This window comes from Bacillus sp. JJ1562 (assembly GCF_036962705.1).
Taxonomy (GTDB): domain Bacteria; phylum Bacillota; class Bacilli; order Bacillales; family Bacillaceae_L; genus Ferdinandcohnia.
On record NZ_JBALOQ010000008.1, the window covers coordinates 1 to 115,343 of the forward strand.

The 115,343-nt window shown below is 38.0% G+C and carries 110 protein-coding genes, 1 pseudogene, 4 riboswitches and 1 other annotated feature (1 of these 116 running past the window's edge); of the genes and pseudogenes, 78 read left to right on the forward strand and 33 right to left on the reverse strand.

Features of this window, described 5'->3' with window-relative positions; all coding sequences use genetic code 11:
- The coding region (gene brnQ, locus V7097_RS05485) for a branched-chain amino acid transport system II carrier protein (RefSeq protein ID WP_335702598.1) at window positions 1-1,245 on the forward strand (1,245 nt) is incomplete at its 5' end.
- Between the two features lie 118 nt (window positions 1,246-1,363).
- On the opposite strand, the gene V7097_RS05490 is transcribed toward brnQ (V7097_RS05485), so the two are convergent.
- Complete coding sequence (locus V7097_RS05490) at window positions 1,364-3,085, reverse strand: choice-of-anchor I family protein (RefSeq protein WP_335702599.1); 1,722 nt, start codon at window positions 3,083-3,085, stop codon at window positions 1,364-1,366.
- A gap of 269 nt (window positions 3,086-3,354) precedes the next feature.
- Between V7097_RS05490 and V7097_RS26000 the strand changes: the two genes are divergently transcribed.
- Together V7097_RS26000 and V7097_RS05495 are read left to right on the forward strand one after the other, a co-directional pair.
- A complete protein-coding gene (locus tag V7097_RS26000) occupies window positions 3,355-3,465 on the forward strand; it encodes a DUF6429 family protein (RefSeq protein ID WP_438824205.1) in 111 nt (36 codons plus the stop codon).
- Between the two features lie 15 nt (window positions 3,466-3,480).
- Window positions 3,481-3,975, forward strand: coding sequence for a DUF5381 family protein (locus tag V7097_RS05495; protein WP_335702600.1), 495 nt, complete (start codon window positions 3,481-3,483; stop codon window positions 3,973-3,975).
- Between the two features lie 120 nt (window positions 3,976-4,095).
- Here V7097_RS05495 and V7097_RS05500 read toward each other — a convergent pair whose 3' ends face one another.
- Window positions 4,096-4,251, reverse strand: a complete 156-nt coding sequence (locus tag V7097_RS05500; RefSeq protein ID WP_335702601.1) for a hypothetical protein — start codon at window positions 4,249-4,251, stop codon at window positions 4,096-4,098.
- A gap of 248 nt (window positions 4,252-4,499) precedes the next feature.
- A riboswitch (SAM riboswitch) is annotated at window positions 4,500-4,600 on the forward strand.
- A gap of 135 nt (window positions 4,601-4,735) precedes the next feature.
- Here V7097_RS05500 and V7097_RS05505 point away from each other — a divergent pair.
- The 5 genes from V7097_RS05505 (at window position 4,736) to V7097_RS05525 (ending at window position 8,693) form a co-directional block, all read left to right on the forward strand.
- Complete coding sequence (locus tag V7097_RS05505; protein ID WP_335702602.1) at window positions 4,736-4,906, forward strand: YezD family protein; 171 nt, start codon at window positions 4,736-4,738, stop codon at window positions 4,904-4,906.
- A 187-nt stretch (window positions 4,907-5,093) separates the two neighbouring features.
- The gene (gene ssuE, locus V7097_RS05510) at window positions 5,094-5,654 is read left to right on the forward strand and encodes an NADPH-dependent FMN reductase (RefSeq protein ID WP_335702603.1); all 561 of its coding nucleotides are present in this window, start codon (window positions 5,094-5,096) and stop codon (window positions 5,652-5,654) included.
- A 20-nt stretch (window positions 5,655-5,674) separates the two neighbouring features.
- The gene (locus V7097_RS05515) at window positions 5,675-7,060 is read left to right on the forward strand and encodes an LLM class flavin-dependent oxidoreductase (protein ID WP_335702604.1); all 1,386 of its coding nucleotides are present in this window, start codon (window positions 5,675-5,677) and stop codon (window positions 7,058-7,060) included.
- Between the two features lie 127 nt (window positions 7,061-7,187).
- Complete coding sequence (locus tag V7097_RS05520) at window positions 7,188-8,003, forward strand: alpha/beta fold hydrolase (RefSeq protein WP_335702605.1); 816 nt, start codon at window positions 7,188-7,190, stop codon at window positions 8,001-8,003.
- Between the two features lie 105 nt (window positions 8,004-8,108).
- Window positions 8,109-8,693, forward strand: a complete 585-nt coding sequence (locus V7097_RS05525) for a hypothetical protein (RefSeq protein WP_335702606.1) — start codon at window positions 8,109-8,111, stop codon at window positions 8,691-8,693.
- Window positions 8,694-8,751: 58 nt separating this feature from the next.
- Here V7097_RS05525 and V7097_RS05530 read toward each other — a convergent pair whose 3' ends face one another.
- Complete coding sequence (locus V7097_RS05530) at window positions 8,752-10,398, reverse strand: hypothetical protein (protein ID WP_335702607.1); 1,647 nt, start codon at window positions 10,396-10,398, stop codon at window positions 8,752-8,754.
- 1 nt (window position 10,399) lies between these two features.
- Window positions 10,400-11,179 carry an ABC transporter ATP-binding protein gene (locus V7097_RS05535; RefSeq protein WP_335702608.1) on the reverse strand — a complete coding sequence of 260 codons (780 nt, stop codon included), beginning with the start codon at window positions 11,177-11,179 and terminating at the stop codon, window positions 10,400-10,402.
- Between the two features lie 246 nt (window positions 11,180-11,425).
- Here V7097_RS05535 and V7097_RS05540 point away from each other — a divergent pair, with 246 nt between their 5' ends.
- From V7097_RS05540 to V7097_RS05555, 4 genes are all read left to right on the forward strand, one after another.
- Window positions 11,426-12,241, forward strand: coding sequence for an ATP-binding cassette domain-containing protein (locus V7097_RS05540; protein ID WP_335702609.1), 816 nt, complete (start codon window positions 11,426-11,428; stop codon window positions 12,239-12,241).
- A gap of 4 nt (window positions 12,242-12,245) precedes the next feature.
- Window positions 12,246-12,950 carry an ABC transporter permease gene (locus V7097_RS05545; protein ID WP_335702610.1) on the forward strand — a complete coding sequence of 235 codons (705 nt, stop codon included), beginning with the start codon at window positions 12,246-12,248 and terminating at the stop codon, window positions 12,948-12,950.
- A gap of 299 nt (window positions 12,951-13,249) precedes the next feature.
- Window positions 13,250-14,422, forward strand: a complete 1,173-nt coding sequence (locus tag V7097_RS05550; RefSeq protein ID WP_335702611.1) for a diflavin oxidoreductase — start codon at window positions 13,250-13,252, stop codon at window positions 14,420-14,422.
- A gap of 260 nt (window positions 14,423-14,682) precedes the next feature.
- Window positions 14,683-15,048 (forward strand): PH domain-containing protein, encoded by a 366-nt coding sequence (locus V7097_RS05555; RefSeq protein ID WP_335702612.1) that lies wholly within the window; start codon window positions 14,683-14,685, stop codon window positions 15,046-15,048.
- A 253-nt stretch (window positions 15,049-15,301) separates the two neighbouring features.
- Here the strand turns inward: V7097_RS05555 and V7097_RS05560 are convergent, their stop codons facing one another.
- Window positions 15,302-16,441: an ROK family transcriptional regulator gene (locus V7097_RS05560; RefSeq protein ID WP_335702721.1), complete on the reverse strand. Its 1,140-nt coding sequence runs from the start codon at window positions 16,439-16,441 to the stop codon at window positions 15,302-15,304.
- A 277-nt stretch (window positions 16,442-16,718) separates the two neighbouring features.
- Here V7097_RS05560 and xylA point away from each other — a divergent pair, with 277 nt between their 5' ends.
- The 5 genes from xylA (at window position 16,719) to coaA (ending at window position 23,676) form a co-directional block, all read left to right on the forward strand.
- Window positions 16,719-18,035 carry a xylose isomerase gene (gene xylA / locus V7097_RS05565; RefSeq protein WP_335702613.1) on the forward strand — a complete coding sequence of 439 codons (1,317 nt, stop codon included), beginning with the start codon at window positions 16,719-16,721 and terminating at the stop codon, window positions 18,033-18,035.
- Between the two features lie 61 nt (window positions 18,036-18,096).
- The gene (xylB, locus tag V7097_RS05570) at window positions 18,097-19,596 is read left to right on the forward strand and encodes a xylulokinase (protein ID WP_335702614.1); all 1,500 of its coding nucleotides are present in this window, start codon (window positions 18,097-18,099) and stop codon (window positions 19,594-19,596) included.
- A 102-nt stretch (window positions 19,597-19,698) separates the two neighbouring features.
- Window positions 19,699-19,805: riboswitch (SAM riboswitch) on the forward strand.
- Between the two features lie 279 nt (window positions 19,806-20,084).
- Window positions 20,085-20,197, forward strand: a riboswitch (SAM riboswitch).
- Window positions 20,198-20,294: 97 nt separating this feature from the next.
- Window positions 20,295-22,094, forward strand: coding sequence for a PLP-dependent aspartate aminotransferase family protein (locus tag V7097_RS05575; protein ID WP_335702615.1), 1,800 nt, complete (start codon window positions 20,295-20,297; stop codon window positions 22,092-22,094).
- Between the two features lie 210 nt (window positions 22,095-22,304).
- Window positions 22,305-22,457 (forward strand): AMP-binding protein, encoded by a 153-nt coding sequence (locus V7097_RS05580; RefSeq protein WP_335702616.1) that lies wholly within the window; start codon window positions 22,305-22,307, stop codon window positions 22,455-22,457.
- A gap of 295 nt (window positions 22,458-22,752) precedes the next feature.
- Entirely contained in the window at window positions 22,753-23,676 is a 924-nt protein-coding gene (coaA, locus tag V7097_RS05585; RefSeq protein ID WP_335702617.1) for a type I pantothenate kinase, read from the forward strand.
- A gap of 218 nt (window positions 23,677-23,894) precedes the next feature.
- On the opposite strand, the gene V7097_RS05590 is transcribed toward coaA, so the two are convergent.
- Window positions 23,895-25,085 carry a DUF418 domain-containing protein gene (locus V7097_RS05590; protein WP_335702618.1) on the reverse strand — a complete coding sequence of 397 codons (1,191 nt, stop codon included), beginning with the start codon at window positions 25,083-25,085 and terminating at the stop codon, window positions 23,895-23,897.
- Between the two features lie 151 nt (window positions 25,086-25,236).
- On the opposite strand from V7097_RS05590, the gene V7097_RS05595 reads away from it, so the two are divergent.
- From V7097_RS05595 to V7097_RS05625, 7 genes are all read left to right on the forward strand, one after another.
- Entirely contained in the window at window positions 25,237-25,953 is a 717-nt protein-coding gene (locus V7097_RS05595) for a response regulator transcription factor (protein WP_335702619.1), read from the forward strand.
- A complete protein-coding gene (locus V7097_RS05600) occupies window positions 25,950-27,692 on the forward strand; it encodes a sensor histidine kinase (RefSeq protein WP_335702620.1) in 1,743 nt (580 codons plus the stop codon). Before V7097_RS05595 ends, V7097_RS05600 begins: the two co-directional genes overlap by 4 nt.
- 135 nt (window positions 27,693-27,827) lie before the next feature.
- The gene (nagZ, locus tag V7097_RS05605) at window positions 27,828-29,528 is read left to right on the forward strand and encodes a beta-N-acetylhexosaminidase (RefSeq protein ID WP_335702621.1); all 1,701 of its coding nucleotides are present in this window, start codon (window positions 27,828-27,830) and stop codon (window positions 29,526-29,528) included.
- Between the two features lie 281 nt (window positions 29,529-29,809).
- Window positions 29,810-30,385 carry a hypothetical protein gene (locus V7097_RS05610; protein ID WP_335702622.1) on the forward strand — a complete coding sequence of 192 codons (576 nt, stop codon included), beginning with the start codon at window positions 29,810-29,812 and terminating at the stop codon, window positions 30,383-30,385.
- A gap of 46 nt (window positions 30,386-30,431) precedes the next feature.
- Window positions 30,432-31,697 (forward strand): hypothetical protein, encoded by a 1,266-nt coding sequence (locus V7097_RS05615; RefSeq protein WP_335702623.1) that lies wholly within the window; start codon window positions 30,432-30,434, stop codon window positions 31,695-31,697.
- Window positions 31,698-31,850: 153 nt separating this feature from the next.
- Window positions 31,851-32,105, forward strand: coding sequence for a hypothetical protein (locus V7097_RS05620; RefSeq protein ID WP_335702624.1), 255 nt, complete (start codon window positions 31,851-31,853; stop codon window positions 32,103-32,105).
- A 15-nt stretch (window positions 32,106-32,120) separates the two neighbouring features.
- Window positions 32,121-32,528 (forward strand): hypothetical protein, encoded by a 408-nt coding sequence (locus V7097_RS05625; RefSeq protein WP_335702625.1) that lies wholly within the window; start codon window positions 32,121-32,123, stop codon window positions 32,526-32,528.
- A 261-nt stretch (window positions 32,529-32,789) separates the two neighbouring features.
- On the opposite strand, the gene V7097_RS05630 is transcribed toward V7097_RS05625, so the two are convergent.
- Window positions 32,790-33,986, reverse strand: a complete 1,197-nt coding sequence (locus V7097_RS05630) for a DUF4085 family protein (RefSeq protein ID WP_335702626.1) — start codon at window positions 33,984-33,986, stop codon at window positions 32,790-32,792.
- A 214-nt stretch (window positions 33,987-34,200) separates the two neighbouring features.
- On the opposite strand from V7097_RS05630, the gene V7097_RS05635 reads away from it, so the two are divergent.
- Together V7097_RS05635 and V7097_RS05640 are read left to right on the forward strand one after the other, a co-directional pair.
- Window positions 34,201-34,656 (forward strand): cupin domain-containing protein, encoded by a 456-nt coding sequence (locus tag V7097_RS05635; RefSeq protein WP_335702722.1) that lies wholly within the window; start codon window positions 34,201-34,203, stop codon window positions 34,654-34,656.
- Between the two features lie 189 nt (window positions 34,657-34,845).
- Complete coding sequence (locus tag V7097_RS05640) at window positions 34,846-36,897, forward strand: catalase (protein ID WP_335702627.1); 2,052 nt, start codon at window positions 34,846-34,848, stop codon at window positions 36,895-36,897.
- 214 nt (window positions 36,898-37,111) lie between these two features.
- Here V7097_RS05640 and V7097_RS05645 read toward each other — a convergent pair whose 3' ends face one another.
- Window positions 37,112-39,328, reverse strand: a complete 2,217-nt coding sequence (locus tag V7097_RS05645; RefSeq protein WP_335702628.1) for a PQQ-dependent dehydrogenase, methanol/ethanol family — start codon at window positions 39,326-39,328, stop codon at window positions 37,112-37,114.
- A gap of 245 nt (window positions 39,329-39,573) precedes the next feature.
- Here V7097_RS05645 and V7097_RS05650 point away from each other — a divergent pair, with 245 nt between their 5' ends.
- The gene (locus tag V7097_RS05650) at window positions 39,574-40,137 is read left to right on the forward strand and encodes a tyrosine-type recombinase/integrase (RefSeq protein ID WP_335702629.1); all 564 of its coding nucleotides are present in this window, start codon (window positions 39,574-39,576) and stop codon (window positions 40,135-40,137) included.
- A gap of 105 nt (window positions 40,138-40,242) precedes the next feature.
- On the opposite strand, the gene V7097_RS05655 is transcribed toward V7097_RS05650, so the two are convergent.
- Entirely contained in the window at window positions 40,243-40,932 is a 690-nt protein-coding gene (locus V7097_RS05655) for a universal stress protein (RefSeq protein WP_335702630.1), read from the reverse strand.
- A 252-nt stretch (window positions 40,933-41,184) separates the two neighbouring features.
- Between V7097_RS05655 and V7097_RS05660 the strand changes: the two genes are divergently transcribed.
- From V7097_RS05660 to mnhG, 7 genes are all read left to right on the forward strand, one after another.
- Complete coding sequence (locus V7097_RS05660) at window positions 41,185-43,602, forward strand: Na+/H+ antiporter subunit A (protein ID WP_335702631.1); 2,418 nt, start codon at window positions 41,185-41,187, stop codon at window positions 43,600-43,602.
- A complete protein-coding gene (locus V7097_RS05665) occupies window positions 43,586-44,011 on the forward strand; it encodes a Na(+)/H(+) antiporter subunit B (protein ID WP_335702632.1) in 426 nt (141 codons plus the stop codon). Before V7097_RS05660 ends, V7097_RS05665 begins: the two co-directional genes overlap by 17 nt.
- Window positions 44,011-44,349 (forward strand): Na(+)/H(+) antiporter subunit C, encoded by a 339-nt coding sequence (locus V7097_RS05670; RefSeq protein ID WP_335702633.1) that lies wholly within the window; start codon window positions 44,011-44,013, stop codon window positions 44,347-44,349. Before V7097_RS05665 ends, V7097_RS05670 begins: the two co-directional genes overlap by 1 nt.
- Window positions 44,342-45,832: a Na+/H+ antiporter subunit D gene (locus tag V7097_RS05675; RefSeq protein ID WP_335702634.1), complete on the forward strand. Its 1,491-nt coding sequence runs from the start codon at window positions 44,342-44,344 to the stop codon at window positions 45,830-45,832. Before V7097_RS05670 ends, V7097_RS05675 begins: the two co-directional genes overlap by 8 nt.
- Window positions 45,833-45,901: 69 nt before the next feature.
- Window positions 45,902-46,378 (forward strand): Na+/H+ antiporter subunit E, encoded by a 477-nt coding sequence (locus tag V7097_RS05680; protein ID WP_335702635.1) that lies wholly within the window; start codon window positions 45,902-45,904, stop codon window positions 46,376-46,378.
- Window positions 46,378-46,665, forward strand: coding sequence for a Na(+)/H(+) antiporter subunit F1 (locus V7097_RS05685; protein ID WP_335702636.1), 288 nt, complete (start codon window positions 46,378-46,380; stop codon window positions 46,663-46,665). The genes V7097_RS05680 and V7097_RS05685 overlap by 1 nt, the downstream gene beginning before the upstream one ends.
- Window positions 46,640-47,017, forward strand: coding sequence for a monovalent cation/H(+) antiporter subunit G (gene mnhG / locus V7097_RS05690; RefSeq protein WP_335702637.1), 378 nt, complete (start codon window positions 46,640-46,642; stop codon window positions 47,015-47,017). The genes V7097_RS05685 and mnhG overlap by 26 nt, the downstream gene beginning before the upstream one ends.
- 444 nt (window positions 47,018-47,461) lie before the next feature.
- Here the strand turns inward: mnhG and V7097_RS05695 are convergent, their stop codons facing one another.
- The 4 genes from V7097_RS05695 to V7097_RS05710 all read right to left on the reverse strand — a co-directional run bounded on the left by V7097_RS05695 (window position 47,462) and on the right by V7097_RS05710 (window position 49,357).
- Window positions 47,462-47,743 carry a hypothetical protein gene (locus V7097_RS05695; protein WP_335702638.1) on the reverse strand — a complete coding sequence of 94 codons (282 nt, stop codon included), beginning with the start codon at window positions 47,741-47,743 and terminating at the stop codon, window positions 47,462-47,464.
- 131 nt (window positions 47,744-47,874) lie between these two features.
- Complete coding sequence (locus V7097_RS05700; RefSeq protein ID WP_335702639.1) at window positions 47,875-48,342, reverse strand: hypothetical protein; 468 nt, start codon at window positions 48,340-48,342, stop codon at window positions 47,875-47,877.
- A gap of 344 nt (window positions 48,343-48,686) precedes the next feature.
- Window positions 48,687-48,863, reverse strand: a complete 177-nt coding sequence (locus V7097_RS05705) for a hypothetical protein (RefSeq protein ID WP_335702640.1) — start codon at window positions 48,861-48,863, stop codon at window positions 48,687-48,689.
- Between the two features lie 143 nt (window positions 48,864-49,006).
- The gene (locus V7097_RS05710) at window positions 49,007-49,357 is read right to left on the reverse strand and encodes a hypothetical protein (RefSeq protein WP_335702641.1); all 351 of its coding nucleotides are present in this window, start codon (window positions 49,355-49,357) and stop codon (window positions 49,007-49,009) included.
- Window positions 49,358-49,417: 60 nt separating this feature from the next.
- Here V7097_RS05710 and V7097_RS05715 point away from each other — a divergent pair.
- Both V7097_RS05715 and V7097_RS05720 read left to right on the forward strand, forming a co-directional pair.
- A pseudogene (locus V7097_RS05715) lies at window positions 49,418-49,498 on the forward strand (ribonuclease H-like YkuK family protein); the annotation flags it as partial.
- Window positions 49,499-50,014: 516 nt separating this feature from the next.
- Entirely contained in the window at window positions 50,015-50,551 is a 537-nt protein-coding gene (locus tag V7097_RS05720) for a ribonuclease H-like YkuK family protein (protein ID WP_335702642.1), read from the forward strand.
- 99 nt (window positions 50,552-50,650) lie between these two features.
- Here V7097_RS05720 and V7097_RS05725 read toward each other — a convergent pair whose 3' ends face one another.
- The 3 genes from V7097_RS05725 to V7097_RS05735 are packed head-to-tail and all read right to left on the reverse strand — an operon-like array spanning window position 50,651 to window position 54,403.
- Window positions 50,651-51,754, reverse strand: coding sequence for a GerAB/ArcD/ProY family transporter (locus tag V7097_RS05725; RefSeq protein WP_335702643.1), 1,104 nt, complete (start codon window positions 51,752-51,754; stop codon window positions 50,651-50,653).
- A gap of 20 nt (window positions 51,755-51,774) precedes the next feature.
- Entirely contained in the window at window positions 51,775-52,866 is a 1,092-nt protein-coding gene (locus V7097_RS05730) for a Ger(x)C family spore germination protein (protein ID WP_335702644.1), read from the reverse strand.
- 28 nt (window positions 52,867-52,894) lie between these two features.
- The gene (locus tag V7097_RS05735) at window positions 52,895-54,403 is read right to left on the reverse strand and encodes a spore germination protein (RefSeq protein ID WP_335702645.1); all 1,509 of its coding nucleotides are present in this window, start codon (window positions 54,401-54,403) and stop codon (window positions 52,895-52,897) included.
- 198 nt (window positions 54,404-54,601) lie between these two features.
- On the opposite strand from V7097_RS05735, the gene V7097_RS05740 reads away from it, so the two are divergent.
- The 5 genes from V7097_RS05740 to V7097_RS05760 all read left to right on the forward strand — a co-directional run bounded on the left by V7097_RS05740 (window position 54,602) and on the right by V7097_RS05760 (window position 61,950).
- Entirely contained in the window at window positions 54,602-55,390 is a 789-nt protein-coding gene (locus V7097_RS05740) for a hypothetical protein (RefSeq protein ID WP_335702646.1), read from the forward strand.
- Between the two features lie 6 nt (window positions 55,391-55,396).
- A complete protein-coding gene (locus V7097_RS05745) occupies window positions 55,397-55,864 on the forward strand; it encodes a hypothetical protein (RefSeq protein WP_335702647.1) in 468 nt (155 codons plus the stop codon).
- A gap of 319 nt (window positions 55,865-56,183) precedes the next feature.
- Window positions 56,184-57,554, forward strand: coding sequence for a 23S rRNA (uracil(1939)-C(5))-methyltransferase RlmD (gene rlmD / locus V7097_RS05750; RefSeq protein WP_438824206.1), 1,371 nt, complete (start codon window positions 56,184-56,186; stop codon window positions 57,552-57,554).
- 346 nt (window positions 57,555-57,900) lie between these two features.
- Window positions 57,901-58,869, forward strand: coding sequence for a cation diffusion facilitator family transporter (locus V7097_RS05755; RefSeq protein ID WP_335702649.1), 969 nt, complete (start codon window positions 57,901-57,903; stop codon window positions 58,867-58,869).
- Window positions 58,870-59,328: 459 nt separating this feature from the next.
- Window positions 59,329-61,950 carry an EAL domain-containing protein gene (locus V7097_RS05760; RefSeq protein WP_335702650.1) on the forward strand — a complete coding sequence of 874 codons (2,622 nt, stop codon included), beginning with the start codon at window positions 59,329-59,331 and terminating at the stop codon, window positions 61,948-61,950.
- A gap of 149 nt (window positions 61,951-62,099) precedes the next feature.
- Here the strand turns inward: V7097_RS05760 and V7097_RS05765 are convergent, their stop codons facing one another.
- Entirely contained in the window at window positions 62,100-62,393 is a 294-nt protein-coding gene (locus V7097_RS05765; protein WP_335702651.1) for a hypothetical protein, read from the reverse strand.
- Window positions 62,394-62,466: 73 nt separating this feature from the next.
- Entirely contained in the window at window positions 62,467-63,696 is a 1,230-nt protein-coding gene (locus V7097_RS05770; RefSeq protein WP_335702652.1) for a benzoate/H(+) symporter BenE family transporter, read from the reverse strand.
- 278 nt (window positions 63,697-63,974) lie between these two features.
- Here V7097_RS05770 and V7097_RS05775 point away from each other — a divergent pair, with 278 nt between their 5' ends.
- The 25 genes from V7097_RS05775 to V7097_RS05890 all read left to right on the forward strand — a co-directional run bounded on the left by V7097_RS05775 (window position 63,975) and on the right by V7097_RS05890 (window position 88,453).
- Window positions 63,975-64,772, forward strand: coding sequence for an enoyl-CoA hydratase/isomerase family protein (locus tag V7097_RS05775; RefSeq protein WP_335702653.1), 798 nt, complete (start codon window positions 63,975-63,977; stop codon window positions 64,770-64,772).
- 107 nt (window positions 64,773-64,879) lie between these two features.
- Window positions 64,880-65,329, forward strand: coding sequence for an acyl-CoA thioesterase (locus tag V7097_RS05780; protein ID WP_335702654.1), 450 nt, complete (start codon window positions 64,880-64,882; stop codon window positions 65,327-65,329).
- A 72-nt stretch (window positions 65,330-65,401) separates the two neighbouring features.
- Entirely contained in the window at window positions 65,402-66,274 is an 873-nt protein-coding gene (locus tag V7097_RS05785) for a PaaX family transcriptional regulator (RefSeq protein ID WP_335702655.1), read from the forward strand.
- A gap of 260 nt (window positions 66,275-66,534) precedes the next feature.
- Window positions 66,535-67,497 carry an MBL fold metallo-hydrolase gene (locus V7097_RS05790; protein WP_335702656.1) on the forward strand — a complete coding sequence of 321 codons (963 nt, stop codon included), beginning with the start codon at window positions 66,535-66,537 and terminating at the stop codon, window positions 67,495-67,497.
- A gap of 717 nt (window positions 67,498-68,214) precedes the next feature.
- The gene (locus V7097_RS05795; protein ID WP_438824202.1) at window positions 68,215-69,156 is read left to right on the forward strand and encodes a Phenylacetic acid catabolic protein; all 942 of its coding nucleotides are present in this window, start codon (window positions 68,215-68,217) and stop codon (window positions 69,154-69,156) included.
- Between the two features lie 3 nt (window positions 69,157-69,159).
- Entirely contained in the window at window positions 69,160-69,492 is a 333-nt protein-coding gene (locus V7097_RS05800; protein WP_335702657.1) for a metal-sulfur cluster assembly factor, read from the forward strand.
- Window positions 69,489-69,713: a hypothetical protein gene (locus V7097_RS05805; protein ID WP_335702658.1), complete on the forward strand. Its 225-nt coding sequence runs from the start codon at window positions 69,489-69,491 to the stop codon at window positions 69,711-69,713. The genes V7097_RS05800 and V7097_RS05805 overlap by 4 nt, the downstream gene beginning before the upstream one ends.
- Window positions 69,714-69,715: 2 nt before the next feature.
- Complete coding sequence (locus tag V7097_RS05810) at window positions 69,716-70,348, forward strand: Phenylacetic acid catabolic protein (protein ID WP_335702659.1); 633 nt, start codon at window positions 69,716-69,718, stop codon at window positions 70,346-70,348.
- Window positions 70,338-70,505: a PaaD-like zinc ribbon domain-containing protein gene (locus V7097_RS26005; RefSeq protein ID WP_438824203.1), complete on the forward strand. Its 168-nt coding sequence runs from the start codon at window positions 70,338-70,340 to the stop codon at window positions 70,503-70,505. The genes V7097_RS05810 and V7097_RS26005 overlap by 11 nt, the downstream gene beginning before the upstream one ends.
- Window positions 70,495-71,352 (forward strand): 3-hydroxyacyl-CoA dehydrogenase family protein, encoded by an 858-nt coding sequence (locus V7097_RS05815; RefSeq protein WP_335702660.1) that lies wholly within the window; start codon window positions 70,495-70,497, stop codon window positions 71,350-71,352. Before V7097_RS26005 ends, V7097_RS05815 begins: the two co-directional genes overlap by 11 nt.
- Window positions 71,342-72,091, forward strand: a complete 750-nt coding sequence (locus tag V7097_RS05820; protein WP_335702661.1) for a 3-hydroxyacyl-CoA dehydrogenase family protein — start codon at window positions 71,342-71,344, stop codon at window positions 72,089-72,091. Before V7097_RS05815 ends, V7097_RS05820 begins: the two co-directional genes overlap by 11 nt.
- 91 nt (window positions 72,092-72,182) lie before the next feature.
- Window positions 72,183-73,667: an aldehyde dehydrogenase family protein gene (locus tag V7097_RS05825; RefSeq protein ID WP_335702662.1), complete on the forward strand. Its 1,485-nt coding sequence runs from the start codon at window positions 72,183-72,185 to the stop codon at window positions 73,665-73,667.
- Window positions 73,668-73,712: 45 nt separating this feature from the next.
- Complete coding sequence (locus V7097_RS05830) at window positions 73,713-74,507, forward strand: enoyl-CoA hydratase/isomerase family protein (protein ID WP_335702663.1); 795 nt, start codon at window positions 73,713-73,715, stop codon at window positions 74,505-74,507.
- 158 nt (window positions 74,508-74,665) lie between these two features.
- Entirely contained in the window at window positions 74,666-76,240 is a 1,575-nt protein-coding gene (locus tag V7097_RS05835; protein ID WP_335702664.1) for a benzoate-CoA ligase family protein, read from the forward strand.
- Between the two features lie 363 nt (window positions 76,241-76,603).
- Window positions 76,604-77,842, forward strand: a complete 1,239-nt coding sequence (locus V7097_RS05840) for an ABC transporter substrate-binding protein (protein ID WP_335702665.1) — start codon at window positions 76,604-76,606, stop codon at window positions 77,840-77,842.
- 69 nt (window positions 77,843-77,911) lie between these two features.
- Window positions 77,912-78,775 (forward strand): branched-chain amino acid ABC transporter permease, encoded by an 864-nt coding sequence (locus V7097_RS05845; protein ID WP_335702666.1) that lies wholly within the window; start codon window positions 77,912-77,914, stop codon window positions 78,773-78,775.
- A complete protein-coding gene (locus V7097_RS05850) occupies window positions 78,776-79,777 on the forward strand; it encodes a branched-chain amino acid ABC transporter permease (protein WP_335702667.1) in 1,002 nt (333 codons plus the stop codon).
- An 11-nt stretch (window positions 79,778-79,788) separates the two neighbouring features.
- Window positions 79,789-80,553, forward strand: coding sequence for an ABC transporter ATP-binding protein (locus tag V7097_RS05855; protein WP_335702668.1), 765 nt, complete (start codon window positions 79,789-79,791; stop codon window positions 80,551-80,553).
- Window positions 80,546-81,244 carry an ABC transporter ATP-binding protein gene (locus V7097_RS05860; protein WP_335702669.1) on the forward strand — a complete coding sequence of 233 codons (699 nt, stop codon included), beginning with the start codon at window positions 80,546-80,548 and terminating at the stop codon, window positions 81,242-81,244. The genes V7097_RS05855 and V7097_RS05860 overlap by 8 nt, the downstream gene beginning before the upstream one ends.
- Before the next feature lie 183 nt (window positions 81,245-81,427).
- Window positions 81,428-81,533: riboswitch (SAM riboswitch) on the forward strand.
- An 87-nt stretch (window positions 81,534-81,620) separates the two neighbouring features.
- Window positions 81,621-82,634, forward strand: a complete 1,014-nt coding sequence (locus V7097_RS05865) for a methionine ABC transporter ATP-binding protein (protein ID WP_335702670.1) — start codon at window positions 81,621-81,623, stop codon at window positions 82,632-82,634.
- Window positions 82,624-83,295 (forward strand): methionine ABC transporter permease, encoded by a 672-nt coding sequence (locus tag V7097_RS05870; RefSeq protein ID WP_335702671.1) that lies wholly within the window; start codon window positions 82,624-82,626, stop codon window positions 83,293-83,295. The genes V7097_RS05865 and V7097_RS05870 overlap by 11 nt, the downstream gene beginning before the upstream one ends.
- 30 nt (window positions 83,296-83,325) lie before the next feature.
- Window positions 83,326-84,165: a MetQ/NlpA family ABC transporter substrate-binding protein gene (locus V7097_RS05875; RefSeq protein ID WP_335702672.1), complete on the forward strand. Its 840-nt coding sequence runs from the start codon at window positions 83,326-83,328 to the stop codon at window positions 84,163-84,165.
- Window positions 84,166-84,191: 26 nt separating this feature from the next.
- Entirely contained in the window at window positions 84,192-85,289 is a 1,098-nt protein-coding gene (locus V7097_RS05880) for an iron-containing alcohol dehydrogenase family protein (RefSeq protein ID WP_438824204.1), read from the forward strand.
- A 612-nt stretch (window positions 85,290-85,901) separates the two neighbouring features.
- Window positions 85,902-86,831, forward strand: coding sequence for a glutaminase A (glsA, locus tag V7097_RS05885; protein ID WP_335702674.1), 930 nt, complete (start codon window positions 85,902-85,904; stop codon window positions 86,829-86,831).
- 119 nt (window positions 86,832-86,950) lie between these two features.
- Window positions 86,951-88,453 carry a DHA2 family efflux MFS transporter permease subunit gene (locus V7097_RS05890; protein ID WP_335702675.1) on the forward strand — a complete coding sequence of 501 codons (1,503 nt, stop codon included), beginning with the start codon at window positions 86,951-86,953 and terminating at the stop codon, window positions 88,451-88,453.
- Between the two features lie 42 nt (window positions 88,454-88,495).
- On the opposite strand, the gene V7097_RS05895 is transcribed toward V7097_RS05890, so the two are convergent.
- Together V7097_RS05895 and V7097_RS05900 are read right to left on the reverse strand one after the other, a co-directional pair.
- On the reverse strand, window positions 88,496-89,242 hold the full coding sequence (locus tag V7097_RS05895) for a sensor histidine kinase (RefSeq protein ID WP_335702676.1): 747 nt from the start codon (window positions 89,240-89,242) through the stop codon (window positions 88,496-88,498).
- A gap of 12 nt (window positions 89,243-89,254) precedes the next feature.
- Window positions 89,255-89,953, reverse strand: a complete 699-nt coding sequence (locus V7097_RS05900; protein ID WP_335702677.1) for a LytR/AlgR family response regulator transcription factor — start codon at window positions 89,951-89,953, stop codon at window positions 89,255-89,257.
- A gap of 181 nt (window positions 89,954-90,134) precedes the next feature.
- Here V7097_RS05900 and V7097_RS05905 point away from each other — a divergent pair, with 181 nt between their 5' ends.
- Window positions 90,135-90,887: an ABC transporter ATP-binding protein gene (locus V7097_RS05905; protein WP_335702678.1), complete on the forward strand. Its 753-nt coding sequence runs from the start codon at window positions 90,135-90,137 to the stop codon at window positions 90,885-90,887.
- Window positions 90,877-92,034 carry an ABC transporter permease gene (locus V7097_RS05910; RefSeq protein ID WP_335702679.1) on the forward strand — a complete coding sequence of 386 codons (1,158 nt, stop codon included), beginning with the start codon at window positions 90,877-90,879 and terminating at the stop codon, window positions 92,032-92,034. The genes V7097_RS05905 and V7097_RS05910 overlap by 11 nt, the downstream gene beginning before the upstream one ends.
- A 40-nt stretch (window positions 92,035-92,074) precedes the next feature.
- On the opposite strand, the gene V7097_RS05915 is transcribed toward V7097_RS05910, so the two are convergent.
- A complete protein-coding gene (locus V7097_RS05915; protein WP_335702680.1) occupies window positions 92,075-92,446 on the reverse strand; it encodes a cupin domain-containing protein in 372 nt (123 codons plus the stop codon).
- A gap of 96 nt (window positions 92,447-92,542) precedes the next feature.
- Complete coding sequence (locus V7097_RS05920) at window positions 92,543-93,373, reverse strand: DegV family protein (RefSeq protein ID WP_335702681.1); 831 nt, start codon at window positions 93,371-93,373, stop codon at window positions 92,543-92,545.
- A gap of 172 nt (window positions 93,374-93,545) precedes the next feature.
- Between V7097_RS05920 and V7097_RS05925 the strand changes: the two genes are divergently transcribed.
- On the forward strand, window positions 93,546-94,712 hold the full coding sequence (locus V7097_RS05925; RefSeq protein ID WP_335702682.1) for a TraB/GumN family protein: 1,167 nt from the start codon (window positions 93,546-93,548) through the stop codon (window positions 94,710-94,712).
- 40 nt (window positions 94,713-94,752) lie between these two features.
- On the opposite strand, the gene V7097_RS05930 is transcribed toward V7097_RS05925, so the two are convergent.
- Together V7097_RS05930 and V7097_RS05935 are read right to left on the reverse strand one after the other, a co-directional pair.
- Window positions 94,753-96,246: a peptide MFS transporter gene (locus V7097_RS05930; protein WP_335702683.1), complete on the reverse strand. Its 1,494-nt coding sequence runs from the start codon at window positions 96,244-96,246 to the stop codon at window positions 94,753-94,755.
- 209 nt (window positions 96,247-96,455) lie between these two features.
- Window positions 96,456-96,821 carry a DoxX family protein gene (locus V7097_RS05935; RefSeq protein ID WP_335702684.1) on the reverse strand — a complete coding sequence of 122 codons (366 nt, stop codon included), beginning with the start codon at window positions 96,819-96,821 and terminating at the stop codon, window positions 96,456-96,458.
- 163 nt (window positions 96,822-96,984) lie between these two features.
- Here V7097_RS05935 and V7097_RS05940 point away from each other — a divergent pair, with 163 nt between their 5' ends.
- Window positions 96,985-98,358, forward strand: a complete 1,374-nt coding sequence (locus tag V7097_RS05940) for a TolB family protein (protein WP_335702685.1) — start codon at window positions 96,985-96,987, stop codon at window positions 98,356-98,358.
- A gap of 35 nt (window positions 98,359-98,393) precedes the next feature.
- On the opposite strand, the gene V7097_RS05945 is transcribed toward V7097_RS05940, so the two are convergent.
- The 3 genes from V7097_RS05945 to V7097_RS05955 form a co-directional block, all read right to left on the reverse strand.
- Window positions 98,394-98,570 carry an SE1832 family protein gene (locus V7097_RS05945; protein ID WP_335702686.1) on the reverse strand — a complete coding sequence of 59 codons (177 nt, stop codon included), beginning with the start codon at window positions 98,568-98,570 and terminating at the stop codon, window positions 98,394-98,396.
- A gap of 41 nt (window positions 98,571-98,611) precedes the next feature.
- Entirely contained in the window at window positions 98,612-99,865 is a 1,254-nt protein-coding gene (locus V7097_RS05950; protein ID WP_335702687.1) for an MFS transporter, read from the reverse strand.
- Window positions 99,866-99,973: 108 nt separating this feature from the next.
- Entirely contained in the window at window positions 99,974-101,308 is a 1,335-nt protein-coding gene (locus tag V7097_RS05955; RefSeq protein WP_335702688.1) for an alkaline phosphatase family protein, read from the reverse strand.
- A gap of 168 nt (window positions 101,309-101,476) precedes the next feature.
- On the opposite strand from V7097_RS05955, the gene V7097_RS05960 reads away from it, so the two are divergent.
- The 4 genes from V7097_RS05960 (at window position 101,477) to V7097_RS05975 (ending at window position 106,217) form a co-directional block, all read left to right on the forward strand.
- Complete coding sequence (locus V7097_RS05960) at window positions 101,477-102,841, forward strand: MATE family efflux transporter (RefSeq protein WP_335702689.1); 1,365 nt, start codon at window positions 101,477-101,479, stop codon at window positions 102,839-102,841.
- 328 nt (window positions 102,842-103,169) lie between these two features.
- On the forward strand, window positions 103,170-104,495 hold the full coding sequence (locus tag V7097_RS05965) for a UDP-glucose dehydrogenase family protein (protein ID WP_335702690.1): 1,326 nt from the start codon (window positions 103,170-103,172) through the stop codon (window positions 104,493-104,495).
- A gap of 25 nt (window positions 104,496-104,520) precedes the next feature.
- On the forward strand, window positions 104,521-105,078 hold the full coding sequence (locus V7097_RS05970) for a phosphatase PAP2 family protein (protein WP_335702691.1): 558 nt from the start codon (window positions 104,521-104,523) through the stop codon (window positions 105,076-105,078).
- Window positions 105,075-106,217 carry a glycosyltransferase family 4 protein gene (locus V7097_RS05975; RefSeq protein ID WP_335702692.1) on the forward strand — a complete coding sequence of 381 codons (1,143 nt, stop codon included), beginning with the start codon at window positions 105,075-105,077 and terminating at the stop codon, window positions 106,215-106,217. Before V7097_RS05970 ends, V7097_RS05975 begins: the two co-directional genes overlap by 4 nt.
- Before the next feature lie 28 nt (window positions 106,218-106,245).
- On the opposite strand, the gene V7097_RS05980 is transcribed toward V7097_RS05975, so the two are convergent.
- From V7097_RS05980 to V7097_RS05995, 4 genes are read right to left on the reverse strand one after another with little or no spacing between them, the layout of a single operon-like run.
- The gene (locus tag V7097_RS05980; RefSeq protein ID WP_335702693.1) at window positions 106,246-106,950 is read right to left on the reverse strand and encodes a hypothetical protein; all 705 of its coding nucleotides are present in this window, start codon (window positions 106,948-106,950) and stop codon (window positions 106,246-106,248) included.
- On the reverse strand, window positions 106,950-107,678 hold the full coding sequence (locus V7097_RS05985; protein WP_335702694.1) for a hypothetical protein: 729 nt from the start codon (window positions 107,676-107,678) through the stop codon (window positions 106,950-106,952). The genes V7097_RS05980 and V7097_RS05985 overlap by 1 nt, the downstream gene beginning before the upstream one ends.
- Entirely contained in the window at window positions 107,665-108,561 is an 897-nt protein-coding gene (locus tag V7097_RS05990; protein WP_335702695.1) for an ABC transporter ATP-binding protein, read from the reverse strand. Before V7097_RS05990 ends, V7097_RS05985 begins: the two co-directional genes overlap by 14 nt.
- Window positions 108,558-108,944 carry a GntR family transcriptional regulator gene (locus V7097_RS05995; RefSeq protein WP_335702696.1) on the reverse strand — a complete coding sequence of 129 codons (387 nt, stop codon included), beginning with the start codon at window positions 108,942-108,944 and terminating at the stop codon, window positions 108,558-108,560. The genes V7097_RS05990 and V7097_RS05995 overlap by 4 nt, the downstream gene beginning before the upstream one ends.
- Window positions 108,945-109,819: 875 nt before the next feature.
- On the opposite strand from V7097_RS05995, the gene V7097_RS06000 reads away from it, so the two are divergent.
- Complete coding sequence (locus V7097_RS06000; protein WP_335702697.1) at window positions 109,820-110,470, forward strand: 5-bromo-4-chloroindolyl phosphate hydrolysis family protein; 651 nt, start codon at window positions 109,820-109,822, stop codon at window positions 110,468-110,470.
- 6 nt (window positions 110,471-110,476) lie between these two features.
- Window positions 110,477-111,661, forward strand: coding sequence for a toxic anion resistance protein (locus V7097_RS06005; protein WP_335702698.1), 1,185 nt, complete (start codon window positions 110,477-110,479; stop codon window positions 111,659-111,661).
- 121 nt (window positions 111,662-111,782) lie between these two features.
- Here V7097_RS06005 and brnQ (V7097_RS06010) read toward each other — a convergent pair whose 3' ends face one another.
- Together brnQ (V7097_RS06010) and V7097_RS06015 are read right to left on the reverse strand one after the other, a co-directional pair.
- Window positions 111,783-113,114, reverse strand: coding sequence for a branched-chain amino acid transport system II carrier protein (gene brnQ, locus V7097_RS06010; protein ID WP_335702699.1), 1,332 nt, complete (start codon window positions 113,112-113,114; stop codon window positions 111,783-111,785).
- Window positions 113,115-113,210: 96 nt separating this feature from the next.
- Window positions 113,211-113,450 (reverse strand) — a binding site (T-box leader).
- 180 nt (window positions 113,451-113,630) lie between these two features.
- Window positions 113,631-114,392, reverse strand: a complete 762-nt coding sequence (locus V7097_RS06015; RefSeq protein ID WP_335702700.1) for an IclR family transcriptional regulator — start codon at window positions 114,390-114,392, stop codon at window positions 113,631-113,633.
- Window positions 114,393-114,539: 147 nt separating this feature from the next.
- On the opposite strand from V7097_RS06015, the gene V7097_RS06020 reads away from it, so the two are divergent.
- The gene (locus V7097_RS06020; protein ID WP_335702701.1) at window positions 114,540-115,184 is read left to right on the forward strand and encodes a bifunctional 4-hydroxy-2-oxoglutarate aldolase/2-dehydro-3-deoxy-phosphogluconate aldolase; all 645 of its coding nucleotides are present in this window, start codon (window positions 114,540-114,542) and stop codon (window positions 115,182-115,184) included.
- Window positions 115,185-115,186: 2 nt separating this feature from the next.
- Window positions 115,187-115,343: the 5' end (the start) of a sugar kinase gene (locus V7097_RS06025; RefSeq protein WP_335702702.1), read on the forward strand. 857 nt of this gene lie beyond the right edge of the window; only the first 157 of its 1,014 coding nucleotides appear in the window; the start codon lies at window positions 115,187-115,189; its stop codon lies off the right edge, out of view.

Genomic DNA, 115,343 nt, shown 5'->3' on the forward strand with positions numbered 1-115,343 from the left:
GCAGGGAATTTAATTTTTCCACCATTTTTAGGGTTACAGTCGGGTGCAGATTGGTTTAGCGGCAGCATCGGATTTATTATTTCAGGGGTCATTTTCCCTATAATAGCGATTTATATTATCGCTCATGCAGGTGGTACCGTAGATCAATTGACTAAAAAAGTACATCCTAAATTTTCACAATGGATACTGCTAGGCATTATGTTATTTTCAAGCTTTATCGCCATTCCAAGAACAGGGGCTGTTACCCATGAATTAGGTATTCAGGCAGTTTTCCCCTCGATTCCGGCAGCACCTATTGTCATCATTTTCTTCGCGTTAACTTATTATTTTGTAAATGACAGGAACAATGTTATCGATAAATTGGGAGCTTATTTAACACCTGCATTAGTTGTCATTTTAATTGCTATCATCATAAATGGAGTCATAACGCCGGTTGGACAACCAGTGGACACAGATATTTCAAGTAGTTTTGTTAATGCCTTTCTTGGCGGATATCAAACAGGAGATTTATTAGTAAGTTTTATGGTTGCAAGTGTGTTTATTTCACATATTGTTGGCAAAGGATATCGGTCTGAAAAGGAAAGAAATAAAATGACCGCATTTGCCGGGCTCATCGCCTTCACCTTTTTAGTTATCATCTATACCGGGCTTTTATATTTAGGGGCTTCAGGTAGTGGGATGTATCCACAAAACATAGATAGGGCTGAACTATTATTAGTGATTGTAGAAACGATATTAGGTAAAGGTGGGCTTTACGGATTAGGGATCGTGGTGGCATTAGCATGTTTGACTACTGCGATTGGCTTGACTACAGCTGTTGCTCAATTTTTTGATAGTTTAACAAATGGGAAGCTAAGTTATAAAACAACCGCGGCCATCGTTTGCGTCCTTGGCATTACCATTGCATTATTAGGTGTAGATCGAATCATATTTATAGCAACACCGCTTTATCTGGCAATCTACCCGATTTGTATCGTAGTCATATTGGTTGGGATCTTCCATAGGCACTTACCAAACACTGCTTGCTTTCAAGGTGCCGTGTTATTAACGGTGATTATTAGCGTAGCTGAAGCTATGACAGCAGCCGTAAATATACCATTTTTATCTCGTATAATTGGGATGATTCCATTGAGCAGTAATGGGTTCGCATGGTTAATTCCAGCAATAATAGGATTCGTCGGCGGCGCAATGATTGGAAGATTTAAAGAAAAGGAGAAAGCTAAAGAGCATTCGGTTGCTAATTAAGTAGCTTTCTCGTAAATAAAGGTTTATGAAATTAAAACACACGTCCCTCTTCCCAAAGTGATAGGCGACGTGTGTTTTAGGTTTTATGACTACTAATATTGTCGTACTAGATAAATTGTTATTTAAGTTTGTTTTCGTGATTGTTATTCTTTACAGGATGTGTTTTGCCAAGTTTCCCTTGCTTTATTTGGATTTCATTAACAGAAACAGTCCCGCTTACTTCGTTACCAACTAAAACGAGTGGATTTCCAGTAGGACTTTCATTATGTGGAATAAATTCAAGTCCTTCAGGTGATACATCGCCAGCTATCGCTTGAAATTGCGAAAAATCTCTACTATTTATATAGTCTGCAAACTGTGGATTCTGTGGATCGGTAATGTTATATGTCATTACTCCGCCAATTCTCTCAAGTCCTACAAATGCATATACTTGATTGCCGATCATGCCAACTTTCACATCTTCAGGCTCAGGTCCCTTTTTTGCACTGCGCTTATCTAATTCATCATCGTCGTTAGACCAGTTAAATACTTCTGGAAGACGTTCTGCTGTAATCGTTTCAAAATCACTACCACTGTCGTAGACAAGTTCCATTGTATCAGCCTTCCAAATAGAGAAAGAACGTCCTCCTAAAGTATAGATGGCATCATTACCTCGATCAGTTAGTACTTCAAGTTTTTTGTAATCCTTAGAACTTTTCATTCTATCGAATGCAGCTTGTGCATCCTCTGCTGTCATACCTTTAAACAAACTTGTGTTAAGTGTAATTGAATCCTTAACATCTTCAAAATCAGCAACATTAATAAAATCGGAGTCATCCTCAGGCCACTCTGTTGCATCCCCTTCGTTAGCCGTAATGAGATAATCGACACCACGGATGGTTACATGTTCAATCCCGTCTGGCATGTAAGCTCCTAAAATCGGAAGTCTTTCAATGTCTATCTCACCGTTTCTTGCTGCATCCAATTCATTTCCTGCCACGGAGTGGTCTTTATAACCAAGTGATTTAACAGATAACACTTTGCCTTTTTTGATATCAATTGTAGCAATTGCATTATTCTCTTGTAGGGATACATATGCCTTTTTACCATCTTTTGAAACAGCAATGTATTCAGGTTCAAAATCCTTACTAGCATCTTCTTTTTTACCATTATTACGAATATGAACATCATCATCAATTACACTTGTATCATCAAAAGTAAGGTGTGTAACTTTTCCAGATGTCGTTTCAACAATCGTAATCGATCCTTCAGGGTCATCCCCCTGTAGACCTTCACGTGGTTCCCCTTCGTTCGCTGATAAAATGTACTTTCCATTAGATGTTATTTTAACCATGTCAGGTTGAACACCTGCGTCAAACGTTTTTTGAATTTCACCCTCAGGATTCATGACAACAATTTTACCGTTCTTTGTATAATCCGCATCTTGAACGGCGGCAACAATTATATCTTTTGAGCTATTAATATCGATGCTGGTTAAGTCTCCGTATGCAAAAGTATCGGAGTTCACGACGTCTGCAATATTAATAGATTTTTCTTTTTGTAGTTCTTGCACTGTTTCTGTAGAGGTTAAATCTTTAAGGCTGACAATATCAATAGTTTGTCCCTGACCATTAATAGCGTAAAACTTTTGATTGGCAGAATTATATTTAACAATTTCAGCAACGCCGCCATCTTCATTGGAATAACCCATGCTATAGCCTGCAATTTTGTTAACCCCATCTGGATTCGGAATGTCCATTTTTGCATGTGCATGATTACCCGTTATTGGGCTTACTGAACCTAGTAAAAACCCAGCTAAAAGAACTTTACTGAACATTTTAAGCTTTGTATGATTCTTCATCTTATTGCCTCCACATTTCATTTTCTATCAAAATCCAAAATGATTGGACAGATATAAAGATGATACCCTAGCAATATTTCAACAGTATTGTGTAATTGTAAAGAATAATTAGATTCCTTGTTAAAAGATTGTAAGGGAAAAATTGAGTGGAATAACATAGAAATTTCAAAAAATTAAAAATAACCCTTTTGCTTGTAAAATGGTTCGATTGTTCCGAAAATGGGCTTATCCACTCTAGCTTTGCCAGATAGGGTAACATTATAATATTAATAGATGATGAGGATTTTATTCGTGGCAGTATCCGATCTAAATCTATTTATTTTACTGAGGCTGGTATTAGAGTAGCGAAAGCTTTGGTAGAGAAGTACCTAGAGGAATAATAAAGGAGCTTACGCATGGAAAATAATATAAAAATAACGAATGATAGGGTTGAAGTGGTCTTTCTGCCACTATGGGCAGGTTGTATGGTTTTTATTAGTGGGTTAATGACCGTTGCTTCTCTATTTATCCTCTTTTACATTGTACCTAATACAAGTATTTTGAGAGGCTTTTTTGGAATCATCATTGGTATTATCGGTACATTCTTTTGCGGAAGCATACTACTAAAGGTTTTATCCGCTTTACTGAGCGGTAAGGCTTTATTCACGGTTGAAGATGGGAAATTCAAAGGTGGAAACAAAACTATTCCAATCAGGGAAATTAAAGATATCTATTGGGGTGGGGCTTCGTTAAAATATATTATGGTTCAAACCCTAAATAATAAAAAAGTAAAACTTTCTACATACAACCTAGTAAACGAAAAACCTGTAAACCATGTAATCGAAACATATGTCATCCCACACGCAAATCCCGAGCTAAAAAACAACTGGGAAAAAAGAAAGCGAAAATAGGACATTGGGACAGTTACAGTGTCCCCTGTATATTGGCCAGACCCCATAAGTATTAAATTTATGGGGTCTGGCTCTATTTTTTGAGGTAATGTAATCTAATCCGTTGGATGATGATTTGAATTAAATGTCATCCTCTCGTTCCGTGACTACTTTTTCATGTCCACATCGATCACATATAAACCAAGTCGCAATATATCCCCATCCATCTGGTCTCTTCTTTATTTCTTCAAAAACATGTCCTTTTAATTTACAGTTGATTTTCGCTAAAATATCCATCATACAAACCTCCTTCAATTAAAAGTGTTTTTTATCTTATGCTCCAATGCTTGTCATCATTGAATTAAGTTTTCACTACAATCTTTACAAAGGAGTTGATTATATGGACTGACTGGTTCTATTTTGTCTGCACTATGACTAAATGACTAAAAGTTCCCTTTTTTGAAAATTTTTTGATAAAGTAATTGACAGATAGTAATTTTGAGTGTAATTTAATAACAACAAACAACAACTTAATTACCAATTTATTCTTATCCAGAGAGGTGGAGGGACTGGCCCGTTGATACCTCGGCAACAGACATATTGTACTGTGCCAATTCCAGCAAGCGTAAAGCTTGAAAGATAAGAAGAGTGTACTTGAACTATTCGTGTATGCCCTCTTCTTATTAGAAGAGGGTTTTTATTTTGGCAAAATAATCAAATTGCCATACTGGTCAACCAGTGGCAATAATTTGATACAAACCTTTAACAAAGGGGGATTACAATGGCAAAGCTAGATGAATCAAAGGTGAAACATATTTTGTCAACCTTGGAGAACCTTGAATTTGGTTCTATTGTGATTACCGTTCACAATGGGGAAATCACTCAAATTGATGCGACAGAAAAGAAGCGTTTTTCATTGCAAAAACCCATATCTACTCAAAACACTAAATAATTTGCCGATTAGACGACTAAAGGCATCTTTATTTTCAAAGCGTTCATTCATGACGTTTTGGATAAAGATGCCTTTTTTATTCACTTTTTTCTATGAAAGGGAGTTGAAAGTTTCCAAATGACCTCTAGGAAAAAGCATCTGAGATCTTAACAAATGGATTTAAAAATTTACAAGAATACCAGAAAGGATGATCAAATTGAGTGAAATCGTAATTTTATCAGGAAGTCCTTCCGAAAGTTCTAGAACGGATTTGGTTCTACAATACGCTGGAAAGAAGCTTAAACATGAGGGGTTTTCCGTCACGCATGTATCCGTAAGAGATATTCCTTCTGATGACATATTTAATCTGAATTTTGATAGTCCAGCCCTTAAAAATCTAACGTTACTCATCCAAGGGGCAGAAGGAGTGATTGTAGGGTCCCCGGTTTACAAGGCAGCGTACACTGGAGTTCTGAAAGCTGTAATAGATTTGCTTCCCCAAGATGTGTTAGCAAGAAAAACCGTTTTACCAATCATGACAGGCGGAAGCCCAGCACATCTACTTGCGATTGACTTCAGCCTCAAACCTTTATTGGCTGCATTAAAAGGGCAAAGCTTACAGGGAGTTTACTTCCAAGATTGTCAAATCGATAAAACACAAGTAGTAAACCCTATTATCGATGTGAATGTTTTAGAAAGACTGAAAAAGGAGCTTTATTACTTTATTGAAGCAGTTAATCAGAAAAAAGATTTTGCTTTAAAAAACTAATTAAAGAGGAGCTAATTACTATGACAAAGAAAAGAATTTATTTAAATGCATTTGATATGAACTGTGTTGGGCATCAATCTCCTGGCTTGTGGACACATCCAGAGGATCAATCCCATCGCTATAAAGATAGTGAGTATTGGATAGAGCTTGCGAAGCTATTAGAAAAGGGGAGATTCGATGCTATTTTCTTAGCAGATGTACTGGGGCCATATGATGTGTATCAAGGATCTAGAGATGCCGCTATCCGTCAAGGTGCTCAAACGCCAGTTAATGATCCATCACTTATCGTGCCATTAATGTCTGCGGTGACAAAGCATTTAGGCTTCGGGGTTACTGCATCGGTCACACATGAGCATCCTTATACATTTGCTCGCAGGATGTCTACACTGGATCATATTACAAAGGGGCGTGTAGGCTGGAATATTGTTACTTCTTACTTGAAAAGCGCCGCTGTTAATATGGGCTTGGAAGACCAAATTAAACATGATGAGCGCTATGACATTGCCGAAGAATATTTACAAGTGTGCTATAAATTATGGGAAGGTAGCTGGGAGGATGATGCTGTTTTACTAGACAAAGAAAATCGGATTTTCGCAGACCCAAGTAAGGTTCATGACATCAACCATGAAGGAAAGTATTATAAAGTTCCAGGTGCACATTTATGTGAGCCGTCCCCACAAAGAACGCCGGTACTTTACCAAGCAGGAACTTCCGCAAAGGGCCGGACTTTCGCTGGTAAAAATGCAGAATTAATCTTCATTGGTGCACCGACTAAGAACGTGGCTAAACATTCAGTAAAGAAACTGCGTGAAGAGGCTAAAAAAGCTGGCAGGGCACCAGAGGAATTAAAAATCCTTTCTTGTATTACTCCGATCGTTGGGCGAACTGAAGAAGAAGCATATGAAAAGTTCAATGAATATCAAAAACATGTAAGCTATGAAGGAGCACTGGCTCTTCTTGGAGGCTGGACTGGAATCGATTTTTCAGAATATGGCCCACATGAAAATCTAAAATTTGTAAAAAATGATGCGATTCAATCAACCGTCGAAAACTTTACAAGAATTGATTCTGATAAAAATTGGACGATCGATGAAATTAAAAAATATACCGGTATTGGAGGATTGGGTCCTGTAACTGTTGGAAGCCCAGAACAGGTTGCAGATGATTTGGAGAGTTGGGTGAAAGAGACTGGAGTAGATGGATTTAACATTGCCTACGCGATCACTCCTGGAACTTTTAAAGATTTCGTAGAGCTTATTGTGCCGGTATTACAAGAAAGAGGGCTAATGCGAAAAGAATATGAAGGTGACACATTAAGAGATAGCCTATTTGGCCAAGGAAGCCAATTGCCTGCCCATCATCCTGGAAAGCAATACTCAAAAACTGCAGCACTAACAGTAAAATAACGTGGTTAAAACTAGAAAAGCCTTCGGAATCAACGGAGGCTTTTCTATTTATCTCTTTTTTTTTGGAGGAATTTAGAGATTAAAAGGTGAATATAGTGTGTAAAAGCTATATGAAGGGGGAATTATGATGAGTTTGATTGATGGGAAATATATTGAAGTCGATTCAGGGGTCGAATTATTTGTTCAGGATGTTGGGGAAGGGGAACCCATTGTTTTCATCCCTGGTTTTACATTCACTACTGAGGTTTTTTCGAAACAAATTGAATATTTTTCAAAAACGAATCGGGTGATCGTGATTGATCCAAGGAGTCATGGAAGATCGACTATATCTCTACATGGAAACGATTATGTCACACACGGATCTGATTTAGCATCTGTTCTCCAAGCATTAGATGTAAAAAATGCAACTCTTGTAGGCTGGTCGTTTGGTTGTTTAACAGCTTGGGAGTATGTGAAGCAAAATGGTTTTGATACTATTAAATCCTTGATATTTGTGGATATGCCACCTAAATCCTTATCAGTCAATGATGATTGGGTTGAAGGGAAGCTAGATGATATTGCAGCAATCTACAATAGTTATTTACGAAATTCAGCAGGACAGCGGGAGTTCATAACAAGCTATATCACTCAAGTTATGGTGCAAAGAGAGCTTGAGAACGAAGAGCTAACCTGGCTAGTAGAGCAATCATTAAAAACACCATATTACATCGCAGGTAATTTATTTGCCTCAGGTATGTTTTCTGATTACCGAGAGGAAGCAAAAAAGGCAAGTAAAACTGTTCCTACCTTAACGATTGTCGCAGAGCACTGGGCTGAGATTGCCGAAAAATATACAAACCAATTAACACCCGAATCCCAAGTAAAGGTCCTTGGAGGCCACATGATGTTTTGGGAGCATGATGAAAAGTTCAATGAAATCGTCAAGGTCTTTCTAGAATCATAGGAACCATAGGGACGGTTCTTGTGGTTCTTTAGCCAAGTTATTTAGAATCAGGTAAATGAAACTAATTGGGCTGATAAACGTCTATTTAATAAAAAGGGGTGCCACATGCGCATTTTAGCTCGAGTAGTTTTGTTAACCTGTTTATTTTTATCTTTAGTAATCATCAGTGTTTCAGCTACAAGCTGGCCGGAATTAGAACCACAGCAGGTACTTGATCGTGCGGAAGTTATTGTGATGGGTCAATATGATTTTTCCAGCAAAGCAAAACGCGGTGAGTCTGTTTTTCAAGGAAGAGAATTTAAGGTTAGCAGTGTGTATAAAGGGGATGTTTCAAGCCAGTTAACTGTGGGTATTGACCATTATGATGAAGGTTGGGCAGAGGAATTCCAGGACAAAGATGGTGTGTTCCTTTTATTTTTAGAAGAAAGTGAGAATGGTAAATTACTACTTCCCGTAAGTGGACCAAACGGTATGATTCAAGTTTTGGACGGAAAAATTGAGGAGCCGAATGATGCCAAAAGAGCCTTTTTCGAAGAATTTCTGAAAGAAACCCCGACAAAAACATTTGAAATAGCAAAAGCAGATCAAAATGATAAGCGCAGTGTACCTTTATTACTAATTGTAGGCTCTATTATTTGTATATTAGTCTTCATTTCAATATATCTAAAAAAGAGAAAATCTAACCAATAATCTACTAACTAAAAACTACCCTCATCCTGATGTGAGGGTAGTTTTTTTATGGACTATCTTACTCCACCTTATCCCATGAAACAATGAAGATTTTTCTCCATAGTAATGGCAAAATCAGAATGGCTAGGGCGAGATAAATGTAAAACCCATATGGGATTAGCGTACTGATTAGATGCAGTCCCGCAAAAAGGCCAGCTAAAAGCATTAATAGAAAAATAATTCCTCCATTTCCCTGACTATAGGTTTCAAATGATTTAGAAAAAGGAAGGGACTTTTCCATAATTGCAAAGCAAATAACTGCATAGATGATTGCACTAACAAATACAAGGATTAAGTCAGGTATGATTCTTACTCCATAAATAGGGACAAATACAAGACTAAGTAGCAAGTAGATTGGTAAATATAGATTGACAATAAAAGCTTTCATCGTTCCACTAAAAATGGGTTTTACGTTTTTTAAAGGTGAAAGTTTATAAATCCATGCTCCCTTATGGGTTCCTGAGTATTTAAGCGTAATGATTACGGTTGGCATCATCAACAAGCTAAAATAAATGTTCAAATAAGATTTGCCTTCTCTAATGAGACTAAAAGATTCCCAACTGAATCCATCCATAAATGTGAACAAGAAAATGAATGGAATAATGATAGAAAAGCCTAGTGAAGGATAGACTTTCAACTTAAAATCTCTTTCATTTTTTAGCATTAGACTGGAAAATTGATAGAAAACTCTTTCCTCTTTCGTTGGGCAAATAAATCTTCTAAAGGCTTCTCCCATTTTAAAACGTTTTTTCTTTCTTCCCTTATTGTGTTGTGAAAGTTTTTGAAGATTTCTCTCAAAAGTAGGTGTTAAACGAGCATATATCCAAATTGAAACAAATGGAACGATGATACCTAGCCCAGCTAGTAATAAAAAGAACGGTTGGGAGCCACCGTTTATGACCAGCTCCATAATCACACCATACCAAATAGGAAATATAAGGATATGCCACCATGCTGGCTCTAGGGTGATGGAAAGGTCAACGATATCAAATGCCCTAATGAGAAGTTGGTATCCAATCATAATGGAGAAAGACAAGCCAATTTGGACATAATTGATAATATCCTTTAGCTTTTCCCCATCAAAAAATTGAAGAATGATTAAATATATTAACGCTGTCAAAGCAATAATCAATAAATCTATCAAAAAAACATTTATAAGCGCAACAAGAAAAAATAAGATGCCATGTATAAAAAGTCCTACGATGATTGAGGGCCCTGCCATGGCCATGGTCATTAAGGATAGATAAATCACAATATGTGTTATTTTCGCAGCACTAATTGTTTTTCGATCAATTGGTTTAGGATAGAGTATATTTCTGTCACGAATATCAAGAAGCACAGATGAAAAATCAGAAATCATTGAGGTCATTAAGAAAAAGGTAATCATTCCAAAAACAAGGCTCATTTGAAATAGGTAATTGTCACCGATAATTGTAAAAGGGATTAAAAAGAGCCCGAACAATAAATAAATCCACAAGGATAAAAGATAATGATTTTTATCTTTTTTATCCTTTTTGTTATTTTGTGAGAAAATGGTCGGCACACGGCGTCGGTCCATCACAAGTTTAGCCTGCAGTATTTTTCTCATTATTTTATAATCAATACCAAAACGATTGAAGACTTTTTCAAACCGATCCATCAGCTTTAAAGAAGGAAAGTCCTGCATATCACACCTCACCAACAATCGATACAAAACGTGAAGCAAGCTCTGTATGCTTGTTGAAGCCAGTCAATTGGTTGAAAATCCCCTCCAAAGACCCTTCCTTATTGTGTTCCTTTAATTCCTCAAAGGTTCCATCTGCGGCGATCTTTCCGTCATGGAGAAGGATGATCCGGCTGCTTATTTTTTCAACGACATCCATAATATGAGAAGAATAAAATATGGTCTTTCCCTGCTGGGCCAACTGCGACATAATTTCCTTGAAAATCATGACACTGTTTGCATCAAGTCCATTTATCGGTTCATCAAAAAAGAGTAGTTCTGGATTATGTAATAAGCTTGAAATAATCAGGAGCTTTTGCCGCATCCCTTTTGAATAGGAGGCAATTCGAGAATGATACACTTCACCAATACCAAACAACTCCATAAGGTTTTTTGCTTTATAGTCAGCTAAATCATAGTTAAGACCATATAATTCACCAATAAAAGTGAGGTATTCTTGTCCGGTTAGGCTATCATAAACATCGGCAACTTCTGGCACATACCCAATATTTTGTTTGTACTCCATATTGTTGTCTAAAATACTTTGACCGAAAATCTTTACTTCGCCCTGATAATCTTCTTCAATCCCCAGTATGATTTTTACTGTCGTACTTTTTCCAGCACCATTCGGTCCGATGTATCCAATGATTTCCCCTTTATTAACTGTAATAGAAACCCCTTGAAGGACATGCTTGCTGCCATAACTTTTTTGCAAATTGGTAATCTCAACAATTGCTCCAGACATTCAATCAGCTCCGCGACTAATAGTTTTTTCCTATTTTACCATATTTAGAGAGAAATTACCCTTGCCTAAAACGAGGGACAGAAGGGACGGTTCCTGTGGTTCCGCAATAGAATCTTCCCTGTTTCACTTAACATGATTTGGGAATTAATGTATCCTTAAAGGAGGATTTACATTTGCTAATTGGCCTTTTGCCAAAGCATTATAGAAATTGAATTTACTAGAAAAGTAAAATGGAAGAGGTTTTTCATGAGAATTTTCGAGGCAAATAAAGCTTGCAAGAAGATCGATGGAATCATGATTCTAAATGATGTTTCGATAACCATTTCACAAGGTGAAAAAATAGCAATCACCGGATCGAATGGATCAGGGAAAAGCAGCCTGTTAAAACTTATTGGTGGGATATTTAAAGAGACATCCGGGGAAATAAATAGAACCAAACTGAACATAGGTTATGTACCTGAACGCTTTCCGGAAAATATTCGTTTTACATTAAAAGAATATCTATTAATAATCGGTAAAATGACGAGTAATTCTGATGAAGATATTCGAAAAAGAATTGAGTATTATACTAAGTTGTTTACAATATCTGATTTCCTAACAACGCCTTTAAATAACTGTTCAAAAGGTACAAAGCAGAAAGCTGGAATAATCCAAGCATTGCTAAAGGAACCAGATCTTTTATTATTGGACGAGCCCCTAACTGGATTGGATGAAAAAGCAAAAAACGAGCTATTAAATCAGTTAAATTCTCTTCAAACGGAAAAAACTATTATTTTTACTGCCCATGAATCCTTATTAATTGAGGGATTGGCAGACAGGGTTTTATCAATAGAGAGTGGAAGAGTTGTCTATGATTCTATAGTAATCAAAAAGGAAAAATTAAAAGCTATAAAAGCAAAAATCCCTAATAGAGAAATACTAGTAGGGATTCCGTATGTAAGACATGAATTTGCAGAAGAAAATTTTGTTGAAATAATCGTCTCAGTTAATAAGTCTGATGAGGCTTTGGCCATGTTGCTTGAACGGGGATGTTCAATATTTGAGTTAACAGAGAAGAGGTAGTATGTTGGCGGCTTTTGTTCGATATCAATTAATAAGCTATGTTCGATCATTAAAATTTATCCCACCGGTGTTTATCTTCTTGGCTTGGATATTTATTTTATATGCCTATAAAAATGTGCCAATCCTCAGTAGTTATGCGGTATCTTCTATTGCGATGTACTTAATCATGACATGGATTACGATGTCCGTTATTAAATTAGATGAAGAAAGCGAAAAACATATCTTAATTTCTCATCTAGGAAAAAAGGTGAATTACTTAGTTGGCAAATGGTTAACCATTTTGGTCGTAATGATTCCTTTACTTTTGTTTGCTATCTTTTTCCCGATCATTACAGAAAGCTTCAAAGGGAATATGTCAATCGAGCTATATGCACTTACATTTTATAGCCACTTAGTCTTCTTGGCATTCGGAATATTAGTGGGAACCTTGTTTTCAGCTACCCAACTCGCAGCGAAAAAACATGCTTGGCTTACTGCTGTATTTATCATCGTAGTTTCACTGGCTTCGAAATCAATTACAGACATAGCGCTGTTTTTCAAATGGATTTTGTGGATTTTTCCCCCAGTGTTCAAGGTAATAGAGTATTTGGGGAACGAGGATCAAGTGCTATTAAATAAAACTATCTTATTCGACAGCATTTTTGTAGTTGTTTATCTAATTATCTGTGCTATTCTTTTAGTTCATCTTTTTCTGAAAAAGGAAGAATAGTGGATTTTCTTTAAATTTTTACCAGCTTTATTATTAATGCTTCTAATGCACGAATTGTAACCAATGTATTATATAATATCAGAAGAGTGTTTCGGTCATCGCTGAAAATGAAAATCCATTATTTTCGTTTGTATGAATGAATGCTAATGTCTTTTATTTTATAGGAAAATTCAATTATAATTGGGATGAGCCTTTAAAGCGTAAAATTATAATAAATGCCGATAGTGTGCTAAAATACACGCCAGATAACTTGTACATGTGTTATTCTAAATATATATAATTGTTGGAGGTTTTTAGAAATGCAACGAACTATAGATGATGAAAAAAATCCAAAAAAGCCTGTTCCTACAACATATTCAAGAACAAATCCATTTCCAGCAAAGGTTCTAAAGAACGTTAACTTAAATGGAGAAGGTTCAAGTAAGGAAACAAGACATATTGAATTATCATTAGAAGGATCAGGATTTTCATATATTCCCGGTGATACCCTTGGAATCGCGCCTTCCAATGATCCAGAATTAGTAGCAGCCCTTCTTGAAGAAATGAAGTGGGATGCAGAAGAGGTAGTAACTGTTGGTCGTCAAGGAGAGTCAATGCCGCTTAAAGAAGCATTGGAAACATATCTTGATATCATGTTACTTTCAAGGAAGACTTTACAAAGTGCGGCGGCATTCACAGACAACGAAGAACTTCAGAAGCTTGTGGAAGATGCTGTAGCGGTTAAAGAATATATCGATGGTCGTGATTTACTAGATATGTTACGTGACTTCGGTCCGTGGAAGGTTCCAGCACAAGAAATCGTGGCTCTATTACGAAAAATGGTACCGAGACTTTATTCCATTGCAAGTAGTTTTGCAGCACATCCAGATGAAGTTCATTTAACAATCGGTGCTGTTCGTTATACTGCGCACGGACGTGAACGCAAAGGAGTTTGCTCTGTTCAATGTGCTGAACGCGTTCAGGAAGGTGACACACTTCCAGTATTTGTTCAAGTAAATAAACACTTCCATTTACCTGAGACTCTTGATAAAGATGTGATTATGGTTGGACCTGGAACAGGGGTTGCGCCATTCCGCTCATTTATCGAAGAGCTAGCTATAAATAAAGCTACAGGTCGTTCTTGGTTATTCTTCGGAGATCAGCATCAGGCTACTGATTACTTATACCAAGATGAATTGGAAAAATACCAACAAGACGGTATTCTAACAAAAATAGATGCTGCATTCTCTCGTGATACAGATCAAAAAGTATATGTGCAGCACAAAATGCTAGAGCACAGCAAAGAATTGTTCGAATGGATTAACAATGGTGCTTATTTCTACGTGTGTGGAGACAAAGACCATATGGCAAAAGACGTAAACGAAGCCCTTCTTTCCGTTATTGAACAAGAAGGTGGAATGGACCGAGAGGCTGCTGAAGCTTATCTAAAAGACATGAAAACACAAGGTCGTTACCTACGTGACGTATATTAATATATAGTTTGAAAAAGCCCCTCGCTAAGAGCGAGGGGTTATTTTGGGTCAGAGGGCCAGGTTAGTTGTCCCAACTTCCGAGGGACAAGTACTTGTTCTTAACAGAATGTCAATTCATCTTTTACCTAGTTGCGAAAGAGAATCTGAAGACTCAGATTTTGACATCTCTATAGTTCCTCGAAAACAAAGAAGGTATCTAAAACTTTATTATGAATATAGTAGTGAGGATAATTTTCAAAAAAATTTAGGAGGTTTGTAAAATGGCTTCACAAGGTGTTTTAGAATGGACGCTTATATCTGAATGTCCTATTCCAAATGATGTGCATGATTTATTGGTGTCAGGAGAGGAGGCAATTGCCGCTTATAAGACGTTCCGCGATAGTGCAATCTTTACTAATAAAAGATTAATTGTACGCGATGCGCAAGGCTTAACAGGTAAAAAAGTAGAAATATATTCATTGCCTTATTCTTCGATTAACATGTGGTCAACGGAGAATGCTGGGGGCTTCCTGGATGTTAGTGCTGAAGTCGAATTATGGACGAGAGCAGGTCATATTAAAGTTCATTTGAAAAAAGGCGTAGATATTCGTAAGTTTGACAAGTTGATTGCAAATGCAATCTTGTAATGTAAAAAAATATAATTCTAATTTGATATGAGGTAAGGCGTTTCCTGATTATTTTGGGAATCGTTTTACCTTTCTCTATTAGGGATAATAAATCTCTTTTTGCCCACTTTGATTTACAACTATATCAACACTTTTTTATTCAAGTTCAGTAGGGGAGTTCCATTTAAAAAAGGAGTGCTTTATTAATTTTAATCCAAGTAAAATCTTTACCCCTGCTTTTAATTGAAAGCAGGGGGAGTTGGGACAATGTACCTCAGTCCCTCTTGATAAAGTTATCAACCACAAAAGAGGATACGCCTAGGGAGGTTGAGTATTTTCCAAGCTTAGAGAAGTCGAGTTTGAGGTCGTTTTGGTGGAATGCGAGTGTATGTTTTTCAATCGTGTTCCGGATTGGTGCCTCAAGCCATTCTTTTGCCAGTGCAAGTCGGTTCCCGATGATGACTTGTCCTGGATTGAATGTATTAATGATATTGTTGATACCAAATCCTAGATAGCCACCAATCTCTTCTAACAGCTTTTTTGCTTTTTCATCTCGATTTTCCGCTAATTGGATTAGCTCATCCAATGAATCAATGCTAGTGTCAGCCTTTTCGAGTAAAGCTTGTTCTGATGCATATGCTTCCCAGCAACCGCGACTTCCACAGTTACAGCGTTTTCCGTTCATCTCAATAATCATATGGCCCATCTCACCGGAAAAACCATTTTTCCCTTTATAAAGCTCTTTTTTGACGATGATACCAACACCGATTCCAATCCCAGCACTTACATAAAGGATGTTTTCTTGATCCTGCCCCGCACCAAATTGCTGTTCACCTACTGCTCCTGCATTTGCTTCGTTTTCAATGATAATAGGAATCTCATACAGATTTTCGAGCTCTTCTTTAAATTGAATATTGCTCCAGCCAAGATTTGGCGCTAGAAGAATGTCACCCTCATTGTTCACGATTCCCGGTACACCTACTCCGATGCCGACAATTCCATATCTACTTTTTGGCATTTCATCCATTAACGACTGGATCATATCTTGGACCATACTCATGATTGTCGCATAGGTGGTGCGCGTTACGGTTTGATTTTTTTCAATCAGAATATTTCCTTTTAAATCGGTGAGGATAGATAACACATAGTTCACACCAATATCAATTCCAATCGCATACCCAGCATCCTTATTAAAATGAAGAATCACAGGGCGCCTCCCACCGCTTGAAACCCCTGGACCCGATTCGAAAATCAAATCTTCTTCTATTAATTCAGATACTAAAGTAGAAACTGTTGTTTTATTTAAGCCTGAAACTTGAGCGATGTCAGCGCGTGAAATCGGCTCTTGTTCCATGATTAATTGCAAAACGAGTGCTTTATTATTCTTTTTCACAACCTGTTGATTCCATGTCATCTTCCCCACTGTAAAAACTCCTTTTTGGTAGTGTATTTATTTTATCACGAAACTTAATCTGATGGATATACGAACTGAGTACTTGATGAGATTAAGATGAAGTGAATGTATTATCATTTTGATGATACATAAGTAATAAAAACACTGAAACTTAGTTTATCGGATAGACAAACAAAATAGTCGGTGCTATAATTTGAGTATAAAAATTTTATAGATTATAAGCGTTATATATATTATTTTGTAAGCATTTACAATACATGCTAGGAGGAATAACCCAATGACATATTTCGAATCGGTTAACAAAATTCAATATGAAGGATCAAAATCAACAAATCCATTCGCATTTAAATATTACAATCCAGAAGAAAAAATCAATGGCAAGACAATGGAGGAGCTTCTTCGCTTCTCAGTTGCATACTGGCACACATTTACTGCGAATGGGTCTGATCCATTTGGAGTTGGCACTGCAATCCGTCCTTGGGATCACCTTAAAGGATTAGATTTAGCAAAAGCACGTGTTGAAGCATCATTTGAGCTTTTTGAAAAATTAGATGTTCCATTCTTTGCGTTCCATGATGTGGATATCTCACCAGAGGGAAGCACATTGAAGGAAACAAACGAGAATCTTGATGTCATCGTAGCAATGATTAAAGATTACATGAAAACAAGCAAAGTTAAATTACTTTGGAACACAGCGAATATGTTTACCAATCCACGCTATACACATGGTGCTGCCACTTCTCCAAATGCAGATGTCTTTGCTTATTCAGCAGCAAAAGTGAAAAAGGGTTTAGAAGTAGCGAAAGAGCTTGGGGCCGCAAACTATGTATTCTGGGGTGGACGTGAGGGCTACGAAACTCTTCTTAATACAGATATGAAACTAGAAATGGACAACTTAGCTCGTTTCTTCCACATGGCAGTTGAGTATGCGAAGGAGATTGGATTAAATGTTCCTTTCTTAATCGAGCCAAAACCAAAAGAACCATCTAAACACCAATATGATTTTGATGTAGCAACAGGTCTAGCATTCTTACAAAAATATGATCTAACAGACTACTTCAAGTTTAATATTGAAGCAAACCACGCAACACTTGCTGGTCATACATTCGAGCATGAATTAAGAACAGCTCGTATTAATGGTATGCTTGGTTCAGTTGATGCAAACCAAGGCGATACATTACTTGGCTGGGATACCGATGAATTCCCAACAGACCTATACACCAACACATTAGCCATGTATGAAATTTTGAAAAATGGTGGACTTGGTAAGGGCGGTCTAAACTTTGATGCGAAGGTAAGAAGAGGTTCATTCGATACAGATGATCTCTTCCACGCACATATTGCAGGTATGGATGCATTTGCAATCGGCTTAAAAGTAGCAAACAAATTAATTGAGGATAAAGTTCTTGATAGCTTTATTGAAGAGCGCTACAGTAGCTATACAAAGGGGATCGGATTAGACATCGTTGAAGGAAGAACAAATTTCCGTGAGCTTGAAGCATATGCGCTTCAATTAACAGAAATAAATAATACATCGGGTAGAACCGAACGCTTAAAAGCATTAATTAATCAATTTCTATTAGAAACACTTTAATTCATTGAATGTGCTGGAAGTACACTGTTCCAGCACATTTTCATAGAAAAGGATGATACGGATGAAATATGTAATCGGTGTGGACCTTGGGACAAGTGCAGTTAAGATTTTACTTGTCAATCAAAATGGAGAAGTGGTCAGTGAGGTATCGAAATCATATCCTCTCATTATTGGAAAATCAGGCTATAGTGAACAAATTCCAGAAGAATGGGTTGAAAAGACAACTGCTGGTCTTAAAGAACTTGTTGAGCAATTTGATGGCGACGTCAATGATATTGAAGGAATAAGCTTTTCCGGACAAATGCATGGACTTGTTCTACTTGATAATGAAAACCAAGTATTGCGGAACGCGATTTTATGGAATGATACAAGAACTACAAAGCAGTGTGAGGAAATCTATGAGGCTTTCGGAAAGGAACGTCTTTTAGAAGTCACAAAGAACCCAGCATTAGAAGGTTTTACTTTGCCGAAAATTCTTTGGGTAAAAGAAAATGAGCCGCAGGTTTTCGAACGCTCTAACGTATTCTTGCTTCCTAAGGATTATTTACGCTACCGTATTACAGGTGGTGTACATATGGAGTATTCTGATGCAGCGGGGACATTGATGCTAAATGTGTCAAAACGTGAATGGAGCAAGGAAGTGTTAGAGACTTTTGGTCTCGAACCGAAATTCTGTCCACCATTAGTCGAATCCCATGCTTTTATTGGTATGGTTACCTCTGAATTTGCGGAAGTGACTGGTCTTTCTAGGGAAACTAAGGTTTTTGCTGGAGGAGCTGATAATGCTTGTGGTGCAATCGGTTCAGGCATTTTATCAGAAGGGAAAACCCTTTGTAGCATCGGAACTTCAGGTGTTGTTTTGTCTTATGAAGAGCGCAATGACCTTGATTTCGAAGGCAAGGTTCACTACTTCAATCATGGTGAGGAAAATACATATTATACGATGGGCGTGACTCTTGCGGCAGGCTTTAGCTTAAGTTGGTTCAAGGATACTTTTGCAAAGGACGAAGCTTTTGATCATTTTTTAGAAGGTGTCGATGAAGTGCCAGCTGGTAGCAATGGTCTATTATTTACTCCTTACATCGTTGGGGAGCGGACCCCTCATGCAGATTCAAACATTCGAGGCAGTTTTATTGGTATTGATGCATCCCATGAACGAAAGCATTTTGCACGTGCAGTTCTTGAAGGTATTACATTTTCGTTAAACGAGTCCATTGAGATTTTTAGAAACAGTGGAAAAACAATTGATACCATTATTTCAATTGGTGGCGGTGCGAAAAACGAAACTTGGCTACAAATGCAGGCTGATATTTTTAATGCGAAAATAGAAAAATTAACTTCTGAACAAGGTCCTGGAATGGGGGCGGCAATGCTTGCTGCATATGGATCTGGCTGGTTTACCTCATTAAAAGAGTGTGCCGGTGCATTCCTCGAAACCTCCAAAACATATGAACCAATTCCAGAAAATGTGGAGGCATATCAGAAGCTATTTGCAATCTATCAACAGGTTTATACACAAACAAAGACACTAAATGAAAGATTGAAAGAGTTTAGGAAGTAAAAACGTAACCCTAGTTAGATTATTTAAAACTTTATAAAAATCCATTGACTAAATCATCTAAAATGTTTAACATTTCTAATATATAGTCAAATAATGCAATTCTTCTTATCAAGAGAGGTGGAGGGGCTGACCCTGTGAAACCTCGGCAACCAGCATTTGAATGCACGGTGCCAAGTTCAGAGGAAGTATTTCTATTCCGAAGATGAGAAGGCGGTCGTATGATGAATGTGTATATTCTTGCACCCCTTCTGTATTCTTACAGAAGGGGTTTGTTATTTTTACCAAAATCTGCGCTTATCAATAAATTGCGAAAGAAAATTGGGTGGATAGGATGCCACATTTCCTTGTTGTAACAAGAAATAGGGTGGCGTCAATTTTATAAAAAAATAAATTTTTCAAAAAATACATTGACTGAAAAAACAAACTATTCTATAATACTTTATAAAGTTGAAGAATTAACGTATTAGTGCGTCAATTTAATAAAAGATTTCTTATCCAGAGAGACTGAGGGAACAGGCCCGAAGAAGTCCGGCAACCTTCAAGTGAAAGCTTGAAAAGGTGCTAATTCCTGCAGATGCGCTCAGCATCTGAAAGATAAGATGAGGCCCCCTCTTCTTATGTTGAGGGGGCTTTTTATTTACATAAAGTAAGTACTTATCTAGCAAATTTGTAAAAATATAAATTTGGAGGTCAAAATAATGACAAAACAATATGAAACGTATGATGATGAGACGATACTTTTACATGGAGGTCAATCACCAGATCCGACAACTGGTTCACGAGCAGTACCAATTTATCAAACAAGTTCATTCGTATTTCATAATACTGACCATGCTCAAAGTCTTTTTAGTCTTGATGAGTCAGGGAATATTTATTCTCGTATTGGTAACCCAACTGTTGATGTGCTTGAGAAACGAATTGCGTTATTGGAGGATGGTGTCGCAGCTGTAGCAACATCTTCGGGAATGGCCGCGATTGCTCTCTCCATCATGAACGTTGCGGAAGCAGGAGATGAAATTGTAGCAGCTTCAAATTTATATGGCGGAACTTACAATCTTTTCGCTGTTACACTACCGAAATATGGAATTAAGACTCATTTCGTTGATCCAACAGATCCTGAGAATTTTAGAAAAGCTATTACGCCGAAAACAAAGGCTGTATTTGCTGAAACCATTGGAAACCCAAGCTTGCATGTATTAGATATTGAAGCAGTATCAGCAATTGCACATGAAAATGGAGTACCGCTCATTATTGATAACACATTTGCATCACCATATCTATGTAAACCAATCCAATGGGGAGCGGATATTGTGATTCACTCCGCAACAAAGTGGATTGGCGGACATGGGACAACGATTGGTGGAGTTGTAGTTGACGGTGGACGTTTTAATTGGAACAGTGAGAAGTTTCCAGGTTTTACTGAGCCAGATTCAAGCTATAACGGAATTCGATATGCGAATGAATTCGGGACTTTAGCATTTAGTACAAAGCTTAGAGTTCAGCTTTTAAGAGACTTTGGTTCATCTTTAAGTCCACATAGTGCATTCCTATTGATACAGGGTCTTGAAACATTACACCTGCGTATCGAAAAGCATAATGAAAATGCATTACGTGTTGCAAATTTCCTAAAAGAACATCCTTCGGTCGAATGGGTATCCTACCCTGGTCTTGAAGAACATCCAGCCCATGAGCTAGCAACCAAATATTTACGAGATGGTTTTGGTTCTATCGTAAACTTTGGTATTAAGGGTGGTAGGGATATTGGTAAAAAGGTTATTGATAATATTGCATTATGGTCACATGTGGCAAATGTTGGTGATGCGAAATCACTTATTATCCACCCTGCATCAACAACCCACCAGCAGTTAAGTGCGGAAGAGTTAGTAAAAACAGGAGTTAGTGAAGAGTTAATCCGACTATCGGTTGGAATTGAATCATACCGTGATTTAGTAAATGATTTGGATCAGGCATTTTATGAAGCGACAGGAATTTCATCAAAAGGTGAACAAAAAGGCGATACAGCGGTTAACGATGAGGGAGTAATACGCTGGGCACTTCAATCTACATTTATTCGCGAAGAGGTTGAAGGAAAGGAAGTTCAGCGCGCCAAAACAATTGCTGTCGTTGGTCTAAGTGGAAATCCAGCCCGCCCAAGTTACAGACTTGCACGGAAAATGCAGCGTCTTGGTTATAAAATTATACCTGTTAATCCAAGAGAAACAGAAGTACTTGGAGAGCAGGCATATCCAGATCTAACTTCTATTCCGTTTAAGGTTGATATCGTTCAAGTATTCAGAAGTCCTGAAGCGGCGATTGGCGTAGCGGCAGAAGCAGCAAAAATACAGCCAAAAGTTTTCTGGCTCCAAGAAGGTGTTATTTCCCCTCGAGCAGTTGAGGTTGCTAAAGAAGCAGGCCTTGAGGTTGTTCAAAACAGATGTACCTATAAGGAAGCACAGCGTATCAGAGGTTCAATTGTGACTTATGCATGCGAAATTTAACTTTTATTATTGAGAATTCCCCTACCACTAGAGGTAGGGGATGATTGTAAATGAATCTATTAAATTATGAACTAAGGGATGAGTGTAGCGAGAAGAAGGCTACAGCTTACTAGAATCCAAGGTTCTATGGGAGCCAAGTGAAACTTGGATCTCACAGTAAAATTTGATGAAGTTTTCCCAAAAGGTCGGTTTTCCGCTCCTACCTTATGAATGCTTTCATCGCTGGTCGATTGGCAGGAATTATGTCAAAATGGAAGCTCTCATCTGGAGTTTACTCGAGTCCCTTTCAATCATCCTCTTTTCATCCTTTATACGTCGGGGACTACTGGCTTACCAAAGGCGGTTTTAATAGAAGTAGACTAAAAATATTTATTTAAAATAAATCGACATAATGACAAATAAAGCATAACACTCAATGTGTAATGAGTGAGTTTAAGTAATTTTCAAAGTGTAGGCGTCTGTCCTCTAAAGGGCAGATGCCTATTTTTTACATACAATTTCTCCTAGAAGTGTTATAATTGAATAACTATTTTGACATGTTTTTAAACAAAGAGGTGCATTGGGGGATTGTCATAGATTAAAGTCAATTACATCCATTCTATTCAAACTAGCTGCAATTTGATAAAATGGACAAGAATCTAAATTTGAGGTAAATGTTATGAATCCGTTAACAAACTATATTGAATTTAATAGAGACAAGTGGGCGGAACTGCGCAATAAGACTCCGTTGTTGCTGACTGCCGAAGAGCTTGAGAGCATTAAAGGTATAAACGAAGAAATTTCACTTCGAGAAGTAGAAGAAATCTATCTACCATTGACTCGTTTAATTAATTTAAAAGTGGAAGCCTCGCAACAGCTACAAGGAGTAACCAACTCCTTTTTGGACTATAAAGCTAAAAAAGTTCCATATATTATTGGGATTGCGGGAAGTGTTGCAGTAGGTAAGAGTACCGCAGCGAGAGTACTTCAAACCCTATTATCGCGGTGGGATAACCATAAAAAAGTAGGATTAGTTACAACCGATGGATTCTTATATCCGAATGCAACTTTAGAAAGCAAGGGGCTTATGAGCCGAAAAGGGTTTCCTGAAAGCTATGATACTCAAAAGTTAATTCAGTTTATGATGAAAGTGAAATCTGGCAAACCGAGAGTGGACGCACCACTGTACTCCCATTTAACATATGATGTGCTGAATGATAAAGTTGAGGTTATTGATCGACCAGATATATTAATCGTAGAAGGGATTAATGTTCTACAAGTCAGCAAATCCCATTCTGTGTTTGTTAGTGATTTTTTTGATTTCTCCATTTATATTGATGCGGATGTACGGAATATCAAAAAATGGTACATTGAACGATTTTTGACGCTGCAAAAAACAGCATTTCAGAATCCAATGTCATACTTTCACCGTTACACGACTTTATCAAAGGAAGAGGCTATTCAAACAGCGACCAATATCTGGGAAGAAATCAACGCGAAAAATTTACGGGAAAACATCCTACCAACACGCCGGAGAGCACAAATTGTATTAAAAAAGGGCGAAGACCACTTAATGGAGAAGGTCTTTTTGAAGAAGTTTTAACAAGACTAAGCTTCCAACAATAAAGTTTACCCATGTCAAGTCGCCGCAGTCCTAAGACGTGCGGCGTTTTTCAATATACGGCTAATAATTTGTAAATACGGCTATTACTGAAATTATATGGTCAATAAATCAATAAAACGGCTAATAAAATATATTTATGGCTAATAGAAAAAGAAAGGGGTAGTAAGTCCCCATTTCCCTCTCACCTCTGCTTCAGATTAATGCAGGGCTTTTTCCTGTAATGGTATATTTGTAGTTTTGGATTTTGGAATTCCCCGCCAAGTCATATAGGTACCGATTCTCATAATTTTCTCAAAAGGTCCTATTCTCCAGATCTTAAGATAATAATGGCTAAGTATAATCTGCACTAAGTAAATTAAGATGCCTAACAAAATTCCATTTAGAACACCAATCTTCCCGAATAAACCGAGACCATATTCATAAAAGATAAGGGTACAAATGATACTATGGAATAGATAATTCGTCATGGAGAGACGCCCTACATTTTCAAACAAAGATTGAATTACCGATTCACCTTTTGTGTGAAAATAAGCAAATAAGAAGATGTAACCGACTGAAAGTATAGGACCACCTATCATATAAATCGATTCCGTCCATATTTGTTTCGGAAACAGATAAAGTAATGATTTCAACGCTAATCCGGTTGGTAGAAATAGCCACGCAAACCAAATATATCTCTTTTTTTCTTCCTCAGGGTTAGAGAACCATCCGCTTCTTGAAGCATACATTCCAAATAAAAACATTGGACACGTCAAAAGTGGCATAAGTAATAACATGATAAGGTATACATAACCAGGAAAACCATATGGATCTTCTCCGCTATTCCGAAACTCATAGGCTTCCCAATAATCTCCGTTAGAATAGGTATCGTATTCCATTTGAATATAGGAATCTAAATTCTTGGGTTGTTCCCATTCCTCATTAGCACCGGCTATACCCAACAAGGTGGTTAAGGAAAACAACGTAACGGCCCAAATAAGTATCGTTTTTTTCTTTCGCTTAACAAAAACAATCATGAGTAATCCGATTAATCCATAAGTAAATAATATATCTCCTTCCCAAACAAAGATAGAATGAAGCAAGCCAAACGTCATCAACAGAATGAACCGACGTAGTAGGTGTCGTTTAATCTTTTTTCCGTTACTTTCAAGTTTTTCAGTTAGCTTAATCATTGAAAACCCAAATAAAAACATAAAGATTGGCATAAAGCTACTTTCCACAAAGATTTTTATCCACATATAGGCGGTTTCGTCAGTTGACAAAAGCCGATAGTTCTCTAATTGATCTTTTCCAAACATGCCAAATTGGAAAATTAGCATATTTGCAATTAAGATTCCAATTAGACTAAATCCTCTAAGACCATCAATCAACCTAACTCGTTTTTTCATTTTTTTCTCCCTTTCATTCTTGAACTACCTTCATGGTATAGGGAGGAGATTTCTATAAATTGAACATTACTTTACGAATGCATAAAATTTTCTTCGTTTTGTTCAACTGTTCGTAAACTTGCTCTGTTATGATAACTAGGAGGTGGGACCTATGAATGATATGACAAATATTTTAATAGTAGATGATGAGAAAGCGATTGTGAAAATGCTAGAGATGATGTTAAAAAAGGAAGGGTTCCAGAATATATTCATGGCACATACTGGTCAGGATGCCCTCTCCATTCTCCAAAAAAATCAGATTGATATTATTATTCTTGATGTGATGCTTCCGGATGGTAGTGGATTTGATTTTTGTCCGAAGATCCGTGAGATATCCTCAGCTTACATATTATTTCTAACTGCTAGAGTGTCAGATTTAGATGTGTTAACAGGATTTGCAACAGGCGGAGATGATTATGTGACAAAGCCGTTTAATCCGTTGGAGGTGGCAGCAAGAATTAAAGCATATCTAAGAAGAAGTTCTAAAACAACTCCAGCTGCTAACCCCGCCAAATCTAGGCAATACGATTTTGGGCGATTTTTATTAGATGAAGACGCTGGGGAATTAGTCGTAAACGGACATTCAGTACCATGTCCAACTCAGGTATATTTGCTATTACTTTATTTTTGCAAGCATCCGAATATCGTTCTTTCTAAATCAACATTGCTAGAAGCAGTTTGGGGCTTTGATAGTTATGTAGATGAGAATACGGTTTCTGTACATATTAGAAGAATTAGAGAAAGAATTGAAAAAGACCCAAGTAATCCACAGCATTTACTTACAGTAAGAGGGCTTGGCTATAAACTTGTAAAAGGAAATCAATCATGACAAAGCTTAGATGGCGTTTATTTCTGCATTTTTCATTACAGTTTATTTCAGTTGCTGCTCTAATGATTATTATTGTTTTATTAACACTTTTAATTGTTATCGGTTTTTATGCAGTGGATTCATCCAATTATAATTATTATCAGGCAAAATTAGAGTCGATTTCGGTAAACACCGGCATTTCCTTTTCAAAACTTGAGATGAACAAAGGCTGGGATAAAGATTTAGAAAAGGAACAAATTTGGGTGCAAATTATTGATCACGAGGGAAACGTAATTGATTCCGGAAATGTTCCAGATGAAATTCCAACCAAATATACGTACCACGATTTGAAGAATATAAAAGAAACAAAGCAATTACAAAATTTTTCACTTGCTTTTTACTTGGAAACATTTTATGAGACACCGTACTTATTTGTTTTAGGTTATCAAGATGCTGCAAACCTATTACTGAATGAAATTGTTAAAGAGTATGGGGCAAGTGGGGCAATTGGAGAAGCTGACCGACCAAAGTTTGAAAATTTCCTAGAAAAGCAAAATGGAACTCTAAAGATTTATCGTACTGATGAGACATTGCTACAAACAATAGGCACAAAAATCCCTGAAGAAGAGAAGCCACTGGATGTATTTGTAAGGGATGTTGCGCCTGATATTTTTTCAACAAAAAGAACGACATTAGAAGACCCAAGTACTGGAGTAGTATGGGAATTGCATACACCAAATGAAAATAAAAATGAAGTGAAACTAGAAACGTATCTTGATGTTGGGAGAGGATTTCTAATTACAGGAGCAATTATCCTCTTTATTACAATCGCAATTTCGATATGGAACGGATTTCGTTATGGAAACCCACTGTTTATTTTTGCTAACTGGCTTGGCAGGATGGGAAATGAAAACTATAGTGAAGTACTAACAGAGCGTGAAAGGAAAAAGGTGTACCGGAAGAATGGGAAAGTTCGTTTGCGATTTAAGCTTTATCAAGAGGTATTTGAGGCCTTTCATGAAATGGCAGGTAAACTCGATGCATCAAGAAAAGAACGCGAGCAATTAGAGCAAACTCGCTCCGAATGGATGACAGGAATTTCTCATGATTTACGCACACCATTGTCGACAATGCAGGGATATGGAACCTTATTAGAAAGTGGCCAATATGATTGGTCCAAGGATGAACTAGAAGAAATAGGGAAAACGATACGTGAAAAAAGTGATTATATGCTACATCTGATAGAGGATTTTTCATTAAGTTTTCAATTGAAAAATGGTGCGAATCAAATTCAGTTCGAGAGGGTTGCGTTTAATTCATTTATTGAGAGTATTTTAGAAAAGTTTCAAAGAGATCGTATTTTAAAAGACTATCCGATTTCCTTTGCTCCCTTACAAACTAATAGATTTATAAGTGTAAACAAACGGTTGTTTAAAAGGATGTTGGATAACCTTATCTATAATGCAATGAAGCACAATCCACCAGGAACAAGCATTGAAATCATTTTAGAGGAAAATAACGACGAAATCAAAATGGTGGTAAAGGATAAGGGGATCGGCATGGACGAGGCGACAATGAAGCATTTATTTGATAGGTATTATCGAGGAACCAACACAGATGAACATGTAGAAGGCACAGGACTAGGCATGAGCATCGCCATGCAAATTGCAAAACTACACGACGGGGATATAATGGTTGAATCTTTGAAAAACGTTGGAACAGAGGTTTCGGTGATTTTGCCGGAACACGGGGACAGGTAATATGATAGTGAGGCAAGGGCTGTAAACCCTTGCCTCACTTCGTTTTGTTGGGACACGGAACCCATTTCCCTGTGTAACGTTTTCTGCATTAGAGGAGTCTAATATTATAGAGGAAAAAATAGCAGGGAGGAGTCTATGTATAAAAAAGGATTGATTTGTTTACTCTCCATTGCTTTAGTGGTTGGTTTGCTTTATTTGTTTATTGTAAAAGGGCAGGATCGGCAAAGTGAACAGACTGCTCCAAGTGAGGAGTCAATTCAACCAGATGAAGGTGAAGAAATAGAGGAGGAGACACAAGAAGCTCCTGTAGAAGAAATGAATCCCATTGAGGTGGTTAAGGAAGTTTTTTCTCTAGCGAAAACTGGGAAGGTTCCGCATGTTACTTTTATAGCTGGACAGACGAATTTAAAGGAAGTACAGGAACAATGGGGTGATCCGCAAACAATTGATGAAACTTCGTTTGGAGATTTCGCGGATTATTCGGACCATGATGTGACAATTGGATTTAAGGATCAACATGCTTTCGATATTCGCTCATACGATTCAGGTTTAACACATATTCATTTTGAAGATATAAAAAGTTCAATGGGTGAACCGGATGAGGTCAAGTATTATCAGGATGAAAATGTGAACCAAATTATCTTAATATACCAAGTGAATTCTGCTTTTCAGTTGAAGTGGATTTTACCAAAGCAGACTGAGCAAGAACCTAACCCAACAGTTCATCATATTTCTGTCGTAACAGAAATTCAAAAACCAGTCGATGAGAACGAAGGATTAAGTTTAGATGGAAAAATTGGCCAAATGATTTTTGCGGGAATTTCCGGAACTAAAATGAATTCGAAGATGAACCAATTAATTACGAAATACCATGTCGGGGGTATCATTTTTAATGGTGACAATTTAGTAAGTCCAAAACAAACCGTAACCTATGTGAATAAAATCAAGCAAGCAAATCAAGGAAATATCCCTTTGTTTTTTGGTGTTGATCAGGAGGGTGGCCGAATCTCGAAGCTACCAGGAGGATTACTTGATTTTCCAACCAATTTAGAAATTGGAAAAATAAATGATCCGGCCCTATCAAATGATCTTGGCACAGTCCTTGGGAAAGAACTGCAGGCATTTGGCTTTAATGTGAATTTTGCCCCAGTACTTGATGTTAATAGTAACCCGGATAATCCGGTAATCGGGAACCGTTCTTTTAGCAGTGATCCAGAGACTGTAGGTAAGCTTGGGGTTCAAACAATGAAAGGGCTACAATCCCAGTCTATTATTTCCGCGGTCAAGCATTTTCCAGGACATGGGGATACACATGTCGATTCTCATCTGGAGTTGCCGAAGGTCGATAAAACACGTGAAGAGCTTGAGAACTTGGAATTCATTCCATTTCGACAGGCAGTCAATGAAGGTGCAGACATGGTGATGATTGGCCATATTTTAGTTCCGGCCCTTGATAAAACCTTTCCGTCATCCATGTCAAAAAAGATTATTACGGATATTCTTCGTAAGGAACTTGGTTTTAATGGTGTGGTTATCACCGATGACTTTTTCATGAAGGCAATCACCAATGATTATGATATTGGCAAGGCTGCAGTACAATCGATAAAAGCGGGTAGTGATATTGTCATGGTGGCACATGATTACGACAAAGTCGTTCATGTCCGAAACTCAATCAAAAAGGCAGTTGCAAACGGAGAAATTTCCGAGAAGAGAATTGACGAAAGTGTAGGTAGAATCCTTCAATTAAAAGAAAAATATAAGTTGAATAACTCACCAGTAAAGCCGGTAAATATTGATGTATTGAACCGAGAAATTGAACGAGTGCTTTCAAGGTAGTTGAGAAGGGTTAGTTCTATTCTAAATAGAGCTAACCCTATTTAAATAAAAAGGATAAACACAACTTATCAATATTTTAACTACCCTCAAGGTTATACCGTTTTTTTAGCTCCTTTGTGGTCTATTGGAAAAATACTAGAACATCGTTTACTGTACTTGATTTCGTCCAGTAAAAATAAGCCGTTGGAAAATTTATGAAACCGATTGATGTGTGATTCGTAGTAGTTAGAAAGGGTTTATAGCGTAATAAATAAAACATCGAGCAAAGACGGGGGATGCAAATGGGTTCAAAGGAAATTCATAAAATGCGAGTTAACCAAATTCTTTTGATAAATGGAACGATGCTAATAGTTCTCATACTCTTTTTTACGATTATAAATGTATTTACAATTAGATTTCCACACTTTTTCTTTGCGTTAGCAGTTTTCATTCTTATTCAGTCTATTTATGGTTTTGTAAAAGGAGATTCTACGAAATCATTCATTCCTATTCTTGAAAAAGTAGCAACCTATGAAAAACAAAAAATGGGTGACGAATGGTCGAAAATCCGTAAAGTTGGCAATGGGTGGAGTTTTGTACTGAGTATAGTCATGTTTTCCCAATTTTATATGAGTCTTAGTTTTGAAGATAATACGTTTCAATTCGATCCTGTCATTATGCTTATGATGACCTTAATGATTTTAGTTGGAACTAACATTGCAATGCTTGTTCATATACGAAAGGTCGACCGATCTACATCTGAATCAGATATGAAGGGCTATACTTGGAAATCGAACCTTTTAGGAGCTGTTTTTGGAGTCGTATTCGGTTTAGTGATATTTGTGTTGACCATATATTATGTAATTTCGAATGTTTAGTGGGAAAAGTGGATAGGTTCCTTGTACCAAAAACGGAGGGAAAATGATGGATGAAAGAATACAGGAATTAATTGAATTAACAAGAGAAAAATTTGGGTTATGGAACTATAACCTAAAAAGTCACAGTTTCAATCGCGATGTAAATATATTTAATGAAACGAATTATTCATTATCAATGGAATGGTTTCCAAACGATGTTATAGTTCCAGTTGATGAGGATGAAAATCCAGATGGAACAGCAGTAGTTGAAATAGACATACATAGCGGGAAGTTTCAGAGGGTTATATTCGTGATGGGTCAGACACCCGCAAAAAACGGGGTGACCTTTACTGGTAAAAATGACATCATTAAATGGATTGAGCAAGAAACGGGATTAATATATGAGCAACAATTCCAGCTTCGTAAGGATGAAGAGGGAGAGATGCATTTTAGTGAATGCATCGACGGTGTCGCCGTCTCACCATCTGGGTATATTGAGGTGAGATTTGATCAAGACGGTAGGCTCACTTTATTTTCTGTCCATGGTCTTTTTCCTACAAAAGAAATGGTCGAGGTGGAGCCATACACATTATCCCTTGATAAAGTAGAAAACTTAGCTAAGGAACAATTGAAGTTGCTGGAATTTCCTTTATTTGAACAAAAACGTTTAGTGGCGGCTTTTGCAGTGGAAGAGATATATGTTCGGAATGATCTGTCATCCACGATCCCTTTTGAGACTATCGTTGATGTAAGAGGTTATTTAAAAATGGATAAAGCTTTGCATTGGGACGAGCCACTTGATGCAACGTTTGAAAGAAAAGAGATAAATTGGCAGGAGCAGGTTACGACAGAACATGCCTTTTCAGGTGAAGCCTCTCCTGATTCACATCCAATCACTGAAGTTGAGCAAGAAAAATGTGCTATCGAGGTAAGGGATTTTTTAAGGAAGGAATATCCAAACGATTCTGGATTCTGGATTTTAAAATCACTCCATCGTGAAAAGGGATATATTCATGCCATACTAAGAGCGAGCAAGCAGGATAATCGAGTATTTCAGCGGAAAGTGAATGTTATGATTGATCCAAAGAGCTTTCATGCTGTAAATTATATGGACAACCATATGATGCTAAAGATGTTTGATGAATTCGAAGTACCTGGAGAAGTGGTAATCAATAGGGATGAAGCCTATGAAAAACTTAAAGATAAGTTCGGGCTAATACCTTATTATGTATATGACTTTGGCCAAAAACAGTATGTGCTTTGCGGAAAATTTGATTGCCAGTTTGGAGTAAACGCAACAACAGGGGAAATTGTTGGGTTGGATGAATTATAGAATTTTTAACAGGGCTATCCTATCTAGGATGCCCTATTTTTTGTAGTGATTTCGACATAACAATAATTATATAGCAATAAATAATAAATATTTATTGATAATCAATAAAATTCGTAGTAAACTAATGGTAAATTTAAATTAGGGAGCAACCAGATGATTAACAAGGTGTTACTAATTGCGCTTTTATTGCAAAATCTCTTTTTTCTGTTGTTTTTCAGTACGGCATTAGCGCGAATACCTGAGCCCACTCCTTCTATATTTAGTTTGGGAACGGCTGGATATGGATTAGTTGCAGCCTTTTATACGATTAAAAAGGGAAAGAATCTGATTCCTGCTGCGGTGGTACTGTTGATATCACTTATCGTAATATTTATGACCTTATTCGCAATAATGCTGGCACGTATGTAAGGGAAGGGAGAACGTATGGAAAAACTGCTATTAACCGTTATTACTATATTTATCCTGGTTGGTTGTCAATCACCAAAGGGAGGGTTAGTGCTCAACGCCATTAGTAAAATATCGATATCTGAGTCTGAAGGGTATGGGGGATTAAATGAAAATTATTTTACCACCATAGATTCTGAAGAAATGGTGCAGGTCTTTGAAGAAGTCGTGAAAAGTACAGTACAAACAAATGGCATCGTAAAAAAGAACCGTCCGGATTTCGACATATTGGTCCAATATGCGGATGGCAGTACCCATGGTCTTCATCTTTCACTGGGGAATGAAGGGGATGAAAGTATATTGATGTATGTTGGTCATGAAAGTACAACGTACATTGTCAGACCCGATGGAACAGAAAAGTTAAGACAAATGATAGAAACAGAATAAATCTAGGAGTAGAGGATGAATATTGGTCTAGGTCTATCATAATACCCCTTGCGTTCAATTTTATTATTTTAGGTGTCCTTGCAAACAAAATCCTCAGCAAGATTACAAGATATGGACTACTAGGTATAGGGATATCAATTGCAATAGTAAGTGTTCTGCTTCTCACTGGCATATATGACCCATATGCCGACCATATTCGATGATGGGTTACATGGACAGGTCCCTTGTCCCCAAACTGGGACGAGTGACCTGTGTCCCACACTATTCAATCAATGAACGATATTTTTCGACAACGTCGTCGGTTAAGATTCCAGTTTTATAAAAATGGTTTGCATAAACACTTGCTATCATTTCATTCTCTTCGGTAATAGTCATCTTAGTCAAAACCCGATTGATCATTTCCGCTAATTCAAGTGGGTTATTGTACATCGTATTCCAAGCTCGTACTTGCATCTCCAAATCATCGCTTAGTGCTGACGCTTCGATTTCATCCGTGGGTATTGGTTCATCCAAATGTGCATATGGGTCTTCATAAACATCCGTATAAATAAACTGAATTGGATTGTACTCTTCCAAATCATAAGTAAAGGACTTATTCCCGACTGTAACAATCATTTCATTTTGTGTAAATTCAAGCTTCCCATTTTCTAATGTGATAGGTTCAGAGAATGCTTTGATGGCACTTGTCAAATGGGGAGTATTCAGCCAATAGCGAAAGTCCGGATTTAATTGTGCAACATAATCCTCAAATGTTGTCTCTTCCAATTTTTCTTCATGATTCAGTAAAGTATATTGAGCCGGACGATAAAGATAATATGCATCCAAACTCTTCATGGAAATTGTCCATTCGGTTTCAGGACATTCGAACAACACACGAAAAGCAAAACCATCGTCTGTTTTCTGCAACTCATAATAGACAATCCAATGTCCGACCTCTAACGGTTCATCGGATTCTTCAGTTAATACATTTTCAAAAATGAAATGAATATGAGCTTTCGATGAGAAACCGCCATCCGTATTGATATACAGGTGAAGCGTATTACCTTCACGCTCGATGCGCTCAATGGTTGAATCGTGCAAGCTTTCCGCGAAGACATCTTGAACGGCATCTGATAAAAAAGTAACAGCATTTGCTGTTTGTTCATGGGCAGCATCTAAAATTTGCTCAAATTCTGTGTCGGACTCATGCATCCATTGCAGGTAATCATCGCGAACGGATTTAGGCAATGTTGGCAGATTTAAGGTTCCATTCTTCACATACTGGATGAAACGCTCTGGTAAAATCTGCAGGAGTTCCTCTTTCACTTCCTCAAGTTCTTCTTTTAATCGAGAAAAAATATCCTCGCCTTCTTCTTTGGCCTCTCTTAATGAATACTCCCAATCTTCATCAGATTCGTGAATCGGTAGAGTATTACACTTTGAAAATTTTTCTTTCGCTTGTTTCGTTAGATTCCACATAGCCTCACCCCAGGGTAGTTAATGAAAATAGTATAACATGTTTTTTCTAGGTCACCTTCACGGTTAAGTGTGCATAGAATAATTTATCAATCTGTGGAGGGATCAGGAAAAAATGTATTATGTACCTTATGTGTATCCATATCATCATCACCACCATTATTATGACCACCATTATTATGACCATCATCATCATCCGTACTATATGAATGTCCCTATGCATCACTGGGATTATTATCAAACACCCATGTATAGAGAAAAATATGAGATCAAAGATCATGGAAAAAAGCCATATGTAGTCAATATAAATGAAGCCACTAAGCATAACAATACCTATCGCACTGCGATTTGGACAGGCGACCACTTGCAGGTGACTTTAATGAGTCTACATGTTGGTGAAGATATTGGGCTGGAGATGCATCCACATGTTGACCAATTCTTGCGTATTGAACAAGGGAACGGCATTGTTCAAATGGGGAATAGAAAAGACCATTTAGACTTTGTGCGTAGAGTCAATGACGATTCAGCCATTTTCGTACCTGCTGGTACCTGGCACAATGTAACCAATACAGGAAACATCCCGTTAAAACTGTATACCATCTACGGACCACCAAACCACCCATTCGGCACAGTCCAAAAAACAAAAGCTGAAGCTGAACATGAGCATCATTAATATTATGTAATCTACGGAAAATATCTTTCGTTAACCTACTAGTATGGGCAGAGCCAAAAACTCTGTCTCTTTTTATTGGAGTTTATTCGCCAGATTCAATCAATGTTTTACCTTTTTAACAGAGCTTTAAATAGAGAATAATGGATTCCGGCTTTTCATAGTATGTAACGAGAGAGGAGGCATGGTGAATTGAGCGATGATCGTAAGAAAAATAGAAACAGCAAGGATGAGCAGTTAGACAAATTCCGGGTAGATGACAAGGGTCAAAAGCTTACGACAAATCAAGGGTTAAAGGTATCTAATGATGAATTTTCCTTAAAAGCAGGGGTACGCGGCCCTACCATAATGGAGGATTTTCATTTTCGTGAAAAAATGACCCACTTTGATCATGAACGAATTCCAGAGCGGGTCGTTCATGCTCGTGGTTTTGCAGCATTTGGTGAATTCCAAGTGTATGGCGATAGCATGAAGAAGTATACGAGAGCAAAGTTCTTACAGGATCCAACTATGAAAACACCGGTTTTTGTTAGGTTTTCCACCGTCGTCGGTTCAAGAGGTTCAGCTGATACGGTACGTGATGTTCGGGGATTTGCCACCAAGTTTTATACAGAAGAGGGCAATTATGATTTAGTGGGTAATAATATCCCAATCTTTTTTATCCAAGATGCAATTAAATTTCCGGACATGGTGCACGCAATCAAACCGGAGCCGCACAATGAGATACCACAAGCATCCTCCGCCCATGATACATTTTGGGATTTTGTCGCGAATAACCAAGAAACCGCCCATATGATCATGTGGCTGATGTCCGACCGAGCGATTCCAAGAAGCTTCCGGACGATGGATGGATTCGGAGTTCACACTTTCCGTCTAGTTAATGAGGCAGGTAAATCACACTTTGTTAAGTTCCATTGGAGATCAAAGCTTGGTGCACATTCTCTGGTGTGGGATGAAGCACAAAAAATTTCCGGAGAGGATCCTGACTTCCATCGCCGAGACTTATGGGAAAACATTGAGAAAGGGAATTTTCCTGAGTTTGAATTAGGTGTCCAAATTCTTGATGAAAGTGATGAGTTTAAATTTGATTTTGATATATTAGATGCCACAAAGATTTGGCCTGAGGAAGATGTTCCAGTGAGAATGATTGGCAGAATGACGCTAAATCGAAATGTGGATAATGCATTTGCAGAAATAGAACAAGTTGCTTTTCACCCCGGACATGTGGTGCCAGGTATTGATTTTACGAATGATCCATTATTACAGGGACGATTATTTTCTTATACGGATACACAGTTAATCCGTCTTGGTGGACCAAACTTCCATGAGATTCCGATTAACCGCCCAGTTTGTCCATTTCATAATAATCAGCGCGATGGCTATCACCGTCAAACAATTAATGTGGGCAAGGTGAGCTATCACAAAAATTCATTAGCGGGGAATACACCTGCACCAGCAAGTGTTGAAGAAGGTGGCTTTGCCCATTATCAGGAAAAAGTAGAAGGACGCAAAATACAAGCTAGAAGTGATAGCTTTAAAGATCATTTTTCACAAGCTACCCTTTTCTGGAATAGCATGAGTCAACCTGAAAAAGAACATATAACTAACGCTTTTCAATTTGAGTTAGGCAAAGTTCAGAGTAAATCAGTTCAGCTGCAAGCGGTAGACATGTTTGCGAATGTTAATCTTGGATTGGCAACCGATATAGCAAATTATCTAGGGGTTAATCCGCCAAAAGGTGGAGGATCGAACGTAAAAAAATCCTCACCTGCACTTAGTCAGCTCAACACAAAATTCAGCCCTAAGACTAGGAAAGTCGCGGTAATTCTTACCGATGGTTTTAATGGTCCAGATGTAAAAAATGTACTAGATGAATTGAAAGCGAATGGAATCCAACCTGAAACCATTAGTGAAAAATTAGGTGCTGTTAAAGGCTCAGATGGTACCGAGCTTAAGGTTGACCACACCTTTTTAACAACTGCATCGGTATTATTTGATGCAATACTTATGGTGAGGGGAAGTAGAACGAGCAAAAAGTTCAATAAAGATGCAGCGCATTTTATTCATGAAGCCTTCACACATTATAAGCCAATTGGTGCAATGGGAGAAGGGAAGAAGTGGCTAGAAGTTAATCGCATTGAAAACTCTCCTGGTGTCGTTATGGCAGACGATAAGGGACAATTTACAAAGGAATTTATCAATGCTGTAAAAGGACATCGTTTCTGGCAACGGGAAATAGTTTAGTAGTAGGATAGTTTAAAGTCACTAGAAATTTTTTTGAAGGTTACTTCTAATTTAAGAAGTTAACTTTCCCTTTTTGCGATTTATTGAAATGCATCAATGTTAGTTTCCTATGTGCGAGATTTAATTTTCACCGACTCCTAAAAATATATGTAGATGATTTAAATTATTTATGAAAGAAAAAAGGTAATCGCTCAACGAACGATTACCTTTTCTGTCATTTCCCAAGCCCTTGTAAATACTCAACTAACGCATTAATTTGATTATCATCTATTGTGTCTTTAAATGGAGGCATTCCGGCGCTACCATTTTTAATTTGATCGATTAATCTTTCCGTGTCTTGGACTAATTCGTTATTTTGAAGTTTTGGTCCATTGTGACCACCGACACCGTTGTCACCATGACAAGCCAAGCAGTTGTTTTTGTATACATCCAAGCCCTCATGTGCAGTTGATTTGTCTTTTTCTTCTGCATCCTGCTTTTTATCGGTAGCAGCAGGGTCATTAGCTGTTGGTGATTTGTTGATTTTATCTTCAGGTATATCTTCTAGTGATGTATAAGCACCTTCTAAAGAGAATGTGTAAATCTTGTCACCGTGAGTAGTTCCTGCAAGCGAATTACCTGCTGCAAAAATTGAGATATATTGCTTACCATCAATTTCATAGGTGATAGGAGGTGCGTTTGCTCCCGCATCCATTGTAAACTCCCATAGCTCGTCTCCGTTTGTTGCATCATATGCAATTATTCGTCCATCATTATGTCCTGCAAAAAGGAGATCACCTTTTGTTGTTAAAAGGCCACTATAGGCAATCTGATCCCACTTTTTTTGCCAAACTATTTTATTGGTTTTAATATCTAGTGCCGTTACCGTTCCAAGTCCAGGTGCGTATGCTACTGGTTGCATGATACTTCCGAGCCATACTTCCCCTTCTTTGAAATTATTCGCTTCATCTTCTTCGTTATGTGCGAATGAAAAATAAGTATCATTCGCTTGTACGTAGAAAAGTTCGGTATTCGGGTTATAGGCCGATGGTGGCCAGTTTGCTCCACCTTGAGGTCCTGGTTTTACTGTAACTGGTTCATCCCAGAACGGTGTAAAAATATTACCTATGATACCTTTCCAATCTTCTGGAAGGTCTCTTTTCACATCCTCCTCCGTTACTGTCTGTGGAATGAACGCATCTCCGACAGGGAATGGCTGAGTAGGTGATGTCTTTTGTCTCGGCTCCTGTGGAACTGGTTTTTCTTCTATACCGACCAGTGGCTCTCCGTTTGTTCGGTCCAATATGTAGATCCAGCCTGTTTTTCCAGCTTGAGCAATTCCTTTTCTCATCTTTCCATCCTTCTCTACATCAAACAGAACGACCGGGTTTGGTGCATCATAATCCCAAATATCATGGTGTACTTCTTGGAAGTGCCATTTGTATTCCCCAGTTTTCGCATCTAATGCGAGAACTGAATCCGCAAATAAATTGTCTCCTTCACGGTTACTTCCATCAAGGTCAGGAGCAGTGTTACCAGTAGAGAAATAGATAAGTCCTAATTCTGGGTCAATCGCTGGCGTTTGCCAAACAGGTGCTCCACCTTTTTTCCAGGAATCATTGTCCTGTGGCCATGTGTCATGCCCAACTTCATCAGGACCAGGAATGGTGTAGGTTTTCCAAAGCTGTTCACCCTTCCCAGCATCATATGCGGCAACAAACCCACGAATACCATATTCACCACCGGCAATCCCAGTATATAGCATTCCGTTATAATAAAGTGGTGCACTTGTAATGGTGTAACCTTTTTCAGGATCTTCAACTTTTGTTTCCCAAACAAATTCACCTGTTTTTTGATTTAAGGCAATTAATCTTCCATCTAAAGCTCCAATAAATACTTTTCCGTCACCTAATGCTACACCGCGACTTGTCCAGCCACAGCATACGGTATCTAGATTTGCTGCTAATTGAGGACGGTATTCCCAAATTAACTCACCGGTTTTCGCATCAATCGCTTGAACATCGTTAGCTCCAGTAATGGTGAACATAACCCCATCATAAACAATCGGCGTTGCTTCACCTGAATACTTGAACTCATAGCCAGAGCCAAGACTTGTGACCCATTCAGCTTTTAAACCTTTTACATTTGATTTGTTGAGTTTATCTAATGGAGAGTACCTTCCATTATAGATATTTCCGCCGTTAGTGATCCAATCTCCTGCGGGTGCAGCAGTTAAATCATCCGCCGAAAATTTAGGAGCCATTTTTCCTGGATAATCTTTGTGTTGTACGGAAAAATGCTTGTCTTTGTCTACTTTCTGATTTGCTTCTTCTTGGTTTTCAAGGCCTTGTTCTGCCTGTTCCTCTTCGCCGATGTTTTGTGAAATTATGACACCAGCTCCGATGGCAATTACAAGAAGCAAGGCGATGACGATCCATGCAATCTTACTCATACATTTAAAACTCCTTTCCATAGTGATAATGGTGATAATTGTTAAAAATATTTTTTATAATTTGCCCTGCATTAAATAAAATAATCCTTTTTTGGAATAGAATTTGAGGCGTTTTTCCCGGCTTTATTAATATTTACAGAAAAACAGGGAAAACTTTCTTCAATGAATTTGTAAGCAATTTTCTTGTCATGTTACTTAATCTGTGTTAGTTTTATGTTATGTAACATTAGTGGGAGGATAAACTGATGGAGTTTGTCGATCCAATTCGGGACGTAAACAAAATAAATGAAATCAAAGAAGTATTAAAAAAGCAGTCCCAAAGAGACCTATTGCTTTTTGTATTCGGTATAAATACAGCGGTTAAGGTAAGTGATTTACTCTCATTACGTGTTGAGGACGTGTGGGATGAATCGGGAATGAAAGAATTCTTATATGTGAAGGATGCTACAAGCGAGGAAGTAAAAGCCTATTATTTAAACAATATGATAAAGAATGAACTAAGTGAGTATTTAGAAACCCATGAATATAAAGGTAGTGATTTTTTATTTAAATCAAAAAAGGATAACCAACCAATCTCTAGGCAACAGGCCTATCGGATTATCAATCATGCTGCTAAAGAGGTTGGGATTCCCGGAAAAGTGGGCATGCACACGCTTCGGAAAACATTTGGTTATCACGCCTACTTAAAAGGAATTGCGATTTCCATCTTAATGGACATCTATAACCATCATTCTCCATCTGAGACATTCAAATATATCGGGATTAATAAGGAAGAGGAAAATTTAGTGAAAGTGGATGTAAACTTATAACCTTATACTGCGGATCAAAGAATAAGAGCGCCACGGCCTGATGCCTTCGTCTTTGTGACCCACATCGTATGGGCCTAAAAAAACTCCACCTTGGAGGTGGAGGAATTATAAAAAGTTATCATCATCGATATTTGTATTCATTTCTACATTGGTAAAATCAGTTACGATATCATCATTCACTTGAACCTGTAAAGTCTTCTGATCCTTCATAAATTTAAAAATACCATTATTAAAGTCAGTGCCAAATTCCTTAAAGAAGATTCCTTCGTAGATCACAGCTCTTGTATGTTTAAAGATAAGACGATACTGATTATCATCTTGAACCAGATATGCACGAACTCCTTTTTCAAATTGACCTTCAGTATTCTTTAAATACCGTGCAACTGAAATGATATGGAGGTCAACAAAAGGAATTTCTTTTAATAATGAGTTAATAATTGAACCTTTCGCGATTTGCTCCCAGCGACTTTGTGCGGTTTGACCAAGAATAATTTGGGTAACATTTTTCTCTCTTGCGACATCTGCAATCACTTTTGAAATTGGTCTTTTTTCATTGTCCTTTATAATAAATGCATCCGCACTATGTTGTTCAGCAAGTTCCTTCCATCTCTCAATGTATGCTACCTTTTCAGGATCAAGATCATCAAAAGGCTTTGGATCGACGGTTAGGATATAAAGTGGACAATCTAGCATTTTTGCAATCTTGCAGCCACGTTGGATGAGACGTTCACCATTTGGACCATAATATACACAGACAAGAATACTCTCATCCATTCTTTCTTTTATCATTTTCATTATTACTCACCTCAGAGTTGATGTGAAATCATTGGCCTAGCCAATTTCCGTTTCATAAATACCAAGAAAATAAGGAACCCTAAAAAGTAGCACCTTTATTTAGCCGGGCTTACATTTAACACACCACCTATAAAAAGTAGAAAAATTGATCTTATATTTATAAACTATGTATGACTATATCGCATGCTACAAAATGAGTCAATCCATTAAATTAATTTGTAAAAAGTATCCTTATTTAGGGAGGGGATTCCATTGTATTGGTTCCAGTTTTTAATCATGCTACCATTTATTTTTGCCGTGTTTGTTCCTATATTATATAAAAAATTTACCCCACGAATTCATACAGGTTGGTTCGTATTCTTCGTGCCACTTCTGATATTTTCTTATCTTATAACATTTATTCCCACTATTGCAAACGGGAATACCATCATCACAAGCATTCCTTGGATGCCTTCCTATGATATCAATTTCACAACATATATTGATGGTTTAGGTTTAATTTTTGGATTGTTAATAACGGGTATAGGCGCATTGGTCATCTTATATTCAATATTTTACTTATCAAAGGAACGTGAAGAACTCCATAACTTTTACGTATATTTACTGATATTTATGGGAGCGATGCTCGGTTTAGTTTTCTCGGATAATGTCTTTGTTTTATATGTATTCTGGGAAATGACAAGTGTGTCATCCTTCTTATTAATTGCGTACTGGTATGAACGAGAAAAGTCACGCTATGGTGCACAAAAATCAATGTTGATTACGATTTTTGGTGGTTTAGCGATGCTTGCAGGTCTCGTTATGGTTTCAAGTGCCGCTGGAACTTACAGCATTCGTGAAATGCTTCTAAATGTCGATGCCATTTCATCAAGTGCCTTATTCATACCAGCAATGGTATTAATACTACTCGGTGCTTTTACAAAATCAGCTCAGTTTCCGTTTAGCATTTGGCTGCCTGACGCTATGGAAGCTCCAACACCTATTAGTGCATATTTGCACTCTGCAACAATGGTAAAGGCGGGCATCTATTTAGTTGCACGATTAACGCCTATTTTTGGTGGTTCCAATGTTTGGTTTTGGCTTGTTACAGGTGTCGGATTAATCACATTGCTATATGGATCAGTCAATGCGGTACGTCAGACGGATTTAAAAGCACTATTGGCATATTCAACAATCAGTCAATTAGGTTTAATTATGAGCCTTTTAGGTCTAGGCTCTGCTGCCATGTATTACGGATTAGGAGACGAGACGGTGATGTATGGTACGGCTATCTTTGCAGCCATTTTTCATTTAATCAACCATTCAACCTTTAAGGGAAGTCTCTTTATGGTAGTTGGGATTATTGACCATGAAACGGGGACTCGTGATATTCGAAGACTGGGCGGTCTTATCCATCTTATGCCTATTTCCTTTACGCTTACGGTGATAGGTAGCTTTTCAATGGCAGGGTTGCCTCCATTTAATGGTTTTTTAAGTAAGGAAATGTTTTTTGCGGCAGTTAATAATGCTGCAAAAATGGACTTTTTCCACATGGGGACAATAGGGGTACTCATTCCTGTTGTTGCATGGATTGCAAGTGTTTTTACGTTCATTTATTGTATGATTCTTGTATTTAAAACGTTTAGAGGGAAAAATAGGCTTGATAAGGATCGCGTTGTTCATGAAGCACCGTTTGGAATGCTAATTTCACCGATTATTTTAGGGTCGCTTGTGATTATTGGTTTCTTTTTCCCAAATATCCTTTCAACTTATTTATTAAAGCCAGCTTTGACTTCCATATTACCTGTGCTTTCAGAGGCAGAGGTCTTGGATCTAAACATAAAAGCATGGCATGGCTTTTCGAGTCCGGAACTATGGATGACAATCGGGGTAGTTGTTCTTGGGACGATTCTTTACCTCAATCTTAGAAAATGGTACCGAATTTATAACTCCTATCCACAGTCACTTACGATTAATAATCTATACAATCTTGCTTTAGATAAAATGGAACAGATTTCAGGTTCTATCACAAACTTTTACATGACGGGTTTCATTAGGGACTATCTGGTTTATATCTTTGGCTTCATGATTATAGCTGTCGGTGGATCTATTTGGTTACTTAATGGAGTTTCATTTGATTCTTCAAATGATAACCCGGTTACACTATTTGAAATTGCCATTATGATTTTTGCTGTTGTTTCAGCAGTTACTGTGTTATTTTCAAAGTCGAGAATTTCATCGATCGTAGCAGTGGGCGCACTTGGATTTTTTGTAGCATTTTTCTTTGTATTATTCCGAGCACCTGATTTAGCGTTGACACAATTAGTTGTAGAAACTGTGACAACAGTTTTATTCCTACTGTGTTTTTATCACTTACCGCAACTGCGTAAAGAAATTAGTCGGATCCCGTTCAAGTTAACCAATGCGATTATTTCCATTGGGGCAGGAGCAGTTGTAACAATAGTCGCTTTATCGGCAAATGGAAATCGACTTTTTGATTCAATTTCAAGCTATTATGAAAATGCATATGAACTAGCGGGAGCAAAAAATATCGTTAATTCAATCCTTGTTGATTTCCGTGGGATTGATACGATGCTAGAGATTCTTGTTTTAAGTATTGCAGGTCTTGGTGTGTATTCATTAATTAAGTTACGTTTAGCAAAGGAGGGATCAGATGAAAGAGCCGAATGATGTCATTATCCGTAGTGTAACGAAGGTTGCGGTTATTATCATTTTTACATTTGCCATCAACTTGTTTGTTTCGGGTCACCACCATCCGGGCGGTGGTTTTATTGGTGGCTTAACATTTTCGGCGGGATTGGTTCTTCTGTTCCTTAGCTTTGATATTGAAACGGTTCGTAAAAATCTGCCACTCGATTTTAAAGTGGTCGCAGCGATTGGGGTATTAATCGCAGTAGGCACAGGGATTGGCGGCATGCTTTTTGGTGCTCCATTTTTAACACAAACATTTGGATATATTGAGATTCCTGTTTTCGGGGAAACAGAGCTCGCATCAGCGGTATTATTTGACATAGGTGTCGCCATGGCAGTCATTGGAACATCGCTCACAATTATAATGAGTATAGGTGATGATCGATAATGGAAACTTTAATGTCTATTCTAGTTGGAATCCTATTTGCAATCGGGATTTATCTTATCTTAACGAAAACTCTATTACGAATCATTTTAGGAACCTCTATACTCGGTCATAGTGTGAACTTACTCATTATTACAATGGGGGGACTTGAAAAAGGTGGACCTCCATTGCTGGGAATAAAGGGAATATCCTATGTTGATTCATTGCCACAGGCACTTCTTTTAACAGCAATAGTTATTAACTTTGCAACAACAGCATTATTTTTAGTGCTAAGCTACCGTGCGTACAAGGTGTTAGGCACGGACGATACCGAGCAATTGAGAGGTAACAGCGATGGGTAATTTAGTCATTTTTCCAATCATCATTCCAATCATTGTTGGGATGATCTTGGTTATTTTTCGAAAAAATATAAAGATGCATCGAGTGCTAAGTCTTGTTACAGTAATTAGTATATTTGTGGTTTCTTTGGTACTCATGCATCGAATAAAAATAAAAGGTATTCAGGTTCTCCAATTAGGTGGCTGGGAAGCGCCATTTGGAGTAAGTATGGTTGCAGATATGCTAGCTGTAATCTTGGTTATGGTCACAAGCGTTGTGACGTTCTGCTGTCTAGTCTATGCATTTAAGACAATCGGAGAGGAGCGGGAATCATTTTATTTTTATCCGCTCATTTTATTCTTAATTACAGGTGTGAATGGTTCCTTCCTGACAGGTGATATTTTCAACTTGTTCGTTTGTTTTGAAGTCATGCTCGTTTCTTCATATGTCTTGATATCGTTAGGTGGTACGAAAGTTCAACTTCGAGAATCAATCAAATATATTTTAGTGAACTTGATTTCGTCATTTTTATTTTTAGTGGCAGTTGCCTATTTATATGCGATGACAGGTACATTGAATATGGCTCATCTATCTGTTCGGATTGCAGAGGCTGGCCAGGATGGAGTAATGACAACAGTAGCAATTTTATTTTTAATCGTATTTAGTTTGAAAGCAGGTCTGTTTCTATTCTTTTGGCTACCTGGCTCATATAGCGCCCCGCCAACAGCGATAGCAGCCATTTTTGCAGCGCTTTTAACAAAGGTTGGAATTTATTCGATTATAAGAGTGTTCACGCTTATCTTCTACCATGAGCCAGAAGTAACGCATCTATTAATCGGTATTTTAGCAGCTGCTACAATGCTGCTTGGAGCGTTCGGAGCTGTTGCATATTGGGATGTAAAAAGAATCATTACCTATAATGTAGTAGTAGGTGTTGGATTTATTTTAGCTGGTGTCGCTTCGTATACGGCAGAAGGGATTACGGGTTCTATCTATTATTTAATCCACGATATGATCGTGAAGGCACTGATCTTTTTATTAGGCGGAACGATTATTTATTTCACTGGGACGAGTAATTTAAAAGAATTCAGTGGGATCATGCGGCTACAGCCAAAATTTGGCTGGATGTTTTTCATTGCTGCTTTGTCGCTTTCGGGAATCCCACCCCTTAGTGGATTTTTAGGGAAAATCTTTATCACAGAGGGGACGTTTACATCCGGTTATTTTTGGCTTGGTGGAATTGGTTTATTGACTAGCTTAATGGTTCTCTACTCGATTATGAAAATCTTTATGAACGGATTTTGGGGATATACAGACGTACCGGAAGAAAGTGAATCAATGTCTTTAAAAGGATTGTTATTACCAATGGGGATTCTTACGGTTTTGACAATAGCGCTTGGAGTAGGGGCAGAAGGGATTAGCGAGTATGTTGATCTTGCTGTTGAAGTCATTATGAATCCAAGCATCTATATTGATGCAGTTTTAGGTAATGCTTTTATGGAATAGAGTTTGCAAGCGGCTAGGTTCGTTTGATAAAATCACGCGGCATTTCTATATTGGAAAGGGGTGGTAACAATGCCCATGCAAGTCCTAATCAATTTGCTTATCGGTTTTATTTGGATGTTTCTTCAGGATAGTTGGACCGCTCTAACTTTTTTAAGTGGTTATATGTTTGGTTTAATTGTACTTTTTATCCTGAGGAGATATTTTCCACATCAATTTTATGTAGTAACTTTACTTGCCATTATTAAATTGTTCCTTGTATTTATACACGAGTTGTTTACTTCAAGTGTTTTAGTTATAAAACAAGTTATGAGACCGAAAATTAATATTACTCCGGGCATTTTTACCTTAGAGACAGAGTTAGAAGGGGACCTGGAAATAACCTTGCTTGCGATGTTATTAACATTAACTCCTGGTTCGGTTGTGGTTGAAGTTTCACATGATGAGAAAAAGTTTTATATCCATGCAATGGATATCCCGGAATCAAGTGATGCTGTGATACGTTCAACAGCAAAATTTGAAGAGGCAATAAAGAGGGTGACGCGCTAATGATCAAAGCAATCTTAATCATTTCAATGGGGTTTCTTACATTTGCTATTTTTGCAACGATTTACAGATTAGTAAAAGGACCGTCGGCCTCTGACAGAATTCAAGCCCTTGATGTTTTAGGAATAAATATTATTTCGGGGGTTGCGATTTTTTCTGTGTTTTTAAGGAATACCGGATTTTTTGAAGTGATTTTATTAATCGGGATCCTTTCCTTCATCGGAACGATTGCCTTTGCAAGATTTATTGAAAGAGGTGTTGTCATTGAGCGACGTAAACAATCCGATTGAGATCATAGAAGTTCTAGCGGTTTTATCGATTTTAGTAGGCACCATCTTTTGTTTTTTAAGTGCAGTGGGATTAATTCGATTACCTGATGTATACACACGTGCTCATGCAGCATCGAAAGGCTCGACAATGGGAGTTCTGTTTATATTAGTAGGAACGTTTCTATTCTTCATTATGGAAGGCACTTTTAGCATTCGCTTATTTCTAGGAATCTTCTTCGTATTCCTAACTGCCCCAGTCGCAGCACACGTCATCATGCGCTCCGCCTACCGCTCCAAAGTCCCTCTCGCTCCACAAAGCGTCCAAGACGACCTAAAGGGAATCATCGAGATTGAAGGGGAGAGAGAGCAGTAGGGATTGGGGACCACGGGGACGGTTCTAGTGGTTCCGGTGCGGATGTTCAGGACCATGGGGACGGTTCTCATGGCTCCTGTGCGAAAGTACTTCAAAGTGGATGAAGGATCAAACGAATCAAAATAGAAGTCGAAACGTCCTTCATAAGCCTAATGAAGGATCAAACGAATCAAAATAGAAGTCGAAACGTCCTTCATAAGCCCGATGAAGGATCAAACGAATCAAAATAGAAGACGGAATGTCCTTCATAAGCCCGATGAAGGACAATTCGATTCAAAATGGAAGCCGAAACATCCTTCATAAGCCTGACGTGATATGTATTACCTCATTTCAATAATTCCAAAACGTATGTATAAAAATAATTACAAGCATCTTCTTAGGATTCGAATGTTAGTAATTGTGATTTCATACCACGCTCACTGTAATATACTTCCCAAAATTAACTTAGCTTCTTATATACCTCATATAGTCTAATAATTGTTTTCCAAGTTCGCTATTAAAAGCCCACGTGTCAACAATAGTTCTTGGATATGATGGGATATGACTTTTGCTTTCAATCATTAGTACTATATCTTTATAGAAATTTTCAAGTTGACTTATCGTCCCAGCCTTACCCTGACCTAATTTGTGAGAATTAATTTCAAACTCTAGCTGCATTTTCACCTTTTCAGCTTCCTTAATAAAGTTTACGGTTTTATTAAGCTGTCTAGGTTCGTTATATACCATTGATCTACGCCTCCAATATATTGATTTCCCATTTGCTAACCTCCTTAATGACTTTTAAATTTTCTACTTGGAAGGATCATCGATGAAATTCTAAAAAATGCCTAACCTACAATTCAAGGGTTAGGAAACTTTTAAATTTTACTTAAATATTCTTGAATGATGTTGTTTGGAATTGTTTTTCGTGATTCAGGCTGGTCCGCCCACTTTAAAATAGGCTTTTTTATTTCAATCAATGCATCGATGTTTTCAAGTGTAACTTCCTTTTGGAATACAAATTGCTCGTGTTTTCTAAAGCCGTAATCATTTACATCATCGTAGTCCATGCTAAATAATAGTATGTGATTCTTTAATAAAGTAGAGGGATCAAACCCATTTGTTTCGTATTCCTTGCCTCTATAAATTACGTTAAGCTTTAACTCATAAACTAGTTCAATATCTTCAAGAGAAACCTCTTTAATAAAAATATCATCGTGTTTATTTCCTACTAAATCAATAAGTTCATGAAAGCCGTTTTCTTTGATTTCACTACGTATTCGAAGTGCTGAACCACGGATATTTACAGGGTAGATTTTGTTTTTGTATATTACGTATTGGCCCATAATGTATCTCCTTGGTATATCAAAAATAATTAACCACACGGAATCAGTTACGATAATAGGTTACATATTTGCTTTTCTAGCAAATTTTTGATGCTTAATAATCTCCTCATAAGCATCCTCTATGCTTAACTACTCTTTCTCAGCATCATCATTTGAGACTTCAATAGTTGTCATTTGGACAGCAATTTCACCCATATCATAAGTTAGATAAAAATTTGATCGACAGTAAGTCCAATCAAAGGGAGTGGATTGCTGGATCTAGGGGGATTATATATATGAGTAAAATAAGCATTTTTAATAGTTGGGAAGTTTTTAAGTTTGCTGGAAATAATCTCAAGTTCGGTTTAAGGTATTTCTGCCATCTGATTTGCTAGGAAATTCTGATTTTCTTCGAGAATTAATTCACCGAAAGAATAATGAAGAATTCTTCCGTCACGTAACGTTTCTAACTCTTTTTTGATGATCTTCTTACTGTTATCAAAGAAAGGATTCAGCACCCAGGGTTCATTAGGTTCAACCAACTGTAACAGCCGCCTGACAGCTCTTTGATTTAGAAATTAATAACAATGACGAAAAAACGTTGAATATTAACTTCAGCGTTTCTTGTATTAACTTTATTCCAAAGGAAAATTTCAAAGTTTGCTTTTAGTAAAAAATCAAAAAGTTAATCATCTGATTCCTGAAGCGCTTGCTTAGCTAAAGGCAACAGTTCATCCAGTTCAGACTTCGTAAATAATTCCTGGTTTTCTGGAACTTTTAAGAGTAGTTCTGGAGATTTTTGTACAAATGCCTTGTTTATTTCTGCCTCTTCCTCCACACCTGATGGCCATTGTCCTGTTTCTGCGTAAATCATTACTTCATGAGCGTCTTGATCTGATTTAAACGCTTTTCCCATATTTCGTTTAGAAATTGGATAAAAAACTGGCTCATTATATGGTCCTTGCGCCCAAGAAATTTTATATTCTCCATCTTTCTCTATAATTGCAAAGCCATTTCCACGATGTATTTTTTCCATTCTTTCTACCTCCATTGGTTTAAGTCTAATATATATCAGAAACTGCATGATTACCATATTATAGAAGTTGTCGGTGTGGAACTGAAAATAAAACCAAATGCATTCGTGGCCTCATGCTACGCAAACCGTTACACCAAATAAATCTGATGAGGTGGATAGCCCATCTTACACGGTAAAACGGAATATATTTGTATTTGCCCTTGTAAATGGAGTTGAATTTCCCAACACTTGAGTACACAGGGAGCACAAGCTCATTATTCATTTCAATATATTTCAGATTCAGAGAAGGCTCTCCGTTTTTACTATTAGAAGAAACAGTGCCAATCGCAACAATCTCTAAATCCATAAAGGCTTTGTAAAAATTATATCGATTCATCGGATTAGTTATGGCTTCTGACAGAATAGAATCAAATGGGTCAATGAATTGTTTTTTCATTTTTTGAACATACACGCTCCAATTTAGTTTTATGGTAATATTATACAATTTGATTAATGGTAAAAATAGGTAATAAAGTACTAGGACAAAGGGCGTGTATTCTAATCGTGGACATCCAATTTTTGTACCAAATCACCATTTAGCACACATTATTCAGATTCCGGTCATAAAATATATAAAAGCAGGTCAATAAAAGACCAGGAAAGTTGTGATATGAATTTATGAAAAATAATTCAAACAATCACTTCTTATTTAAAAATCTAATGGAAAAACGGATGTCATTTAAGCGGGTTTTTGAACTTATTTTAGAGTTCATGCGATCTGAGCCTAGTGGGAAATTTAGGCTCATCATTGGTACAGATTCTCAAGTACATCCAAGGCAAACAACCTTTATAACTGGTGTTGTAATACTTAATGAAGGAAAAGGTGTGTGGGCGTGTATTCGAAAAGTGGTTGTTCCGAGAAGAATGGAACATTTGCATGAGCGGATTTCCTATGAATTATCATTATCGGAGGAAATTGTTTCGTTATTTACCGAGGAAAAGAAAAATCAACTCATCAATATAGTACTTCCACATATATACGATGGAGCTTCATTTACAATGGAGGGACATATCGATATTGGGGCAGGGAAGAGGAACAAAACACGTGAATTTGTGAAGGAAATGGTAACACGAATGGAAGCTATCGGTGTGGAACCGAAAATAAAACCAAATGCATTCGTGGCCTCATGCTACGCAAACCGTTACACCAAGTAAAGCTGTATAGACAAACACGGGGGAAACTGAATCGGTGCCTGGCACCAGTGAATGAGCAATCTTGCACTCTCGATGGAAATCAGGCACCTAATTGGGAAATCAAGTATTCTTTTGCGTTTTAAAGAAATTCCGAACAAAGCTTATGAAAAAAATCAATGGGATGTAGCCGTATATAAATGCAGTGCCACTATACTTCAAAATTTTTCCCATTAACTGGGTGTAATACATATCGATTAGGAAGCTATTGGTATACAAATAAATAGCGATCAAAAAGAGTAGGATGTATGTCGGTTTTATTTTAGAAATTGTAAATTTAATGGCCCGGACAGCTGACCAAAGGTAAAGACAAATAACTGGCATAATCACTAAGAGCCAAGTAAAGATAAAAATAAACTCAAAGCGTTCCAAAAAAGAGAATTGAATGATCTTGATCATCGTTAAAGTTGGCCATGTTAAGTGCTGAATCTTTCCTTGGGTAAAGAACATGAAGGTTACGAGCGTAACAGCCACATAGAAGATTGTTGTATAAAATAAGGCAAAATGACCCCATTTGTTCGCCTTCTTCCCGTTCCTTATAAAAGGAAAATAAATAAGTGCTGTTTCAATTCCTAAGAATAACGGTACAGATTCTTTAGCAGAAATATAGTGCTCTTTTAACCCATATTTGAAAGGGGGTAAAAGGTTTGATACGTCGAAGAATTGTATTAAATAAAAAAAGGAAAGCAGTAAAAAACCAGGTATAACTACTCCCCAAAAGGCAACTCCAGTAATGACTCGAAATCCTCCTGAGACAAGATAAAAGATTAAGATACAAAGGATCAGAGCGTATTCCCAGCTGGCTATTCCATTGAATACCCAAACTTGGAGGGCGTCAATGTATGAATATAAAACAGATAAGCCAGCTATAGAAAAATAGCAAGCCAATAATAGATTCAGTGCTCCCCCGAAAAATTTTCCGAATATATCTTTGTGTATTGATAGAATATCACCCGAAGTAGATGATTTTATCACATATAACATCATGTAAAATATTATATTTGTACTCAAGCCCACTGCAAGTACAGATAACCAGGCATCATACCCAGCCCCTTGGACGATAGATGTTTGATATTTTAAAGCGGTTATTCCAGTTTGGGAACCATGAATTAAAAAGAACAAGAAAAAGGGAGAAACTAGTTTATTATCGCTCATTTTATGATTCATAATTGACCATCCTAGTCTAGCTAGCCTTGAAGGCCGGAGTGTATTATTTCTAAATTCACGTTAATATTTACTGGTATAGAAGGGTAAAGTTCATAAAAAGATTCTTCATTCCAGTCCTTATCCTGAGAACGAACAATGTTTCCAATCCCTAGGGGGTCGACCTCTTTTTCTTGAAAGGTTTTTATTAGGTCTTCTACATCCTTTTTTACGTCTTTCGCAATAATCTTCTTTAATGCTTTTAAATCTTCTGGGTTCTCTAAATTATATCGTTGAGGGCGATGTGTAATCGTCCATATGAGATTCATTGTAAGATTTAGTCGTTCCTCACTTTTTACCCAATCCCACTTATTTCTACTTCGAAAACCTTGAACGACAAGTGATTCCCTCCGATCTCCTTCCTGAAGGTCAATCTGAAAAAGAGCTTGTGTCCGGTAATCCTCGAGAACCGAAAATAGAAAGGTTTGTTCGACATTTAAATGGAGCATGAACTTATCATCTTTGAAAATTCCAACATTATTGATTTGGATTTTTCCGAATTTATCAATCGTGATCATCGGTACATAAGGATCCATTCCTTGTCCATAAAAATGATTTAAGAAGACGTGGAGATTCATGTATGGAATTAATTGTCCTCTCATATTGTGTATGATTTCTTCGGCTAATGTCAGTTCTCCTTGTTTTTTCAAAGCTTTAAGCGTTTCCTCTGCAGAGTGAGTAGAAGCGACAATTTGAATATTTGTTCCGATTTTAGGATTCGCAAGAACTCGATCTACGACATCACGAATTCCCGTTTCTGCATAACCTTTTCCTAAAACTAAGACTCTCGTTTTGGCTAATTCAACGGGAGTACTTGTATGGGTTGCTAGCCTAGGTGTTAATAAAGCAGCTACATCCGCTTCCTCTTGTAAATATTCAATTTTATTGCTAGCCTTACTTTTTGTATATTCTGGAATAAGGACGGTTCCGATCAAATCTCCCCTATCATTTAAATCAAATCCAAAGACATGAATAATGCTTAACCTATCGACAATTCTCGTTCTTGTACAGCCAATAAGGGTTACCAAACAAGTAAATAATAGAATAAAAACAATCGCATTTCTCCACTTGTCCATATATCAATCTCAGCCTTTTTTAAAATTTTCACTCTGAATTTAGCCCATCTTCAGGATCTTGATTTGCAGATGGATTATATCTAAAATAACTTAAAAGTCTATAAAATGAGGGGCGTTTTCCATTCCATTCATAGCTCGGTCTAAAAAATGAATGAATAACACCACCCTTGCGATAGGGATAAAGTGGTACCAAATAAGGAATTCCAAGTGATTTTAAACGCAATAAATGACCAATTAGAAATAAAACTCCAACGTAAATCCCTAATCCTCCCCAAATAGCTGCGAGAATGATAAAGGGATATCTCAACAACCGTACAGCATTTGACATTTTATAAATGGGTGTTGTAAATGAGGATAATGCTGCAAGCGCGACGATAATTAACAAAATATTACTAGTTAGAGCTGCCTGAACTGTTGCTTGTCCAATTACGATTCCCCCAACAATTCCAAGGGTTTGTCCAATTTTTGTTGGAAGACGTGCACCCGCTTCCCTGAGAAGGTCAATTGTTACTTCTAAAAATAATGCCTCTATAAACGGTGGGAAAGGAACATTGGCTCTTGAGAAGATAAGTGGGCCTAGTAAATCCTTCGGGATTACTTCAAAATGGAAGGTTAAAATCGCCACATAAAACGCAGTGGCAAAGATGGAAAACAACATGCCAAATATCCGAATTAATTTAAAAAAAGAAGCAATCACGCTAGGGAGATAAAAATCCTCGGGAGTTGAAAAAAATTCCATCAGTGTGACAGGCCCAATCACGGAATACGGGGATTTATCGCACATTAGGATAATTTTTCCTTTTGAAAGTGATGCAGATGCACGATCGATTCTTTCTGTCGAAATAAATAATGGGAATGGTGATCGAGAGTGATCAGAAATCATTTCTTCCAGTTCAGTACTATCAAATACCCCATCCACATCAAGATCTAATACCCGTTGTTTCGCTGTATTGATATACTGTGGATGTGTAACTCCATCCAGGTATGCAATCACGACAGATGTCTTTGATCTAGTTCCAATTGTCAATTGCTCAATAATTAGATCAGTGGTGGCCAAATAATCTCGTAATAAATGAAGATTCGTGTTAAGGTCTTCAATAAAACCAACCTTTGGACCAATGACACTAAATTCATTTTCTGTTTCATTTATTTCTCGCTGACCAAGCCTTGAATTTCCAATGTTCAGTAGGGCAATTTCATCCAAATTGTTTTTAAAATAAGCAGCGACTGCACCTGAGTGTAGCGCATTTTCTAAATCTCGAGCACTCTCCGTAAATTGAATGTTATCAATCGGAATAATGTTCTTTAAATCAGGAAGCTGCTGAACCTCTGTTAATTTCTCCTTCAATGCGACTAATACGGACTGTTGAAGGATATTCATATCAACCATCGTACTAAAATAGCTGATTTCAAGAAGTTCATTAGACTCAACAGGGGAAAAGGATGTAAAATCAGCTGACTTTTTTGACTGCTGAAAAACCTCAGGAATCGTTCGTTCCTTCGTTTCATAATGTGACTGCAAAATTTTTCGTTTCATACATCCACCCCCATCAACTGCTTAAAAATGGTCATCTTAGTATGAAACTACTCTTATGGAATTATGTACCTATTTTAAAAAAATGGCATATTTCGAAATTTGTTGAGTAAAAAGGTTAAGGAGTTAATTATTTTCATCACATTGGGGAAGATTACCATTAGAGTTTGAGTAAGTGGATGGGGGAAATCCTTATACATCATGAAAAATTATACGAATGATAATACGGCAAGACGTTACATTGCAAATGTTGGTTTGTTTGGGACCTCGATTATACACTTAAGGAACCCGTATATTGCGGGCTGGTGGTCAGCTGCTTTTCCGGGCTTCGGTCATTTGATGTTAGGTAAATATCATCGAGGATATTTCCTTGTTATTTGGGAAATTGTTGTAAACATCAATGCAAACATAAATCTTGCGATGATCCATTCGTTTCAAGGGAATATCGATCTAGCTAAATATGTATTGGATACAAGGTGGGTACTAATGTATATCCCTTTATATATATTTTGCATTTGGGATAGTTACCGGTCAGCAATTGATTTAAATAGAATGTATATATTAGCTGACCATGAAAATCATCGTTTTAACACTTTTATTATCGGCGATTTTGGTATGAACTACTTGGATAAAAGAAATCCAGCCTTGGCTATTGTATGGTCGCTATTTATGCCGGGGCTAGGGCACCTCTATAACCATAAGACGATTTCGTCCATCTTTATCATCATTTGTTGTATTGTATTTTTTTACTTTTCTCATGCACTAGAAGCTGTGTCTCTATTATTTTTAGGTAAAATAGACAAGGCAACAGCAGTTTTGGATCCAGAATGGTTTATGTTTTTACCATCTATATTCGGGTTTGCTATATACGACTCCTATATAAATTCAGTTGAAAATAACAAGCTATATGAACGAGTACAACGTAAATTTTTAAGGGAAAATTACCAGTCAAGCCAATTTCAAGTTCTTAAGGGACAAAAAGTGAAGTGATATTGAATGCAGTTGTTTGCAACATTTGATAGTAATGATTATCTTGAAATAGCAATCGCGGCGATGGAAAAAATGGGGATAAAGAGCGAAAATATTTTTGCGGTTCCCCTTGATAATCGAACAGATGACATCAGACTATTTGATACATTGCATCGTGCAGACGGAACCACCCTTATTGATCTTGGCGTGGCACTTGCAACGGCATTTTCCGTTATTGGAGCAGGCCTCGGATTTATACTAGCATGGGGACCGATTTATTGGGGGTTAATTGGTGCTGTCATTGGATTTATCGTAGGATTTGCGATTAGATTATTTATAGAACTGGTCTATAAAAAGAAAAAAAGATCACAAAAAGGAAAAAACGCTGAAATCATACTCATCATTGATTGTGAAGAATCACAAGCCGCACACGTGGAAAGTATTCTATGGGACCACCTTGCACTAGGGGTTGCAAAAGTAGGAATGAATCCATAACATTTACTCAATAACAAATAAACCTGTCCTTTGGAAAACAGGCTTATTTTCGCTGAAAGGATAATCCCAAGTGTAAAAAGGTGGGCGAAGCCTTTTTTCTATTTTAATAGGAATACAACAAGTCATTGATAAATTTGTAGAATGTTAATACTTTCTAGGGTTGTAGGAATTCCAAATTTGCAGTTTGTGCATTATACTTGGTTAGTATGTTGTAAAATAGGATAGAAATAGACAAGGAAATGTGATAACCGACACTTTAATATAGATAGGTAGTTTTAATGAGGAGGAACAGCAATTGGTAGTAACAAAACCAGAAACAATGATAGTTGAAATAAAAAGTTTAGATGAAAAGGGTTCAGGTAGGGCAACCGCATGGCGTGAGAATGAGCACGGTATTAAAAAGAAGCTTAAGCTTACGATTCCACAAACCCTAATCGGTGAGCAAGTTCGTGTGACTGTTGACCAACCGGACCGCAAGCGTTGGAGGGCACCAGCTGATGAAATCCTAACATCAAATGAACAAAGACTTGCTCCACCTTGTCCACATTTTGAGAAATGTGGTGGTTGTGTATGGCAGCACTGGGACTACAATGGTCAGCTTCAGTACAAAACGGACTATGTGAAACGACAAGTTGAATCACAAGGTTTCAATTCAGATCTTGTTCAAGAGACCATCGGAATGGACAAGCCTTGGCATTACCGTAATAAAATGGAATTTACATTCTCACCAGAAGGTTCACTTGGCTTACATGAACAAGGGAATTTCCGAAAAATTATTTCCCTTGAAACATGTCTGATCGCAGGTGAAAAGATGGTTGAAGGTGCAATGGAGGTAGCTCAGTGGGCGAAGGACTATCAGCTATCAGGTTATAACAAAGATAAGCATGAAGGACTACTTCGCCATCTCATGGTGAGACAATCGTTTGTTACTGGTGAAATCATGCTTGCCCTTTTTGCGACTGAAGCACCAGACGGTATTCTTCAAGAAGCAGCCGATGATTTAGTAAAACGCATCGAAGAAAAATTCCCAGAGGTAAAAAGCTTATTATGGCTGGAAAATACAGACTGGGCCGACCGCACACAGTCCGAAAAAACACATGTATTAGCGGGTCGCGATTTTATTTACGACGAAATGGATGGGTATCGTTTCCGCGTTTGGTTTGATACATTCTTCCAAACAAACCCAACCCAAGCTCAAAAATTAGTCGAACTTGCGATTGAAATGGGTGAGCCAAAGAAAACAGAAAAAATGATCGATCTTTTCTGTGGGGTTGGAACATTTTCTCTACCATTCGCAAGTCGCGTTGAAAAGCTTGCGGGAATTGAAATCGTTGAAAGCTCAATTGAATCTGCAAAGAGAAATGCAAGTGACAATGGTTTATCAAACACATATTTCTTAGCGAAGGACGCACGAAAAGGAATTGATGAGGTGCTCGAGAGCTTTGGAAGACCCGAGCTACTCTTACTTGACCCTCCGCGCTCAGGTGCTGGCGGCAAAGTGATGAGAAGAATTGGCCGTTCGCAACCAGAAAGAATCGTCTACGTTTCCTGTAATCCAGAAACTTTCGCAACCGATATTAAAGAACTCGAACCATTTGGATATACATTAAAAGTCGTGCAACCAGTGGACCTATTTCCACACACAGTACACGTTGAAGCTGTGGCACTGCTTGTGAGAGAAGATAAATAAATACTTTCTCCTAGTAGGTAAAATGTTACTTACTAGGGGAATTTTTTGAAACTGGTGCTGTTCACCCAGAAAAAATGAAGACACATACCTTCCATTTTACAGAAATTTCTAGGGCGTTTGAGTTCTTAAAAAACAACCAGGCAGAAGTATGTAAGATCGTATTGAAATTCTAGTTAAAACACTTGTAAAAGAAGACCATTTTAGGTCTTCTTTTTTGTGCTTAAGAGTGCAAAAGTTACGATAAATGTTTGGCACCTTTTTAGTTTGAACCGCATTCCCCCTAATAAATTATTAAAAAATAATAAATACTACAAGTATTACCATGAATCAACCATCGGAGGTTACTATGGCAAAAAAACAGGGGTTATTAAAGAATGGAAACAAATCGTCATTGATTGCTGCAATTGTAAACACGATTATTGCGATTATTAAAGGAGTTGCATATTTTTTCACGGGGAATGTCGCAATGTTTGCCGAAACAATGCATTCTTTAGGGGATGCAGCCAATCAATTTTTCGTTTTTATCGGAAGCGCATTAAGTAAAAAAATGCCGAATGAAAAATATCCGAACGGTTTTGGCCGACTTGTAAATTTAGTCCTACTCGGAGCTGTAATCATCGTGGGAATCATGAGTTACGAAGCAATCAAAGAAGGGTATCATCACATTAAAAATCCAACCGCATCAGCAGGTATTGCAATTAACCTATCTGTATTGGGAATAGCCGTGATATTGGAGGCATTCGTTCTTTATAAAGCGATGAAGGAAGTCCTTCGAGAAGCAGGTATAGATGCAAAGGGATTTTCGATTGTAGGTAAAAGCTTTGGAGGTCTGAAAAAAGCAACACCTGCAACAGAGCTTGTTTTCATGGAGGATTTTGTGGCAACTCTTGGGGGAATCATAGCTATAATTGGTATTTTACTGTCCTACTATGTAGGCTGGCATGCTGCAGAAGGAATTGCTTCAATTATTATTGGTCTGATGATGTTTTACGTTGTAGGTAGAGTGTTTTTGGATAATGCCAAAGGGGTACTCGGTGAAACGGATGAAGAATTAGAAAATAAAATTGCAGAGTTTATTTTTACAAATCCAGAAATAAAAGATATACACGCATTGTTTGCGATGAAAGAAGGGGAGGACTTCCACATCGAAATGAAGCTAGAAATTGACTCAAATATAACTGTAAAAGAAGCATTTAATATAAAAGATCGAATTGAAGAAAAGATCCAAGGAATAAAAGGGGTGACCGATGTCATCATTGAATTCGTGGAGGATGACGGAGTGATGACATGGACGCAAGGACTTGCCACTCAGTAAGAGTGATATTGTGCTTGTCATCAAAGGGCTTAAGCCCCCGGCGACAGGTACATTTTTGGTGAAATGGTTTATAAAATGGCACCCTTTTGTTAAAAGCTTGCCCACCAATAAGCATTTTCCTCAAATGGCTAGAAAGGTAGAGAAAAGTGGTCGAATTTCGAGTTGAAATGGAATGGGGAATATGAAAACTATAAAATGGCGTCCATTATCAACTAATCGTATAGAATCTGGTTCTTTATGGACATTGAAAAACTTCAACAATTTGAAAGTCAGGGCCTGCTTACAAGAGCAGTAAACAAATAATCGTAAGGGCAATTACCATAAGGGTAAGTTGCCCTTTTTCAGTACAATTGATAAACAAATATTGCAAAAAATTTGTTGAATTTATGATACTATTAACATAACCATAGTGAAAAATGTCGTTTTACATATAGATTAAGAAAAACTAGAGGAGACTTTATGATAGGATTTACGCAATTAAAAGGCAAACTAAATAGCGACATAATCCTATTAGTAGTACTGATGGGACTAGTGCTGTTAGCCTCTCATTTCAAATTATCACTTTTGTATGGAATTACATTCACTTTTGCGAGTATTTTTCTATTTTTAATACTTCGCATATTTGGCTACACCGCTGCGATTGTAACTGGGATTATCTCAATCTTCTTTGCTAGCATTTTTTCAAATAGTCCATATTATACAATCATTAGCTTAGCGGAAATCATTTTTGTGGGTGCGTTTTTCTTGCGAGGTAGAAAAGCAAAAATGTTTTTTGTCGATGTGTTTTTCTGGATTTTGATTGGAATCCTGCTATTATATTTTATCGGTCGGGAATCTTTGTCTGGCAGTGCACTTTATTTTTTAATTTGTAAGGATATTGCGAACGGACTTTTCAATGTTTTAGTTGCTGACGTGTTATTGGCATATTTTCCATTTTATAAATTGGTTAAAAACAAAGGAATCAATAAAAATAATGTGTCGATACATCAGTTTTTATCCCAGATTACCATTTTTACTATACTTGTCCCATTTTTTATTAGTGTTATTACAAATGGATTAAACACTTTTGATTTAATTAAGAAAGATTTAGGTGTTGTAGGCGAAACGAGAGTTAATCGAATTGAAAATGAATTTCTCAGATTGGAAAAAGACATTGGCAATATCGATGTGAAACAAATTGAGGATATCATTTGGCGAAATAAGAATAAAGAGAGCGATATCATTATATTTGATAATAAGGATCGTGTCATTGCATCGACAGCTATGATGGATTTTGAACCTAATAGGTATGAGATCCGGGAGATATCACCAAGGCTTTACGAGGCATTGTCAGTTGCTAGCAATGATGTACAGCCGATTACAAGATGGATGGATGCATTTTATTTTTATACGAGAGATACCGATTCATTTCGAATCATGCTCCAGTTTCCTGTTGCTCAATATCAACAACAGATCTTTAATACTTCGATTGATCAGCTTAAATACTTACTGATTCTTGCAGTGTCAGCAATCATATTTGTTATGGTCATTAGCCGAATCCTTACGAGCAATGTGAGGCAACTTACATCAATTACGACTGGTTTACCACAAAAGCTTCGTAACATGGAAAATATCGAATGGCCGCAAAGCACGATTTCTGAGCTTCGCATTCTAAGTAAAAACCTTAAGAAGATGGCTGATAAGCTGAAGGAGCTTTTCAATGAAAGTATCGAAATGAACCTGATTCTAAAAGAGCAAACTGTGAAACTGAAGGAATCTGAGGACAAGCTTCAAAAGCTTGCCTTTTATGATAGCTTGACTTATCTGCCTAATCGTTATTATTTCCAAAATTACGTTCGAGAACTAATCCGTAATAACCTCGATCAGGAGATTGCGATTATCTTCATAGACCTTAATCAATTCAAGCAAATCAATGATACATTAGGGCACGAAGCAGGGGATACCCTTCTTAAAGCAACCGCGAACAAGCTGAAGAAGCTACAGGCGAATAACAGACAGGTATTCCGACTTGGAGGGGATGAATTTGTTGTCGTACACTCTGTTGAAAATAGAGACGAGGTAACTAAAACCCTAGATATGATTGTCAACGAATTTTCAACTTATTTTACAATAGCCGGCCAAGATCATTACATTACCGCAAGCATCGGAGTGAGTATGTATCCTGAGGATGGAGAAGACCTAGACACATTAGTAAAATATGCAGACATCGCGATGTATATTTCGAAGGAAAAGGGCGGGAACACCGTTCAGTTTTTCGACGAATCGATGAAAAATAAATTCCAGGAGCGTCTAATTATTGAAAATTCCTTGCGCACTGCAGTCGATAAGGAAGGGTTTGAACAGTTTTATCAGCCTAAAACATTTGCAGGTAAAATAACAGGTATTGAAGCCTTACTTCGTTGGAATGACCCTGTTTTAGGTACAGTTTCCCCAGGGGTGTTTATTGAAGTGGCTGAGGAAATCGGTCTCATTTCACAAATTGACGAATGGTCCCTTGTTCAGGCATGTAGGCAAAATAAACAATGGCAAGATAACAATCTTTTACACGTTCCGATTTCAGTAAATCTATCAGCAAAGCATTTCCAACAAGATTATCTTGTTTCCATGGTGAAAAAAGCTTTGGAGACTTCCGGGTTAAAGCCAAAATATCTAAAACTCGAAATTACAGAAAGTGTATTTATTTCAGACCAACAGCAAGTGGCTAATCGAATTCATAAGCTAAAAGAGTTAGGTGTTCAAATCTCCATTGATGATTTTGGTAAAGGATATTCCTCCCTGTACCAATTATTAAAGCTTCCAATTGATGAAATTAAAATTGACAGAAAGTTTATCCGTAATATCGATAAAAGTGATAAAAAAGCCATCTTGGTCAAATCCATTTTTGATATTGCACACGGGCTTAAGCTGAACGTTGTCGCAGAGGGAGTAGAAACTTGGGAAGAATGTGGAATGCTTGTGGATATGGGCTGTGATGAAATCCAAGGCTATTTGTTCAGTAAACCGATTAGCAAAGACAACATGGTTGAATTTATTCATAATAAAAAGTCAAAGCCATTTGAATCAGCAGTTGAAGAGGATTAGACATGGGGAGAAGGAGGTTCCGTGATGGAACCTCCTTTTCCAATGTAGTTCCAGGCACCATCGGCTCGGATCGCTTCGGAAGGTAAATTGCACCTTCTGTCAGGCTTGACTTATGCATGTCGACGATTAGCGGGCGCCTTTCGCTTTTCTCATAATGTAATATTTACATCTCCATCTTCACTAATTTCAACGGTTGTATAGCTCTCAAATGTCGACATTTCGGTGATGTCGTGCTTTTCCTCACTTGCGAAACTCTCCATATATCTTTGATACGTGTCTGGATCTTTGACAATGTGATAATAATAGGTCATTTTTCCATTGTTATCGTCATGTGTCCTTAAGAAAAATCTGTCTTGAAACTCATTTTTAAACCATTCTCTCGCTTCCATATGATTCGAAAAATCTGGCATGTTGTCATAAATAGATGTTATATCAATATTCATGTTGATTCACCCCTCAAGAGATTCTCAGTTGCGATTAGTATGTCCATCTATTTACAACACATCCATCGAGAAGTTATGCCCCCGTTTTCAGATTTTTTTCAATTTTGATCTTCATACCAAAATCATTTCGTTCGATTATAAGGGAAACAAGGATACTTCCAATAATTGCCCATAAAGGCGCACCGATATTAAAGAAATTCACACCTGACATGCCAATGATGAACGCGAAAAAGGCACCCATTTGGAATTTTGTATCAGAAAAAGCAATCTTCAAGGAACTTAACAGAACCCCTATCATTGCTAAACCGGCAATCGTGCTCACTATCACAGCGGGCATCGCAATAACAATTGGAACCACAAACGCTGCAAACACACCAAAGCTTGCAAATAACACACCATTTGCAGCAGAAGCAGCATACCGCCCTTCTTTTTTACCTGACTCATCAGAGGCACAAATAGCTGTCATTGGACCCGCAGTATTAATTGCATGAGCCCCGAAAAACGAAGCGAAAAATCCCAAAATAGCTCCAAAAACGGCCATTGCACTACTTGGTGGCTTATATCCCTTCCCCATTAAGATTCCGGTCGTTTGTGCATTTTCCGTACAAATAATTAAAATGGCAAGAGGTATAGAAAGAGAGATAATCGCATTAATACTGAAAGTGGGCATTTCTAGTTGAGGTAGCACAAACGAACTTTGGACATTTGAAAAATTAAATTCATTCATGACAGCAGCGAGGAGAACAGAAACAACTAAAGCTGATAAAACAGGTGGTATTTTTTTAATATATCGTGAGGAAAACAAATAGACTAAGATGGACGAGCCTGCTAATAAGGGTGAAATCTCAACAGCTGTAATCATCTCAATCGCAAAACGCATCATGACACCAACAATCATCCCCATAACGATGGGAACAGGTATCCAATTCATCACTTTATCAATTAACCCGGTTGCCCCAAGGATAAGGACAAGTAGATTGGCGACAAGATATGCACCAATTGCTTCCGGTAATGAAAAATGAGACAACGCACCCGCAACCAACACGGCCCCAGCGATGGAATAAGCCCCAGCAATGGGTTGCTTATATTTCAAGGATAAAAAGAGTCCCAATAATCCCCCAAAGAAATACACGGCAAATAACCAGCTGATTGTTTGCTCATGGGTTAACCCACCGCTTGATGCACCGCCGATAATAATAAGTGCAGGACCTGTGCATCCGAATATTGCAGCTACAACACCGGAGCTAATTGTATTGATATTGAGATTTTCATATAGATCCTTAAAACCCCCATTACCTTTCATTGGAACCTCCTTAATTATTCAAAATTCCATGTTTTTAATAGAGCATATGTATTTACCTCCATAATAACACAGACTTTAATTTAAAATTACGTGTTTTTTACGAACGTCTAAAAAACCTCCAAAAATATAGAAAGAAAGAGCATTTAAGAGAAAGAGTGTAATTTTCCCTAAAAAATGAAGAAAACGAAGATTTGATAATTAAAAAAAGATTCATTATATTTGTAATTAATTACGAAAGTTTAAAAAACGTAATACATAATTCTGGGAGGTAATGAAGAATGACGACTACAGTAAATGAAACTAAAATGTTAACAGTAAAGAAAGCTAATGGGATCGCTGAGATTCACATCCATGTAAACAAAACAAATTCTTATGACCTTGACTATTACAAAGAATTAAATGCTGCGATTGATGACATTCGTTTTGACAATGACATTAAAGTAGCTGTACTAATGAGTGATATGCCAAAGTTCTTCTCAGCAGGAGCGAATATCAATTTCTTAAAGTCTGCTGAGCCGCGCTTTAAAACTCAATTTTGCTTATTCTGTAACGAAACATTAGATAAAATTGCACGCTCTCCACAAATTTGGATCGCTTGCTTAGAGGGGCACACAGTTGGTGGTGGTTTAGAAATGGCTCTAGCTTGTGATTTACGATTTATGGGAGACCAAGCTGGAAAGATTGGACTTCCAGAGGTTTCTCTAGGCGTACTAGCTGGAACTGGCGGAACACAACGTCTTGCCCGACAAGTTGGACATTCTAAAGCACTTGATTTGAATATCACTGGCGAAACATTAACTCCACAAGAAGCATTAGATATTAATTTAGTAGATCGTCTATATCCACAGGAAGAAACAAGAGCAAAAACGTTAGAATATGCACAAAAGATCGCAAACAGCGCAACTTATGCTACTTCAAACATTAAGCTTTCAATCATGAATGGAAAAGAAATGCCACTAAACGTAGCAATCCGATACGAAGGTGAGCTTCAAAACCTATTATTCCGTTCACAGGATGCTCAGGAAGGCTTAAGCTCGTTCATCGAAAAGCGTGAAGCTAACTGGAGTGGTCAGTAAAGTAAACTAAATCAAAGGCGATATCGGAATTTCCGGTATCGCTATTTTAAAATAGCCAAGGCTCGGCGATCTATCCCGAGCCTTATTCAACAATAGGAGGATATCGTGTGAGATCAAATGAATTTCAAGTCATCGTTAACTGGGGAGATACCGACAAAGCGGGGATCGTGTACTACCCAAATTATTTCAAATGGTTTGATATCGCGGGGCACCAATTTTTTAGAAGCTGCAGTTTATCGCCAAACACATTAGAAGAAGAAAGGCAAATCATCCTACCAATGCTTGATGCAAGATGTAGCTTTGAAAAGACATTGCTATACGATGACATTATAACGATTCGAACAGAGGTTGAAGAAATTAAAACAAAAACAATCAAACTACGTCATGAGGTATATAGGGGAGAAACAAGAACGGGACATGGGTATGAGATACGTGGTTGGGTAAAACAAACGCCAACAGAAATTAAAGCGATTCCAATACCAGAGGACGTTCGCACCATTTTACAAGAAGACCTCCACACGAATGAATCAGGAGAAAGACCACTTTTTAATGCATAATTTCCAGAATCCTCTATAATAAAAATTAACAATATCGAAATTTAACAAAAATTAGTAAGCGTGGTGACTTCTATGAAACCAAGATCCTTAATGTTTACATTATATGGTGAGTATATTAAATATTATGGAGGAGAAATTTGGGTAGGTAGTTTAATTGAATTAATGAAGCAGTTTGGGGTTTCCGAATCGTCTGTAAGGGGCGCGATATTTCGGATGGTCCAAAATAACTTATTGGAAGTGCGAAAAGTAGGGAAGAAGAGCTATTATTCCGCAACTGCCCAAGGTCGTGTTGACGAAGGGGTAAGTAGGGTATACGCCACTCAAAATCACATTTGGGACCAGAAGTGGAGAATACTTACATATTCGTTTCCGGAAGAAAAGCGCGAGATTCGTAATAAAATCCGGAAAGAACTGATTTGGACAGGATTTGGTAATCTCACAAATAGCACATTGGTGACCCCCAATCCCGTTGAGGAGCAAGTAAAAGAAATGATCAAGGTGAACGGAATTGAAGAATATGCGTTTTTGTTCACATCGTCTTCAATTGTAACCCATGATAATCAAAGTATTATCGATATCGGCTGGGATTTAAATATGGTGAGGGATGAATATCAAACATTCATTGAAAAGTTCACGCCAAAATTTGAAGAACTACGTGAAAAAGCGTTAAATAACACATTGAAGGATGAGGAATGTTTTATTGAGCGAACAGCACTGGTTCATGAGTACAGGAAATTCCTTTACCAGGACCCAGGTTTTCCGAGGGATTTGCTGCCGGAGGGATGGATTGGCATTAAAGCTCGAGAACTATTCTGGAATATTCATCAGCTTTTATCAATCCCATCGATCCGGTACTTCGAGTCCGTTTTTGAGGGAGCACCAGATCGCGAAATTCAAATCGAGCGCGATAAAGCACTCAATCCATTTGGTGAGATCTACATCTAACTTTATTCAGTAAAGTACTCTACTTTGGTGGTAGGGGAGATGCAAAATGAGTATCAATTCAGTTGGTGGGTTAAACTCTGACTGAACAAAGTTAAGCCTCCGGCGGATGCCACGATTTTTCAAAGGAAATTTTTCGAACACAAGAAGATCAAAGACTAAGAACGCCATTTCCTGATGTCTTCGTCTTTGTGACCCACTTCGTGTGGGCCTAAAAAAATCGGGCGCAAATACGCCAAGGCACATTTGATTAGAGGTGAGCCATGAATATTGAAAAAATTGAATTTGGTGGCTATCGGATTGGAATCCCAGTTCCATTTCCGATGAAGTATGTCTATTGTTATCTTTTTAAACAGAACGATGGTTATGTCATGATAGATGTAGGATTAAACTATCCAGCAGCAAGAGAAGCTTGGCAGGAGGTTTTTGACCATCTGGAAATCACACCTCGCGATATTCATACAATCTATCTTACGCATTTCCACCCAGATCACTCTGGGCTTTCGGGTTGGATGCAAAAGCATACAGGTGCTGACTTATATATGAATGAAGTAGATGCAGCAATGATTGAGCGTGTTTGGGGAGAAGGTAGCGTACAGGTTGCGAGAATGAAAGAAATGGTGTTGCAGCATGGAGTTCCAGAAGATTTAGCGGATGGAATCTCGGAGCATATGGAAAAGCTCGGTCAAAATGTGCTCCCACTACCTGTTGCAAAACCAATCGGAGACAGAATTGAGTTTGGTGGTGCACAATGGTCTGTTATCAACACGCCTGGACATAGTGCAGGGCATGTATGCTTTTTTCAAGAAGAAGAGGGCATCTTAATTGGCGGCGATCACATTCTTGAAAAAATCACACCGAATATTAGTGTTTGGCCAGGAGCCAGCCAGCACCCCTTACATGAATATATTAACTCACTATGTAAAGTTAAAAAATATCCGATTAAAAAGATATACTCTGCCCATCATTCACCGGTTCTTAATGTTAGCGAACGAATAGATGAGCTAATCCAGCACCATGACGAGCGGCTTTCATATATTGAAAGCTTGGCAGAGTATAAGACAACGTATGAAATTGCAAAGATATTGTTTTCCCATAGAGAGCTCAATCCACATCAATGGCGCTTCGCAATCGCAGAAACAATTGCTCACTTAAACTATTTAGAACGAGAGGGACGAGTTACCAAACATGGCCAAAATCTGTTCGTTTATGTAAATGGTCGTTGACTTAAATCTAGCAAAGTATAAAAAAGATAACCCCAAGATTGTTATTAAAATAGCAATCTTGGGGTTTTTGTTTGGCTAGAATTATTCGATGAAGAGGAAACTGGAGATGGATCTTGTACGAAATTCCCTTCATAGCGTTGCTGAAGGGGAAAATGGAGGGGAATCCCGCACCAAATCCTCTTCATAGCGTTGATGAAGAGGAAAACGGGGAGGAACCTAGTTCAAAATCCTCTTCATTGGGTTGATGAAGAGGAAAACGGGGAGGAATCTCGCTCCAACTCCTCTTCATAGCCTGGATGAAGAGGAAACCGGTGAGGAATCCCGGACCAACTCCTCTTCATAGCTTTGATGAAAAGGAAAACAGTGAGGAAATCCGTGAGAAATCCCCTTCATAACCCTGATGAAGCCCCGAATGAAGGTGAATCGTAAGCGGAAAGTCCTTCATCGCCCCGATGAAGCCCCGAATGAACCGAACTCACACGCGAAAAGTTCTTCATAACCCCGATGAAGTTCAAAACGAACCGAAACTACAAGAGGAAAGTCCCTCACACCTAAATAAATCCGGTATTTCTTCCCGTCTCTGCAATAACATATATTACGATTTAAAATTTAACGTCAAAAAAACAACATAAACATATTGACAAACAATTTATAATATTCTATATTACATATTATAAACGATAGTTAAAAAAACGTAATACAAAGAGGTGTTCATTGATGAGTATAAAGGAAGCTGAGGTATTACTGGAAAAGGTTCAAAGTGGATTTATAGTTGAGCGCATGGAGGATATGAATGACGAATATTTGAAAGCGCTAAAACAAACACTTGCGATTGTTGGAGATACAGAACTTCTTAGCGTACCACCACTATTAACAGTCTACGATCAGGCCCCAAACTTAAACTATAAAATTACCGCTCTAGCAGTTATGCAGGATGAAATCGGTCATGCTCATATCGCATACCGACTACTGGAAGACCTTGGTGAAGATGTAGATGAGATGCTCTATCATCGACCGGCGAACAGATGGAAAAACCCATATGCATTTGATTTTAAGTTAGACAACTGGGTTGAATTAGGAGTCTTTAACGGATTGTTTGACCGTTCTGGATATACGCTTTTAGGGGATGCGTATGAGCATACTTCCTATGGTCCTTGGAAACGTGCGCTTGTAAAGGTTGATAAGGAGGAATTGTTCCACCTCCGCAATGGTGAAATCATAATGAGAAATGCGATGAAGAAGCCAGAAACGGCAAAGCAAGTTCAGGACGCAGTTGATTGGATGTTCTTAATGGCTCTTGAATTCTTCGGTGTTGCAGATAATCTAAAGAGCCGTTCGGCACAATTGGATTATCGACTAAAGGGCCGAAGCAATGATGAATTAAGACAAAAATGGTTATCAACAGCTGTTCCGTTCTGTGAATCGATTGGAATTAAGGTCCCAGCCCATTACGATGAAAGCCAAGATAAATATGTGATAGATGTTCCATTCCCTTGTAAATTTGATGCTGAAAATAAAAAGTGGTTAACAGACCAACCGGACACATGGGAAGGGGCAATCGAACGCTTTAAGCAAAGAGGGCCTCAAAATAAGGAGTTTGTTTCTCGAATCCAAAAGGGAGTTTGGGAGCTAGAACAAATGAGAGCAGAGGAGGCATAAAGCATGAGTGGAATTATCCAAAAAGAACAAGCAACCACTAAGTATTGGGATGCATTAAAGGAAGTGATGGATCCAGAATTCCCAATCAGTGTTGTAGATATGGGGTTAATTTATAACATATCCCAGAATGGAAACGATTTAGAGGTTGAAATGACCTATACCTCTACCGGATGTGCTTGTATGCAGTGGATTGAAAACGATATTAAAGAACGTTTGTTAAAGGAAGAAGAGGTTGAAGAAGTAAAGATCCAAGTTGTTTGGGATCCACCTTGGACGACAGCAAATTTAAGTGAAGAAGGAAAGCATAAATTAAAGCACTGGGGGGTAAGTTCATGACAGTAGAAGAAGCAATAAAACATGATTACCTTCTTCTCACTCGAATCAATCGCGGAGATGAACTTATTCATGTAGGCACATTTAAGGCAGTTAATGATGAATTAGCAAAAATTTATGCACAGCATATTTACGATGAAGAAGATTGGGTTGAAATGTACGTGGTGAAAAAAGAAGACCTTGTTTGCGTTCGAAGCCCAGAACCATTATTTGCAAAGGAGTGAGAATGTTGACTAAGGAACATATTTCGTTAATTGAATTAGGCGAAACGATTGCAGATAATAAATTTATTTTAGGTGACCGATTAGTTGAAATTGGTATCAGCGGACCTACATTGGAAGGAACACTGTCATCAATTGCCATGGCTCAGCAAGAACTAGGTCATTCAAGACTTCTTTATCGCTGGGTATCCGACTTATCTGGTGTTAAGTCAGAAGTTAAGGACCAAACAGGAAAGGCGTTCCAACAAAATGTGGAAATTGGGAATTGGATTGAACTCATTGCTGGGCTTTACGTTACAAATGTTGCGGTTGATTTAGTGATGAAGGCAATGATTGAAGCAAATAATCCAAATGTAAACCCGCCTTTTACAAAAATGCTGAAGGAGCAGCAGGAGCATCTAATCTATTCTCAGAGCTGGTGTGAACAGCTTTTACTTGATAAAGGTTCCATTCCGAGAAGATGTAGAGGTGCAATTGCAAAAACTGCCCAAGAAGCAAAGGAATGGTTAATCAAAGTAGAAAATGATATGTATTTCGTCACTGAAAACATCATTCCAAAGGATGCTAGATTAGTAGAGCAATTTGATGCAACCATTCAAGAAGTCACAAAGGAAGTGACGAAGCAAAATGTCGTCTAACAAAGAAAACGTTCAATGTTCATTTTGCTCATCAAATGATGTAAAGAAGATTTCATCCTTTGGTACAGCTCAATTAGTTCGCCAATACTACTGCAATGAATGTAAGAGCGTATTCGAATACATTCGTTGGCAAAAGGAAGAAGCCCATGGAAATTAAAAAAACTGGTGTTATTGGTTCTGGAACCATGGGTGCAGGGATCGCTCAGTTACTCGTTCAAAATGGATACCCAGTCGTGCTCTTTGATATTGATGAAGTAACGGTAACTCGTGCTAAAGAATCAATAGAGTCAAAGCTTGATAGATTAGTTGTAAAAGAAAAAATTAGCATTGCCACCTCAGAACAAGCGAAAAGGAACTTGGCTACTACAACGGATATGAACTCATTTGCCGATTGCCAATTGGTTATTGAGGCAGCGCCTGAAAAGGTGGAAATAAAACGGTCCATCTTTTCGAAACTAGAAGAAATCTGTGCGAAAGATTCGATTTTGGCGTCGAATACTTCCTCACTTTCGATTACAGAAATCTCTGGGCAAAGCGCAAATCCAGAACGAATCGCCGGCTTACACTTTTTTAACCCGGCACCAATTATGCCACTTGTAGAAGTGGTTAAGGGATTAAAAACAGCTTCCTCAACTGTTGAAACCCTTGTCCATTTTGCAAAAACAATCAATAAGAGCCCTGTGGTGTGTAAGGATACTCCAGGCTTTATTGTGAACCGAGTGGCACGACCATTTTATAATGAAGCTTTACGAATTATGAATGATAAAATCGCCTCGGCTGAGCAAATTGATCGAATTATGAAACGCGCAGGAAATTATAAAATGGGTCCTTTTGAATTACAGGATTTAATTGGGATTGATATCAATTTTGCAACAACCAAATCGGTATATGAAGGATTTCACGGAGAAAGTAGATTCCGTCCTCATTATTACCAGGAACGTATGGTTCAATCAGGTAGCTTAGGAAGAAAAACGAAGGGAGGGTTCTACGAATATGACATTTAAAACTGTCGTTATTGTAGGAGATAATTTACTCGCAAAAGAACTCTCCCGTTCCTTTCAAGAAAATGCAGAAGTTCATTTGGTTGATTCTAGGCTAATGAATGAGCAAGTCGATGTTGTAATTGAAACGACCAACCTTGATAAGGAAGAAAAGAAACGTAGAATCGGAGAAATTGAGGCAAGTGTATCACCAACTACTTTGATTTTATCAACTACTCTTGGTGTGACGGCGACTGAGGTTGCTTCATGGTTGACCTACCCTGAAAGAGTAGTGGGGTTTGGGACCTTTGCCAATTTTAAAGAAGGTAGCTTAATCGAAGTGGCGTTGCCATTACAGGCAGATCCAAGTTATGTGCAAACAGCCGCAGGCATTTTTTCATTGATTGATCAAGACATAGAACTTGTGGAGGATGAAGTTGGCTTTGTATTTCCAAGGATTTTATCAATGATTGTCAATGAGGCGGCCTACGCATTAACAGAGCAAACTGCAGAGGCGAAAAGCATTGATATTGCCATGAAAAAAGGCACCAATTATCCAATGGGACCGCTTGAGTGGGCGGAGAAAATTGGGCTTGACGACATATATGCGGTCTTAAGTGGACTATATCGTGAATTAGGGGAAGAACGTTATCGACCAGCCCCACTTATTCGAAAGCTCGTGTATGCAGGATGGATTGGTGGAGATACCGATAAATGCTTCTACCATTATCAAAACCGGTCAAATAAGGAACTTTTAATCTGAGAGAGACTGTCAGAATAGATGCTACTCAGACGCTGATTGGTCAAGGAATCGCAGCGATTATCGAGAAAATGTAGGGAGTGAAACAACATCTATGGTGCAATTAAAAGAAACATACCAACTATTGATTAATGGAGAATACTCAAATAGCAGCAATCAGGAATTTTTTGAAACGTATAACCCTGCAACTGGCGAGGTTTTAGCTAGAGTTGCAAAGGCGACGAAGGAAGATGTCGATCGCGCTGTTGACGCAGCTAGAAACGCATTTGAAAATGGCAAATGGCCTAAGCTGCCTCAAGCAAGACGAGCAAGAGTTTTAAATAAAATTGCGGAAATCATGCGTGAACGTATTAATGACCTTGTCGAAGCAGAAGTATTAAATAGTGGAAAAACAGTTGCTGCTGCAAAAGGACAAATTGGTCAGGCGATTGAAGACTTTGAATTTTACGCGGGAGCAATCACAACCTTTGGTGGGCGCACAAACCCAGTTCCAAACGGATTTTTTAACTACACGGTCAAGGAACCTGTTGGGGTTTGTGCACAAATCATTCCATGGAATTATCCATTAATGATGGCTGCGTGGAAAATCGCACCAGCAATCGCAGCAGGCTGTCCGGTTATACTAAAACCTGCATCACATACACCAATTACCGCCTATATGCTTGCAGATATTTGTCATGAGGCGGGAGTTCCAGCAGGCGTAGTAAATGTCATCACAGGAAGTGGCTCTGTAATCGGTCCATACTTAACGACTCACCCTGGAGTTGATAAGGTTGCCTTTACCGGTGAAACAGAGACTGGAAAGGACATCATGGCGAAAGCATCAACTACTTTAAAGCGCGTAACGTTAGAGCTCGGAGGAAAATCTCCTAATATCGTTTTTGATGATGCTGATATTGAAGGTGCTGTTGTAGGTTCTATTTATGGAATTTTTTATAACACTGGTCAATCCTGTGAAGCGCGTTCGCGGTTATTTGTACATGAAAACATCTACGATGAATTTGTCGAAAAGTTTATTGAAAAGGCTCAAAAGCTGAAGGTTGGTGATCCATTCGATAAGGAAACTCATCTGGGGGCACTGATTTCTAAAGAACATGAAGAAGTTGTCGATGGCTATGTAAAGCTTGCAATTGAAGAGGGCGGAGAAATCCTTTATGGAGGAAAAAGACCAGAAGGTAGCGAATTTGATAAAGGGTACTGGTATTTGCCAACCGTTATCGGAAATGTCACGAATGATATGAGAATTGCCCAAGAAGAGGTCTTCGGTCCAGTCGTTGTTATCATGAAATTTAAAGATGAAGGTGAAGTGCTCAAGCAATCCAATGATTCCATTTTTGGACTTGGATCAGCTGTATGGACGAAAGATCACGGAAGAGCACACCGAGTTGCAGAAGGACTTCGTGCAGGTATCGTAATGGTGAACTGTCCAATTTCAGCCTTCCCTGGAACACCATTTGGTGGCTACAAGCAATCGGGATTTGGAAGAGAGTTAAGTGTCGAAACACTTGATCTTTATACAGAAACAAAGAGTGTAGTCTCTTATAATGGGGAACGTCCATTGAATATTTTCAGAATATAGTTTATTTAAATAATTTTCCAATATATTAAATGGAGGAATGTAAAAATGTCAATTAATTTGGAAACGAAAACCCTAACTGTTAAAAAAGCGGATGGTATTGCGGAAGTTCATATTCATGTAAACAAAACAAATTCTTATGACCTTGACTATTACAAAGAGTTAAATGCGGCGATTGATGATATTCGTTTTGACAATGACATTAAAGTTGTTGTCTTAATGAGTGATATGCCAAAGTTCTTCTCAGCGGGTGCAAATATCAATTTCCTAAAATCAGCAGAGCCACGCTTTAAAACACAATTCTGCTTATTCTGTAATGAAACCTTAGATAAAATTGCACGCTCTCCACAAATCTGGATTGCTTGCTTAGAGGGCCATACTGTTGGTGGTGGTTTAGAAATGGCTCTAGCTTGTGATTTGCGATTCATGGGTGACCAAGCAGGAAAAATCGGACTTCCGGAGGTTTCTCTTGGTGTATTAGCGGGAACAGGTGGAACTCAACGTCTTGCTCGCCAAGTTGGACACTCAAAAGCTCTTGATCTAAATATTACTGGTGAAACTTTATCACCGCAAGAAGCATTAGCTATTAAATTAGTAGATCGTGTATACCCACAAGAAGAAACGAGAGCAAAGACTTTAGAATATGCACAGAAGATCGCAAACAGTGCTACTTATGCAACATCTAACATTAAACTATCAATCATGAACGGTAAAGAAATGCCACTTAACGTAGCAATTCGTTATGAAGGTGAGCTTCAAAATCTATTATTCCGTTCACAGGATGCGCAGGAAGGCTTAAGCTCGTTCATCGAAAAGCGTGATGCAAACTGGTCCGGTAAGTAAGTTAATCATTTTCATACATCTTTACGGCTAATTTACACTATTAGTACAGTGCTAATATCATTATCATCTACGATTGACTCCGAAAAAAAGTGGGGGTAAGCATTTACCTCCACTATCTGAAATTTTTACTATCCATAAGATAGGTAAGGAGGAAGAATGTGATAAAAGTAGCTTCGGATTTAAAAGGAATCGCAACGAAGTACAATGCTGCCGACAGATTTATTGAAGAAAATGTACGAAACGGACGAGGGGAAAAGGTTGCGATTGTAAGTGGAGACGAACAAGTCACTTATCAAGAGCTTCTGTATCGTGTTAATCAATTTGGAAACGCTATCAGAAGGTTGGGTGTTGAAAATGAAAACCGCATGCTCATGGTTATGCATGATACTGCTGAGAATATCGTATCCTTTTTCGGTGCGGTAAAAATTGGTGCACTACCAATCCCAACTAACACAATGCTACAGCCCGAGGATTATGAATATCTATTAAACCACAGTCGTTCAAAGGTGCTTGTTATTCACGAGGATCTTTGGAGTAAAATTAAGGCAAACAGAGATCGATTTGTCTTTCTTCAACATGTAATCGTCGTCACCGAAAACACATCCGTAGACACAAATGAAATTGATTTTCATGAACTTATCAATAATGAGTCAACAGAGCTTGAGTCATTCATGTCAGTGAAGGATGACCCAGCATTTTGGTTATATAGTTCGGGGAGTACAGGAAATCCAAAAGGTGTTATTCACCACCAACGATGTATGGAAGCAGCATATAACACGTATGGAAAACAAGTTTTGGGAATAAATGAAAATGATATTACCTTTTCTGCTTCAAAGCTTTTCTTTGCATATGGGCTTGGAAATGGGATGTATTTCCCTTTAGGTGCTGGAGGTACAACCGTTCTTTTGAAGGATCGTCCTACACCTGAAAAAGTGTTTGAAACAATTGAAAAGACTAAACCAACAATCTTTTTTGGCGTTCCAACGCTTTATGGTAGTTTGATTAACTATGTAGAGCGAACAGGCAAAATTCCTGACCTATCTTCGGTAAGAGTTTGTGTATCTGCTGGTGAAGCACTCCCAGATACATTTGTGAATAAATGGAAGCAGCTTTTTAATCTTGATATTTTAGATGGAATTGGGTTAACAGAGGCCTTACATATCTTTATTTCAAATCGAGTTGGAGACATTCGCCCTGGTAGCACAGGGAAGCCAGTCCCAGGCTATGAGGCGAAGATTGTAAATGACGAAGCCAAAGAGGTTGGGCCAAATGAGGTCGGTGACTTAGTCATTAAAGGTGAGAGCTTAACTGGAGGATACTGGGCCAATATCGCTGAAAATCAGAAGAAATTCCATGGTGAATGGATGTACACAGGCGATAAATATTACAGGGATGAACAGGGGTATTTTTGGTATTCAGGACGATCTGATGACATGCTGAAGGTCAGCGGAATTTGGGTTTCACCTGTTGAGGTAGAAGCAACTCTACTTAAGCATGATTCCGTACTTGAGGTTGCGGTAATCGGGGTGAAGACGGAAGAGAATCTTGATCTTCCAAAAGCTTGTATTGTTCTGAAAGAGGGGATTGACCCATCAGAAGAATTGAAGGACGAATTAAAATCCTATGTGAAAGCAAACTTAGCGCCTTATAAGTATCCTAGGATCATAGAGTTTATGGATGAAATCCCCAAAACTGCTTCTGGAAAGATGCAGCGTTTTAAATTACGACAATAATTAAATGTTTTATATACGGGAGATAAATTAACGTAATATATATACCTAGGGAATATCACGTAACCTGCCCCAGGAAAAAGGGTATTGTTTGTAATATTTACTAATGAAATAGAGGTCATGTTGGAATGGGTGCTCGGCGTTTGTCGGGCCTTTAATCCAACTATCCTCCATTTTTTTGTGCCAAATCACGAAAAATTTATTACGTTTTTTTTATGAAAGTTTTAAATATGTGTTGAATAATCGAATAGTAATTACTATAATAATATTCAGAATATTAGAAAGTGATAGAGGGGGTAATTTGTACATAGTAATTTTCTACCATAGAGGGTCAGATTACGTTTTTTAAAAAAAGGGAGGTTTACCATGAAACTAGTAAAGAGAAATTGGTTGATCATGTTATCATTTGTTCTATTACTTTCGGCATGTAGCTCTGGAGCAATTAGTACAACCACTGATAATAATAAAAAAGAAGAAAGTGAAGAACCAACCGCTACCGATTCTACAAGTGATGAGCCAATTAAAATTGGAGCTTTATTACCAGCAACAGGTGTGTACGCATCACTTGGTCAAAATGTTAAGAATGGAATGGAACTCTACTTTGAAGAAATTGGCTGGGAAGTAGCGGGAAAAAAGATTGAAATTGTGCATGAAGATACAGAGGCAGACCCACAAGTTTCATTACGTAAGCTTCGTAAATTAATGGAGCAGGATAAAATTGATATCCTAACTGGTCCAATCAGTACAGCAGTAGCTTATGCAATTCGTGACGAGGTTGATAAGAATAAATTACCATTCCTTGTATCACATGCCGGTGGAAACGATTTAACAAGATCAAAGCGCAGTGATTATATCTGGCGTTCATCTTTCTCTTCCTACCAGATTGGGCATTCAATGGGTCAATGGGCCTATGACAATATTGGTGGAAAAATCTATTTAACAGCTGCTGACTATGCATTCGGTCATGAAGCTACGGCAGCATTTAAAGATGCATATACAGCAGCAGGTGGGGAAATCGTCGAGGAAGTATTTGCACCACTTGGAAATAATGACTACTCTTCTTACCTAGCAAAAATGAATCGTGATGACATCGATGGAATCTATGCATTCTTTGCTGGTACAGATGCAATCCGCTTTGTTCAACAATACGAGCAATACGGTTTAAAAGGAAAGATTCCTTTAATTGGTTCTGGATGGCTTACAGCTGAGGATACTCGTCCACAGCAAGGAACATCCCCTGAAGGAATCATTGCTTCAATCTTCTGGGATTATAGCTTAGACACTCCTGAAAATAAAAAGTTCGTTGAAGCGTATGAAGCGAAATTTAATGCTAGACCAAGTATCGAATCTGCGGAAGGATATGATGCAGCAGCGATCATGGCAAAAGCAATTGAGGCGTTAAATGGAGATGTTTCAGACCCTGATAAACTAGTAGAGGAAATCTCAAAAGTTGAGCTTAATAGTCCAAGAGGTCCAATCAAGTTCGACCAAGAAACTCATCAAATTATTCAAAACCTTTATATCGTTGAGACCTATCTAGATGGTGACAAGACAGAAAATAAAGTAATCGACACAGTTCCAGAAGTTGTAGACCCAGGAAAATAAAGATAGGAATGATGAAAGAGGCAAGCATCCTTTGTTGCCTCTTTCTTTCAACTGATAGGGGGAGGTAATATGGATACATTCGTTTTGCAAATGATGAATGCACTTAGCTACGGGTTTCTCCTTTTCATTATTACATGTGGGATAAGTCTCGTTTTCGGTATTTTAGGTGTATTAAATCTAGCACATGGTTCTCTATATTTATTAGGGTCTTACATTGGTTATTCAATCGTTGTAAAATCAGGGCTACCGTTTTGGGTTGCTCTCTTGGTTGTCCCTTTTGTAATTGCCATTATTGGATTGATTTTAGAAGTGGTCCTACTTCGACCTACATATAAGCTTGGCCATCTCTCACAGGTATTGTTAACCTTTGGTCTTGCTTACATCTTCCATGATCTCTTCTCCATTATTTGGGGTAAAAATATTATGACCGTAACACCCCCAGCTTTCCTAAGCCAATCTGTTGAAGTTATGGGGAATATGATTCCTTCTTATCGACTTGCCTTAATTGTAGTTGGAATCATCATTGCGTTAGCTCTTTGGTATACACAGGAAAAAACAAAATGGGGCGCTGTTATCCGAGCAGGATTATCAGATAAAGAGATGGTTGGTGGACTAGGCGTTAACATTCACCTTGTCTTTACACTCGTGTTTTTCTTTGGAAGCTTCTTAGCTGGGATAGGTGGGGTACTTGGATCACCGATTTTAGGGGTTGCTCCAGGAATGGAGTTTAATATTCTGATTTTATCACTCGTCGTCCTAGTTGTAGGCGGGCTGGGATCTGTAACGGGGACGATTGCTGCGAGTCTTTTAGTGGGAATGGTTGAAACGTTTAGTCGCTTCTACGTTCCGGAATTAAGTTTAATCATAACATTTGCATTAATGGCTGCCGTATTAATTATCCGTCCACAAGGATTGATAGGAAGGAGGGCATAAATGGGCAAACAGTGGATCAAAGGTAGTTTACTATTTTTATTGATGGTTGCTGCTCCATTTTTCGTTTCTCTCTATTATGTAAACATTTTTACGGAAATTTTAATCTTTGGGATTTTCGCGATTAGCTTAAATATCCTAGTCGGTCAAACTGGGTTGGTCTCATTAGGACATGCCGCGTTTTTTGGCGCTGGTGCCTATGCAACAGGCCTTGCCGCGAGTCATTTATCTACAAATGTGTTTCTAACCCTTGTAATCGGAATGGTGATTGCGTTCCTATTAGCCATTTTGATTGGCTTTGTTTCTACGAAAGCTCATGGATTTTATTTTTTAATGCTAACACTTGCATGTTCACAAATGGTTTATTCGATCATCTACCAATGGACGGATGTAACGGGTGGATCAAATGGCTTATCAGGAATACCTTCTCCAAGTCTGTTTGGAAATTTTATCCTTTCCAATCAGGTGTTTATCTATTACTTTATTTTAGTCGTATTTGCGATAGTCGTAATGTTAATTAACAGACTTCTTCATTCACCACTAGGGTATGTCTTCATTGGGATTAAAGAAAATGAAGATCGAATGAAGTCGATTGGGTATAACACAACCTTCTATAAAAACATTAGCTTTTTGATTGCGGGTACTTTAGGTGGATTAGCTGGTGGACTATATGTATTCTTCAATGGCTTCGTTGCTCCGACTGATGTGTACTGGACAGTATCCGGGTCAGTATTAATCATGGTATTAGTTGGAGGTTCAGGTACGCTTTGGGGTCCTGTTATTGGAGCGGCATTTATCGTGATATTGGAGACAATCATTAGCTCTTACACAGAAAGCTGGATGATGATTATTGGTACCGCCTTTATTCTGTTTACAATCTTTGCTCCATCTGGAATTGCTGGGTTGTTCTCAAGGCTTACCCAAAGCTTGTTTAAAGCGAAGCCTCAACCTGTAAAGGAAGAATATATCGAACCCATTAAACAGCAATCAAAAATAAATGGATAGGGAGGACAAAGATGACGACGATTCTTTCAATACAACATTTATCAAAGCATTTTGGTGGGTTAAAAGTAATCGAAGATATTACATTAGCGGTTTCTGTTGGCGAACGTGTTGGACTAATCGGACCCAATGGTGCCGGAAAGACAACCTTTTTTAACATGATTGCGGGAGACTTGAACCCTAGTGGGGGGACAATTACTTATTTTGACCAGGATATAACGAAGGTTCCTAATTATAAACGGACGGAAAATGGAATCGTTCGTACTTTTCAGAAAAATAATCTGATGTTTGGATTAACGGTTAAGGAGAATGTTCGTCTCGTATTGCAAAAAATGAGAAAAGAGCATACTCAATGGTGGAAAAGTGTCAGTCTTAAAAACTACAGTGAACTTCATGAAGAAACAGATGCACTTTTACATGAATGGGGCCTTGAACAATATAGTAACATGAAGGTACAAGAGCTCTCTTATGGGGTTCAAAGACAAATTGAGATTGTCATGGCGATTGCCGGAAAACCGAAGCTTCTCCTTTTAGATGAGCCGACTGCAGGTATGTCACAGGTTGAAACCGACCAAATTATTGCGCTGATTAATAAACTACCAAAAGAAGTAACGATCTGTATGATTGAACATGATATTGATGTGTTGTTCGGTAATATGGACCGGGTGATTGTCCTTCATACTGGAAAACTCATTGCGGATGGCACACCAGAAGCTGTTCGTGAAAATGAAGAGGTAAAGGAAATTTACCTCGGTCGCGAGGAGGCTGCACATGCTTAAACTAAAAGAAGTTAATAGCTTCTACGGTTCCAGTCACATTCTTCATGGTATAAATCTCGAGGTGAAACAAGGGCAGGTTGTAACTCTGCTCGGAAGAAATGGCATGGGGAAAACAACAACGATGCATTCCATTATTGGCTTTGTAAAAAAAGTTCAAGGGGAAATCTTATTTGAAGGTCAAAATATGGCCTCACTCCAAAGTCACCAAATTGCCAAGAAGGGAATTGGAATTGTCCCACAGGGTAGAAGAATTTTTCCGAACCTAACTGTGACAGAAAATCTAACCGTTTTCGCTGATTTCAAAAAAGGCGATTGGAACCTAGAGAAGATCTTTCACTACTTTCCTCGTTTAAAGGAACGTGAAAAATCGCATGCGGGAACCCTTAGTGGGGGGGAACAGTCGATGCTTTCAATTGGTAGGGCATTGATGAGAAATCCGAAAATCCTGCTGCTCGATGAACCGACAGAGGGACTATCCCCATTAATGGTTGGAGAAGTTATGGATGTTCTCTTAAAATTAAAAGAGTCCGGAATGTCGATGCTTTTAGTTGAACAAAATATCTCAACGGCATTACGAATCGCAGATGATGTGTATATTTTAAGTAAGGGGAAGGTCGTCTACCACGACAATCCGGAAGAACTTAAAAACAATATGGATATCGCTTATCATCATTTAGCCTTAAGCAGCTGACAGTTGCCCTTCCCATTCTCGGAAATGGGCTTTTTAATATCCAATAAACTTTTTTTGAAAAATGTAACCATTGAGATAATAAAGATGGAAGCGTTTAACACTTGGTAGGTAGTGTTATAACGTTATTGACAAAAAACTAATAAACTAGTAGTATCTTACTATACAAATTAAAGAAAATTTTCAAACTTATCCAGAGCGACCGAGGGACTAGGCCCTACGACGTCCGGCAACCCCCATTAAGGGAAGGTGCCAATTCCTGCAGAATGATTTTCATTCTGAAAGATAAGTCGAGATAAATCCTTGTATTTCGATGCCTCTTTCAGTGTGAAGGAGGCATTTTTGCGTTAAAAAATAGAGTAACAAAAGAGGTATTTATATGATTGAAATTCGGAATCTTTCAAAGATATATAAAACAAAGAATGGGACTGTCACAGGTGTTGACAATGTGTCATTACAAATAGAAACCGGAGAAATCTTTGGGATCGTTGGATACTCAGGAGCCGGAAAAAGTTCCCTCTTGCGCTGTATCAACCTGCTCGAACGACCAACCTCAGGAAATATCTTAGTCGATAGAGTAGATCTCACTTCCCTGAAAAGCAGTGAATTACGTTCCGCGCGTTTGAAAATCGGAATGATTTTTCAACATTTCTATTTAATTAGTCAAAAAACAGTTTTCGAAAACATCGCGTTTTCCTTAATGGCTGCTAATGTACCAAAAGATCGAATCAAAAAACGAGTTGAAGATTTACTTGAGATGGTAGGGCTTTTGGATAAAAAGGATGTCTATCCATCACAGCTAAGTGGTGGTCAAAAGCAAAGGGTAGGGATTGCGAGAGCACTAGCAAACGATCCAAAAGTGTTGCTTTGTGATGAAGCAACTTCTGCACTGGACCCAACAACAACAAAATCAATCTTAAAGCTTTTAAAAAAGATTAATAAAGAACTTGGGATTACGATTGTCCTCATTACCCATGAGATGGATGTTGTGAAGGAAATTTGCAACCGTATGGCGATTATGCAAGACGGAAGGGTCATTGAAGAAGGTTCTGTTTACGATGTATTTGCAAGTCCGCAAACTGAATTAACGAAGGAATTTATTGAAAGTGTAGTTTCCTTTGAAATTCCTGAAGTTATCCTCGATTCATGTGAAGGGCCGATAGTGAAGGTTATGTTCAAAGGAAATGTTGCTGGTGAGGGTGTTATTTCAGATATGCTTCAGACCTTCAATGTAAAGGGGAATTTCCTACATGGTTCCATTGAATATATTCAAGACACACCGCTTGGTATTTTTATCATGGAGTTAAGGGGTAATAAAGAAGAAATAGAATCAGCAGTGAACTTTATTGAAGAACGTGCTGCACAAGTGGAGGTGTTACGTGATGGGAATTGATTTTAATCATCTCGTGGAGCTTCTCCCTGATATTAATACAGCGTTTTTTCAAACCATCTATATGATTGCTATATCATTACTTATTGCTGTAGTAATCGGACTTCCAGTGGGGATTTTTCTATATGTAACCGATAAAGGGTTATTTTTAGAAAACAAAGTGGTTCAAACTGTTTTAGGATTTGTCGTGAACCTAATTCGTTCGATTCCGTTTATCATCTTGCTTGTCGCATTGATACCAATCACGAATTTCATCGTGGGTACGACGATTGGGCCAACGGCAGCATCTGTTTCACTTTCAGTCGCAGCAATACCATTTTTTGCGAGAATTGTGGAAACAGCTTTACGGGAAATTGACCGAGGTGTAATCGAAGCTGCAATTGCAGCGGGTGCAACGCCTTGGATGATCATTAAAGATGTGTTGCTTCTTGAAGCAAGATCAGGAATTATTTCCGGAATCACACTAACACTCATTAGTTTAATTGGATTTTCAGCCATGGCCGGCACTGTCGGTGGTGGAGGAATTGGGGATTTAGCGATCAGATTCGGTTATTATCGCTATGACAATACCATCATGTTTGCAACAGTATTAATCTTAATTATTTTAGTTCAAGTCATCCAACTCCTTGGCGACTACATCGCGAAGGTAGTAGATAAAAGATAATAAACAATAATTAGAAAGAAGGAAGAAAAAATGAAAAAATGGTTAACAGGTATTATTTTACTTTTAGTTGCATTTGTGGTTACAGCATGTGGAAGCAGTGCAAGCAATGGAGATGAAGGTAGCGAATCTGCTGCGGAATCAAAAGATATTAAAATTGGCGCAACAGCTGGACCATACAGTGACATGGCGAAAAAAGCTCTTAAGCCAGGTCTAGAAGAACTGGGATACACAGTAGAAATCGTTGAATTTAGTGACTATATCCAACCAAACAAAGCATTAGATAATGGAGACATTCAAGCAAACTTATTTCAACACACAATATACCTAGAAAACTTTGAAAAAGAGAACAACATGGATTTAACAGCTTTAATTAATGTTCCAACAGCACCAATGGGAATTTATTCAAACGTTTATAAATCAATTGATGAAGTAAAAGAGGGTTCAACTGTAACTCTTCCAAATGACCCTACAAATGCAGCGCGTGCATTAAACACATTACGTGATGCTGGTCTTATTACAATCGCTAAGGATGCTGATCCTTTAACCGTTTCAGAAAAAGACATTGATGAAAATAAAAAGAATTTAAAATTCCAACCAATTGAAGCAGGTCAATTACCACGTTCCGTTGATAGTGCAGATTTAGCTGCTGTTCCTGGTAACTTTGCATTAGCTGCAAAAATGAATTTATTAGATGCTCTTACACTAGAAGATATGTCTGATTCATACCGAAATGTAGTTGCAATTAGCGCGAAAAATAATGATTCACAGTTTGCGAAAGATTTAAAAGCTGTTGTCGAATCAGAAGGCTTCGAAAAAATAATCGATGAAGAATTCCAAGGCTTCGGTAAGCCAGCATGGATGGAAAACTAAGCGATAAGTGGTAAGGAGTGATGAAAGTGGATATCTTTTCAGTACATGGAGCCCCAAGTGAATATATTGTATCCGAAGGTATATTAGACATACTTGAAGAAAAACTTGCTGAGCGTTCCTATCGAAAAATTTTATTCGTTCATGGGATAAAGTCTTGGGAAGCTGCAAAAGAGTATATACCAGAGTTTCATGAAATTCAATTTGAACAGTATTCGTATAGTGGAGAGTGCTCAATCAATGAAATAGATTCCCTTTCATCATTTATAAAGAGGAAATCCTTTGATGCCGTAATTGGGATTGGTGGCGGAAAGGTTCTTGATTTAGTTAAGGCCGCAAGCTATCTCTCGCAAAAGCCTTACGTGCTAATCCCGACGCTAGCATCGAATTGTGCACCGTGGACGCCAATAAGTGTCATTTATGATGAACGCGGGGCTTTCATTCGCTACGATATTTATCCAAATAATGCGAGCTTGGTATTGATTGAGCCAAAGATTATAGTAAAAGCACCGATTGAAATGCTCATCGCTGGAATTGGTGACACACTCGCGAAATGGTATGAAGCAGATGTGCAAATGTCTAAGATCAAAGACAAATCGGTGCCAGTGTTAATTTCACATTTTTCGGCTAGACAGTGCAAGGATCTTTTAGTGAATCATGCTGAAGCAGCGATTGATGCAGCCAAAAATGGAGTTCTTAATGCAGATTTTATTAAGGTGGTTGAAACAATCATCGCGCTTGGTGGGATGGTTGGTGGCTTTGGTGATCATTACGGCAGAATCGCCGGAGCACATTCAATACATAACGGGTTGACGGTTTTGGAAGAGACTCATTCAGCTCTACATGGTGAGAAGGTCGCCTATGGTATTTTGGTTCAACTTATTTTAGAAAATAAGCTAGATGAGATAAAAGAACTTCTTCCACTTTATAAAAAACTTGGATTACCGGTGTCGATTAAGGATCTTGGGGTAACTGATGTTTTGGATGAAAGCATCAACCGAGTAGCCGAAAAATCAACAATCCCTGGTGAATCTATCCACGTTATGCCAATTGGAACGATTACGGCAGCGGATGTAAGTGAAGCAATCAATAAACTCGAACAATATACAGAAGCAAATAATGCATAAGAGATAGGGCCAATGCGCCTTGTCTCTTTTTTTTGGGAGAAAACAGGAGTGGCTGAAAGTGTATCACAAGTGATTCCTGTTTTTTAAAGATATTACGATGCTTATATCTGTTTGGAGAGGTTGTGATTTCCAGTTACTAGGTGATTCGTAGTACTCCAACCTGCTTGGAGAGTAGGGATTTCCAGTTGTTAGGTAGTTGTTGGTACTCCAACCCGTTTGGAGAGGTATGTATTTCCAGTTATTAGGTAGTTGTTGGTACTCCAACCCGTTTGGAGAGGTATGTATTTCCAGTTGTTAGGTGGTTGGTGGTATTCCAACCTGTTTGGAGAGGTATGTATTTCCAATTATTAGGTAGTTGGTGGTACTCCAACCCGTTTGGAGAGGTATGTATTTCCGTTTATTAGGTAGTTGTTGGTACTCCAACCAGTTTAGAGAGGTTGTTATTTCCAGTTATTATGAAGTTGGAATCCTTCGGCCCGTTTTAGGAGGTTTATTATTCTGTATTTAGAAAGTTAGTCGCGCTTCAACCCATTTAGCACATCCAACACGAAATTAATCCTACATATAACATACTAAAAATCCATTTAGTAAATACTACAAGTGGTGATGAATATGCCTTGTCAATCAAGTGATGAATTAAAAGAATTGGTGAAAGAAGCGCGCCCAATTGCGAAAGAAGGACGCGTAGCAGACTATATACCTGCACTCGGAAAAGCAAACCGTAACGATCTGTCTATTGCGATCAACTATCCTGATGGTCGCTGCTATTCTGCTGGGGACATTGAAAGGAAAATCTCCTTACAAAGTATCTCCAAGGTCATAACCCTTGCTCTCGTCTTAATGGACAGAAGAAAAGAGTATGTCTTTGCACGAGTTGGAATGGAGCCTACGGGAGACCCGTTTAACTCGATTGCAAAGCTAGGATCGATGGCTCCATCAAAGCCGTTGAATCCGATGATTAATGCGGGAGCACTTGCTGTAACCAATATGATAAAAGGGAATTCAGTGGAAGAACGGTTTCAAAGATTACTAACATTTATTCAAGAATTGGCGGGAAATGACGCGATTCAATATAATGAAGAAATTGCGCGTTCCGAATTTGAAACGGCTCATTTAAATCGTGCCTTATGCTATTTTTTAAAACAACATCATATCATTGAAGGAGATGTTGAGCAGCTAATAGACCTTTATACAAAGCAATGCGCGATTGAAATGAATTGCCTTGATTTAGCAAGAATTGGACTCGTTTTTGCATTAGACGGAATTGACCCTCAAACTGGAAAACAAATTATGCCAGGGAATATTGCTCGCATTTGTAAAACCTTTATGGTGACATGTGGTATGTACAATGCATCTGGGGAATTTGCGATAAAAATAGGCATACCAGCAAAGAGTGGAGTATCCGGCGGTATCATGGGGGCTGTGCCTGGAAAATTTGGGATCGGTATTTTTGGTCCAGCTTTAGATGATAAAGGAAATAGTATTGCAGGAATAAGACTTCTTGAGCTCCTGTCAAAAACCTATAACTTAAGTATGTTCTAATAAATCATACGAAAACATTATTTCATTGCAATCCATAGACCCATGATATAATATATCTTATGCCTACATAAACAGTTGGTATAAAAAATGTACTGAACGTCTAAAAAGGGGGAATATTTATGGATTTTTCCGACAAGCAAATCCGACCAAACTACGGTATTCTTACCGTCTTGATGGTTGGAGCTTTTATTTCATTTTTAAATAATACTTTATTGAATATTGCCCTGCCTTCCATTATGACCGAACTTAGAGTTGATGCTCCAACAGTCCAATGGTTAACGACAGGCTTTATGCTTGTAAATGGAATCTTAATTCCAACAACCGCCTTTTTAATCGAAAAATTTACGGTTCGGCGTTTATTTTTAGTAGCAATGGGATTATTTACAATTGGTACGATTCTTTCGGGTACTGCTCATGTCTTTTCCATCCTGCTTGTAGGTCGGATGATTCAAGCAGCTGGATCGGCGATTATGATGCCATTATTGATGAACGTTATGTTGATAAGTTTCCCGATTGAAAAAAGGGGAACAGCGATGGGGGTATTTGGATTAATCCTCATGTTCGCACCAGCTATTGGGCCAACTTTATCAGGCTGGATTATTGAGCATTATGACTGGAGGATGCTTTTCCATTTCATCACTCCAATTGCAGCAATTGTATTTATTCTTGGATTCATCATGCTGAAGGATAAAAAGGAAAAAGTACTCCTTAAGCTAGACTTTTTCTCCGTGATTTTATCAAGTATTGGGTTTGGTGGTTTATTATATGGTTTCAGTTCTGCTGGAAGTATGGGCTGGGGGAGTCCATTTGTCTACGGAACCATTATAATCGGAATCATCTCGTTAAGTTGGTTTATTTTACGTCAATCAAAGTTAGACATCCCAATGCTTAATTTTGGGGTATATCGTTATCCAATGTTTGCATTAGCATCAGTGATCACGATGGCTGTCAATATGGCAATGTTTTCAGGTTTTTTACTTTTACCTATTTATGCTCAAACGATTCTAGGTATATCACCAATGGACACAGGACTTATGCTTTTACCCGGCGCAATCTTAAATGCGTTTATGTCACCTGTTAATGGTCGGTTATTTGATAAGTTTGGTGGACGTATTTTGGCTGTTACGGGATTGGCCATCACCACTGTGACAACATATCTTTTTAGCCAGCTAACATTTGATACTTCTTATTCGTATCTTATGGTTCTACATGCGGTGAGAATGTTTGGAATGTCCATGGTCTTTATGCCCGTTTCAACAAATGGATTGAACCAGCTCCCAAGAAATCTATATCCGCATGGTACTGCGGTGAACAATACATTGAATCAGGTTTCCGCAGCGATTGGAACAGGATTCTTAATTACACTAATGTCTTTAAAAGAAGAGTCCACTATAGCGAATTTGTTGAAGAATGTTCAAGGACAGCCAACTGAATCACAAATGGCAGAAATTAAATTATCAGCCATGCTTGATGGAATAAATTTTACATTTTTCATTTCAACCTTCTTAATTTTCGTTGCTCTCATTCTTGCATTCTTTATGAAACGTGCGAAACAAGAAGAGGATATTACAGGAAAGAACAAATCAAAACCAAGTGTTCAAACTTCATTAGCGAAGAATTAAGAAAGAGGAGAAATTATCCAAATTGGATGGATTTCTCCTCTTTTAAACTTTTATCGCTGGTATTTTAATTTTAATCGCAAATTCCTCATCTTTATGAACAAAGTCTAAAAATCCATTTGCCTCATTGACGACATCTTGAATGAGCTTTGTACCAAGCCCCTCGTGACCCTCACCTTTAGTTGTTTTTCCGAAGTTCACAAATAATTTGTCGAGGATTTGATTTGGAATTGGAAGAGAGCTATTTTTACAATGTAAGATGTACAAACCACTTCGCTTATAGAATTGAAGAGATAGATTGGCTTGTTTGTTATAATTTTTTTGCCATTCCTCACAGGCATCGATGCTATTTGATAAGAGATTCCCGATTAGTGTAATGATTTGCTGGTTAGACAAAGGCAGAGTAGAAAGAGGTACGTCTAAATCATATACAATCGCAATATCAAGTGCACTCGCTTTACGATACATTTGATGGAGAATACCAGCTACCACACCTCGTTCTCCTTTAATTGAAAGGTTTGTCTCCTTATAGCCTTCAACCAATTCATCTAAATATTGTTTTGCTTCCTCGTTTTTTCCGTTTTCAAGCATAAAATGAATGGCTGAAACATGCTTTAAAAAGTCATGACGTTCGCTTCGAACGACGCGGAAGGTTTCATTAAATTGAGCACGCTGCTCGTCAAAATGTTTCGCCTCTCCCAATAGAGATTTCATTTTTTTTGAAATAGAAAATCGCGACCAAAATAAATAAAGGCATAGAATTCCCAACATTATTGTGATGCCCCAATACATTATTACGCCACCTTAAAAATAATTTTCTTGTAAAAAGTCCACTTTTTCTTTTGTAATCATTGCTTGTTCTTCGATGCCATCGAATGTGACAATATACGAATTTTTCGCATAGAGCGAAAAGTTTTTTACATAGTGAATATTGATGATAAACGACCGATGTGACCGAATAAAGTCTCGTTCCCGTAATTCTCCCTCCAGCTCACCCAGAGTTTGGTAGGTTTTTATCGGACCTGTTTTTGTATAAATTGTTGTCGACCGACCTGAACGTTCGATAAAAATAATGTCCTTTTTCTGAAGGATATGTATTTCATTTTTTTGCTTGAAGTAAAGTCTTCCATGAATTTCAGCGGACTTTGTTTTTTCTAGTAATCGCTCAATCGATTGTACTAACCGTTCCTTTGGATACGGTTTCATAATATAATCATGAACATTCAGCTCAAATGCATGTACAGCATAGCCACTATTTCCTGTTACAAAAATCACTGAAATATTGAGCGCATGCGAATGAATAATATCAGCAAGCTCATATCCTGATAAATGTGGCATCTCGATGTCAGCAATCAACAAATCAATTTCTTCTTTTTTTATTTGTTCATAGGCTTCCTCAGCAGACAAGGTGGAGAAGATAATCTCAACATCAGAAATGCCACCTACAATTGCTTTTAACTTATCCAAATCAATCAAACGGTCATCTACAAGACCAACCTTCATATGACAATCGACCTCACAAAATAATACCAATTTTCTAAGTATAATATCTTTATATTCTAACATCATTATAGGTGAATTTGACCATTTCGCGACAAAAAAAGGCATATTCGCGACATAACTAGAGATTTTCTAATTTGGTATGGCTATGATATAGACATAAGAACAAGACGAGGTGGAAAAAATGATTGAAATCACTGAAGTGACAAAAAGATTCAAAGATAAAAAGACTTCTATAACAGCATTGAAGCATGTAAATTTTACCGTTGAAAAAGGGCAAGTGGTTGGCTTACTAGGGGAAAATGGAGCGGGAAAAACGACACTCCTTCGAACGATTGCAACCCTATTAACTCCGACTGATGGGAGTGTAAAGGTAGCTGGATTCGACACACAAAAAAATCCAGAACAAGTGAAAAAGAGAATCGGAGTCTTATTCGGTGGTGAAACTGGTCTTTATGATCGCCTAACGGCACGTGAGAATCTTGAGTATTTTGCAGCCCTTTATGGATTAAGTAAGCATGAAACAAAGGTAAGGATTGACGAGTTAGCGCGGATGTTTGGAATGCGAGATTACTTGAATCGTAAGGTCGGTGGGTTCTCTAAAGGAATGAGACAGAAAGTAGCGATTGCAAGGACACTCATCCATAACCCAGAAATTATTCTTTTTGATGAGCCGACAACCGGCCTAGATATTACTTCATCAAATGTGTTCAGACAGCTTGTACATCAGCTTAAACGTGATGGTAAGACGATCATTTTCTCTAGCCATATCATGGAGGAGGTTTCCTTGCTTTGTGATTCCGTTGCGATGATGCATAAGGGAGAGCTTGTCTACCATGGTGATTTAGAGGAGCTTTATAAATCAGAAGGAAGCCAGGATTTAAATTATATATTCATGAGTAAACTTGTTAGGGGGAACGAAACATATGCTTCGTAATATATATTTAAAGGAATTAAAAGATTGCTTTAGAGATCGTCGAACATTGATACTTACTGTGTTATTACCAGTCATTATGATGTCCGGATTAACTTTTTTCTATGAAAACCTGATATCAGATGGGGAAGGGGAGACTTTTCAGCTTGCAGTTGAAGAATCTTCCTTGAATGAGGCGGAAAACATATTTACAGGAGTAGAGAATGTTGAACTCATTGAATCGTCCAATCTGGAACAATCCATTCAGGACGGGGATGCACAAGTCGGATTACAATTAACACCAAATTTCATTGAGGCCACTCAAAATGGGGAGGAAGCTTCAATAACTCTTATTGGGGATTCATTTAGTCAAAAGTCTACTCAATTAAATGCGATTATCGTGAATGCTTTAGCGGTTTTTGAAAAAACAATTGTGGCAGACAATCTTCAGGAAGGCGGAGTCGATCCATCTATCATGCAGCCATTTGCAATTGAACAAATCGAACTTACAAATGAAGATCCAAGTGTGGAAATGCTTGCATTTTTAATTCCCTTAATCTTATCAATTGCAATCGGAGTTGGTTCTGGACCCTCTGCATCAGAATTATTTGCAGGGGAAAAAGAGAAGAAAACAATGGAAGCTCTCTTAATGACACCGGTAAAAAGATCTACATTGCTACTTGCAAAATGGCTAACGATTGCAACAATCGGTTCAGTAATAGCCATTATTACATTGGGTGTAGTTGCATTGGAAATTAGTTTGTTTACAGAAAATCTCAAAAATGCTGTATCATTTGGAGATGACGCTTATTTAATCATTGGAATCGGAATATTACTTTCAATTATCTACGCTGGATTCACCGCATCATTAATCATGATTACGAGTATTGCCGCGAAGACGATCAAGGAAGCGGGAAGCTATAGTAGTCCTGTCATGATGATTGCGATGTTCCCTGCAATGATGATAGTAGGGGTTGGAGTGAATGAACTTACAACTTATCATTTAGCTGTGCCAATTATGAATTTGTTTACTTTAATAAAAGAATTAATGTTCGGAATCATTAACTATGAACATATTCTACTTGCATTTGGTAGCAACATCGCATGTATGATCATTTTCTTTGTGATTGGTAGAATTATGTTTATGAAAGATAAATGGGTGATGAACTAATCAAAAAACTGCCAACCGATCAGGGTTGGCAGTTTTTTTATCAGACGTCTTGAGCATATCGCTCATCTGGAATCTTTGTAAGAGTAACATATAGGCTCACATTTTCAGAGCCATCATTAACAAAGCTCAAGTTCTCCTCACCATTAATAACGATGACATCGTTCTGTTTTACTTTTACTTCTTGCTCATCAATTGTAAAGGTACCTGCTCCTGAAAGAACATGTAGATATACATTTGAACCTGGATGTTTATGGGCAGGTAGTATTTGATTTGGCATAAAGTTTAACACGAAGACCGTGCTACCACCTTCTTTAAAGATGACACGTTTTGTAAGTCTTTCCTCATTAAATTCAATAAAATTATCGAGCATTTCCTTTTTCAATTGAATCGCTCCTTTATTGTTTTTCTTCATCTATCTATACCTATTATAAGATAGGAATAAAAGTCTTACAGTGATTTATATCATCTTTATTCTTAGAATAACCTTTGCCTATTTCGGTCGCTTTATTTAGGAATACGAAATAATCATTCCGTCTTTACCCGCATAGGTTCCCATCGTTGCTCCCATATAATTAAGCATGACATCTTTCGGATGAAATTGGGCAATGATTTCATTTTTAAGTGCCTCTGCTTCTTCGATGTTACCTGTGTGAGTGATTCCGAAAATGGTTTCAGAGAAATCTGATTTAGATTGTTTGATTACCTCTAGTAATCTCTTTTGTGATTTTTTCTTCCCGCGAATCTTTTCAAAGATTTCTACCTTTCCACCTGTCGCCCTTTGTAGCAATACCTTTATATTAAGTAGCTTTGCAAGAGAGCCTTGGAATTTGCTTAAACGACCGCCCTTTACAATATTCTCAAGTGTATCAAGGAGAATGTAGATATTCATGTTTTCACGGTATTCGGTGAGATTTATGATAATTTCATCTATCGAATGCCCTTTTTTTGCTAGTTCAGCCACTCTTAAAATTTGCATGCCGTGTCCTAACGAGCCTGCTAATGTATCAAAAACTGTTACTCTATTATCAGTAAGATCTTTTCCTATTGTTGCAGATTGGTAAGTGCCGCTTAATCCAGATGAAATTGTCAAACAAATAATTTCAGAATCAGCTGGGAACTTGGAATACACTTCTGCAAAAGTTGCAGGTGATGGCTGAGAAGTCTTTGGTAGTTCGGTTGCCGTAAACATTTTCTTAAAGAAATCCTGTGGTGTTAAATCCACACCTTCTCGAAACTCTTTACCTTCAATCGAAACATTCATGGGCACTACCGTAATATCATATTTTTGAAGAAGCTCAATCGGGAGATCTGCTGAGCTATCAGTTACTATTTTAATCAACGTTAATCCCTCACAATTTCTAAAATCGTTATTATTTAAGTATATCATTTTCGTAAAAAGGATACGTTTTAGGAGACTTAGTTTATATTTTTCCAAAAAGAATTCAAATCTATGCCATTCTAGTTTAAAATTAAACTATACACAAATTGAGCATGTATAAGGAAGGTCTATTATGTCTGAAGAAAATATTACGAGGATCGAATTAGATGGTAAGGAATACATATTAATTGGAACAGCTCATGTTTCGAAACAAAGTGCTGAGCAGGTTAAGGAAGTTATTGAAGCAGAGAAGCCAGATTCAGTATGTATTGAATTGGATGAACAAAGATACCAGTCAATGATGGCGGGTAATAATTGGAAAGAAATGGACATATTTAAGGTCATTAAAGAAAAAAAGGCTACATTACTTCTAATGAATTTGATGATTTCCTCCTTTCAAAAACGAATGGCAAGCCAATTCGGAATCAATCCCGGTCAAGAAATGCTGCAAGGGATTGAGTCAGCAAAAGAAGTCGGAGCTGAACTTGTTTTAGCGGACCGCAATATTCAAGTAACCTTCTCACGGATTTGGAATGCTGTTGGATTCACGGGGAAAATGAAATTATTAATGTCGATTGTCTATAGTATTTTTAGCAATGAAACAATATCAGAGGAAGAGCTTGAAAAAATGAAATCCAAGGATATGCTGAATTCGATGCTGACTGAATTCTCTACAAGCTTTCCGAAATTAAAAACTCCCCTCATAGATGAGCGGGATCAGTATTTAGCACAAAAAATCAAACATGCTCCTGGTGAAAAAATAGTAGCTGTACTTGGGGCGGCCCATGTTCCAGGAATCAAGGAAGAAATAAAAAAGGAACATGATTTAAAGAAGCTTACTCAGCTTCCGCCAAAATCCAAAGCGCCAAAAATTTTCGGTTGGGCAATTCCAATCTTAATTGTAGCGATTATTGTGTATACTTTCTTTGCGAATCCAGAGGCAGGATTGCAGCAAACCATAAGCTTGGTTTTGTGGACAGGCTCTTTTTCAGCACTTGGTGCAGCAATTGCCCTAGGACATCCACTTACAATTGTGACTGCCTTTTTTGCGGCGCCTATTGGGGTCATGCATCCATTAATTGCTGCAGGATGGATAGCAGGCTTTGTCCAAGCCTTTTTACGACGCCCAAGCGTGAAGGACTTTGAAACACTTTCAACTGATGTCTATAGTGTAAAAGGCTTCTGGCATAATAAAGTAACACGGATCTTGCTTATTATTGTTTTATGTAATCTAGGTACAACACTCGGCTTATTTATTGGTGGCGCAGACGTAGTGAGATTGTTTATTAAGAATCTATAAAAAAAGGCCTGCCCAACTGGACAGGTCTTTTGCTTTGTTATTAGTTAACACCCTTCATGAACTTTTGAATCTTAGGTGACACCAATAAAAGGAGGATACCTAAAACAATTGATGCCGCACCAATTATACCAAAATAAGCCATTTCCGTTGCAGGTGTATAGAACTTAACAAGCTGTGCATTTAGAGCTTGCGCTGCAGCATTTGAAAGCATCCATAAACTCATCATTTGTGCTGTAAACGCAGCCGGTGCTAATTTTGTTGTAGCAGAAAGTCCAACCGGTGAAATTAATAATTCCCCAAGAACAACAATGAAATAACTTAGTACTAGCCACATTGGATTTACTAATGATCCCGTTCCTGCAAAATATCCTGGTAAAAGAATCACAAGGAATGAAAGACCAGCAAATAACAATCCTAATGCGAACTTTTTCGGAACAGAAGGTTGGCGTTCTCCAAGCTTAACCCAGAACCATGCGAAAACAGGTGCAAGGATAATAATAAATAATGGGTTTAATGATTGGAACAAAGCAGGTGAAATATCAAAACCTGCAATACTTAACTGTGTTCGTGTATCAGCATAATTTGCAAGAATCGTTGCACCTTGTTCTTGAATAGACCAGAACATAACAGATGCAATGAATAAAGGAATATACGCTAAAATTCTTGAGCGTTCAACATCTGTTGTTTTTGAACTACGATACATCTTAACAAAATAAATAGTAGGAATTAAGAAACCAAGTATACCAATAAGTGCGATAAATGAATCAAATGTAAGAAGACCTGTCGGAATTGCAATAGCAACTAAAATTGCAACTACAATTACACCAATACCAATTTGAGTATAAACCTTTTTCTTTTCCTCAGGCGCAAGTGGATTTGGAACAATTGTCCCAGCAAGGCCAAGGTTTTTTTTCTTTGTAAGAACAAACATGACCAATCCTACGAACATTCCGACAGCGGCAATCGCGAAACCTAAGTGGAAATTTTGCTTCATTCCAACTTCACCAACGATAATCGGAGCAAGGAATCCACCAAGGTTGATACCCATATAGAAAATACTGAATCCAGCATCACGACGTGTATCTGTTTCACTGTAAATCTCACCGACAACACTAGATACATTAGGTTTTAACAATCCTGTACCAAGTACAATTAACACCATAGAAACAAAGAATAGGGTTATGTTTCCAGGTATCGATAATGCGATATGACCTAACATAATTAAAATTCCACCGTAGAATACGGCTTTTGAAGTACCGAAGATACGGTCTGCTAACCAACCACCAATAATCCCTGACATATAGACAAGTGATCCATAAATGGACATGATGGCAAGGGCAGTGTGCTGATCAAGTCCTAGCCCACCCTTAGATACTTCATAATACATATAGAATACGAGAATTGCTCTCATTCCATAATACGAGAATCGCTCCCAGAATTCTGTGAAGAAAAGAGTGAATAGTCCTTTAGGGTGTCCGAAGAATCCCTTTTGAGGAACACTGTCCACAATTTTCTGTCTATTGTAGCCTGACATAATAGCAAAACCTCCAAAATAGTATATTGGTATAATAATTGAAATTGTTTCACTATGTCAAACATAAGAAAATTCTGATTTGGTCCCATATTTTATAAGGTTTTTAATTTTTTGTGTACTGAAAAGGTTTTATAAATTATTTTTTTAATAAAATAAGCAGATTGCGCTTACAATCTGCTTGATATTTCTATAAAAGGGTTATTTTTCAATCATTTATGGTGTGATTTATACAAAATGTATAATAATGCCAGCATAACAATATCTAGCCTTGCTGCAAAAGCAAATTGTAGGAAGCCTGTATGTAGAATAGGAACTTTTACTAAAAGGATGGCTGCCACCATAATGATGAGTAACGGAATTGTTGCTTTTTTAACTTCTTTATTGATGGCGATGAGAATTCCACAAATGATTTCTAGAATAGCGACGGCATACATGACAGTTCCTGGTGTAGGTAATGGTAGATTCATAAAGACGGCGCTTAGTTCGTTGGTAAGAAGTTTTAAAGCCCCAGCTGCAATAAACACATAGGCAACAGAATATCGAATGAGATTCATGCTAGAAAATGTTTTTTTCATAGTTTAGGTTATCCCTCCTTTTTTTATATCTGTATGCCTGGAGGGACAATCTATTCTTACAATTAGTCGAGGCAACAATAAATACATAGAAAGTATTAAGCGAAACCATTTCGATTGAATGAATAAAATAGGCAAAAGACATCTCTAGAGAGGGTGATGTGTTTTGTCTTTTTATGTTAGGGCACGACCGAATGGTGTGATTGCCTATACTTCGGGTCGTGGTGGGCAATATGATATTTGGCTTTTTAATGTCCAAAATGGGACTCGGGTACAGCTTACGAATGGGTTGGGCGATTCTTTTACAAAGCCATTTTGGTCAGGGGATAATAGTAAAATCGCTTTTGTTGGGAAAAATCGGATTGTATATGTGATTTATCTTTCAACGGGTAGACTAGCAGCTATTGATCAACTCGGGCCTAATGACGATCTTACATTGGATTGGTCTCCAAATCATCGGACACTTGCTTACGCAACGCGAAATTACATTATGATGTATGATGTTTTGTCACACCGAGCAACGAGTATTTCGGCTCCTGATGCATTTGATGTTCAGTGGCTTCCAAGTGGAAGGGAGCTGCTTTATCAGGGAGTAGATTCTTCAGGTATCCAGCAATTATTCCGTATTGCTACAAATGGCTCTGGAAGAAGGCAAATTACGAATAATGCAGAAGGTCCCTTAAATGATGTTTCACTTTCTCCAGATGGAACATTTGCTCTTTATACAACGCCGGGAGCAAGTATCTCACTGATTCGGACAGTCGTTTTGTCGACAGGGGAAGTTTACGAAATCAGAGGCGGGGGACAAGCAAAGAATTTCTATCCAACATGGTCACCTAATTCCCAGCTAATTGCCTTTAGTTCAACCGAGTACAATGAAGGAACTGGCTATTTTAATGAAATCCGTGTTGTTGGAAAACGTGGTGGAAACGAGCGAGTGCTTACGAAGTCTTCATGCTATGCGACACCTGTTACATGGTCCCCTAATAGCCGTTCAATTGCCTATTTATCGGGCTGCTCTGAACAAAGCTCAGCTACCGAAATGTGGATGGTAGATTTACAGAATCCGTCTCCTGTCATGCTCACGAGAGAGACTCAAATTGGAAATCTGAGCTGGTCTTCAGGGAATATTCGTCCTTCACAAGCGGTCTATACAAATGAAACCTATAGAGTAAGATTCTTTTATCCATCGAGCTGGCAGAAGGTAGAGAATGAGAGATATGAAGGCGCAGATGGATTCTTTCAAATTTCCGCAATCGGTGGTGGGAATGATATTCATGAAGTCTGCAAGGGGGAGGCATACCACAAGCTGATGCCATATGGCTCTTCACCTCGCATTTACCAAACACGAATAAGCGGTCATGAGGCATGCTTGGTTTATCCGTCTGCAGATCAACCACCTGAAATGAATCGACAAGCAGCGGCAATCGTCAGATATCCTGCTCCAGTAAAAATTGAAGGTTCGACTTATAATTACTTCATATTATGGGCGGATGAAGTGCATCTGAATTCAATTGCAATAACGATCACATTTCTATGAAAAAAGGAGCGGCAACCTTTTGGTTGCCACTCCGATTACATTTCGCGCAGCTTTTTAGATAATGTGCTAATCTCTACCTCAAGTTCTGCAATTTGACGTTCCAATGGTGAAATATTGCCATTTACAGAATCCAATTTCTCCAAATCATTTTGAAGGCGGACATAGTCTAATTTTAGCTCACGAATCTTGTATTCAATTTCTTTTTTATCCATTTAAAGTCCTCTTTCCAAGTTTTTCTTCATTATAACATTCCTTATTTTGCCTCGCTTGGTTCAGGAACACGCGTTAGAATGATAAAACCAATGATGAATAGGATTACTAAGCTGAATACACCTGTGTTTGATTTTCCAGTTATTTGCGCTGTTACCCCGACCAGTAATGGCCCCATAATCGCCGCAAACTTTCCGAAGATATTATAAAAACCAAAGAACTCATTTGCATTTTGCTTTGGTACAAGCTTTGCAAAATAAGAGCGGCTTAATGCCTGGATTCCGCCCTGAGAAGTTGCAACTAGCATTGCAAGGATCCAGAAATCTAAAGTTGTTTTTAAGAAATAAGCATATATACAAACGATGATATACACGAAAATTCCAACATAAAGCATTTTTTTACCCGTGAATTTTTGTGCTAATCTACCGTAAAGAACTGCAAATGGAGCTGCCACAACCTGTGTTACAAACAGGACGATTAAAAGATTGGTAGCACTGATTCCAAGGTCAGATCCGTATGCTGTTGACATCGAAATAACAGTACCAACCCCGTCAATATAAAAAAAGTAGGCTACTAAGAACAAAAACACGGCACGGTATTTTTTGATTTCCTTAAAGGTGGTTCCAAGTCGTTTGAAGCTATTCACGACAGGGTTTGGTTCACGCTCAATATAGTAGCGTTGATGCACATTTTTGAAGAGTGGAATCGAGAAAAGCCCCCACCAGACTGCTGTAATGATAAAGGCAATCTTACTGGCAACTATTCCTGAAATCGGTAAAATTTCTTTTTGAGCAAGTAAGATAATCGCGATTGCAAGCAGGAATGGAATCGTACTACCAATATAACCTAGCCCATATCCGCGTGCAGAAACACGGTCCATTTTTTCCTCATCTGTGACATCAACTAGAAAGGCGTCATAGAAAACATTCGCACCTGTTGAGCCTAGTGCAGCAAACGTATAAACAATTAATAAGAGCAGCCAATTATCACCTGGAATAAAGGCTAATAAAGCTGTGGCCGATACTCCTAAAGCAAAGAAGAACGTGAAAAATTTCTTTTTGTAGCCTTGGTAATCTGCAATCGTTCCTAAAATGGGACCAATCATCGCTAAAATAAATGTAAAAATGGCAATTGTGTAGCCAAGATAAGCAGTTGAATCTGCAGGGTCGACACCTGCATTCGTTGCCGCCGCCTTGTAAAAAATCGGGAAAACAGCTGTCGTAATAATAATTGAATACGCCGAATTGGCCCAATCATAATACATCCAACTCGATTCCTCTTTCGTAAACCCCCTCATCCCAAAACCCCCTTATAGTGAACCAGAGGGACGGTTCCTCTGGTTCCTAGTAAATTTAAAACGAATTAGAACCATGGGAACCGTCCCGGTAGTCCAAATTGTTTAATTTTATGAAACAGAACCAGGAGAACCGTCCCCGTGGTCCCATAATAAATCCTCGACAACACGCCCGTCAGTTTCTCCGAGGTCAAGTCCTAATAGGCGGGCAAAGGTTGGGCCTTCGTCTACTAGGTGCATGGCTGGAATTTCAATGTTTGGACGAATTCCTTTTCCAGATGCGATGAGTACAGTTGTGTAGTTCTCTTTTTCTGGTGAGTAGCCGTGACTTGCGAAGGTATAGAGTTTTTCACGGACATCTTTTGCTTGGATTTCATCGATATACTCACCTTCATGCAGCTCCTTGAAATAGTATCCGAGGCGAGCTTCGATCATGAATGTGGCATTGTCATCGGCACCTTTTTCCTTAGCTTCAGTACTTGATAGAATCCGTTCGATTCCGTTATCCTCATTTTTGCTTAGTTCTGTTAACAGAGCTTTTACTTGTTCATGCGTTTTTGTATCATTTTTATCTTTTATGTAAATATATGCAGAGCCATCACAGCTTTTGCAGTAGGCCTTCCAATCTATTACTTTCCCTTTATTCACGGAAATAAGTCCTGCATTTTTTAATAGCACATTCGGTTTAAGTGCTTTGGACTCATCTAATGCACTGTGGTCGCCTAATGCCACGATGGTCGTTTTTTCAAAGATTCCACTTTCTTTAAGTGCGTTTATTATTCTACCAAGTCTTTCGTCATGGCGACGAAGGGCTGCCATTGCTTCTTCCGAGGAAAAACCATGATAATGGCGCTGTGAATCTAAATCGACAAAATGGACAAGCATTAAATTTGGTTTTTTTGACTTAATCGTTTCAGCCGTTGACTCAAGTACAAAATCATCTAGCTCCGGCTGATTGAGTCCATTTCGTAGACGGCCAAATTTACGATTCATCTCCAGCTGATAGAGTGGACTTCCATTAAATAAGGAAACAAAAATTTGATTTTGCCAAGGCCGATTTGCGAAAATCTCTGGCATATTGTAATCGATATTTGCTTTAGCAGTAACAGGCCATAGGAGTGCGGCTGTCTTCATTCCGGCTTTTTTAGCCTCGTCATATAATGTCGTACTTTTCACATGACGACGATGCCAATACCAATCCGGTGATTGCCAACCTGGCTGAAGGAAGGTATTGTTTACGATTCCATGATTCCTTGGAAACTTACCTGTGACAATAGTAGCATGGCAGGGATAAGTAACAGAAGGATAGATCGTTTCAACATTCCTGCAATATGATGCATGTTCTAATAGCTTCTTAAAATTAGGTAGCTTTTCGATAATTGGAAAATCTAGTGATGATAGACAGTCAAATGAAATGACGAGTAAGTGATCTGTTAGTCGTGACATATTGATCTCTGTCCTCCAAAAGTCTTATAATCTATCTTTAATATAGCAGAAAATTGGGAATTAAAATATGAAAATAGTGTAAAGGTAAAGTAAAAAAAGTATTCATTTCAATGATGGATGGAATATAATAAAGTTTATGTTTGATTTTTTGCTGAAGGAGAACGGATCATGTACGAAACAAACACCATTAGAGAAAAAGTAAAATTGATTTTTGTGATGTTGATTCCGATTTTAATTACACAACTCAGTATGTTTTCCATGGTCTTTTTTAATACGATTATGACGGGGCGATTTAATTCGTCGGACTTGGCTGGTGTAGCAATCGGTTCATCGATATGGAATCCTATTTTTACAGGTATTAGTGCCATTTTACTTGCAGTATCACCAATCGCTGCCCAAAGATTCGGTGAAAAGAAGGGCAATGAGGTATCGACAGTGGTATCAAGTGGGATTTATTTAAGCTTTATCATTGGAGCAGTGGTCATTTTAGCAGGCGTCATCTTTTTAAATCCATTGTTAACGATGATGAATTTGCCTGAAAGTGTTCATCAGACTGCACATGATTATTTAGTCGGTTTGAGTTTGGGAATCATTCCGCTATTTATTTTCAATGTATTGCGATCATTCATTTATGCACTAGGGATTACGAGAGTTGTAATGTTTGTTTTATTGGTATCTGTACCCATCAATCTTCTATTAAATTATATATTGATTTTTGGAGCATGGGGCTTTCCAGCGCTCGGCGGTGGGGGAGCAGGACTTGCAACCTCGATTACCTATTGGGTAATTGTTGTAATTACGGCTTTTATCGTCATTGCAAAAGAACCGTTTTCTTCTTATAAAGTCTTTGTAGGGCTAAGAGGATTTACTTTTAAAGAAAGCATGGAGATTTTAAAAATCGGTATTCCCATGGGGCTATCAACCTTTTTTGAAACAAGTATGTTTGCAGTCGTGACCATTTTAATTAGTAAATTTTCAGTCACAACTGTTGCGGCGTATCAATCCGCACTGAACATCGTTTCGTTCCTATATATGATTCCGGTGAGCATTTCGATGGCATTGACTGTTTTAGTGGGGTATGAGGTAGGTGCACGTCGCTATAAGGATGCGAAAATCTACGCTTGGCTCGGGATAGCATTATCCATGGTCATCGCCTTAGTAACGGGATTATTTGTGATTTTCTTCCGCTTTGAAGTAGCAGGATTGTATTCAACAGAGGCAGCAGTTATTGGCTTAACAGCTCAATTCTTGATTTACGCTTTATTCTTCCAGGTGTCAGACGCTATTCAAGCAACGGCACAGGCTGCTCTAAGAGGATACAAGGATGTCAACATCGCGTTCGTGATGACATTGATTGCCTACTGGCTCATCTGCTTACCAGCAGGATGGGGGCTTGCTCACTTCACTGATTTGGGGGCGGCCGGTTACTGGATAGGATTGTCATTCGGCTTACTCGCTGCAGGTGTTGGTTTATCCGCAAGACTCATTCATATACAGCGCACACGGTTTTCGGAGGAGAAGATGGTGGGGTGAGGTCCGATATGCTGAGATTTAGTTCTCAAAGACAAATCGGGCGAACTATCACGACGAAATGTCTTTGATGTTGATTCTTTTCAGACAAAACCCTGCAGTGCAGGGTGTGAAATGTCTATGAGCCCAGCTCTCGGAGACAAAACAATGCTACGCAGGGTATGGAAAGTCTTTGATATTCATAAATAACTTCATGAATAACAAAAAAGGAAGGGGCTCCCCTTCCTTTTTTATATCCTCTACACGAAAACTTTACAATTCTTTAACCGTAGCTAAAGAAAATAATCGCAATTTTTCGATAAGATGTAGTAAAAGGCTATGGAGGGGTTAGATGAAGATTGCGGTTGCAGGTGCAGGGTATGTGGGACTTGTTACAAGTGTTTGTTTAGCTGAACTAGGTCACGAAGTAATTTGCATTGATATCCAAGCTGAAAAAATTGAAAAGCTACAAGAAGGGTATTCACCAATCTACGAACCAGAGTTGGAGCCACTTTTACAGAAAAACTTGATTGAAGGCAGGCTTTATTTTACGACAAACCCACGTTATGCGTACACACATGCTGATGTCATTTTTATCGCAGTCGGTACTCCACAGAATGTGGATGGTACTGCAAATCTTGATTATGTCTATGAAGTTGTAGAAACGATTGCTGTTCATATTGAAAATGATGTGATTGTTTGTACAAAAAGCACTGTCCCTGTGGGAACTAATGAAAAAATAAAACGGATCATTGATTCTAAAAAGCTCCCGCAGCTTCGAGTTGAGGTCGTTTCAAACCCTGAATTCTTACGTGAAGGATCTGCTGTCTTTGATTTCTTTTATGGAGATCGGATTGTTATTGGGGCAGCCAACCAAGAAAGTGCGGGAGAGATTGAAAAAATCTATCTACCTTTAAAAATTCCAATCGTCAAAACGGACGTTAAAAGTGCAGAAATGATTAAATATGCCTCAAATGCCTTCCTTGCCACAAAGATAAGCTTTGTGAATGAGATTGCTAGAATGTGTGAAAAAGTAGGGGCTAACATTGACGATGTAACGTACGGTGTCGGAAAGGACCAGCGGATTGGACCCTATTTTTTAAAAGCTGGGCTTGGTTATGGGGGTTCATGTTTTCCTAAAGACACGAGAGCACTAATGCATATCTCAGGTAGTTTGGGCCATCATTTTGAATTACTTGAGGCTGTCATTAAAGTCAATAACCGTCAAAAATCGTACCCACTTTTAAAAGCAAAGGAGATTTTGAATTCATTAAAAGGAAGGAAGGTTGCAGTTTTAGGACTTTCCTTTAAACCGAATACAGATGACATGCGGGAAGCAGCTTCTATCACAGTCATTAAAGAGTTACTTCAGGAGGGGGCTAGTGTCACAGCATATGACCCTATAGCCATTAAAAATGCTCAAGAAATATTTGGGAACTCCATTGACTATACAGATGAAATTCCAACAGCGATTCAAAATGCCGACCTAACGATCATTACAACCGAATGGGAGCAAATTAAACAATTCCCATTAAATCAATACAGTGAATATATGAATGAACCAAAAGTGATAGACGGTAGAAATTGCTACCCACTTGAAGAGGTACAGAAATACCCACTGTTATATGTTTCGGTTGGGAGACCAACTGTGGTGAATACGTTAACGAATAAACTGTAAAGGGTAAGAGAGGAGACTTATGATCATGAAGCTTTTTCTTTCAATCTATGATGCTGATTGTCGAATCTTTCAAAAAGTAAACCAGCATTATGATAAAAAATTACTACACTTTTTCTTCTCTAAAATCACGTTTTTAGGTGGGGCTACTTTTACAATTATCACTTGTCTTGCATTAGCCTTTTTGACGACAAACCAATCCAGGATAACGGCTATTGCAAGTGCGCTTTCCCTTGCGATTAGTCATATCCCGGTACATGTAATAAAAAAACTGTATCCTAGAAAAAGACCATATTTAATAGTGGAAAAATCAAAGTTTCCTTTAAAAGCATTAACAGACCATTCGTTTCCTTCAGGACATACAACAGCAATATTTTCGGTTATTATTCCATTTATTTTGTATATGCCATACCTTTCAATCGTCTTACTCCCAATTGGGATTTGTGTTGGACTATCTAGAATTTTTTTAGGCTTGCATTATCCATCTGATGTGATGGCAGGGGGATTGTTAGGAACCGCATCTGGAGTATTGAGCTTTATTATCGTATATCAATTAACGGAATCTACCTTAAGGGGGATCTTATGAAAATAGCGATTTTTACGGATACCTATTATCCAGAGGTTAACGGTGTGGCACGTACATTAAAAAGGTTTACAGATTATTTGGAGGAACAAGGTAATGATGTTAAGGTGTTTGCTCCAACGTCCGACTCAAATGAATACGTATCTGATCATATACACCGATTTAAAAGCTTATCATTTTTCCTATATCCTGAGTGCAGGCTCGCTTTCCCGAATATGTTTCAAATACGTGCTGAACTAGAAAAATTCTCACCAGATATCATACATGTTGCGACACCTTTTAATATTGGATTTTGGGGAAGTTATTATGCAAAGAAGTTAAATATACCGCTAGTGGGCTCTTATCATACAGATTTTGATTATTACTTACAGTTTTATGATTTGCAATTTTTATCCAATCCTTTGTGGAAATATATGAAATGGTTTCATCGACCATTTCAAAAACTATATGTTCCAACCCTTGTGACAAAAAATCAGCTTGAGGAAAAAGGTTTTGCTAACATTGAAATATGGACACACGGGGTTGATTGTGAGTTGTTTAATCCTTTCTATAACAAAGCTGTTGTACGGGAAAAGCATCAGGTTTCTAAAAAGTTTACGCTGACTTACGTGGGCAGGTTAGCGCCTGAAAAAAATGTAGATTTACTAATTGAAATTGCTAAATCGTTGCCAACGGAGTGGAGTGAACAAATCCAATGGTTAATTGTTGGTGACGGCCCTTCACGTACCAAAATGGAGGAAGATGCTCCATCCAATATTACTTTTACCGGATTTTTAAAGGGAACAGAATTAGCAGAGGTGTATGCTGCATCAGATTTATTTGTTTTTCCTTCAGCATCAGAGACCTTTGGGAATGTCATGCTTGAATCAATGGCAAGTGGTACACCGGTTATTGGCGTGAATGCGGGAGGAGTTAAGAATGTGGTTCAAGAAGGAATTACTGGCTATTTATGTGAACCTGGTAATTCAATGGAAATAACGAATACCATTCTGCATTTACTAGAAAATGACGGGGTCCGCAATCGAATGGGAATGGAAGGAAGAAAATATGCATTAACCCAAAAATGGGATGTCATCTTTGAAAACCTGCTTTACAGCTATTCAACCGTCTTAAAAGATCCAAGCAAACAAAAATATGCATAAAAAAAGGAAGGGGCGGCCCTTCCTTTTCTCATTCTCCTAAAAAGATAGCAAACTCGCTCCCAGTTAACTCAAGATTTTTTGGAACACGGATGATGAAGAAATCATAATTTAGTGGCTTATCATCGTCAAACCTTCTTTCAAACTCCTCTGTCATCCCACCACCTCTAAATTGGGAGATGACAAAATCATTATGAAAGCTATAGAGCTTAACTTCATTGTCATAGTCCATAGAAGAATTCGCAACCAAGTGATCTCCTTCGATTGAAACAGTAGGTAATGGGATTTCTTCATAAAAATCGTACCCGTTATAATTTGTATTTGCTACATAATAAATAACCTCAATGGTTTGGTCGTCATTTTCTTTCCGATCAAAATAAGTAGATGTGTTGTTATTTTCTAGATATTGAATATTAAGTCTGTCCTTATCAAATGGAATATTCCATTTTTCTTTTACTTTTATTGCTTCAACATCTTTAAATGTCCCTTGATCTATCGCTTGATGAATTTGTTCAAAGGTCAAGTTCTGAGTATGACTCTCGGATGTAAAAAAGCTTGATTTCGGGATGCAATAATAAACAATCACGGACGCTGTTAAAATGATAAAATACGTTCCGAGTAATAGTTTCGTACTTTTTGCACCATTGAACTTTTTACCAAAAAATACAGAAACTAAAACGACTGCTATGATAAACAAGATTAAGGCAGGAAGTAGGAATGTACCGATCACTGACATTATTTTCGAACCTCCAATCGGTTAGTCGCAACAATGACAATCCACATCAACAACGCGACTGAAACTACTACCTTGATTGTAAAAATAAGAATGGATGTTTCAAATGCAAAAAACGTAAAGGCGCTAAATGTGTCAAAGAATCTCATCTCATATATTCCCCATCCAATAATAAGCGCTGGAATCACAAATCCGAACAGTTTGTTTATCTGTATAAACATGCCAATGAAATATCCTAGACTGGCAAACAATAGCAGGTACAAGCCACCGATATAAATTCCTACAAGCAAATCAGAAAAAGATAAGAAAAATTGGTTGGCGATAATCTTACTGCTATCTTCCTTGAAAAACAGGATAACCCTTAACAGAATCCCCGCAAAAGTCGAGGTGAGACTGGCAATGAATGAATAGACAACCAGCATCCCTACCGTTGAAAGATGACTGCTCATTCTGTTGGTCACAAATGAAAAATCAATATAATGATAGGGCTTGGTTGTTAAGGTGATAGCTGTAATAAAAGCCCAAAAGACAGTAAAAACATAGACCAAGCTTCCTGAGTAGGTTGAAATGGTAATTCCACTAAGCCCCATCTGTCCAACACCATTAAAAGAAAACAAAAGGGCAATCGCTTGGACAGTAGCAAGGCTCGTGAACGTTCCATAATATGACCGGACCTTAAAAAACAACTGCTTTTTAACAACATCAAGTAAACTAGCATTAGTTAAATACATCATTGATACCCCCTTTATTCTTTGCAGTGAGATACACACAAAGATCTTCAGTTGCAACAGGTGAAAGTTCAATCCCAAGCTTTTTCGCTTCTAGCCATGTATCTTCTGGATAAATATCCTTTACAACCAAGTAGGTATAATCATTGCCGAGGTCTTCAATATAAATGACTTCCATACCCTTCGTAACCTGTTCGATGAGGTTTGTTTTTCCACGAAGCCCAACTGCATACACCTTCAAATCGTCAATTGGTTCATGGAGTGCAACACAACCATTTCGAATGAGGAGAACATTTTCTAAGATACTATCGATCTCGTTCAGCAGATGGCTTGAAAAGAGAATTGTTCTTGGATGTGCAATGTAATCCTTCAATAACGCTTTATAAAAATCCCTTCGTATCGCCGCATCCATTCCTGTTGTAGGTTCATCAAAGATTGTAATTGGGCAGCGGGAAGAGAGACCGATAATCATATTAAATGTGCTTTTCATTCCTTTTGAGAGATGGTGATGAAGCTGCTTTGGATTTAAATCGAAATAATCGAATAGTCGTTTTGCCAATTCACTATCCCAATTAGGGTAGAAGCTTGCACTTGCTTTTAAGATTTCGGCTAAATTTAACCATGCTGGAAAAACCATATTGTCATCCACAAATATGAGATTTGCAGATACTTTTAAATTATTGAAAGGATTTTCCGAAAATACACGAACTTCTCCAGAAGAAATTGGATAAAATCCGGCGATTATTTTTAAGAGGGTTGTTTTTCCAGCACCATTTCTCCCAATGATTCCAGTTATAGTATTTGGCTCGATAGTAAAAGTAAGTTGTTCTAAAGCTTTTATTTCACCGTAGAGTTTTGATACGTTTTGAACTTCAATTGCATTCACTTCCCATTCCCCCTTTGCCGTTCTTTCTCAGCTTTAATCATATTGACCAATTCTTCTACACTAACTCCTAAACGATCAGACTCCATCACAAGCTCCATTACAAGATTTTTCATCGTTTGATTTTTCCTTTTCTCTAAAATAAATTGTTTAGCATTTGGCGTCACGAACATGCCCAGGCCTCGCTTTTTATATAGGATATTTTCGTCTGCAAGGAGATTCAGCCCCTTAGCTGCAGTCGCAGGATTAATATTGAACATCTCCGCAAGCTGATACTGGGAAAATACCTTATGATCCTCAAGTATCGCTCCACTCAAAATTTCGGTTTCAATCCATTCTGAAATCTGGACATAGATAGGCTTTGCCCCATCCTGCTTAAACTTCATACAAACACCTCCTTAGGTGAATATGTACATTAGTGCATTAGTGATATAATGTACTATACTACATCATATGAATAATTTCCAGATAATTTACTATAAATTTAAAAAAATGACTATAATTAGGTATGGGTGGACGAAATTCAAAGTGCTTTTTCGGAAAATACGCCTCAAGTCTTAGATTCTTGTAATTTCTAGGTCCATAGTTCGAATAAATATCTTATAGTATAGTTAACTTGAGGAAGAAGAGATTATTGAAGAGGAAAACGCTGTGACATTGCCGTGGAGATCCTGTTCATCTTGGTTATGAAGAGGAAACCGCTGCGCTTGCACCGGAGAAATCCCGTTCATCTGGGTGATGAAGAGGAAACCGCTGTGATAGCACGGGAGAAATCCTGTTCATCGGGGTATGAAAGGGAAAACGCTTAGCTAGCACCGAAGAAAAACTCTTCATCGGAGTGATGAAGCCCCGAACATGAGGGCAATGCCGCCGGAAAGTCCTTCATCAAGCCGATGAAGACCCAAACGCAGCGCCATCGTCGGCGGAAAGTCCTTCATCAAGGCGATGAAGACCCAAACGCAGCGCCATCGTTGGCGGAAAGTCCTTCATCAAGCTGATGAAGACCCAAACGCAGCGCCATCGTTGGCGGAAAGTCCTTCATCAAGCTTATGAAGTCCCGAACGGAGCGACGGCGTCAGTCGAAAGTCCTTCATCAAGCTTATGAAGACCCAAACCAAGCGCCCAGCACCAAGTTAAGTCCTTCATCAACAGCGGAGCTACACAGAAAAACACCACCAAATTTTCCCTCAAAAGTTTTTGAAACCAACGTTCGTGTTGGTTCGTATATAATAATAAGACGCAAATGTTAGGAGTCGATGATATGAATTCGTTTCTCGCTTTTATTGTTAAATCGTTCGTTTCAGTGCCAACTATGGCTACTGTTTGGTTAGTAAGCTTTTTTGCATTTGAACAAACTTTCCTACTTTCGTCTGGATATGCATTATTAGGTGGCGGGATTGCCTATTTTGGCACGTCAGCCATTATAAAACGATCCTTTTTACGAAAACATCGGCTAACGAGGAAGGAATATCAGTATATTGAGAGAAATTTAAATGAAGCAAGGAAAAAACTTGCTAGACTTAATAAATCCATTTTTAAAGTTCGTCACATCCCGTCATTAAAGCAAAGAGTTGATCTACATCGGGTTACAAAGAAAATTTACCGCTTAACGAAGAGTGAACCAAGACGCTTTTATCTAGCTGAACGATTCTATTTTTCGCATCTCGATTCAGTTGTAGAGTTAACCGAAAAGTATGCTTTTCTTTCATCCCAACCGAAGAAAAATAGCGAACTTGAGCGGTCACTGCATGAAACACGTAGGGTACTTGAAGAATTAACAAACACGATTGAGAAGGATTTACACAAAATGCTCTCGAATGATATAGATGACCTACATTTCGAAATCGATGTAGCAAAGAACTCGAATAAACAAGCTAAGGATTCCACATTTATTGATCAAAACAGGAGGTAAATCAGTATGAGTGAACAGTATTCTCCAAAGTATAAAGAGCCTGCTAATTTAATGGATGAATTACTTGCAAATCCATTTGATGAGAAAAAAGTTGAACAGGAAAACCCTATTATCCTAACACATGAAGAAGAAAAGAAGCCTGTTCGATTAGTAGATGTCCTACCAGAAGAAAATAAGGCAAAAGCATTACAACTCGCGAAACAAATAGACCCAACAAATCACCAAGCAATGATTTCGTACGGAACACCAGCTCAAAATAAACTGCTTTCGTTTTCAAATACAATGCTTGAGCATGTTCAAAAAAATGACGTGGGTGAGGTTGGAAAAATCATTTCAGACCTCATGCATCGTCTTGATGACATGAAGCCTGAAGAATTGAACCCTGAAAAACGATCTGTAATTTCAAAGATTTTTGGAAAAGTATCTAATTCCGTTCAAGAGGTACTGTCTAAATATCAAAAAACAGGGGCACAGATTGACCGAATTAGTGTCAAGCTTGACCGAAGTAAAAATGTCTTGTTATCAGACATCGCGATCCTTGATAAGCTTTATGATAACAATAAGGACTATTTTGATGCTTTAAACGTCTATATTGCTGCGGGTGAATTAAAACTTGAAGAGATGCATCGACAAGTTATCCCAGAAATAAAGAAGCAAGCGGAATTAACTAATGACCAAATGAAGGTTCAAGAAGTAAATGATATGGTTCAATTTGCGGATCGTCTAGAAAAACGTGTTCATGACTTGAAACTAAGCAGGGAAATCACGATTCAAAGTGCGCCGCAAATTCGTTTGATTCAAAACACAAACCAAGCCCTTGTGGAAAAAATTCAATCTTCAATCATGACGGCGATTCCGTTATGGAAAAACCAAGTGGCGATTGCGTTAACATTAATCAGACAGCGTAATGCGGTAGAGGCACAAAAACAAGTTGCCAAAACTACAAATGAGCTTTTATTGAAGAATGCTGAAATGCTAAAAAGCAATACACTTGAAACTGCAAGGGAAAATGAACGTGGTTTAGTCGATGTTGAAACATTGAAGAGAACGAAGGAAAACCTCATTTCTACATTAGAAGAAACGTTACGTATTCAAGAAGAAGGTCGTAATAAGCGTCGTCAAGCCGAGCTTGAACTCGCATCCATGGAAACAGAATTACGTCAAAAATTATTGGATATTAGGACTGACTGAAAAAATCAAATGCGCCTTGGAGTATTTGCGCCCGAATTTTTTCGAGCCCGCGCAAAAAACTTCCTTTGAATAATATTAAAAGGATAGATACCAAAGACGGTATCTATCCTTTTTTAGATCGCTATGATGCCTTTATCTCAGCTTCAACAGTTTCTGAGCCTTTACTAAATTGGCTCATTACAAGCCCTAATGCTGTACCAACGAGAGCGGGAACGATCCATTCTAATCCAGCAGATGCAAGTGGAAGCATGTTTTTCATATCTTGAACAGGTCCGAGATCAAGACCAAATGCATTTAATCCACTGATTAGTGCAAATACACCTGTAAATAACATCGCTGAACCATATACAGCCTTCACATTCTTAAAGTAACGACTAAAGAATGTTAACACCACTAACACAATTAGGAGTGGGTAAGTCATTACTAGGAAAGGAACAGAGACTTTTAAAATCTGTGCTAATCCAAGGTTTGAAAGCGTAAATCCGACAAGTGTCACAATAAGTACCACTGTTTTATAGCTTGCCTTAGGAATTAAGTTTGAAAAATACTGGCCACAAGCTGTTGTTAATCCAACAACGGTTGTAAAACAAGCTAAGGTAAAAATTAAGCCAAGCAGTAAAGTTCCACTTTGTCCAAATAATAGGGTTGCCGCAGAAGATAAAATTTCTGTACCATCTTCAAAAGTGCCGTGACCTGCCATCTTTGCGCCAATTAATCCAATTCCAACATAGATTGCGGAAAGAAGGACTCCTGCAATCATTCCTGCTTTAAATGTGTATCTTGTTAACTGTGAACGATTGTCGATGCCCTTTTTTTGAATAGAGTTTAAGATTACAATTCCGAAAGCAAGAGAGGCAAGAGCATCCATTGTGTTATACCCTTCTAGGAATCCTGTGAAAAACGCACCTGATTGATAGCCTTCTGCTGGGCTAAGGAATGGTGTATCCATTTTAAACAATCCAACAGTGATTAAAATGATGATTGCAACTACCAAGGTTGGAGCAATGAAGCGACCCATATATTGTTCCATTTTGCTAGGGTTTAAGCTGATAATAAATACAATTCCAAAGAAGACGACAGAAAAAAGCAATAGGATTAGAGCTGTATTAGTTGATTCAGGTAAAAATGGAGTAATCCCCATTTCGAATGCAACGTTTGCGTTTCTTGGAATCGCAAGAAAGGGTCCAATACATAGATAAACAGCAACCATAAAAGCTGTGCTAAATACTGGATGGACACGATCTCCCATTGCCTGAGCTCCCCCTTTAACAAGGGAAACAGCGAAGATTACAAGAACTGGTAAACCGACTCCTGTTACGATAAATCCAAGCATACCACTCCAAAAGTTTGTACCGGCACCAGCACCTAAAAATGGTGGAAAAATTAAATTTCCTGCTCCAAAGAACATTGAAAATAACATAAAACCGATAAACAAAGTATCTAATTTCTTCATTTTAAAACTCTCCTTTTTTATTTTTTTAATATAATTTTATAGGCCAGAGGGACAGGTCCGTTGTCCCGACGAAAAATAAAAAACCTCGCCCCTAAAAATAGGGACGAGGTTAACTCGCGATACCACCCTGATTTCGCAGCCAAATAAGGCGCGACACTCACTAACGTACTTACATACGTGTTCCTTTGTAACGGCGGACTCCCCGTCAAAGCTTACTTATTTCAGCTTTGCATCTCTGAGATGATTTTCGGATGGCTCTGAACATCGACTTTCAGCAACTGTCGACTCTCTGGGGAACAGGATTCCAATCGTACTCTTTCTCGTCATGGATTTTTAATATATTGGTATATTAACAGAGAGGGAAAAGAAGGTCAATGAGTTTTTTGATAGTTTATATAATTGGGAGTTAGTGTAAAATACAAAGAATTATTGAATGTTGATATGGCGGGACTTGAGCCTTCATTGGTAATTTTAGGTGGGTTTATAAAAAAAGGGAAGCCGTTTAACAGCTGCCCTTTACACTAATTCACTTTCAATTCCTCTTTTACAAGCAAGTACATTTTCAATAATTTGCTTAATAAATTCATCGGTAATGCGGTATTTCGGCACACTGACACTAAATGCGCCATGGTTTTTGCCACCTGCTGTAATGCTTGCCCCTACACAGAATATATCTGCTTCGTGTTCCTCATTGTCAAATGCAAATCCGTTTTTACGGATATCATTGATTTCCTTCATAAAACCTTTTTTTGTTGTAATCGTCTTTTCTGTCTTTTTTTCTAAAGTATGTTTGCTTAAGTAGTCTTCAATTTGTTCATTGGTTTGGTCGGCTAAGATTGATTTTCCCATTGCTGAACAATAGAGCGGGATTGCTTTGCCGACACGGGAGTACAATGAGACCGGGTTAAAGCTTTCTAATTTTGTGATATAGATAATGCTTGATTGGTCAAGGATACCCATATGGACAGTTTCGGTCGTTTGTTCCCTTAGTTTTTCCAAAAATGGGAGTGCGAGATCTTTTATTTCATTTTGGTTTAATGCTTTGTTGGCATATTTAATAATTGCCTTTCCCAAGCGGAATTTTTTTGTTTCCTTGTCCTTCTGTACATACCCTATTAATTGGAGAGTATCTAAAATTTTTAATGCTGTAGAGCTAGTTAGTTCAGTTTCTTTCGCTATTTGTTGAAGGCTTTGAGGTTTGTCTGTAGTGGACAAATATTTTAAGATATTGTCGGCTTTAATTAGAACGGTGCCATATGGTTGTTTCTTTTCTTCCAAGCTAATCACTCACTTTAACTAATTTTCTAAAAATACCAATTTTTATGTTGAAATCCCTTTCATTAATATATATAATTGCATTGTAAGTTTCCATATAATAAAGTTAATTTCCAAATAGGAAATAGTCAAGAGATTTTGGAGGAAACCATGAAAAAAATAAAGATACTCTCAAAAATCGCAGATTGCGGCGTTGTCGCTGTTGTCCGAGCAGACTCAAAAGAAGAAGCAGTTAAAATCTCAGAAAGCTGTGTAGAGGGTGGAATCATTGGAATCGAGGTGACCTTTACAGTTGATGGTGCCGACGAGGTTATTAAAGAACTAGCTTCTATCTACAAAAATAGTGAAGTTGTAATTGGAGCTGGAACAGTTCTTGATGCAACAACTGCACGAATTGCTATATTAGCAGGAGCACAATTTGTTGTTAGCCCAAGCTTTGATGAAGAAACTGCTAAACTATGTAACTTGTATCAAATTCCATACATGCCAGGGTGTTTGACCATTACGGAAATGAAACGTGCGCTTGAATCTGGTGCCGACATTATTAAGCTCTTCCCAGGAAATGCCTTTGGACCGGATTTTGTGAAAGCGGTTAAAGCACCACTACCACAGGTAAACATCATGCCGACGGGTGGAGTTAGTCTTGAAAACATTGATCAATGGATTCAAAATGGATGTGTAGCTGTTGGTGTAGGTGGGAATTTGGTTGCCCCTGCAAAAACAGGAGATTACGCGAAAATAACAGAATACGCAGCCCAATATGTCGCTAAAGTTAAAGAAGTAAGAGGGGCGTAATTATGAAAAAGATTGTTGTATTTGGTGAACCCTTACTTCGCTTATCAACTAATTTAGGAGAACGCCTTTTTCAAACCGATCAGCTAACATTGCATTACGGTGGAGCTGAAGCAAATGTGGGAGCATCTCTTTCACGTTTTGGCTATGCAGTCTATTTTG

Bases quoted from the DNA above. Each gene is read 5' to 3' on its own strand.
- V7097_RS05810 (WP_335702659.1), top strand. From the start codon at position 69,716: ATGTTGACTAAGGAACATATTTCGTTAATTGAATTAGGCGAAACGATT.
- V7097_RS05805 (WP_335702658.1), top strand. From the start codon at position 69,489: ATGACAGTAGAAGAAGCAATAAAACATGATTACCTTCTTCTCACTCGA.
- V7097_RS05535 (WP_335702608.1), bottom strand. From the start codon at position 11,179: ATGTCTGGAGCAATTGTTGAGATTACCAATTTGCAAAAAAGTTATGGC.
- V7097_RS05740 (WP_335702646.1), top strand. From the start codon at position 54,602: ATGAAAAATTATACGAATGATAATACGGCAAGACGTTACATTGCAAAT.
- V7097_RS05625 (WP_335702625.1), top strand. From the start codon at position 32,121: ATGGAAAAACTGCTATTAACCGTTATTACTATATTTATCCTGGTTGGT.
- V7097_RS06020 (WP_335702701.1), top strand. From the start codon at position 114,540: ATGAAAAAAATAAAGATACTCTCAAAAATCGCAGATTGCGGCGTTGTC.
- V7097_RS05665 (WP_335702632.1), top strand. From the start codon at position 43,586: ATGAAAGAGCCGAATGATGTCATTATCCGTAGTGTAACGAAGGTTGCG.
- nagZ (WP_335702621.1), top strand. From the start codon at position 27,828: ATGTATAAAAAAGGATTGATTTGTTTACTCTCCATTGCTTTAGTGGTT.
- V7097_RS05820 (WP_335702661.1), top strand. From the start codon at position 71,342: ATGACATTTAAAACTGTCGTTATTGTAGGAGATAATTTACTCGCAAAA.
- V7097_RS05945 (WP_335702686.1), bottom strand. From the start codon at position 98,570: ATGGATAAAAAAGAAATTGAATACAAGATTCGTGAGCTAAAATTAGAC.
- V7097_RS05595 (WP_335702619.1), top strand. From the start codon at position 25,237: ATGAATGATATGACAAATATTTTAATAGTAGATGATGAGAAAGCGATT.
- V7097_RS05680 (WP_335702635.1), top strand. From the start codon at position 45,902: ATGCCCATGCAAGTCCTAATCAATTTGCTTATCGGTTTTATTTGGATG.
- V7097_RS05825 (WP_335702662.1), top strand. From the start codon at position 72,183: ATGGTGCAATTAAAAGAAACATACCAACTATTGATTAATGGAGAATAC.
- V7097_RS05935 (WP_335702684.1), bottom strand. From the start codon at position 96,821: ATGAAAAAAACATTTTCTAGCATGAATCTCATTCGATATTCTGTTGCC.
- V7097_RS05525 (WP_335702606.1), top strand. From the start codon at position 8,109: ATGCGCATTTTAGCTCGAGTAGTTTTGTTAACCTGTTTATTTTTATCT.
- V7097_RS05495 (WP_335702600.1), top strand. From the start codon at position 3,481: ATGGAAAATAATATAAAAATAACGAATGATAGGGTTGAAGTGGTCTTT.
- V7097_RS05555 (WP_335702612.1), top strand. From the start codon at position 14,683: ATGGCTTCACAAGGTGTTTTAGAATGGACGCTTATATCTGAATGTCCT.
- V7097_RS05850 (WP_335702667.1), top strand. From the start codon at position 78,776: ATGGGCAAACAGTGGATCAAAGGTAGTTTACTATTTTTATTGATGGTT.
- V7097_RS05520 (WP_335702605.1), top strand. From the start codon at position 7,188: ATGAGTTTGATTGATGGGAAATATATTGAAGTCGATTCAGGGGTCGAA.
- V7097_RS05500 (WP_335702601.1), bottom strand. From the start codon at position 4,251: ATGGATATTTTAGCGAAAATCAACTGTAAATTAAAAGGACATGTTTTT.
- V7097_RS05915 (WP_335702680.1), bottom strand. From the start codon at position 92,446: ATGAAGAAAAACAATAAAGGAGCGATTCAATTGAAAAAGGAAATGCTC.
- V7097_RS05540 (WP_335702609.1), top strand. From the start codon at position 11,426: ATGAGAATTTTCGAGGCAAATAAAGCTTGCAAGAAGATCGATGGAATC.
- V7097_RS05730 (WP_335702644.1), bottom strand. From the start codon at position 52,866: ATGGACAAGTGGAGAAATGCGATTGTTTTTATTCTATTATTTACTTGT.
- V7097_RS05710 (WP_335702641.1), bottom strand. From the start codon at position 49,357: ATGGAAAAAATACATCGTGGAAATGGCTTTGCAATTATAGAGAAAGAT.
- V7097_RS05785 (WP_335702655.1), top strand. From the start codon at position 65,402: ATGAAACCAAGATCCTTAATGTTTACATTATATGGTGAGTATATTAAA.
- V7097_RS05910 (WP_335702679.1), top strand. From the start codon at position 90,877: ATGCTTCGTAATATATATTTAAAGGAATTAAAAGATTGCTTTAGAGAT.
- V7097_RS05840 (WP_335702665.1), top strand. From the start codon at position 76,604: ATGAAACTAGTAAAGAGAAATTGGTTGATCATGTTATCATTTGTTCTA.
- V7097_RS05505 (WP_335702602.1), top strand. From the start codon at position 4,736: ATGGCAAAGCTAGATGAATCAAAGGTGAAACATATTTTGTCAACCTTG.
- V7097_RS05960 (WP_335702689.1), top strand. From the start codon at position 101,477: ATGTACGAAACAAACACCATTAGAGAAAAAGTAAAATTGATTTTTGTG.
- V7097_RS05800 (WP_335702657.1), top strand. From the start codon at position 69,160: ATGAGTGGAATTATCCAAAAAGAACAAGCAACCACTAAGTATTGGGAT.
- V7097_RS05975 (WP_335702692.1), top strand. From the start codon at position 105,075: ATGAAAATAGCGATTTTTACGGATACCTATTATCCAGAGGTTAACGGT.
- V7097_RS05700 (WP_335702639.1), bottom strand. From the start codon at position 48,342: ATGGGCCAATACGTAATATACAAAAACAAAATCTACCCTGTAAATATC.
- V7097_RS05635 (WP_335702722.1), top strand. From the start codon at position 34,201: ATGCATCACTGGGATTATTATCAAACACCCATGTATAGAGAAAAATAT.
- V7097_RS05655 (WP_335702630.1), bottom strand. From the start codon at position 40,932: ATGAAAATGATAAAAGAAAGAATGGATGAGAGTATTCTTGTCTGTGTA.
- coaA (WP_335702617.1), top strand. From the start codon at position 22,753: ATGAATCCGTTAACAAACTATATTGAATTTAATAGAGACAAGTGGGCG.
- V7097_RS05795 (WP_438824202.1), top strand. From the start codon at position 68,215: ATGAGTATAAAGGAAGCTGAGGTATTACTGGAAAAGGTTCAAAGTGGA.
- V7097_RS05890 (WP_335702675.1), top strand. From the start codon at position 86,951: ATGGATTTTTCCGACAAGCAAATCCGACCAAACTACGGTATTCTTACC.
- V7097_RS05630 (WP_335702626.1), bottom strand. From the start codon at position 33,986: ATGTGGAATCTAACGAAACAAGCGAAAGAAAAATTTTCAAAGTGTAAT.
- V7097_RS05490 (WP_335702599.1), bottom strand. From the start codon at position 3,085: ATGAAGAATCATACAAAGCTTAAAATGTTCAGTAAAGTTCTTTTAGCT.
- V7097_RS05830 (WP_335702663.1), top strand. From the start codon at position 73,713: ATGTCAATTAATTTGGAAACGAAAACCCTAACTGTTAAAAAAGCGGAT.
- ssuE (WP_335702603.1), top strand. From the start codon at position 5,094: ATGATCAAATTGAGTGAAATCGTAATTTTATCAGGAAGTCCTTCCGAA.
- V7097_RS05865 (WP_335702670.1), top strand. From the start codon at position 81,621: ATGATTGAAATTCGGAATCTTTCAAAGATATATAAAACAAAGAATGGG.
- V7097_RS05580 (WP_335702616.1), top strand. From the start codon at position 22,305: ATGCTTTCATCGCTGGTCGATTGGCAGGAATTATGTCAAAATGGAAGC.
- V7097_RS05930 (WP_335702683.1), bottom strand. From the start codon at position 96,246: ATGTCAGGCTACAATAGACAGAAAATTGTGGACAGTGTTCCTCAAAAG.
- V7097_RS06000 (WP_335702697.1), top strand. From the start codon at position 109,820: ATGAATTCGTTTCTCGCTTTTATTGTTAAATCGTTCGTTTCAGTGCCA.
- V7097_RS05670 (WP_335702633.1), top strand. From the start codon at position 44,011: ATGGAAACTTTAATGTCTATTCTAGTTGGAATCCTATTTGCAATCGGG.
- V7097_RS05615 (WP_335702623.1), top strand. From the start codon at position 30,432: ATGGATGAAAGAATACAGGAATTAATTGAATTAACAAGAGAAAAATTT.
- V7097_RS05770 (WP_335702652.1), bottom strand. From the start codon at position 63,696: ATGAAAGGTAATGGGGGTTTTAAGGATCTATATGAAAATCTCAATATC.
- V7097_RS05745 (WP_335702647.1), top strand. From the start codon at position 55,397: ATGCAGTTGTTTGCAACATTTGATAGTAATGATTATCTTGAAATAGCA.
- brnQ (WP_335702699.1), bottom strand. From the start codon at position 113,114: ATGAAGAAATTAGATACTTTGTTTATCGGTTTTATGTTATTTTCAATG.
- V7097_RS05610 (WP_335702622.1), top strand. From the start codon at position 29,810: ATGGGTTCAAAGGAAATTCATAAAATGCGAGTTAACCAAATTCTTTTG.
- V7097_RS05895 (WP_335702676.1), bottom strand. From the start codon at position 89,242: ATGTATTGGGGCATCACAATAATGTTGGGAATTCTATGCCTTTATTTA.
- V7097_RS05575 (WP_335702615.1), top strand. From the start codon at position 20,295: ATGACAAAACAATATGAAACGTATGATGATGAGACGATACTTTTACAT.
- V7097_RS05620 (WP_335702624.1), top strand. From the start codon at position 31,851: ATGATTAACAAGGTGTTACTAATTGCGCTTTTATTGCAAAATCTCTTT.
- V7097_RS05675 (WP_335702634.1), top strand. From the start codon at position 44,342: ATGGGTAATTTAGTCATTTTTCCAATCATCATTCCAATCATTGTTGGG.
- V7097_RS05725 (WP_335702643.1), bottom strand. From the start codon at position 51,754: ATGAATCATAAAATGAGCGATAATAAACTAGTTTCTCCCTTTTTCTTG.
- V7097_RS05695 (WP_335702638.1), bottom strand. From the start codon at position 47,743: ATGGTATATAACGAACCTAGACAGCTTAATAAAACCGTAAACTTTATT.
- V7097_RS05755 (WP_335702649.1), top strand. From the start codon at position 57,901: ATGGCAAAAAAACAGGGGTTATTAAAGAATGGAAACAAATCGTCATTG.
- V7097_RS05855 (WP_335702668.1), top strand. From the start codon at position 79,789: ATGACGACGATTCTTTCAATACAACATTTATCAAAGCATTTTGGTGGG.
- V7097_RS05950 (WP_335702687.1), bottom strand. From the start codon at position 99,865: ATGAGGGGGTTTACGAAAGAGGAATCGAGTTGGATGTATTATGATTGG.
- xylA (WP_335702613.1), top strand. From the start codon at position 16,719: ATGACATATTTCGAATCGGTTAACAAAATTCAATATGAAGGATCAAAA.
- V7097_RS05905 (WP_335702678.1), top strand. From the start codon at position 90,135: ATGATTGAAATCACTGAAGTGACAAAAAGATTCAAAGATAAAAAGACT.
- V7097_RS26005 (WP_438824203.1), top strand. From the start codon at position 70,338: ATGTCGTCTAACAAAGAAAACGTTCAATGTTCATTTTGCTCATCAAAT.
- rlmD (WP_438824206.1), top strand. From the start codon at position 56,184: ATGATAGTTGAAATAAAAAGTTTAGATGAAAAGGGTTCAGGTAGGGCA.
- V7097_RS05860 (WP_335702669.1), top strand. From the start codon at position 80,546: ATGCTTAAACTAAAAGAAGTTAATAGCTTCTACGGTTCCAGTCACATT.
- V7097_RS05550 (WP_335702611.1), top strand. From the start codon at position 13,250: ATGCAACGAACTATAGATGATGAAAAAAATCCAAAAAAGCCTGTTCCT.
- V7097_RS05645 (WP_335702628.1), bottom strand. From the start codon at position 39,328: ATGAGTAAGATTGCATGGATCGTCATCGCCTTGCTTCTTGTAATTGCC.
- V7097_RS05965 (WP_335702690.1), top strand. From the start codon at position 103,170: ATGAAGATTGCGGTTGCAGGTGCAGGGTATGTGGGACTTGTTACAAGT.
- V7097_RS05515 (WP_335702604.1), top strand. From the start codon at position 5,675: ATGACAAAGAAAAGAATTTATTTAAATGCATTTGATATGAACTGTGTT.
- V7097_RS05720 (WP_335702642.1), top strand. From the start codon at position 50,015: ATGAAAAATAATTCAAACAATCACTTCTTATTTAAAAATCTAATGGAA.
- V7097_RS05560 (WP_335702721.1), bottom strand. From the start codon at position 16,441: ATGACATGGAATCAACAGGTTGTGAAAAAGAATAATAAAGCACTCGTT.
- V7097_RS05845 (WP_335702666.1), top strand. From the start codon at position 77,912: ATGGATACATTCGTTTTGCAAATGATGAATGCACTTAGCTACGGGTTT.
- V7097_RS05590 (WP_335702618.1), bottom strand. From the start codon at position 25,085: ATGAAAAAACGAGTTAGGTTGATTGATGGTCTTAGAGGATTTAGTCTA.
- xylB (WP_335702614.1), top strand. From the start codon at position 18,097: ATGAAATATGTAATCGGTGTGGACCTTGGGACAAGTGCAGTTAAGATT.
- V7097_RS05870 (WP_335702671.1), top strand. From the start codon at position 82,624: ATGGGAATTGATTTTAATCATCTCGTGGAGCTTCTCCCTGATATTAAT.
- glsA (WP_335702674.1), top strand. From the start codon at position 85,902: ATGCCTTGTCAATCAAGTGATGAATTAAAAGAATTGGTGAAAGAAGCG.
- V7097_RS05985 (WP_335702694.1), bottom strand. From the start codon at position 107,678: ATGTATTTAACTAATGCTAGTTTACTTGATGTTGTTAAAAAGCAGTTG.
- V7097_RS05765 (WP_335702651.1), bottom strand. From the start codon at position 62,393: ATGAATATTGATATAACATCTATTTATGACAACATGCCAGATTTTTCG.
- V7097_RS05995 (WP_335702696.1), bottom strand. From the start codon at position 108,944: ATGAAGTTTAAGCAGGATGGGGCAAAGCCTATCTATGTCCAGATTTCA.
- V7097_RS05970 (WP_335702691.1), top strand. From the start codon at position 104,521: ATGAAGCTTTTTCTTTCAATCTATGATGCTGATTGTCGAATCTTTCAA.
- V7097_RS05980 (WP_335702693.1), bottom strand. From the start codon at position 106,950: ATGTCAGTGATCGGTACATTCCTACTTCCTGCCTTAATCTTGTTTATC.
- V7097_RS05760 (WP_335702650.1), top strand. From the start codon at position 59,329: ATGATAGGATTTACGCAATTAAAAGGCAAACTAAATAGCGACATAATC.
- V7097_RS05900 (WP_335702677.1), bottom strand. From the start codon at position 89,953: ATGAAGGTTGGTCTTGTAGATGACCGTTTGATTGATTTGGATAAGTTA.
- V7097_RS05925 (WP_335702682.1), top strand. From the start codon at position 93,546: ATGTCTGAAGAAAATATTACGAGGATCGAATTAGATGGTAAGGAATAC.
- V7097_RS05875 (WP_335702672.1), top strand. From the start codon at position 83,326: ATGAAAAAATGGTTAACAGGTATTATTTTACTTTTAGTTGCATTTGTG.
- V7097_RS05815 (WP_335702660.1), top strand. From the start codon at position 70,495: ATGGAAATTAAAAAAACTGGTGTTATTGGTTCTGGAACCATGGGTGCA.
- V7097_RS06005 (WP_335702698.1), top strand. From the start codon at position 110,477: ATGAGTGAACAGTATTCTCCAAAGTATAAAGAGCCTGCTAATTTAATG.
- V7097_RS05955 (WP_335702688.1), bottom strand. From the start codon at position 101,308: ATGTCACGACTAACAGATCACTTACTCGTCATTTCATTTGACTGTCTA.
- V7097_RS05600 (WP_335702620.1), top strand. From the start codon at position 25,950: ATGACAAAGCTTAGATGGCGTTTATTTCTGCATTTTTCATTACAGTTT.
- V7097_RS05650 (WP_335702629.1), top strand. From the start codon at position 39,574: ATGGAGTTTGTCGATCCAATTCGGGACGTAAACAAAATAAATGAAATC.
- V7097_RS05775 (WP_335702653.1), top strand. From the start codon at position 63,975: ATGACGACTACAGTAAATGAAACTAAAATGTTAACAGTAAAGAAAGCT.
- V7097_RS05685 (WP_335702636.1), top strand. From the start codon at position 46,378: ATGATCAAAGCAATCTTAATCATTTCAATGGGGTTTCTTACATTTGCT.
- V7097_RS05790 (WP_335702656.1), top strand. From the start codon at position 66,535: ATGAATATTGAAAAAATTGAATTTGGTGGCTATCGGATTGGAATCCCA.
- V7097_RS05735 (WP_335702645.1), bottom strand. From the start codon at position 54,403: ATGAAACGAAAAATTTTGCAGTCACATTATGAAACGAAGGAACGAACG.
- V7097_RS05530 (WP_335702607.1), bottom strand. From the start codon at position 10,398: ATGCAGGACTTTCCTTCTTTAAAGCTGATGGATCGGTTTGAAAAAGTC.